Genomic DNA, 83,965 nt, shown 5'->3' with positions numbered 1-83,965 from the left:
AGCTACGGGTATCATCTTATGATGATGCGGTAGAGGAGCGTTCTGTAAGCCTGTGAAGGTGAGTTGAGAAGCTTGCTGGAGGTATCAGAAGTGCGAATGCTGACATGAGTAACGACAATGCGAGTGAAAAACTCGCACGCCGAAAGACCAAGGTTTCCTGCGCAACGTTAATCGACGCAGGGTTAGTCGGTCCCTAAGGCGAGGCTGAAAAGCGTAGTCGATGGAAAACAGGTTAATATTCCTGTACTTCCAGTTATTGCGATGGAGGGACGGAGAAGGTTAGGCCAGCCTGGCGTTGGTTGTCCAGGTTTAAGGTGGTAGGCTGAAATCTTAGGCAAATCCGGGATTTCAAGGCCGAGAGCTGATGACGAGTTGCCTTTAGGCGATGAAGTGGTTGATACCATGCTTCCAAGAAAAGCTCCTAAGCTTCAGATAACTGGGAACCGTACCCCAAACCGACACAGGTGGTTAGGTAGAGAATACCAAGGCGCTTGAGAGAACTCGGGTGAAGGAACTAGGCAAAATGGCACCGTAACTTCGGGAGAAGGTGCGCCGGCGAAGGTGAAGGGCTTGCCCCGTAAGCTTTTGCTGGTCGAAGATACCAGGCCGCTGCGACTGTTTATTAAAAACACAGCGCTCTGCAAACACGAAAGTGGACGTATAGGGTGTGACGCCTGCCCGGTGCCGGAAGGTTAATTGATGGGGTTAGCGCAAGCGAAGCTCTTGATCGAAGCCCCGGTAAACGGCGGCCGTAACTATAACGGTCCTAAGGTAGCGAAATTCCTTGTCGGGTAAGTTCCGACCTGCACGAATGGCGTAACGATGGCGGCGCTGTCTCCACCCGAGACTCAGTGAAATTGAAATCGCTGTGAAGATGCAGTGTATCCGCGGCTAGACGGAAAGACCCCGTGAACCTTTACTATAGCTTTGCACTGGACTTTGAATTTGCTTGTGTAGGATAGGTGGGAGGCTTTGAAGTGGGGACGCCAGTTCTCATGGAGCCATCCTTGAAATACCACCCTGGCAACTTTGAGGTTCTAACTCAGGTCCGTTATCCGGATCGAGGACAGTGTATGGTGGGTAGTTTGACTGGGGCGGTCTCCTCCCAAAGAGTAACGGAGGAGTACGAAGGTGCGCTCAGACCGGTCGGAAATCGGTCGTAGAGTATAAAGGCAAAAGCGCGCTTGACTGCGAGACACACACGTCGAGCAGGTACGAAAGTAGGTCTTAGTGATCCGGTGGTTCTGTATGGAAGGGCCATCGCTCAACGGATAAAAGGTACTCCGGGGATAACAGGCTGATACCGCCCAAGAGTTCATATCGACGGCGGTGTTTGGCACCTCGATGTCGGCTCATCACATCCTGGGGCTGAAGCCGGTCCCAAGGGTATGGCTGTTCGCCATTTAAAGTGGTACGCGAGCTGGGTTTAGAACGTCGTGAGACAGTTCGGTCCCTATCTGCCGTGGACGTTTGAGATTTGAGAGGGGCTGCTCCTAGTACGAGAGGACCGGAGTGGACGAACCTCTGGTGTTCCGGTTGTCACGCCAGTGGCATTGCCGGGTAGCTATGTTCGGAAGAGATAACCGCTGAAAGCATCTAAGCGGGAAACTTGCCTCAAGATGAGATCTCACTGGGATCTTGAATCCCCTAAAGGGCCGTCGAAGACTACGACGTTGATAGGTTGGGTGTGTAAGCGCTGTGAGGCGTTGAGCTAACCAATACTAATTGCCCGTGAGGCTTGACCATATAACACCCAAGCAATTTGCTTCTGCAGATTGCGGTGGTGAAGATGACATGAGCCGAAAGTTCGCAACGCATCACAAACATCACATATCCGGATTCGCTGGGCTGTCCAACAGGACATTCTGGCTACAGAATTTCTTGACGACCATAGAGCATTGGAACCACCTGATCCCATCCCGAACTCAGTAGTGAAACGATGCATCGCCGATGGTAGTGTGGGGTTTCCCCATGTGAGAGTAGGTCATCGTCAAGATTCATTTCGCAAAACCCCTATCTGCGTATGCAGGTAGGGGTTTTGTCTTTAAGTAGAAGCTCATGCTTTTCCTGGTAGGCCAAGCGGCCAGCCAGCGGTGGTAAAAGGTGGTTGACAGCGTTTTTGAATGCTGTATTATTCACCTCCCGCTACGAGAGATCGAAGCGAGTTAAGTGTTTGAAGTTGAACGAGTTTTTCGAAATTACTTCAAAATAAACGCTTGACAGGCAATGAGGAAAGCGTAGAATGCGCGCCTCGGTTGAGACGAAACACTCTCAGCCAAACGCTCTTTAACAAATCGAATCAAGCAATTCGTGTGGGTGCTTGTGAGTACGGACTGATAGTCAGAAAGATTATCAGCATCACAAGTGACCATGCGAGAAATCACATAGTCATTTGAGATTGCTGAGCCAAGTTTAGGGTTTCTTAAAAACCCAAGCAGTATTGAACTGAAGAGTTTGATCATGGCTCAGATTGAACGCTGGCGGCAGGCCTAACACATGCAAGTCGAGCGGATGACGGGAGCTTGCTCCTTGATTCAGCGGCGGACGGGTGAGTAATGCCTAGGAATCTGCCTGGTAGTGGGGGACAACGTTTCGAAAGGAACGCTAATACCGCATACGTCCTACGGGAGAAAGCAGGGGACCTTCGGGCCTTGCGCTATCAGATGAGCCTAGGTCGGATTAGCTTGTTGGTGAGGTAATGGCTCACCAAGGCGACGATCCGTAACTGGTCTGAGAGGATGATCAGTCACACTGGAACTGAGACACGGTCCAGACTCCTACGGGAGGCAGCAGTGGGGAATATTGGACAATGGGCGAAAGCCTGATCCAGCCATGCCGCGTGTGTGAAGAAGGTCTTCGGATTGTAAAGCACTTTAAGTTGGGAGGAAGGGTTGTAGATTAATACTCTGCAATTTTGACGTTACCGACAGAATAAGCACCGGCTAACTCTGTGCCAGCAGCCGCGGTAATACAGAGGGTGCAAGCGTTAATCGGAATTACTGGGCGTAAAGCGCGCGTAGGTGGTTTGTTAAGTTGGATGTGAAAGCCCCGGGCTCAACCTGGGAACTGCATCCAAAACTGGCAAGCTAGAGTACGGTAGAGGGTGGTGGAATTTCCTGTGTAGCGGTGAAATGCGTAGATATAGGAAGGAACACCAGTGGCGAAGGCGACCACCTGGACTGATACTGACACTGAGGTGCGAAAGCGTGGGGAGCAAACAGGATTAGATACCCTGGTAGTCCACGCCGTAAACGATGTCAACTAGCCGTTGGAATCCTTGAGATTTTAGTGGCGCAGCTAACGCATTAAGTTGACCGCCTGGGGAGTACGGCCGCAAGGTTAAAACTCAAATGAATTGACGGGGGCCCGCACAAGCGGTGGAGCATGTGGTTTAATTCGAAGCAACGCGAAGAACCTTACCAGGCCTTGACATGCAGAGAACTTTCCAGAGATGGATTGGTGCCTTCGGGAACTCTGACACAGGTGCTGCATGGCTGTCGTCAGCTCGTGTCGTGAGATGTTGGGTTAAGTCCCGTAACGAGCGCAACCCTTGTCCTTAGTTACCAGCACGTTATGGTGGGCACTCTAAGGAGACTGCCGGTGACAAACCGGAGGAAGGTGGGGATGACGTCAAGTCATCATGGCCCTTACGGCCTGGGCTACACACGTGCTACAATGGTCGGTACAGAGGGTTGCCAAGCCGCGAGGTGGAGCTAATCTCACAAAACCGATCGTAGTCCGGATCGCAGTCTGCAACTCGACTGCGTGAAGTCGGAATCGCTAGTAATCGCGAATCAGAATGTCGCGGTGAATACGTTCCCGGGCCTTGTACACACCGCCCGTCACACCATGGGAGTGGGTTGCACCAGAAGTAGCTAGTCTAACCTTCGGGGGGACGGTTACCACGGTGTGATTCATGACTGGGGTGAAGTCGTAACAAGGTAGCCGTAGGGGAACCTGCGGCTGGATCACCTCCTTAATCGACGACATCAGCCTGCTGATGAGCTCCCACACGAATTGCTTGATTCATTGTAAAAGACGATGCTGTAACGCGACCCTGTTATAGGTCTGTAGCTCAGTTGGTTAGAGCGCACCCCTGATAAGGGTGAGGTCGGCAGTTCAAATCTGCCCAGACCTACCATTACTTGGTTCAGCCGTAGAATACGGGGCCATAGCTCAGCTGGGAGAGCGCCTGCCTTGCACGCAGGAGGTCAGCGGTTCGATCCCGCTTGGCTCCACCAATCCTTCAGGTTTGCGGCACTGTTCAGAATACAGAAATGAACATTCCGGTGTGAATGTTGATTTCTGACTTTTGTCAGATCGTTCTTTAAAAATTCGGATATGTGATAGAAATAGACTGAAGACCAGTTTCACTGCTGGAATTCAGGCTAAGGTAAAATTTGTGAGTTCTGCTCGAAAGAGCGACGTGCGAATTTTCGGCGAATGTCGTCTTCACAGTATAACCAGATTGCTTGGGGTTATATGGTCAAGTGAAGAAGCGCATACGGTGGATGCCTTGGCAGTCAGAGGCGATGAAAGACGTGGTAGCCTGCGAAAAGCTTTGGGGAGTCGGCAAACAGACTGTGATCCAGAGATCTCTGAATGGGGGAACCCAGCCAGCATAAGCTGGTTATCTTGTACTGAATACATAGGTGCAAGAGGCGAACCAGGGGAACTGAAACATCTAAGTACCCTGAGGAAAAGAAATCAACCGAGATTCCCTTAGTAGTGGCGAGCGAACGGGGACCAGCCCTTAAGTTGGTTTGAGATTAGTGGAACGCTCTGGAAAGTGCGGCCATAGTGGGTGATAGCCCCGTACACGAAAATCTCTTATCAATGAAATCGAGTAGGACGGAGCACGAGAAACTTTGTCTGAATATGGGGGGACCATCCTCCAAGGCTAAATACTACTGACTGACCGATAGTGAACCAGTACCGTGAGGGAAAGGCGAAAAGAACCCCGGAGAGGGGAGTGAAATAGAACCTGAAACCGTATGCGTACAAGCAGTGGGAGCCTACTTTGTTAGGTGACTGCGTACCTTTTGTATAATGGGTCAGCGACTTATATTCAGTGGCGAGCTTAACCGAATAGGGGAGGCGTAGCGAAAGCGAGTCTTAATAGGGCGTTTAGTCGCTGGGTATAGACCCGAAACCGGGCGATCTATCCATGGGCAGGTTGAAGGTTAGGTAACACTGACTGGAGGACCGAACCGACTACCGTTGAAAAGTTAGCGGATGACCTGTGGATCGGAGTGAAAGGCTAATCAAGCTCGGAGATAGCTGGTTCTCCTCGAAAGCTATTTAGGTAGCGCCTCATGTATCACTGTAGGGGGTAGAGCACTGTTTCGGCTAGGGGGTCATCCCGACTTACCAAACCGATGCAAACTCCGAATACCTACAAGTGCCGAGCATGGGAGACACACGGCGGGTGCTAACGTCCGTCGTGAAAAGGGAAACAACCCAGACCGTCAGCTAAGGTCCCAAAGTCATGGTTAAGTGGGAAACGATGTGGGAAGGCTTAGACAGCTAGGAGGTTGGCTTAGAAGCAGCCACCCTTTAAAGAAAGCGTAATAGCTCACTAGTCGAGTCGGCCTGCGCGGAAGATGTAACGGGGCTCAAACCATGCACCGAAGCTACGGGTATCATCGTATGATGATGCGGTAGAGGAGCGTTCTGTAAGCCTGTGAAGGTGAGTTGAGAAGCTTGCTGGAGGTATCAGAAGTGCGAATGCTGACATGAGTAACGACAATGCGAGTGAAAAACTCGCACGCCGAAAGACCAAGGTTTCCTGCGCAACGTTAATCGACGCAGGGTTAGTCGGTCCCTAAGGCGAGGCTGAAAAGCGTAGTCGATGGAAAACAGGTTAATATTCCTGTACTTCCAGTTATTGCGATGGAGGGACGGAGAAGGTTAGGCCAGCCTGGCGTTGGTTGTCCAGGTTTAAGGTGGTAGGCTGAAATCTTAGGCAAATCCGGGATTTCAAGGCCGAGAGCTGATGACGAGTTGCCTTTAGGCGATGAAGTGGTTGATACCATGCTTCCAAGAAAAGCTCCTAAGCTTCAGATAACTGGGAACCGTACCCCAAACCGACACAGGTGGTTAGGTAGAGAATACCAAGGCGCTTGAGAGAACTCGGGTGAAGGAACTAGGCAAAATGGCACCGTAACTTCGGGAGAAGGTGCGCCGGCGAAGGTGAAGGGCTTGCCCCGTAAGCTTTTGCTGGTCGAAGATACCAGGCCGCTGCGACTGTTTATTAAAAACACAGCGCTCTGCAAACACGAAAGTGGACGTATAGGGTGTGACGCCTGCCCGGTGCCGGAAGGTTAATTGATGGGGTTAGCGCAAGCGAAGCTCTTGATCGAAGCCCCGGTAAACGGCGGCCGTAACTATAACGGTCCTAAGGTAGCGAAATTCCTTGTCGGGTAAGTTCCGACCTGCACGAATGGCGTAACGATGGCGGCGCTGTCTCCACCCGAGACTCAGTGAAATTGAAATCGCTGTGAAGATGCAGTGTATCCGCGGCTAGACGGAAAGACCCCGTGAACCTTTACTATAGCTTTGCACTGGACTTTGAATTTGCTTGTGTAGGATAGGTGGGAGGCTTTGAAGTGGGGACGCCAGTTCTCATGGAGCCATCCTTGAAATACCACCCTGGCAACTTTGAGGTTCTAACTCAGGTCCGTTATCCGGATCGAGGACAGTGTATGGTGGGTAGTTTGACTGGGGCGGTCTCCTCCCAAAGAGTAACGGAGGAGTACGAAGGTGCGCTCAGACCGGTCGGAAATCGGTCGTAGAGTATAAAGGCAAAAGCGCGCTTGACTGCGAGACACACACGTCGAGCAGGTACGAAAGTAGGTCTTAGTGATCCGGTGGTTCTGTATGGAAGGGCCATCGCTCAACGGATAAAAGGTACTCCGGGGATAACAGGCTGATACCGCCCAAGAGTTCATATCGACGGCGGTGTTTGGCACCTCGATGTCGGCTCATCACATCCTGGGGCTGAAGCCGGTCCCAAGGGTATGGCTGTTCGCCATTTAAAGTGGTACGCGAGCTGGGTTTAGAACGTCGTGAGACAGTTCGGTCCCTATCTGCCGTGGACGTTTGAGATTTGAGAGGGGCTGCTCCTAGTACGAGAGGACCGGAGTGGACGAACCTCTGGTGTTCCGGTTGTCACGCCAGTGGCATTGCCGGGTAGCTATGTTCGGAAGAGATAACCGCTGAAAGCATCTAAGCGGGAAACTTGCCTCAAGATGAGATCTCACTGGGATCTTGAATCCCCTAAAGGGCCGTCGAAGACTACGACGTTGATAGGTTGGGTGTGTAAGCGCTGTGAGGCGTTGAGCTAACCAATACTAATTGCCCGTGAGGCTTGACCATATAACACCCAAGCAATTTGCTTCTGCAGATTGCGGTGGTGAAGATGACATGAACCGAAAGTTCGCAACGCATCACAAACATCACATGTCCGGATTCGCTGGGCTGTCCAACAGGACATTCTGGCTACAGAATTTCTTGACGACCATAGAGCATTGGAACCACCTGATCCCATCCCGAACTCAGCAGTGAAACGATGCATCGCCGATGGTAGTGTGGGGTTTCCCCATGTGAGAGTAGGTCATCGTCAAGATTCATTTCGCAAAACCCCTATCTGCGCATGCAGGTAGGGGTTTTGTCTTTAAGTAGGAACTACAGAGATTCGCAGGCACGTCGATGACGGGCCAGCACACAGAATTTCTTGACGACCATAGAGCATTGGAACCACCTGATCCCATCCCGAACTCAGCAGTGAAACGATGCATCGCCGATGGTAGTGTGGGGTTTCCCCATGTGAGAGTAGGTCATCGTCAAGATTCAAACAAAAAAGCCCCTGTCTGCGCTGCAGACAGGGGCTTTTTCTTTTGGGGGGTTTAAACACCCCCAATGACTAGCTTCTGATAAGCGGTTGTCCCGCTGTGCGCTTTAGAACTGGTAGCTCACTGTGGCGCTCACATTACGCTCTTCGCCCATGTAGCAGTAATTCAAACTGGCGCACGAGGTGATGTATCGCTGATTGGTCAGGTTGTTGGCATTCAGACGAACATCCAAGCCCTTCAGACCCAGCTTACCCATGTCGTAGCCCAACGAGGCATCAACCAACGTGTAGGAAGGCACCTTGCGGCTGTTCTCTGCATCTGCCCAGCTATGCCCCACATACCTCACGCCGCCGCCCAACCTAATCCCGTCGAGCGCGCCTTGCCGGAAGTTGTAGTCGGCCCACAGCGAGACCATTTGCTCCGGGGCTTGGGTAGGCGAATTGCCTTTGTTGTCCAGACCGCTGGATACAAGGCTAGGCATCGATTTCGAGTACTCGATGTCGGTGTAGGTATAGCCACCCAGCAGTTTCAAGTTATCAGTGACCTGCACATGCGCTTCCAACTCCAACCCTTGCGAGCGCACTTGACCGACAGGCCTGTAGAAGTCTTCATCCGGTTGCTTGGAGGCCAGGTTCTCCTGCTCGATACGGAACACAGAGGCGGTGTACAGGTTGTCGCTACCAGGTGGCTGATACTTGATACCGGCTTCCCACTGAGTGCCCTCGGTAGGAGCAAGCGGTTTTCCGTCTTGATCGGATACGGTATTCGGGTTGAAGGACTCGGAGTAGCTCACATACGGCGCCAGGCCATTCTCGAAGAGATAGAGCACCCCAGCGCGAGTCGTGAAGTTGGAACGCTTGTCACTGACCCTGGTATTGGTATCACGATTTTCCTCGGATACCTTGACCCAATCCTGGCGCAGGCCCAGTGAGAAGCGCCATTGATCCAGCTCCACCAGATCCTGCAGATAGACACCCGTCTGTTGCAACCGGCGTTGGTATCGGTTTTCACCGAGCACCTGCAGGTTGCCATTACCATACTGCGGGTTAGCCGCATCCAGCGGATCTACAGTGCCATAACGCCACGAGACATCGGCTTTGCGGCGCTGGTAATCCGTGCCCAGCAGCAGGGTGTGCTTGGCAATGCCGGTGAAGAATTCAGCCTGGACCATGTTGTCGATGATGTAGGAGTGCAGCCGCTCATCACCCCCGGTGTAAGCTCGGTTGAGGACGGTACTGTCGGCATCTGCCCAACCTGCCGAGTACACCTGGTCCATCGATACGTCCGAGTCCTGGTAGCGGAAGTTCTGCCGCGCGGTAAATACATCGTTGAAGCGATGCTCGAACTGGTAACTGAACGACTGCTGGGTGCGCTCGTAATTGTCGATGCCCGGCTCCCCTTCGAAGAAGTGATCCGACAGGCGTACCCCATTACGCTTGCTCAGCATCCCGTCTGCAGGATTACCGCCGTGATACCCCCCGTTTGGATCACGCTGCAAGTAGGCCTGCAGGGTCAGCGATGTGTCTTCGCTGAAGTCGATGCTAAGCGACGGAGCGATGGCGTAACGTTCTTCCTTGTTGTGATCGAACTGAGTATCCGAAGCGTCTGCCAAACCGGTCAGGCGATAGGCAATACGCTTGTCTGCATCCAACGGGCCGCTGGTATCGAAGCCCAGCCCGCGCTGACCTTGGGTACCAACCGACGCTTGAACTTGATGGAAAGCGGTGAACACGGGCTTTTTGGTGGTCAGTGCGACCAATCCACCCGGTGAGCTACGGCCATAAAGGACCGAAGAAGGCCCTTTCAAGACATCGATCCGTTCCAGGAAATAGGGGTCGACCTGCATCGTGCTGTAGGTGCCGTTGTCCCCCATGGACTTGAGGCCGTCTACGTAGATGTTATCCACCGACCCGTCATTGAAACCTCGCATGGCCACGTAGTCATACCGGTGCGTCGCGCCATAGGGGCTGGTCATCACCCCTGGGGTATAGCGCATGGCCTGGGCGACGGTTTGAGAACCTTGGTCGTCGATCTGTTGCCGGGTTACCACCGAAACCGATTGGGATGTCTCTACCAGTGCCAAGCTGCTTTTAGTAGCGACCTGGCTGTGGGTGGCGTTATAACCCTCCATGCTCCCCAAGGCATTGCCCAGGGTGAAACCTCGAATGTCCGTATCGGGTAACGCCAGCGCAGCTTCCGCTGGCTGAGCCTGTACGATGAAGGTCCGGTTTCCTTGATCCAACGCCGTCAAGCCGCTTCCTGCCAACAGCACCCCTAACGCCTGCTCAGCCGAGTACTGTCCGTGAAGGCCTCTGGACTGCAAGCCTTGAGTGAGTGCCGGCGTACTGGAAAGCGTGATGCCCGCCTGACGAGCAAATTGATTGAGCACTTCATCCAGGGGCCCAGGCGCAATTGCATAAGTCGAGCTGACCAGTGAGGTATCAGCGGCGAGTGTGATGCCAGGCACCATGGCCAATCCAAGTGCCGTACCCAGCAAGGCAGCGCGGATGGCATTGCTTAGCAAATCTGAGTGCAAGACAGGTCGAAAATCATTCGCGCCAAAGGCGTACAGTTTTACCGGGTTGGTTGACATGAAAGGGTCCGTAAAATGTGCAGGAGATTCTTCTCACTGATCTAGCCGGATACGCGGCCAAAACCCGACACATTAGGAGCAGGCTTTGTTCACCAAAGTCTAGGCACGACCCAGCGCTTCCACGCGCACCCACCATCGCGTTAAATGACGGACTTGAACGGGAAGCGTGGTGGGCAGCAATTGCAGGAGATGTTCTGGATTCTGGAGGCGGAATACCCCGGACAAACGGAGCTCAGCAATGTCATCGCTGCAGGTGAGATAACCGCGGCGGTATCGGCTGATCTGCGTCAGGAAATCCCTGAGCAACATGTTCTTGCCCACGATGAGGCCTTCGGTCCAGGCCATCGCGTCCATCCCTGAAGGCGTCACCTGCTCGGCACCGCTGGCGGTGACGCGCCATTCTCCACCTGGCTCGAGCCATTGGATCAGGCCGGTGCTCTGGCTGCGAGTGAATACTCGCCCCTCACTGACGACCACCCGTAGGCAATCGTCCTCGATACGCCCCACGAAGCGCCCCCCGACGGTTTGCAACGCTGCGGTATTCGTGCGCAGAGTGACTGGAGGTTGTCCAGGAGCTGCCTGTCGACAGTCCAGCATGACCTCACCCCGCTTGAGGTCGATCGACAATTGCTGCCTGTTGAAGGCCACGTCCACGGCACTTCGGGTATTGAGTTGTAGCCGAGAGCCGTCGGGTAAGGTCACGTCTCTGCGCTCACCCGTGGCTGTCGCGTAGTCGGATGACCAGGCCTGTACCACACTCAAGTCCTTGCTCAGCCATGCTGCCGATCCGAACACGGCAACGGTGCCCAGCAGCTTCAACGCCTGTCGCCGCTCAAGGCGCCGATGACTGGCCTCCAGTGTCTGCAGCGCAACCCCCACAGCGGGCACGTGGCGCAGGTCCAGGTCCTGTTCCAAATGCAGCACGCGTTGCCAGGCCAGCTCGTGGGTCGCAGCCTCTGAGCGCCACTGCGCGAGACGCTCGTTCAAAGCCGGATCCTCACCACTGTGGCGAAGTTTCAGCATCCACTGGATGGCTTGTCTGACCGTCTTGGCGTCGGGATGCGGGCTAGGCATAACCGGTGTCATTACGCTTCGTAGCGCAGCAGGTAGCAGTGATAAAGCGCGTCAGCAATGTAGCGCTCCACCGTTCTCACCGATACGCCCATCTGCTGTGCAATTTCCTGATGCCGCAGGCCCTCGCATTGGGCTAGCAGGAAAGCAGTGCGAACCTTTGGCTTGAGGCCATCGAGCATCTTGGCAATGCGTTCAAGCAACTCCAGCAGCAGCTCGCGGGTCTCCACATCGGGCGTGTTAGCCTCCGGCACCAGCGCCAGCGCTTCCAGATAGGCTTTGTGCAGTTCCTCTCGACGCCAGTGGTCGATGATCAACCCGCGCGCCACCGTGCGCAGAAACGCCCTGGGCTGTTGTATCTGCAGATGCTCGCGGCGTTGCAACAGCCGCATGAAGGTATCCTGGGCCACGTCAGCAGCGTCGGCCGCATTGCCAAGCCTGTGGCGCAGCCAGGTATGCAGCCAGCCATGATGAGCACTGTAGAGGTTTTGCACGAGATCGTTGCTAGGCATGAGACACAGCTATCAGGGCTTAAATGATAATTAGTCTCATTGTTTCGCCCGGCGCGAGATTTTGCAACCTACCTGTCGGTCCCCAAGCCATTCAGTGCGAGCGCTGGCTGTCCAAGTACCTTCGAATGGTCACGGCTGCGCTGTTGAGGTGCTGCTCCAATACCGCAATTGCATCGCTGACACGTTTGGCACTGGCGGCATCGACCAAGGCCGTGTGATCGTCTTGGGTGAGCTTGCCCAGGCCCATCGACGAAAGATGAAAGCGTAGAAACCGCTCCTCTTGCATCAATTCGTTATCGATCAGGCGCAGCAGTTTATGGTTCGCTGCCTTGCTATAAAGCACCATGTGAAGCTCACGATTAAGACGAGCGATCTCGGCATGTCGTGTTTCGTTTTCCAATTGCTGGATGCAACTGCGGGCCTTGGCGATGTCTTGCGCCGTCAGAAGCGGAATGGATTGACGCAACGCCTCGCTTTCGAGCAGAACACGCAAGTCGTAGGCATCTGCCGCATCCTCGCCTATCAGCGGCGCAACGACTGCGCCCTTGTGAAGCTCCACGTTCAACAGTGACTGCGCTTCCAGTTGACGCAGCGCCTCACGCACGGGCATACGGCTGACGCCATAAAGTGTCGCCAACTCCTGTTGTCTGATTGCCGTTCCGGGTGGCAAACGACCCTCGAGAATGGCACTGCGCACGCGTTCTTCAATAACGCCGCGGGCCAGATGTGGCAGCAACTGTTCACTGTTCAACACGCTGCTCAGTTTGATTTTGTTGCCCACGCAACGCCTGCCTTAAACGATTACCAAAGTTGGATCCAATGACACGGTTATAGCGGTATGACGTGTCAAATGCTGGCCTCTACTGGGGGCATGCCCCAGGGCGCGGCTATGGTGGATGAAGTTGCTCTGCAAAGGAAGTGACATGACCCGCGCGGCAAGCGTTGATCCGGCGTACTCCGACACAGAGGCCGATGATCGCGATGTGCCATTGTCTTTTGCGGTGTCAGGCCGCACCATCGCTTCTTTCGACTGGCCTGGACAGTGCTTGGCAGTGGCGATCACCCCGATGCTCAAAACCGTGCTGCACCGAGTTGCCCTGGCTGCGCTGCTGGGTGGCCTGCTGCTGGGCGGTTTGCATGCCGACTGGGATTTCGCCCAGATCAGTCGCCAGTCTCAAGCGCTGTACGGGCCATTGGGGGAGGGCAAAGCGCGAATCGATGCGTGGCAGAACCTCATGGCCACCCAGAAGCAGGGGACTGAGCTTGAGCGTCTGCAGGTGGTCAACCGGTTCTTTAACCAACAATTGCGCTACGTCGAGGATATCGATCTGTGGCACGAGGTCGATTACTGGGCAACACCGGTCCAAGCACTGATAAAAGGGGCTGGCGATTGCGAGGATTACGCTATCGCCAAGTACTTCAGCCTCAGGCGCATGGGCATCCCCAGCGAGAAACTGCGGATCACCTACGTCAAGGCCTTGCGACAGAACCGGGCACACATGGTACTGACCTATTATTCAACGCCCCAGGCGCAGCCGTTGGTGCTCGACAGCCTGATGGACGCGATCAAGCCGGCCAGCCAGCGCCCCGACCTGTTGCCCGTCTATGCCTTCAACGGTGAAGGCCTATGGCTGACAGGCGCCGGTGGCAACAAGAAAGTCGGCGACACCAAGCGCTTGTCGCGCTGGCAGGACCTATTGAAAAAAATGCAGGCCGAAGGCTTCCCGGCCGAGCCGGTTTACTGAAGGAGCACAGATGTCACTGTTCAAACAATTGCTGTTGGCTATTTGCCTGTTCCTGGTAGTGGCGTTCACCGGCAGTTTCATGGTCAGCCTGGAGAGTTCGCGAAGCCAGTATGTCAACCAGCTCCGCTCGCATGCACAGGATGCAGCCACTGCGCTGGCCCTGTCGCTTACGCCCAATATCGATGACCCTGCCATGGTCGAGCTGATGGTGAGTTCGATCTTCGACAGTGGCTACTACGCCAGTATCAAAGTGGTGGACCTGGCTTCCAATACGGTGCTCGTCGAGCGCCATGCCGAACCAGACCCTGGGGGCGTACCCCGTTGGTTCGTTCACCTGATCGGTCTGGAAGCTGCCGGTGGCGATGCGTTGGTCAGCCGTGGCTGGCAGCAGGCGGCACGCGTCGAGGTCATCAGTCACCCCATGTTCGCCATTGCCAAGCTCTGGCAAAGCGCGTTGGGCAGCCTGGGCTGGCTACTGCTCTGTGGTGCCGCCAGCGCCATTCTGGGGGCGTTGCTGCTGCGCCGGCAGCTCAAGCCGCTGGACTACATGGTCGAACAGTCCCATGCCATCGCCAGGCGTGAATTCCTGAGCCTGCCTGAACTGCCCCGCACACCCGAGCTCAGGCGCGTCGTCCAGGCCATGAACCAGATGGTCGAAAAGCTCAAGGCACTGTTCACCGAGCAGGCCGAGCGCAGCGAGCGGTTACGCGCCGAGTCCTATCAAGACACCTTGACCGGTCTGTCCAACCGTCGCTATTTCGAAATGCAGCTCAATGCTCGGGTCAGCAACCTTGAGGAAGCACGGGCAGGCTACCTGTTGTTACTTCGGGTTCAAGGCCTGGCGGGCCTCAACGCGCGTCTGGGTGGCCAACGCACGGATCAGTTGCTGCAAGCCGTCGGTGAGCAATTGCGCCGCGCCTGCGCAAGCTTCCCGGAAACCAACGACCTGATTTCCCGCAGCCGGGGTGGTGAATTCGCCGTGCTAGCACCTGGCATGGTGCATGAAGAAGCCATACAGCTGGCCCAGGCGCTTGAGGCTACGCTGCAGAGCCTGCATGAGACGGGGGCCACCGATATTCAACCGGTGGCCTGCATCGGCTTGGCCCCCTTCAGCCCGGGCGACGCGCCTCCAGCGTTGCTCAAACTGGCTGATGAAGCCCTGGCACGCGCGGAGAACCAGCCAACCCCGGGTTGGGTCTGCCTGGAGCAAGGCGTCGCTGCCGTGGCTGCCGACAGCCAGCACGACTGGCATGAGCGCCTCGACCAGGCCTTCAGCAACGGTCACTTCGAGCTGTTTTTCCAGCCGGTGGTCGATTGTGCAACCGCCCAGCAGGTGCTGCACCACAAGGTGATATCCCGCCTGAAGGATCGACAAGGCGAGGCGCTTCCAGCCGGTCGATTCCTCCCTTGGCTCGAGCGCTTTGGCTGGATGCCAAGGCTGGACCTTCTGGTGCTGCAGAAGGTGCTGGCGCACATGCGTGGCCACGACCAGGTGCTGGCGCTGAACCTTTCCGCCGCTACCTTGGCGGACGCCCAGGCGCTGCAACGCATTTTCGAACTGCTCAGCCAGAACGTCGCCCTCGGGCCGCGTCTGGTGTTCGAAATCGGTGAAGAGCAGCTACCTGACCAGCCGGCGTTGGAGAAATTGACTCGAAGGCTGCACAGCCTTGGCTTCGGCCTGGCACTGCAACGCTTTGGCGGACGTTTCAGCATGATCGGTAACCTGTCCCACCTTGGGTTGGCTTACCTGAAGATTGATGGCAGCTACATCCGTAACATCGACCATGAACAGCACAAACGCTTGTTCATCGAGGCGATCCAGCGTGCCGCGCACAGCATCGATCTGCCTCTGGTGGCCGAGCGCGTGGAAACCGAAGGTGAGCGCGCAGTGCTCTGCGAAATGGGTGTAGGAGGCATTCAGGGGCAGTTGGTGGGTGAGCCTGCCCCTTGGGCGCACGATAAGCGCTGACCTGCAGAAATGAGGGCCCGCACGCAAGGCCGTGCGGGCACACCCTCAGCGTTCGCGCAAGGCCTCGGAGCGGGCCTTCATGATGGGCTTGAGCAGGTAGCTCATGATGGTCTTCTTGCCGGTCATGATATCGACCGTTGCCACCATCCCGGGAATGATCAGCAGCGGCTTTTCATCGGTGCCCAGATGACTGCGATCGGTACGCAGCTTAATCAGGTAGTACGTGGTCTTCTTGTCTTCGTCGGTGATGGTATCGGCGCCGATCTGCTCAAGCTTGGCCTTGAGTCCCCCGTAGATGGTGTAGTCGTACGCGGTGAACTTGACCGTGGCTTCCTGGCCTGGGTGCAGGAAGGCAATGTCCTTCGGCAGGATCTTGGCCTCGATGACCAGCGTGTCGTCCAGCGGGACGACCTCGATGATGTCGCTGCCTGGCTGAATCACGCCGCCGATGGTGTTGACCAGCAACTGCTTGACGATACCCCGCACAGGCGAAGTCACCATGGTGCGGTGAACGCGGTCATCCAGCGCCTTGCTGGTAGCGGTCGCCTTGTTCAGTTCGGTCCGGGCTTCGTTCAGCTGGGTGAGTGCCTCGCTTCGGAACTTGCCGCGGGTCTCTTCGATCTTGCTCTGCACTTCTCGAACGGCCGCTTCGGCACGGGGGATGGCCAGCGACGTGGAGTCAAGCTGACCACGGTTCTCAACCTCGGCACGACGCAAGCGCAGCACCTCCACTTGGGAAATAGCACCCGTCGCGACCAAAGGCTCCGACATGCTGATTTCTTTACGCAGCAGCTCAAGGCTGTTGGCGTACTGCCCGCGCTTGGAGCTGTACTCGCGCAGTTCCTGCTGGCGCTGGACCAGTTGCTGTTGCAGTCCGCCAATTTCGTCCTGAAGCTGCTGGCGCCGACTCTGGTACAACGATTCTTCGCTGGCCGCTTGGCTAGGTGCGGCCTTGCGCAATTCTTCGTCGATCTCTAACGGCTTGCCGTCGACCTCTGCACTCAGGCGCTGAACCCGCAGGGCCATGGACAGCCGATCGGCTTCCGTTTCCCCCACGTTGGACGCGAAGCGGGTCTCATCCAGGCGCAGCAGAGGCTGCCCCACCTCGACGATCTCGCCTTCCTTGGCAAAGATTTCCGCCACGATGCCGCCTTCCAGGTTCTGGATTTTCTGCACCTTGGATGACGGGATGGCCTTGCCTTCACCACGCGTCACCTCATCAATAGGCGCAAAGCTGGCCCACACGATCAGGAACACGAAGAACAGGATGACGCCCCAGATCGTCAGGCGCACCACGCGCGGCGCGTCCTCGATAAGGGCCTTGTTGACCTCGGGCAGCGGCTGACCGCCCAACGAATCGCTGCCCTTGAAGTAACGCCGCAGGCCTTCCTTGAGTTGCCCGAAATCCAGCTTATGCGACACTGATCTGCCCCTTCTTCAACGCATCCATGACGGCCGCTTTCGGGCCATCGGCAACGATCTGCCCGCGATCGATCACGATCAGGCGGTCCACGAGTGACAGCAGCGATGCACGGTGAGTCACCAACAGTACCGTCTTGCTTTCCACCACGGCCTGCAAACGCTGCTTCAGGCGTTCTTCGCCGGTGTTGTCCATGGCGCTGGTGGGTTCGTCGAGCAGCAGGATCTGTGGGTTCAACAGCAATGCACGGCCCAGGGCCACGTTCTGCCGCTGCCCGCCGGATAGGTTCTGACCACGTTCGCCGACCTGCAGCTCGTAGCCGTCCGGGTGCAGTCGCGCGAACTCATGCACGCCTGCAAGCTCAGCCGCCTGCAAGATCATTTCGTCATCGATGTAGCGGGCCCCGCTGACCAGATTGTCCCGCAGCGTGCCCGCCAACAGCTGAATGTCCTGGGGCACATAACCAATGTTGTGGCGCAGTTCGCTGACGTCGATCTGGCGGATATCCACGCCGTCGACCAGCAATGAGCCGCCATCGGCCTCGTACAGGCCAACGATCAGCTTGGCCAGTGAACTCTTGCCCGACCCGCTGCGCCCGATGATCCCTACCTTCTCGCCAGGGCGGATGGTCAGGTTGATGTTCTTCAGCGCCATGTTCTGCTGGTTGGGGTAAGTGAAATCCACGCCGCGGAATTCCACGCTACCCTGCAATACCCTACGGCTGAGCGGGCGTTCTTCAAAGTTGCGCTCTTGTGGCAGCTCCATCATGTGGTCGGTGGACACCATGGTTACCTTGGCTTGCTGGTAACGAGCCAACAGGCCGTTGAGCTGCCCCAAGGGCCCAAGGGCGCGGCCGCTGAGCATGTAGCACGCCACCAGGCCGCCCATGCTCAAGTTGCCGTCGATGATCAGGTACACACCCACGCAGATCATCGCCACCCCTGCCAACTGCTGAATGAGCAGGGTGATGTTCATGGCCAGGCTCGACAGTACCTTGACGCGCAATTCCAGCCGGCTGAGGGTACCGAGCGTCTGTTCCCACATGTACTGCCGCTCGCTCTCGGCGTTGTTGACCTTCACTGCGTCCAGCCCTGCCAGGGTCTCGATCAGGCTCGACTGGCGCTCCGAGGCCAGCGCCATGGTCCGCTCCATGGTCGCCATCAGCGGCCGCTGCAGGGCATAGCCGATGCCCAAGGCCAGTGGGAAGGCGATGATCGGGATCCACACCAAGTGTCCGCCAATGATCGCGATGACGATCAGGATCAGCACCGTGAACGGCAAGTCGATCAGGCTAGTCAGCGTCAACGACGCCAGGAAGTCACGAAGGCCTTGGAACTCGTGAATGTTCTGGGCAAAGCTGCCTACCCGGGCCGGTCGATACTTCATCGACATGCCCACGATACGTTCGAATAGTGTCGCCGAAATGATCAGGTCGGTCTTTTTCCCTGCAAGGTCCAGACATAATCCGCGCAGGCCCTTGAGGATCAGGTCGAAGATATAGGCGCCCGCGATACCGACCGCCAGCACCCAGAGGGTCGAGGTCGCCTGGTTGGGAACGACCCGGTCATACACGTTCATGACGAACAGTGGCGCGGCCAGGGCGATCAGGTTGATCACAAGGCTCGCGGCGATGGCATCGATGTACAGCCACTTGCTGCGCAGCAGCGTGTCTCGGAACCAGGATTTGGCTCGGGGGATCAGGTTGCCATGGTTGACGTCGAATTTGTGCTGCGGCTGCGCGAAGAACACTCGCCCGCTGTAGTCATCCTGAAGTGTCTCACGGCTGACCTGAACTTCGCCGCCATCGCTTTCGCTCAGTAACAGCCGTGCAGTGTCTTCGTTTTCCCACCCGAGCAACACGGCACTGCGTCCGCCTTTTAGCAACAGGATCGCGGGCATGGCAATGCTTGGAATCTGCTCCAGCTTGCGCTGCAACAGACGGCCCTGCAGGCCGGCCCTGGCCGCCGCACGGGGCAGCAGCTCGGGGCTCAGGCGCTGTGCGGGTAAAGGCAGACCCGTGGTAAGCATGACCCGGCTGGCAGGTTTCTGGTGCAGTACACACAAGCTCAGCAGACTATCCAGCAAAGGATCGTCGTGCTGACTACGTGGGTCATGGTTGAGCTGGACTCGACTGACTTCTGATTCCACGCGGCGCTCTCTTCATCCTTGTGGTGGGTGGGGATGAGCTGGCCGCCGATCATTCGATGGCAGCAAACCCAGGCATTCAGTGGGGCAATGCATGTCGGCGCTCGGTAGGCATGCAGCGAGCGATGCAGTGTGTCGCCAATGGTCGCCTTGAATTAGGTGGTGAGTAAACAACTGTATCGGTCTCTTTACTACATGACGCTGATCAGCAGACAAACGTTTCATTTCTGAATCACGCTGCAATCCAGGCTTCAGGATGCTGGGATAGGCGCAGAGAAACGACATGTGACAGGCCTGCCGTTACAGCCTAGCTCAATGTCATTTATCAGGCGCTGGTTTGCTGGCGTTGGTGCGACCCGTGTTAGGTAAAATTCATCCAGGTAAATCCACTTCCGTTGTCGACTCTGGCCGATAATCGCAGGCGCGTTATAAGGCCTGTTTAGACGATTAGCGCATTCGGTCGTCGTTCATTCTACGGTGAAGCAGCCTGAAAATTGGCAACATCAAGGGGCGTCTCGGGCATGTAATCGGCAAGGTTTATGCTTACGAGTCTTGGAAATGTGGCGTCAATAAACAAAATTGACCTTCTATTGACGCTGTTGGTCCTATTGAGCCCGACGAACGGTTGAAAGGCATGTGATTTATGGCTGCTGTCATCACCTGGGCCCGCGTGCTCCGTGCCATTGCGCTGTTTTAATGACGCAACGCATTTGCTGTTGATTGGCCCTTGGCTAAGGTAAAAATATCAATGTGACATTACCTTGGTGATTGTTTAGGATGGCCGATATAAGGTCAATAGTTTGGCATAAGTCTAATTACATTTCGTCATAGACGGAATATTGACGCAATCAAGCGTCAAGAGATCATCGACATAATTCCTGTTCAGGTGGCTGCGGATGCCGCTCTGGCACAGAAGTACCCCAGCGGGTCACACGGAGAGTCCAATGAGCAGCGTTGTAGCCATCGTCAAAAGTATTGTCGGCCAGGTTATCGCGGTATCCCCTGAAGGCATCCGGCGTGTGCTCATAGAAGGCGATCGACTTCTAGCGGGTGAGCAGGTCCTTACCGGCCCGGGTGGCGCGGTGACGCTGGAGTTGGCAGATGGCCGATTGCTCGACCTTGGTCGTGATACCCAGTGGAGCGCAGACGCGCCTGACAGCAGTACCGATTTGGGCCAGGCCGCTGCCCAGGCGGCGCCGTCTGTCGAAGAATTGCAACAGGCGATCGCCGCAGGCGCTGACCCTACCACCGATCTTGAAGCCACGGCTGCCGGTCCGACTGCTGCGGGCGGCGGTGCAGCAGGTGGCGGCCACAGTTTCGTCATGCTGGAAGAAACGGCCGGCAGCGTTGATCCCACGATAGGCTTCCCTACCGAAGGCCTTGGTTTTGCAGCGGCGGCCGCCCCCGTGGAAGTGGCTGGAACGCAAACCACCGCTGACAACCGAGTCACCGCGCCGACAACTGGCACTACGGTTGCCACCACCCTTGTGGTCGGGGCCACGCCATCGATCAGCGAAGCGGGTGGCGTCATTGTCTATACCGCTACGGTTGGCCAGGCACCGGGCAGCGACCTTGTCATCACGCTGGCCAACGGCTCTGTGATCGTCATTCCGGCCGGGCAGACCACTGGCAGTGTCAATGTCGTGATCCCGCCGAATGACACGCCCTACATTGATGGTGGGCAGATTTCTACAACGGTCACCGGTACCAGCGGGGGCAGTGGCATTACAGTAACCCCACCGCAAGGGCCGTTGGTTACTGAAATTACAGATACCATCGATGTCACCACTGCAACGTTGACCGCCACTCCTTCGGCCACCGAAGGCGGCGTCATCACTTATACCGTGACGCTGACCAACCCGGCCCAGACTCCGGTGACTGTGACCCTGTCCAACGGCCAGGTCATCACTGTTGAGGCAGGTAAGACCCAGGGCAGCATCGACTTCCAGACCCCGGCCAACGATGTTTACAACAACGGTTCGACCGTAAGTGTGACCATCGATAGCGCGACGGGCGGTAACTTCGAACAACTGACGCCGAACCCGACGCCAGCTGTAACGACGATCAATGATTCGATCGACACCACTACCGCGACCCTGACCGCGAGCCCTTCGGTCACCGAAGGTGGCGTGATCACTTACACCGTGACGCTAACCAACCCGGCTCAGACCCCGGTGACTGTGACCTTGTCCAACGGCCAGGTCATCACTGTTGAGGCTGGCAAGACTCAGGGCAGTATCGACTTCCAAACTCCGGCGAACGACGTCTACAACAACGGCTCGACCGTTAGCGTGACCATCGACAGCGCCACGGGTGGCAACTTCGAACAGCTGACCCCGAATCCTGCGGCTGCGGTTACCACGATTAATGATTCGATCGACACCACCACTGCCACGCTGACGGCTTCGCCGAGCGTGACCGAGGGCGGCGTCATCACTTATACCGTGACGCTGACCAACCCGGCTCAGACTCCGGTGACTGTGACCTTGTCCAACGGCCAGGTCATCACTGTTGAGGCTGGCAAGACTCAGGGCAGCATCGACTTCCAGACCCCGGCCAACGATGTTTACAACAACGGTTCGACCGTAAGTGTGACCATCGATAGCGCGACGGGCGGTAACTTCGAACAACTGACGCCGAATCCTGCGGCTGCGGTTACCACGATTACTGATTCGATCGACACCACCACTGCCACGCTGACGGCTTCGCCGAGCGTGACCGAGGGCGGCGCGATCACTTACACCGTGACGCTGACCAACCCGGCTCAGACTCCGGTTACCGTGACCCTGTCCAACGGCCAGGTCATCACTGTTGAGGCTGGCAAGACCCAAGGCAGCATCGACTTCCAGACCCCAGCCAACGATGTTTACAACAACGGCTCGACCGTTAGTGTGACCATCGACAGCGCCACGGGTGGCAACTTCGAACAACTGACGCCGAACCCGACGCCAGCTGTAACGACGATCAATGATTCGATCGATACGACCACTGCCACGTTGACTGCTTCGCCAAGCGTCACCGAAGGTGGCGTGATCACTTACACCGTGACGCTGACCAATCCGGCCCAGACTCCGGTGACTGTGACCTTGTCCAATGGCCAGGTCATCACTGTTGAGGCAGGCAAGACTCAGGGCAGCATCGACTTCCAGACCCCGGCCAACGATGTCTACAACAATGGTTCGACCGTAAGTGTGACCATCGATAGCGCGACGGGCGGTAACTTCGAACAACTGACGCCGAACCCGACGCCAGCAGTTACCACAATCAACGATTCGATCGATACGACCACCGCAACCTTGACGGCTTCGCCGAGCGTCACCGAAGGCGGCGTCATCACCTACACCGTAACGCTGACCAATCCGGCTCAGACTCCAGTGACTGTGACCCTGTCCAACGGCCAGGTCATCACCGTTGAGGCTGGCAAGACTCAGGGCAGTATCGATTTCCAAACTCCGGCAAACGACGTCTACAACAACGGTTCGACCGTTAGCGTGACCATCGACAGCGCTACGGGTGGCAACTTCGAACAGCTGACGCCGAATCCGACGCCAGCTGTAACGACGATCAACGATTCAATCGACTCCACTAGCGCGACCCTGACCGCGAGTCCTTCGGTCACCGAAGGCGGCGTCATCACCTACACCGTAACGCTGACCAATCCGGCTCAGACTCCAGTGACTGTGACCCTGTCCAACGGCCAGGTCATCACTGTTGAGGCTGGCAAGACCCAAGGCAGCATCGACTTCCAGACCCCAGCCAACGATGTTTACAACAACGGTTCGACCGTTAGTGTGACCATCGACAGCGCTACAGGCGGCAACTTCGAACAACTGACGCCGAACCCGACGCCAGCTGTAACGACGATCAATGATTCGATCGACACCACTACCGCGACCCTGACCGCGAGCCCTTCGGTCACCGAAGGTGGCGTGATCACTTACACCGTGACGCTGACCAACCCGGCTCAGACTCCGGTGACTGTGACCCTGTCCAACGGCCAGGTCATCACTGTTGAGGCTGGCAAGACTCAGGGCAGTATCGATTTCCAGACCCCGGCCAACGACGTCTACAACAACGGTTCGACCGTTAGTGTGACCATCGACAGCGCCACGGGTGGCAACTTCGAACAGCTGACCCCGAATCCTGCGGCTGCGGTTACCACGATTAATGATTCGATCGACACCACCACTGCCACGCTGACGGCTTCGCCGAGCGTGAACGAAGGTGGCGTGATCACTTACACCGTGACGCTGACCAACCCGGCTCAGACTCCGGTGACTGTGACCCTGTCCAACGGCCAGGTCATCACTGTCGAAGCAGGCAAGACCCAAGGCAGCATCGACTTCCAAACCCCGGCGAACGACGTCTACAACAACGGTTCGACCGTTAGCGTGACCATCGACAGCGCTACAGGCGGCAACTTCGAGCAGTTGACGCCGAACCCGACGCCAGCAGTTACCACAATCAACGATTCGATCGATACGACCACCGCAACCTTGACGGCTTCGCCGAGCGTCACCGAAGGCGGCGTCATCACCTACACCGTAACGCTGACCAATCCGGCTCAGACTCCAGTGACTGTGACCCTGTCCAACGGCCAGGTCATCACCGTTGAGGCTGGCAAGACTCAGGGCAGTATCGATTTCCAAACTCCGGCAAACGACGTCTACAACAACGGTTCGACCGTTAGTGTGACTATCGACAGCGCCACGGGTGGCAACTTCGAACAGCTGACGCCGAACCCGACGCCAGCTGTAACGACGATCAATGATTCGATCGACACCACTACCGCGACCCTGACCGCGAGCCCTTCGGTCACCGAAGGTGGCGTGATCACTTACACCGTGACGCTGACCAACCCGGCTCAGACTCCGGTGACTGTGACCCTGTCCAACGGCCAGGTCATCACTGTTGAGGCTGGCAAGACTCAGGGCAGCATCGACTTCCAGACCCCGGCCAACGATGTTTACAACAACGGTTCGACCGTAAGTGTGACCATCGATAGCGCCACGGGCGGTAACTTCGAACAACTGACGCCGAACCCGACGCCAGCTGTAACGACGATCAATGATTCGATCGATACGACCACTGCCACGTTGACTGCTTCGCCAAGCGTCACCGAAGGCGGCGTTATCACCTACACCGTAACGCTGACCAATCCGGCCCAGACTCCGGTGACTGTGACCTTGTCCAATGGCCAGGTCATCACTGTTGAGGCAGGCAAGACTCAGGGCAGTATCGATTTCCAGACCCCGGCCAACGACGTCTACAACAACGGTTCGACCGTTAGTGTGACCATCGACAGCGCCACGGGTGGCAACTTCGAACAGCTGACCCCGAATCCTGCGGCTGCGGTTACCACGATTAATGATTCGATCGACACCACCACTGCCACGCTGACGGCTTCGCCGAGCGTGACCGAGGGCGGCGTCATCACTTATACCGTGACGCTGACCAACCCGGCTCAGACTCCGGTTACCGTGACCCTGTCCAACGGCCAGGTCATCACTGTTGAGGCTGGCAAGACTCAGGGCAGCATCGACTTCCAGACCCCGGCCAACGATGTTTACAACAACGGCTCGACCGTTAGCGTGACCATCGACAGCGCCACGGGCGGTAACTTCGAAAAACTGACCGCAAGCCCCACGCCAGCTTCCACGGTCATCAACGACAGTATCGACACCGTCACTGTCAGCATCGCCAGTAACGGCAATGTGACCGAAGATCAGCAGCCGTCCTTTACGGTCAAAGTCAGTCAAGCCTTGGACCGTCCGCTTACTGTCACCCTGTCCAATGGTGACAAAGTCACCATCGAGGCTGGAAAAACCGAGGTCGAGTACAAGCTCGCCGCACAAGGCGACGATGTCATCAAGGATCCAAGCTCGGTCACGCTAGGTGTGACCGACGCTAGCGTCCCGGGTGCCACGTTCGAAAACCTCGTCATCGGTGGCCCGGCAACAGTCGAAATTTCCGACACCATCAGCGAAGTCATCGCAACCCTTACAGCGGACAAGGCGACTGTTACAGAGGGCGGGCAAGTTACCTACACCGTAACCCTGAGCAACGCTCAAGGCTTGCCTGTCACTCAACATGGGGCACTGACGTTCACGCTGACTGACGGGACCAAAGTCACTATTCCAGCCAACAGCATCTCTGGCAGCACCACCATTGCCGTTGGCGATGATGTGTACATGGGTGGCCAGCCTGCTCTGGCGAACAAGCTGGAGTCGGTTTCAGGTGGGGATAACTTCGAGAAGCTGACGCTGGGCAATGAGGTTGTAACCACTACAGTAACTGACGAGCCGGGCTCGGGTACTCCTGGCACTGGCAACCAAGGTGACCTTGTCCAGGTCACTATCACCGCCGACCAAGCCTCCGTCGCCGAAAACGTCAAACCAACGTTTACCGTCCAGATCAACAAAGCCCTGGCCAACGACTTGGTCGTGACCCTGAGCAACAACGCTCAAGTCACCATCAAGGCTGGTCAGACCTCCGTGTCTTACGAGCACGCGGCACAAGGTGACGACGTTTATAAAGATTCGGGCGAAATCAGCGTGGGCATCAAGTCGGCAGCCGACGCGGGCGGCCGCACCTTCGAAAACCTGCAGCTGGGCAACGATGCCTCGGTCAAGGTCACCGACACCATCGATGAAGTTGTAGCCAAGCTGACCGCGACCACTTCGGTTGCCGAGGGCGGCGAGATCACCTACACCGTGACGCTGACCAATAAAGATGGTCTGCCGATCAACAACCACGCAGAGCTGTACTTCCATCTGAAAGACGGCACCACCGTGGTGGTGCCTGCCAACAGCACCGTAGGTTCTGCCACCGCTACTGCGCCTGACAACGTTTATGTGGGCACGAACCCTGCTGTCGTGAACTCGATCGAATCGGTCAGCGGCGCGGATGCCTGGAAGTTCGAGCAACTGACGCTGGATAAAACCCAAGTCAGCACCACAGTTACCGATGAACCTGGGTCGGGTACCCCAGGCACGGGTAACCAAGGCGACTTGGTGTTGGTCACTATTACCGCTGATCAGAACTCCGTAGCCGAGAACGTCAAACCAACGTTCACCGTGCAGATCAACAAGGCTCTGGCCAACGATCTGGTCGTAACCTTGAGCAACAACGCTCAAGTCACCATCAAAGCTGGCCAGACTGCCGTTTCCTACGAGCACGCAGCACAAGGCGACGACGTTTATAAGGACTCGGGCGAAATCAGCCTGGGCATCAAGTCGGCAGCCGACGCAGGTGGTCGCACCTTCGAAAACCTGCAGCTGGGCAACGATGCATCGGTCAAAGTCACCGATACCGTCGATGAAGTTGTAGCCAAGCTTACCGCGTCGACTTCGGTTGCCGAGGGCGGCGAGATCACCTACACCGTGACGCTGACCAACAAAGATGGTCTGCCGATCAATAACCACGCAGAGCTTTACTTCCACCTGAAAGACGGCACCACCGTGGTGGTGCCTGCCAACAGCACCGTAGGTTCTGCCACCGCTACTGCGCCGGACAACGTTTATGTGGGCACTAACCCTGCCGTCGTGAACTCGATCGAATCGGTCAGCGGCGCGGATGCTTGGAAGTTCGAGCAACTAACGCTGGATAAAACTCAGGTCAGCACCGAAGTTACCGACGAGCCAGGTTCGGGTACGCCAGGTACTGGTAACCAAGGCGACTTGGTGTTGGTCACCATCACTGCCGACCAGACTTCGGTAGCTGAAAACGTTAAACCGACGTTCACCGTGCAGATCAACAAGGCCCTGGCCAACGATCTGGTCGTAACCTTGAGCAACAACGCCCAAGTCACCATCAAAGCTGGCCAGACTGCCGTTTCCTACGAGCACGCAGCACAAGGCGACGACGTTTATAAGGACTCGGGCGAAATCAGCCTGGGCATCAAGTCGGCAGCCGACGCGGGTGGTCGCACCTTCGAAAACCTGCAGCTGGGCAACGATGCATCGGTCAAAGTCACCGATACCGTCGATGAAGTTGTAGCCAAGCTTACCGCGTCGACTTCGGTTGCCGAGGGCGGCGAGATCACCTACACCGTGACGCTGACCAATAAAGATGGTCTGCCGATCAACAACCACGCAGAGCTGTACTTCCACCTGAAAGACGGCACCACCGTGGTGGTGCCTGCCAACAGCACCGTAGGTTCTGCCACCGCTACTGCGCCTGACAACGTTTATGTGGGCACGAACCCTGCCGTCGTGAACTCGATCGAATCGGTCAGCGGCGCGGATGCTTGGAAGTTCGAGCAACTGACGCTGGATAAAACTCAGGTCAGCACCGAAGTTACCGACGAGCCAGGTTCGGGTACGCCAGGTACTGGTAACCAAGGCGACTTGGTGTTGGTCACCATCACTGCCGACCAGACTTCGGTAGCTGAAAACGTTAAACCGACGTTCACCGTGCAGATCAACAAGGCCCTGGCCAACGACTTGGTTGTGACCCTGAGCAACAACGCTCAGGTGACCATCAAAGCCGGCCAGACTGCTGTGTCGTACGAGCACGCTGCTCAGGGCGATGACGTCTACAAAGACTCCGGCGAAATCAGCCTGGGCATCAAGTCGGCAGCAGACGCTGGCGGCCGCACCTTCGAAAACCTGCAGCTGGGTAACGAGGCGTCGGTCAAAGTCACCGATACCATCGACGAAGTTGTAGCCAAGCTGACTGCGACCGACTCGGTCACCGAAGGCGGTCAGATCACTTACACCGTGACCCTGACCAACAAAGACGGCTTGCCAATCGACAAACATGGCGCGCTGACCTTCACCCTGGACGATGGCAAAACTGTCATCACCATCCCGGCCAATGGCACGACCGGCTCGGTCACTGTGACCGCGCCTGACAACGACTATGTAGGTGCCAATGATCCGGTCGTCAAATCGATCGCTTCCGTTACCGGCGCAGATGTTGGCAAGTTCGAACAGCTGACGCTCGACAAGACCCCAGTCAGCACCGAAGTTACCGACGAGCCAGGTTCGGGTACGCCAGGCACTGGCAACCAAGGCGACCAAGTGCTGGTTACCATTACAGCGGATCAAACTTCGGTAGCCGAAAACGTCAAACCAACGTTCACCGTTCAAATCAACAAAGCCCTGGCCAACGATCTGGTCGTGACCCTGAGCAACAACGAGAAGGTCACTATCAAAGCCGGCGAAACCAGCGCCCAGTACACTCACGCAGCTCAAGGCGACGACGTCTACAAAGACTCCGGCGAGATCAGCCTGGGCATCAAGTCGGCGGTCGACGCGGGTGGCCGCACTTTCGAAAATCTGCAGCTGGGTAACGATGCCTCGGTGAAGGTCACCGACACCGTTGACGAAGTTGTGGCCAAACTGACTGCGACCGACTCGGTTACCGAGGGCGGTCAGATCACTTACACCGTGACCCTGACCAACAAAGACGGCCTGCCAATCGACAAACACGGCGCGCTGACCTTCACGTTGGACGATGGCAAGACCACCATCACCATCCCAGCCAACGGCACAACTGGTTCGGTCACTGTGACCGCGCCTGACAACGACTATGTCGGTGCTAACGATCCGGTCGTCAAATCGATCGCCTCCGTTGCCGGCGCTGATGTTGGCAAGTTCGAACAGCTCACTTTGGACAAGACGCCGGTCAGCACTACTGTCACCGACGAGCCAGGCTCGGGTACCCCGGGCACCGGTAACCAGGGCGACCAAGTATTGGTCACCATCACTGCCGACCAGACTTCGGTAGCTGAAAACGTTAAACCGACGTTCACTGTTCAGATCAACAAGGCTCTGGCCAACGACTTGGTCGTGACCCTGAGCAACAACGCTCAAGTCACCATCAAAGCTGGCCAGACTGCCGTAACGTACGAGCACGCCGCACAAGGCGACGACGTCTACAAAGACTCCGGCGAAATCAGCCTGGGCATCAAGTCGGCAGCAGACGCTGGCGGCCGCACCTTCGAAAACCTGCAGCTGGGTAACGAGGCGTCGGTCAAAGTTACCGATACCATCGACGAAGTTGTCGCGAAACTGACTGCTACCGACTCGGTTACCGAAGGTGGTCAGATCACCTATACCGTGACCCTGACCAACAAAGATGGCCTGCCGATCGACAAGCATGGCGCGCTGACCTTCACCCTGGACGATGGCAAAACTGTCATCACCATCCCGGCTAACGGCACTACCGGTTCGGTAACCGTTACGGCGCCTGACAACGACTATGTCGGTGCCAATGATCCGGTCGTCAAATCGATCGCTTCCGTTACCGGCGCAGATGTTGGCAAGTTCGAACAGCTGACGCTCGACAAGACCCCAGTCAGCACCCAAGTTACCGACGAGCCAGGTTCAGGTACGCCAGGCATGGGTAATCAGGGCAACCAAGTGCTGGTTACCATTACAGCGGATCAAACTTCGGTAGCCGAGAACGTCAAACCGTCGTTCACCGTGCAGATCAACAAGGCTCTGGCCAACGACCTGGTCGTGACCCTGAGCAACAACGCTCAAGTCACCATCAAAGCTGGCCAGACTGCCGTAACGTACGAGCACGCCGCACAAGGCGACGACGTCTACAAAGACTCCGGCGAAATCAGCCTGGGCATCAAGTCAGCAGCCGATGCGGGCGGCCGTACCTTCGAAAACCTGCAGCTGGGTAACGAGGCGTCGGTCAAAGTTACTGACACCATCGATGAAGTTGTAGCCAAGCTGACTGCGACCGACTCGGTCACCGAAGGCGGTCAGATCACTTACACCGTGACCCTGACCAACAAAGACGGCTTGCCAATCGACAAACATGGCGCGCTGACCTTCACCCTGGACGATGGCAAAACTGTCATCACCATCCCGGCCAATGGCACGACCGGCTCGGTCACTGTGACCGCGCCTGACAATGACTACGTCGGTGCCAACGATCCGGTCGTTAAATCGATCGCCTCCGTTACCGGCGCAGATGTTGGCAAGTTCGAACAGCTGACGCTCGATAAGACCCCAGTCAGCACCCAAGTTACCGACGAGCCAGGTTCGGGTACGCCAGGCACTGGCAACCAGGGCGACCAAGTGCTGGTTACCATTACAGCGGATCAAACTTCGGTAGCCGAGAACGTTAAACCTACGTTCACTGTGCAGATCAACAAAGCCTTGGCCAACGACCTAGTCGTGACCCTGAGCAACAACGCCCAGGTCACCATCAAAGCTGGCCAGACTGCTGTTTCTTATGAGCACGGCGCCCAAGGCGACGATGTCTACAAAGACTCGGGTGAAATCAGCCTGGGCATCAAGTCGGCAGCCGATGCTGGCGGTCGCACCTTCGAGAATCTGCAGCTGGGCAACGATGCCTCGGTCAAAGTTACCGACACTATCGACGAAGTTGTAGCCAAGCTCACCGCAACCGAGTCGGTCACCGAAGGCGGTCAGATCACTTACACCGTGACCCTGACGAACAAAGATGGCTTGCCAATCGACAAACACGGCGCGCTGACCTTTACCCTGGACGATGGCAAGACCGTCATCACCATCCCAGCTAACGGCACTACCGGTTCGGTTACTGTGACCGCGCCTGACAACGACTACGTCGGTGCCAATGATCCGGTCGTCAAATCGATCGCCTCCGTTGCCGGCGCAGATGTAGGCAAATTCGAGCAACTGACGCTCGACAAAACGCCGGTCAGCACCGAAGTTACCGACGAGCCAGGTTCGGGCACGCCAGGCACTGGTAACCAAGGCAACCAAGTGCTGGTCACCATCACTGCTGACCAGACTTCGGTAGCTGAAAACGTTAAACCGACGTTCACCGTGCAGATCAACAAGGCCTTGGCCAACGACCTGGTCGTGACCCTGAGCAACAACGCTCAAGTCACCATCAAAGCTGGCCAGACTGCTGTTTCTTATGAGCACGCCGCCCAAGGCGACGACGTCTACAAAGACTCCGGTGAAATCAGCCTGGGCATCAAGTCGGCAGCCGACGCGGGTGGTCGTACGTTCGAGAACCTGCAGTTGGGCAACGATGCATCGGTCAAAGTCACCGATACCATCGATGAAGTTGTAGCCAAGCTCACCGCGACCGACTCGGTCACCGAAGGCGGTCAGATCACTTACACCGTGACCCTGACCAACAAAGACGGCCTGCCAATCGACAAGCATGGCGCGCTGACCTTTACCTTGGACGATGGCAAGACTGTCATCACCATCCCGGCTAACGGCACTACCGGTTCGGTAACCGTTACGGCGCCTGACAACGACTATGTCGGCGCTAACGATCCGGTCGTTAAATCGATCGCCAGCGTTACTGGTGCGGACGTCGGCAAGTTCGAACAGCTCACTTTGGATAAAACGCCGGTCAGCACTGCTGTCACCGACGAGCCAGGTTCGGGTACCCCGGGCACTGGTAACCAAGGCGATCAAGTGCTGGTTACCATTACCGCGGATCAAACTTCGGTAGCCGAGAACGTCAAACCAACGTTCACCGTGCAGATCAACAAAGCCTTGGCCAACGACTTGGTCGTGACCCTGAGCAACAACGCTCAGGTGACCATCAAAGCCGGCCAGACTGCTGTGTCGTACGAGCACGCTGCTCAGGGCGATGACGTCTACAAAGACTCCGGTGAAATCAGCCTGGGCATCAAGTCGGCAGCGGACGCGGGTGGTCGTACCTTCGAAAACCTGCAGTTGGGTAACGAGGCGTCGGTGAAAGTCACCGACACCATCGACGAAGTTGTCGCGAAACTGACTGCTACCGACTCGGTTACCGAAGGTGGTCAGATCACCTACACCGTGACCCTGACCAACAAAGATGGCCTGCCAATCGACAAACACGGCGCGCTGACCTTCACCCTGGACGATGGCAAGACTGTCATCACCATCCCAGCCAACGGCACCACCGGTTCGGTCACTGTGACCGCGCCGGACAACGACTATGTCGGCGCTAACGATCCGGTCGTCAAATCGATCGCTTCCGTTGCCGGCGCAGATGTTGGCAAGTTTGAACAGCTCACTTTGGATAGGACGCCGGTCAGTACTGCTGTCACCGACGAGCCAGGCTCGGGTACCCCGGGCACCGGTAACCAGGGCGACCAAGTATTGGTCACCATCACTGCCGACCAGACTTCGGTAGCTGAAAACGTTAAACCGACGTTCACCGTGCAGATCAACAAAGCCCTGGCCAACGACTTGGTTGTGACCCTGAGCAACAACGCTCAGGTGACCATCAAAGCCGGCCAGACTGCTGTGTCGTACGAGCACGCCGCACAAGGCGACGACGTCTACAAAGACTCCGGCGAAATCAGCCTGGGCATCAAGTCGGCAGCGGACGCTGGCGGCCGTACCTTCGAGAACCTGCAACTGGGTAACGAGGCGTCGGTGAAAGTCACCGATACCATCGACGAAGTTGTGGCGAAGCTAACGGCTACCGACTCGGTTACCGAAGGTGGTCAGATCACCTATACCGTGACCCTGACCAACAAAGATGGCCTGCCGATCGACAAGCATGGCGCGCTGACCTTTACCCTAGACGATGGCAAAACTGTCATCACCATCCCGGCTAACGGCACTACCGGTTCGGTAACCGTTACGGCGCCTGACAACGACTATGTCGGTGCCAACGATCCGGTCGTTAAATCGATCGCCTCCGTTACCGGCGCAGATGTTGGCAAGTTCGAACAGCTGACGCTCGACAAGATCCCAGTCAGCACCCAAGTTACCGACGAGCCAGGTTCAGGTACGCCAGGCACGGGTAACCAGGGCAACCAAGTGTTGGTCACCATCACTGCCGACCAGACTTCTGTTGCCGAGAACGTTAAGCCGACGTTCACCGTGCAGATCAACAAGGCTCTGGCCAACGACCTGGTCGTGACCCTGAGCAACAACGCCCAAGTCACCATCAAAGCCGGCCAGACTGCCGCGTCTTACGAGCACGCCGCTCAGGGCGACGACGTTTACAAAGACTCGGGCGAAATCAGCCTGGGCATCAAGTCGGCAGCAGACGCGGGTGGTCGTACCTTCGAAAACCTGCAGCTGGGTAACGAGGCGTCGGTCAAAGTTACCGATACCATCGACGAAGTTGTCGCGAAACTGACTGCTACCGACTCGGTTACCGAAGGTGGTCAGATCACCTATACCGTGACCCTGACCAACAAAGATGGCCTGCCGATCGACAAGCATGGCGCGCTGACCTTTACCCTAGACGATGGCAAAACTGTCATCACCATCCCGGCTAACGGCACTACCGGTTCGGTAACCGTTACGGCGCCTGACAACGACTATGTCGGTGCCAACGATCCGGTCGTTAAATCGATCGCCTCCGTTACCGGCGCAGATGTTGGCAAGTTCGAACAGCTGACGCTCGACAAGATCCCAGTCAGCACCCAAGTTACCGACGAGCCAGGTTCAGGTACGCCAGGCACGGGTAACCAGGGCAACCAAGTGTTGGTCACCATCACTGCCGACCAGACTTCTGTTGCCGAGAACGTTAAGCCGACGTTCACCGTGCAGATCAACAAGGCTCTGGCCAACGACCTGGTCGTGACCCTGAGCAACAACGCCCAAGTCACCATCAAAGCCGGCCAGACTGCCGCGTCTTACGAGCACGCCGCTCAGGGCGACGACGTTTACAAAGACTCGGGCGAAATCAGCCTGGGCATCAAGTCGGCAGCCGATGCGGGTGGTCGTACCTTCGAAAACCTGCAGCTGGGTAACGATGCTTCGGTCAAAGTCACTGACACCATCGATGAAGTTGTAGCCAAGCTCACTGCGACCACTTCGGTTGCCGAAGGCGGTCAGATCACTTACACCGTGACCCTGACGAACAAAGATGGCTTGCCAATCGACAAACACGGCGCGCTGACCTTTACGCTGGACGATGGCAAGACCGTCATCACTATCCCGGCCAATGGCACTACTGGCTCGGTCACTGTGACCGCGCCTGACAATGACTATGTCGGTGCCAATGATCCGGTCGTCAAATCGATTGCAACCGTCACTGGCGCAGATGTTGGCAAGTTCGAGCAACTAACGCTCGATAAGACACCTGTCAGCACCCAAGTGACCGACGAGCCAGGTTCGGGCACGCCAGGCACTGGTAACCAAGGCAACCAAGTGCTGGTCACCATCACTGCTGACCAGACTTCCGTTGCTGAGAACGTTAAGCCGACGTTCACCGTTCAAATCAACAAAGCCCTGGCCAACGATCTGGTCGTGACCCTGAGCAACAACGAGAAGGTCACTATCAAAGCCGGCGAAACCAGCGCCCAGTACACTCACGCAGCGCAAGGCGACGACGTCTACAAAGACTCCGGCGAAATCAGCCTGGGCATCAAGTCGGCAGCGGACGCTGGCGGCCGTACCTTCGAGAACCTGCAACTGGGTAACGAGGCGTCGGTGAAAGTCACCGACACCGTCGACGAAGTTGTGGCGAAGCTAACGGCTACCGACTCGGTCACCGAAGGTGGTCAGATTACCTACACCGTGACCCTGACGAACAAAGATGGCTTGCCAATCGACAAGCATGGCGCGCTGACCTTCACCTTGGACGATGGCAAAACTGTCATCACCATCCCGGCTAACGGCACTACCGGTTCGGTAACCGTTACGGCGCCTGACAACGACTATGTCGGTGCCAATGATCCGGTTGTCAAATCGATTGCAACCGTCACTGGCGCAGACGTTGGCAAGTTCGAACAGCTCACTTTGGATAAAACGCCGGTCAGTACTGCTGTCACCGACGAGCCAGGGTCGGGTACCCCGGGCACCGGTAATCAGGGCGACCAAGTATTGGTCACCATCACTGCCGACCAGACTTCTGTTGCCGAGAACGTTAAACCAACGTTCACCGTCCAGATCAACAAGGCTCTGGCCAACGACCTGGTCGTGACCCTGAGCAACAACGCCCAAGTCACTATCAAAGCCGGCCAGACTGCCGCGTCTTACGAGCACGCCGCTCAGGGCGACGACGTTTACAAAGACTCGGGTGAAATCAGCCTGGGCATCAAGTCGGCAGTGGACGCGGGTGGTCGTACCTTCGAAAACCTGCAGTTGGGTAACGAGGCGTCGGTGAAAGTCACCGACACCATCGACGAAGTTATCGCGAAACTGGCTGCGACCGACTCGGTTACCGAAGGCGGTCAGATCACTTACACCGTGACCCTGACCAACAAAGATGGCCTGCCGATCGATAAGCATGGCGCGCTGACCTTCACCCTTGATGATGGCAAGACCACCATCACTATCCCGGCGAACGGCACCACGGGTTCGGTTACCGTCACAGCGCCTGACAACGTCTATGTTGGCGCGAACGACCCGGTCGTCAAATCGATCGCCTCCGTTGCCGGCGCAGACGTTGGCAAGTTCGAGCAGCTGACGCTCGACAAAACGCCTGTCACCACTCAGGTTACCGATGAGCCTGGCTCGGGAGTTCCTGGTACTGGCAACCAGGGCGACCTGGTCCAAGTGACTATCACCGCCGACCAGACCTCTGTCGCCGAGAACGTCAAGCCGACCTTCACCGTGCACGTGAATACCGCACTGGCCAATGACCTGGTCGTGACCCTTAGCAACAACGAGAAGGTCACTATCAAAGCCGGTGAAACCAGCGCCCAGTACACCCACGCCGCACAAGGCGACGACGTCTACAAAGACTCGGGTGAAATCAGCCTGGGCATCAAGTCGGCAGCCGATGCTGGCGGTCGCACCTTCGAGAATCTGCAGCTGGGCAACGATGCCTCGGTCAAAGTTACCGACACCATCGACGAAGTTGTAGCCAAGCTCACCGCGACCGACTCGGTCACCGAAGGCGGTCAGATCACTTACACCGTGACCCTGACCAACAAGGATGGCCTGCCGATCGACAAACACGGCGCGCTGACCTTTACGCTGGACGATGGCAAAACCACCATCACCATCCCGGCCAACGGCACGACCGGCTCGGTCACCGTCGCCGCGCCTGACAATGACTATGTCGGCGCTAACGATCCGGTCGTCAAATCGATCGCTTCCGTTACCGGCGCAGATGTAGGCAAGTTCGAGCAATTAACGCTCGATAAGACACCTGTCAGCACCCAAGTGACCGACGAGCCAGGTTCGGGCACGCCAGGCACTGGCAACCAAGGCGACCAAGTGTTGGTCACCATCACTGCCGACCAGACTTCTGTGACCGAGAACGTTAAACCAACGTTCACCGTGCAGATCAACAAGGCCCTGGCCAACGACTTGGTCGTGACTCTGAGCAATAACGCTCAGGTCACTATCAAAGCCGGCCAGACTGCCGTTTCTTACGAGCACGCCGCACAAGGCGACGACGTCTACAAAGACTCCGGCGAAATCAGCCTGGGCATCAAGTCGGCAGCCGATGCGGGTGGTCGTACCTTCGAGAACCTGCAGTTGGGCAACGATGCATCGGTCAAAGTCACCGATACCATCGACGAAGTTGTAGCCAAGCTGACTGCTACCGAATCTGTTACAGAAGGTGGTCAGATCACCTACACCGTGACCCTGACCAACAAAGATGGCCTGCCAATCGACAAACACGGCGCGCTGACCTTCACCCTGGACGATGGCAAGACCGTCATCACCATCCCAGCCAACGGCACCACTGGTTCGGTCACTGTGACCGCGCCGGACAACGACTATGTCGGTGCTAACGATCCGGTCGTGAAGTCGATCGCCTCCGTTACCGGTGCCGATGTTGGCAAGTTCGAACAATTAACGCTCGATAAGACACCTGTCAGCACCCAAGTTACCGACGAGCCAGGTTCGGGTACGCCAGGCACTGGCAACCAAGGCGACCAAGTGTTGGTCACCATTACCGCGGATCAAACTTCGGTAGCCGAGAACGTCAAACCTACGTTCACCGTGCAGATCAACAAAGCCTTGGCCAACGACCTGGTCGTGACCCTGAGCAACAACGCCCAAGTCACTATCAAAGCCGGCCAGACTGCCGTTTCCTACGAGCACGCAGCACAAGGCGACGACGTCTACAAAGACTCCGGTGAAATCAGCCTGGGCATCAAGTCGGCAGCCGACGCGGGTGGTCGTACGTTCGAGAACCTGCAGTTGGGCAACGATGCATCGGTCAAAGTCACTGACACCATCGATGAAGTTGTAGCCAAGCTCACTGCGACCACTTCGGTTGCCGAAGGCGGCGAGATCACCTACACCGTAACGCTGACCAACAAAGATGGTCTGCCGATCAACAACCACGCAGAGCTGTACTTCCATCTCAAAGATGGCACTACCGTGGTGGTGCCTGCCAACAGCACCGTAGGTTCGGCCACCGCTACCGCGCCGGACAACGTTTATGTGGGCACGAACCCTGCTGTCGTGAACTCGATCGAGTCGGTCAGCGGCGCGGATGCTTGGAAGTTCGAACAACTGACGCTGGATAAAACCCAAGTCAGCACCGAAGTTACCGACGAGCCAGGTTCTGGAACCCCGGGTACGGGTAACCAAGGCGATTTGGTACTGGTCACCATTACGGCTGACCAAACCTTCGTAGCCGAGAACGTCAAGCCGACCTTCACCGTGCAGATCAATAAGGCCCTGGCCAACGACTTGGTCGTGACCCTCAGCAACAACGAGAAGATCACCATCAAGGCCGGCCAAACCAGCGCCCAGTACACCCACGCAGCGCAGGGCGACGACGTCTACAAGGACTCTGGCGAAATCAGCCTGGGCATCAAGTCGGCAGCCGATGCTGGCGGTCGTACCTTCGAAAACCTGCAGCTGGGCAACGATGCATCGGTCAAAGTCACCGATACCATCGATGAAGTTGTGGCGAAGCTGACTGCGACCGATTCGGTCACCGAAGGCGGTCAGATCACCTACACCGTGACCCTGACCAACAAAGATGGCCTGCCAATCGACAAGCATGGTGCGCTGACCTTCACGCTGGACGATGGCAAGACCGTCATCACTATCCCGGCCAATGGTACGACCGGTTCGGTAACCATTACCGCGCCTGACAATGACTACGTCGGTGCCAACGATCCGGTCGTCAAATCGATTGCAACCGTCACTGGCGCAGATGTAGGCAAGTTCGAGCAGCTGACGCTCGACAAAACGCCCGTCACCACTCAGGTTACCGATGAGCCTGGCTCGGGAGTTCCTGGTACTGGCAACCAAGGCGACCAAGTGCTGGTTACCATTACCGCGGATCAAACTTCGGTAGCCGAAAACGTCAAACCGTCGTTCACCGTGCAGATCAACAAGGCTCTGGCCAACGACTTGGTCGTGACCCTCAGCAACAACGCTCAAGTCACCATCAAAGCTGGCCAGACTGCCGTAACGTACGAGCACGCCGCACAAGGCGACGACGTCTACAAAGACTCCGGCGAAATCAGCCTGGGCATCAAGTCAGCAGCCGATGCGGGCGGCCGTACCTTCGAAAACCTGCAGTTGGGCAACGATGCATCGGTCAAAGTTACTGACACCATCGATGAAGTTGTAGCCAAGCTGACTGCGACCGACTCGGTCACCGAAGGCGGTCAGATCACCTACACCGTGACCCTGACCAACAAAGACGGCTTGCCAATCGACAAACATGGCGCGCTGACCTTCACCCTGGACGATGGCAAGACCGTCATCACCATCCCGGCCAACGGCACCACGGGTTCGGTTACCGTCACAGCGCCTGACAACGTCTATGTTGGCGCGAACGACCCGGTCGTCAAATCGATCGCAACCGTCACTGGCGCAGACGTTGGCAAGTTCGAGCAGCTGACGCTCGACAAAACGCCTGTCACCACTCAGGTTACCGATGAGCCTGGCTCGGGAGTTCCTGGTACTGGCAACCAGGGCGACCTGGTCCAAGTGACTATCACCGCCGACCAGACCTCCGTTGCCGAGAACGTCAAGCCAACGTTTACCGTGCACGTGAATACTGCACTGGCCAATGACTTGGTCGTGACCCTTAGCAACAACGAGAAGGTCACTATCAAAGCCGGTAAAACCAGCGCTCAGTACACCCACGCCGCGCAAGGCGATGACGTCTACAAAGACTCGGGCGAAATCAGCCTGGGCATCAAGTCGGCAGCCGATGCTGGCGGTCGCACCTTCGAGAACCTACAACTGGGTAACGAGGCTTCGGTCAAAGTCACTGACACCATCGACGAAGTTGTGGCGAAGCTGACTGCGACCGATTCCGTGGCCGAAGGTGGTCAGATCACCTACACCGTGACCCTGACCAACAAGGACGGCTTGCCAATTGACAAGCATGGCGCGCTGACCTTCACCCTGGACGATGGCAAAACCACCATCACCATCCCGGCCAACGGCACGACCGGCTCGGTCACCGTCGCCGCACCTGACAACGTCTACATCGGCGCCAACGACCCGGTCGTCAAATCGATCGCGGCGGTCAGCGGCCCGGATGTCTGGAAGTTCGAACAGCTCACCCTGGACAAGACCCCGGTCAGCACCGCAGTCACCGACGAGCCAGGTTCGGGTACGCCAGGCAATGACAACCAGGGTGACCTGGTACTGGTGAACATCGTGGCCAACCAGGTCTCGGTCAACGAAGCCACGCCACCCCTGTTCACGCTGACCCTGAACCGCGTGCTGGACAAGGACCTCACGGTCACCCTGAGCAACAACGCCACTGTTGTGTTCAAGGCCGGCGAGACCAGCAAGTCCTATGTCGCACCTGCCCAGGGCGATGACGTCTTCAAGGACGAAGGCAAGATCCAGATCGGTATCGTCAAGGCCGAAGTGCCGAATGCTACCTTCGAGAATCTGGTGCTGGGCGCGCCTGCATCGGTCGATGTCACCGACACCATCAGCAAAGTCACTGCGGTGCTGGCTGTGGATAACACCTCGGTCGTCGAAGGCGGGAAGATCACCTACACCGTAACCTTGATCAGCGAAGACAGCGACCTGCCGGTCACTGGCCACGGTGGCGTGACCGTCACCTTGACCGGTGGCACCCAGGTATTCATCGCCGCCGGCTCTGCTACTGGCACCGTCACCATCAATGCGCCAGATGACGTGTACGTCGGCGGCCAGCCTGCGGTCACCAAGTCGATTACCGACATCACGGTCGCAGGCGCCAAGCAATTTGAAAACCTGGTGGCGGACAAGTCGCCGGTTACCACGACCGTGCACGACGAACCTACCGGCCAGGGCGACCTGGTGCAGGTCAATATCGTCGCCAATCAGGTGTCGGTGAACGAAGCCACTGCGCCGACCTTCACCCTGAGCCTGAACCGCGCACTGGACAAGGACCTGACCGTTACCCTGAGCAACAACGTCACCGTTGTGTTCAAGGCTGGCGAGATGACCAAGACCTACACGGCTGCTGCGCAAGGCGATGACGTCTTCAAGGACGAGGGCAAGATCGAGGTTGGCATCGTCAAGGCAGAAGTGCCGAACGCCACCTTCGAGAACCTGGTCATTGGCGGCCCGGCTTCGGTCAACGTCACCGACACGATCAGCAAGGTCACTGCCGTGTTGGCTGTGGATAACACCACCGTGACCGAAGGCGGCAAGATCACCTACACCGTGACCTTGGTCAGCGAAGACAACAACCTGCCGGTTACCGGCCATGGTGGCGTGACCGTCACCCTGACCGGCGGCACCCAGGTGTTCATCGCAGCCGGCTCCGCCAGTGGCAGCGTCAGCATCAATGCCCCAGATGACGTGTATGTCGGCGGCCAGCCTGCCATCACCAAGGCCATCACGGATATCAGTGTGGCGGGTGACAAGCAGTTCGAGAACCTGGTGGCCAACCAGTCGCCAGTGACCACCACCGTAACGGACGAACCTGCTGGGCAGGGCGACCTGGTACAGGTCAACATCGTTGCAGACCAAGTGTCGGTCAATGAAGCCACGGCCCCGACCTTCACCCTGAGCCTGAACCGTGCGCTGGACAAGGACCTGACCGTCACCCTGAGCAACAACGCCACCGTTGTGTTCAAGGCTGGCGAGCTGACCAAGACCTACACGGCCGCGGCGCAGGGCGACGACGTGTTCAAGGACGAGGGCAAGCTGGAGATCGGCATCGCCAAGGCTGAAGTGCCGAACGCCAAGTTCGAGAACCTGGTGCTGGGCGCGCCTGCCTCGGTCAACATCACCGACACCATCAGCAAGGTCACCGCCGTGCTGGCTGTGGATAACACCACTGTGGCTGAAGGCGGCAAGATCACCTACACCGTGACCTTGGTCAGCGAAGACAACAACCTGCCAGTGACTGGCCATGGTGGCGTGACCGTCACCCTGACCGGCGGCACGCAAGTGTTCATCGCGGCAGGTTCTGCCAGCGGCACTGTCAGCATCAATGCGCCGGACGACGTGTACGTCGGTGGCCAGCCTGCAATCACCAAGGCCATCACGGACATCACCGTCGCCGGTGACAAGCAGTTCGAAAACCTGGTGGCCAGCAAGGCGGCAGTCACGACCACCGTGACCGACGAGCCGGCTGGGCAGGGCGACCTGGTACAGGTCAACATCGTTGCAGACCAAGTGTCGGTCAATGAAGCCACGGCCCCGACCTTCACCCTGAGCCTGAACCGTGCGCTGGACAAGGACCTGACCGTCACCCTGAGCAACAATGCTACCGTTGTGTTCAAGGCTGGCGAGCTGACCAAGACCTACACGGCTGCTGCGCAGGGCGACGACGTGTTCAAGGACGAGGGCAAGCTGGAGATCGGTATCGCCAAGGCTGAAGTGCCGAACGCCAAGTTCGAGAACCTGGTGCTGGGCGCGCCTGCCTCGGTCAACATCACCGACACCATCAGCAAGGTCACCGCCGTGCTGGCTGTGGATAACACCACTGTGGCTGAAGGTGGCAAGATCACCTACACCGTGACCTTGGTCAGCGAAGACAACAACCTGCCAGTGACTGGCCATGGTGGCGTGACCGTCACCCTGACCGGCGGCACCCAGGTGTTCATCGCTGCCGGTTCTGCCAGCGGCACCGTCACCATCAATGCGCCGGACGACGTGTACGTCGGTGGCCAGCCTGCGATCACCAAGGCCATTACGGACATCACCGTGGCCGGTGACAAGCAGTTCGAAAACCTGGTGGCGAGCAAGACCACCGTCACCACGGCGGTGACCGATGAGCCGGCCGGCCAGGGTGACCTGGTACTGGTCAACATCGTGGCCAACCAAACCTCGGTCAATGAAGCCACGCCGCCTCTGTTCACCCTGACCTTGAACCGCGTGTTGGACAAGGACCTCACCGTCACCCTGAGCAACAACGCCACCGTTGTGTTCAAGGCCGGGGAGACCAGCAAGTCCTATGTCGCGCCAGCTCAGGGCGATGACGTGTTCAAGGACGAGGGCAAGCTGGAGATCGGCATCGCCAAAGCCGAAGTGCCGAACGCCAAGTTCGAGAACCTGGTGCTGGGCGCGCCTGCCTCGGTCAACATCACCGACACCATCAGCAAGGTGACTGCTGTGCTGGCTGTGGATAACACCACCGTCGTCGAGGGTGGCAAGATCACCTACACCGTGACGCTGGTCAGTGAAGACACCAGCCTGCCTGTGACAGGCCACGGCGGTGTGACCGTGACCCTGACCGGTGGCACGCAAGTGTTCATCGCGGCGGGTTCTGCCAGCGGTACGGTCAGCATCAATGCGCCGGACGACGTGTACGTCGGTGGGCAGCCTGCGATCACCAAGGCGATCACCGACATCAGCGTTGCTGGTGACAAGCAGTTCGAAAGCCTGGTGGGCAGCAAGACTGCCGTAACCACTACCGTGACCGACGAGCCGAGTGGCCAGGGTGACGTGACCACCGTAGGCATCAGTGGCACCACTTCGCTGACCGAAGGCGAGACGGCGCATTACACCCTGACGTTGAGCAATCCATCCCAGTCCGAAGTGACCGTCACCCTCAGCTACTCGGGCACGGCCAAGAACGGTGAGGACTTCACGGGTGTCACTACCGTGAAGATTCCGGCCAACAGCTCCGGCGTGACCTTCGATGTGCCGACGATCGACGACAAATTGGTCGAAGGCACCGAGAACTTCACGGTCAAGATCGAAAACGCCACCGGTGGCAACTTCGAGAACTTGCAGGTAAACGGCAGCAAAGGCAGCGTCACCACCGCCATCCTCGACAACGACAACCTGCCGGTTTCCCCAGGCGGTGCCGTGTATGGCGTGGAAGACACCGACTACGTATTCGCCTGGGGGGACTTCAAGGTCACCGACCCGGATGGCAACACCGGTCTGGCCGTGACCATCACCTCGCTGCCGGCTGCAGGCAGCCTCAAGTACTTCAACGGCAGCAGCTGGACCAACGTTACCGTCGGCCAGGTGATCAGCCAGGCCGATATCGCCGCCAGCAAGCTGAAGTTCGTGCCGCTGCTAAACCAGTCTGGCGCTGACGGCTACGGTGGCACCGGCGTGGGCAACCAACAGGCCGACTACGCGCAGTTCAAGTACAAGCCCAACGACGGGACCAACCTGGGCACCGAGACGACCATGAAGGTCGATATCAGCCCGGTGGCCGACATGCCGACCCTGGCCATCGGCAGTGCCGATGTGGTGTCCAAAGGCCTGACCAAGGAAGTGTGGACCACCCTGAAGGACCTGGGCACCAACGGCAATGGCATCACCGGTGATGCACTCAAGACGGTCTTTGCCAACTCCGGCAGCGCCACCTCCAGCGGCACTACCACCAACGTCCAGTCCGACGGCAGCGTGAATGGGGGCAGCGGTTCGAAGACCTCCGGCCTGATCTACCTGGAAGCAGGCAAGACCTACACCTTCAGTGGTACTGCCGACGACAGCTTCCTGGTCAATATCGGTGGCAAGACCGTGGTCACGGCCACGTGGGGTGGCGGCGGCCAGGTGACGGGGTCGTTCACGCCTACGGCGACCGGCTACTACCCGATCGAGGTTTACCACGCCAACCAGTCCGGCCCGGGCAGTTATGACCTGAACATTCAGGTGGGCTCTGGCGGCGTGACGGATCTGAGCAGCGCGAACATTCGCATGTACCAGAACGTGACCGAGATGGCCAACGCTGGCCTGAGCGTGTCCGACGCGCACACGGTCAATGGTCAAACCTACTACGATGGCTACAAGCTCAACGAAGGCCCAGAGAATGGTACGGTGAAACTGGTCGGTATTTCGACCGCCCTGACCGATACCGATGGTTCCGAGACGCTGAACGTCACACTGGGCGGCTTACCAAAAGGAACGGTGTTAACTGACAACGCAGGACATACAGCTACAGTCGCCGATGGGCCGATCAATGTAACAGGGTGGAAACTCAGTGGCTTGACCCTTACCCCACCTGCCTACTTCAAGGGCTCGTTTGACATCACGGTCACTTCAACGGCTACTGAAAGTCTGGGTGACTCCGCTAGTACCGTTGGCCGTATTCCGGTTACGGTTTATGGCGGCGTTTACAAAGCCAGTGTTGGTACATCGGGCAGCGACGTACTGAATGGCAGCGAAGGTCATGACATCATCGTGGCGGATGTATCTGGCCTGAACGTGGTGGCCGGAAAAAACTACAACATTGCATTCATTGTCGACAGCTCCGGCAGTATGACAGACGAATCGATTGCCGCAGCGAAGACACAGCTGGAATCTGTATTCAAGACACTCAAAGCGAGTTTGGGGGCCGACACGTCGGGAACGGTTAACCTCTTCCTGGTAGATTTCGATACTCAGGTCAACCAAAATATAGCCGTCAATCTATCGGACGCGAATGCTCTGAGCCAACTTCAAAGTGTTCTGAGCTCCATGCAGGGCGGCGACTACGGCGGCGGCACCAATTATGAAGATGCGTTTAAAACTACAGCTAACTTCTTCAAGAGCAAGATGGCGCTGGGCAATACGAACGCTGAGAATCTTACGTACTTCATTACCGATGGTAAGCCGACCTATTACCAGCGTGGCGAGCAGACTGATGCCCGACTGTGGACGAACGGCAAAATGCTGGACGAGGTTGTTAATGTTAACAACTACAAGGTTGGTGCCACGTTCAGTGAGTGGGCTGACTCGACTCACAGGGTGGACATAAACAGCGCTGGACAGGTAAAAGTTACAACTTATGGCTACAATTTCTGGGGTTCGTTTGTTGCCATGTCCACGAGCACTATCGGGACAATCCATGCCCAAGGTGATGGCACCTACGAGCTGTCCAGTTTGGGCGGCACTGGCAAGAATTCATCCTCGAATTGGAGCGATTCGGCTACAAATACAACTGATAGTTTCATGTTGCTTGGTGGCAGTTCGACCGTGCCGGGACTGAGTAAGGTTCAGGCTATTGGTTTGAATTCTGACGTCAGCCTCGCTGATCTCAAACCGTACGATACGGCGGGCAAACCGCAGACCAATATAGATCCGTCCAAACTGGCAAGCGCGATTCTTGGACATACTGAGGCGACGTTGCCTGGTGCCGATACGGTCGACGGTGGAAATGGCAACGACATCATCTTTGGTGACTTGATTACCTTGAACGGTGTTGTCAGCGAGGGCTATCAGGCCTTGCAAACGTATGTCGCCCAGAAAACAGGGGTTGATGCCAGTGCTGTCACCACTAGTAATGTTCACCAATACATCGCTGAGCACTACACCGAGTTCGATATTTCAGGGCCTAACGACGGCAACGACATCCTGTCGGGCGGCAACGGCAACGACATCCTGTTCGGTCAGGGCGGCAACGACATCCTCGATGGCGGCAAAGGCAATGACATCCTGTTGGGTGGCTCAGGCAACGACACCCTCATCGGCGGTCCGGGTAACGACATCCTGATCGGCGGCAGCGGTGCCGATACCTTCGTCTGGAAGGCCGGCGATTATGGCAATGACGTCATCAAGGACTTCAACCGCTCCGAAGGTGACCGCATCGACCTCAAGGACCTGTTGCAAGGCGAGAAAGGCAGCACCATCGACAACTACCTCAAGCTGTCGACGGTGGAGGGCACCACGACGTTGCAGGTCAGCAGCGAAGGCAAGCTCAACACCGATGGCGGGCTGGCCAATGCTGACGTCACCATCAAGCTGGAAGGTGTGAACTGGTCCAACCAGACGATCAACTCGTTGATCAGCGGTGCCGACCCGACCATCATCATCCACAACAAAGACAGCTGACGGTCCATGACCGGGGCAACCGTAACAGGTTGTCCCGGTGTGCCTTGACCTGGCGCAACTGCCTGGGCAGGCCTTCCGCCACGCACTCCCACAGCGCATACTTTCGCGCCGCACCCACGCGTGCGGCGCTTTTTGCCTATGCTGCTGTCTACCCTGAAGGAATCCATGTGACGAGGGACATCGCCATGTTCTACGTGCAACGCGACGCCGCTGGCCAGTTGCAGCGAGTGGAAGCTGCTGCGTTCGACGAATTTACCGAAATGCTTCCGGCCGACCATGCCGACATTCAGGAATGGTTTGCCGATGACGTCGTGGAAAACAGCCTCAATCAGCTCAAGCAAAGCGATCTCGACATGATCCGGGTGCTTGAAGACTTGATCGATGTCCTGACCGCCAAAGGCGTGTTCAAGATCACTGACCTGCCACCGGGCGCCCAGACCAAACTCCTGAACCGTTCGACAGCGCGCAAAGCACTGAGCAGCCTCAATAACCTGATAGAGGAAGAAGAAGAGGGTGGCCTGATCTGACGCCGAACTCAGGCACCGACCGAACTATGGTTATGCTTTAAAGGTATTTAAAATATATTTCTTATGACCTTATAGTTCACTCCACTGCGTACCCGTCGACCAATCGATGCGCCGCACGACTCGAACCCACACGGGAGTCCCCGTGCGTTTCCGATCGTCGCGCGTCATGAAGTCGCGCACTGCGTGGGAGTGAAACATGCCAGCCGCCTTGAACGCCCTGTCGCTCATCGATAGCGCGCCGTCACAACATTTTGATGTCCACCCGTTCGCCGGCGCCGTCGGCGCCGAAATCGTCGGCCTCGACCTTTCCAGGCCGCTCAATGCCCAGGACTTCGCGCGGATTCACCGTGCCCACCTCGATCATCATGTGCTGGTTTTTCGCGATCAGCGCATCACGCCTGAGCACCAGATCGCCTTCAGCCGCCGTTTTGGCGAACTGCAGATTCATGTGCTCAAGCAGTTCCTGCTTGAGGGGCATCCTGAAATCCTGATTGTTTCCAACATCATCGAGAACGGCCAAAACATCGGCCTGGGCGATGCTGGCAAATTCTGGCACTCGGACCTTTCCTATAAGGCACTGCCCAGCTTGGGCTCGATGCTACACGCCCAGGAACTCCCTGACGAAGGCGGGGACACGTTGTTCGCCGACATGCACAAGGCCTGGGACGCAGTACCCGCTGCGCTGCGCACGCTGGTAGCCGGGCGCAATGCCGCTCATTCCTACACCGCCCGCTATGCCGAAACCCGATTCGAAGGCAATTGGCGCCCTGCACTGACAGCCGAGCAACTGGCCCAGGTGCAGGAAGTGGTCCACCCCGTCGTGCGCACCCACCCTGAGACCGGGCGTCAGGCTTTGTTCGTCAGTGAAGGTTTCACCACCCGCATCGTCGGCCTGCCGGAAGACGAAAGCCGGGATGTCCTGCAACAGCTGTATGCCTTGAGCGTGCAGGATGACAACGTCTATCGCCATCAATGGCAGCCCCACGACTTGGTGTTCTGGGACAACCGCTCCCTGATCCACCTGGCTGCCGGTTGCCCTGCACACCTGCGGCGCAAGCTCTACCGCACCACCATCCAGGGCGATGCCCCGTTCTGACGAAAAGGATTCCATCATGCGCAAATCCATCAGCCGCCTGGCGGCAAGCATCGGGCTGGGCGCAAGCCTCATCATTGGCAGCCTGACGGCCCCCTCCGCCGCCCAGGCAGAAGGCAAGATCCGCATCGCCGAACAGTTCGGGATCGTCTACCTGCTGCTCAATGTGGTGCGTGATCAGCACCTGATCGAAAAGCATGGCAAAGCGCAGGGCATCGACATCGACGTCGAGTGGGCACAGCTTTCCGGTGGCTCGGCCATCAACGACGCGTTGCTATCCGGCTCCGTGGATATCGCAGGCGCTGGCGTAGGTCCGCTGCTCACCGTCTGGGATCGCACCCAAGGGCGACAGAACGTCAAGGCCGTGGCTTCGTTGGGCAACTTCCCGTATTACCTGGTCAGTAGCAATCCGGCTGTGAAGACCATTGCGGATCTGTCCGAAAAGGACCGAATCGCAGTGCCGGCAATGGGGGTGTCGGTGCAGTCGCGCCTGCTGCAATACGCTGCGGCGCAGCAATGGGGAGATGAGCAGTACAACCGGCTGGACAAGTACACCCTGGCTGTTCCTCATCCCGATGCTACGGCCGCCTTGCTGGCAGGCGGTACCGAACTCAACGGGCATTTCTCCAACCCGCCGTTCCAGGACCAGGCACTGGCCAACAAGAACGTGCACATCGTGCTCGACAGCTACGACCTGCTCGGACCGAATTCGCCCACGCTGCTATTCGCCACCGAAAAATTCCGCAAGGACAACCCCAAGACGTACAAAGCCTTCGTCGATGCCATTGCCGAAGCGGCCACATTCGCCCAGAACGACAAGGCGGCAGCCGCCGATACCTACATCCGGGTGACCAACGCCAAGATCGACCGCGCAAGCCTCATCAAGCTGATCGACAACCCTCGATACGAATTCACCGTCACGCCAAAGAACACTTACAAGCTCGCCGAATTCCTCTACAGGGTCGGCGCGATCAAGCACAAGCCAGCGTCATGGAAGGATTATTTCTTCCAGGATGAACGCCCGTTGCAAGGGAGCTGAGTCATGACTGCGCCATTGCCAGGCCACACGGTCAGCACCTTGATCCACCCCGCAGCACCGCCGTTGCTGAACGTGCAGGGCCTCACCCTCGAGTACCGCACCCGGCAACGGGTGGTGCGCGCGACCCATCAGGTCAGTTTCGAGGTGGATCAGGCAGATCGCTTCGTCCTACTGGGGCCTTCGGGTTGCGGCAAGTCAACCTTGCTCAAGGCCGTGGCTGGCTTCATCGAACCCTGTGAAGGGCAGATCCTGCTTCAGGGGCAGCCCGTCAGCGGCCCGGGGCCGGACCGAATCGTGGTGTTCCAGGAGTTCGACCAGTTGCCACCTTGGAAGACGGTGAAGCACAACGTCATGTTTCCGCTGTTGGTATCGGGCCAATTGAAGCGGGCCGAGGCCGAAGACCGGGCGCTTCACTTCCTGGAAAAAGTCGGCCTTGCAGCTTTCGCCGATGCCTACCCGCATACGCTGTCGGGCGGTATGAAGGCGCGCGTGGCGATCGCCAGGGCCTTGGCCACGCAGCCGAAGATATTGCTGATGGACGAACCCTTTGCCGCACTCGATGCACTTACCCGGCGCAAGATGCAGGAAGAATTGCTGCTGCTCTGGGAGGAAGTGCGCTTCACCCTGCTGTTCGTCACCCACTCTATCGAGGAGGCCTTGGTCGTGGGCAACCGCATCTTGCTGCTCTCACCTCACCCCGGCCGGGTACGCGCCGAGGTGCACAGCCACCAATATGACTTGGGCAGCCTGGGTGGCAGCGATTTCCAGGCCAGTGCCCGGCACATACACCGCTTGTTGTTCGATGAAGCTGCTGGCCCCGCGCAGGTCGACGATATTGGTTTCAATGACATCCGCATTGCCTACTGATCAGGAGTTTGAGCCATGACCACAACCTCTGTGCGCCAGGAATACGAGGTGCAGCTAGAGCCCTTGCTCAGTGTGCCTGTGGAACGCGACCTGTCGTTGACTCAGCGCCTCTGGCAGCACGGCTGGCTGCGCAAGGCCGTCATCCTGGTGGTCATCGCCGTGGTCTGGGAAGCCGTCGCCCGTTACCAGAACAACGACCTGCTGCTACCGACCTTCCTCCAGACCGCTGCCGCGTTTTGGGAAGGCCTGGTCAGTGGAGAGTTGCCGGCCAAGGTCGGCGTGTCGCTGGTGATCCTGCTCAAGGGCTACCTGCTGGGCATCATCCTGGCTTTTGGTCTCACTAGCTTGGCTGTCTCGACCCAGCTTGGGCGCGACTTGCTTGGCACTTTGACCTCCATGTTCAACCCCCTGCCTGCCATCGCCCTGTTGCCATTGGCATTGCTGTGGTTCGGGCTAGGCGAAAACAGCTTGATCTTCGTCCTGGTGCATTCGGTACTCTGGGCCCTGGCGCTCAATACCTATGCAGGATTCCAGGGCGTTTCCGACACCCTGCGCATGGCCGGGCGCAACTACGGCCTCAAAGGGCTACGGCTGGTGATGCACATCCTGGTGCCGGCGGCGTTGCCCTCGATTCTGTCCGGGCTCAAGATCGGCTGGGCGTTCGCCTGGCGCACGTTGATCGCCGCGGAACTGGTCTTTGGCGCCAGCAGCGGCAAAGGTGGCCTGGGTTGGTACATCTTTCAGAACCGCAACGAACTCTATACCGACAAGGTGTTCGCAGGCCTTGCGGTGGTCATCCTGATCGGGCTGCTGGTTGAGGGGATTGTCTTCAGCACGCTGGAGCGCCTGACGGTCAAGCGTTAGGGCATGCAGCGCTGAACAGGCAGGCGCGGACGCCGGCCATTGGCCAAGGCCAGTGAGCGCTCCCCTGATCATGGCGTTTGATACTGGGCTGCGGCGTTGCTGAGAATCTTGCCGATCTCTTCGCGCAACTGCGCAGGCTGCTCGACCACCAGCTCATCCCCACGGCTCAATAGCCACCAGCGCAACGAGCTCCCATCGCTCACCGTGGCCCGCAGCCGATGCCCTTGGTCATGGGCGGTCAACTGCATGTCGCTGCTCAGTGGGGCCTCCCTGAGCTGGCGCGCCAGTGGATCGCTGATGCGTGCCACCAATTCGATGCCTTCGCCCGGTGGCGCTTGCAGCGCCTCTCCTTTGAGGTGTGCCAGCAGATCGGTGGTGCCGCGTAGCTCGTTCACCACGCCGGCCGCCCAGTGCCACCCGTAGGGGATGCTCTTGTCATTGCGCTCCAGCGGAAAGATCAGCGACAGGTCATTGAGGTCGCGCTCCACGGTGCGCTTGCTGACGGTAAAGCCCAGGTCTCGTAGCCGACAAGCCAGTTCGGAACTGGTGAGCCCTGGAGAACGGCCCGGTAGCTGGCGCAGCAGCGCCCACTGACGGCTGAGGGTGGCGCGAGTGGTGGCGAACGGCAAAAGGTAACGTCCTTGTCTAGGCTTGCCGCTCTAGGATGGCGGCACGCGAGGGGCATGGCAATTGGCCACGGACCGCTCAGATCAAGTAAGTGACGGTTGGTTGCCTGCCACCGAATCGTTCGCGACAGGTTTTGACGTCCTGTTGCGCAGAATCACGCCTCATCACAGCCGAAGGTTGAGGTTGTGCATCGTTCAATGAGGATGAACATGTCTGCTGTCGGCAATATCCATTCGCTGCTCGCCCGCCTGCTTCCGGCACAGGTGATCGTTCCTCCCGCCGTTGCCCGACGCCAGCGGCTGTTTGCAGGTGTCGGCATGCCCAGTCAACGGACGATGCTGGTCAGCCGTCTGGACGAAGCCAGTGACCTGCAAGCGGTCTACCAGGATCTGCGCCTGCAAGCCCTGCAAGGGAACGTCGCGGCGCTGAACGACCTTGGTTGGATCTGGCTCAATGGCAAGTACTGGCGTGCTGATACCGTGCTGGCCGGGCACCTGCTGCGCATGGCGGCGTTGCAGGGCAGTGCCGTGGCCTGGTTCAACCTGGGGCAGCAGCACTACTTCGGCAAAGGTGTCGACCGTTCCTACACCCAGGCCGCCGAATGCTACCGCCAGGCGTTCGAGCGGGGCATGTCGCATGCGGCCGCTGCGCTGGGAGACTTGTACGAAGAAGAAGTGTGTGATGCCCGGATTCAATGGCAAGTCGATCCACAGCTTGCCTACCGATGGTTCCTGCAAGGTGCCGAGCAGGGTGAGGCACGCTGTCGCTTTGAGGTTGGCTACCGGCTGATTCACGGTCTGCATGTGCAACCGGAGCTCAAGCCGGCGTTGTACTGGCTCGAACTGGCGGCCGCTGCGGGTGTGGTGCAGGCAGCGGAAGAACTGGCCGTGCACTTCAGTCGACGCGATCAGGAGCGGTATCAGCAATGGCGCGACCGCGCCGTGCAGATGGGCAGTACCTTGGCCCTGACCATGAAGCTGGAAGACCAGGTTCAGCTCTGAAGCGTTGGTGCAGTTAGCTGCGAGCTTTGCACTGTAAACAAGATTTCATGCAGGCGCTTCGTCGCCCCCTGTTGACGGAAGGGGGAGCACCCGGCGTATATTGATAGTTAGCAAACTATGAATATATGTGGTTTTCATGTCCCTTGATCTTCTGCGTCTACAGGTCAGCAGCGGCCTGGTCGTTGCCGCTCGCCACTGGCGCCGCATCTGTCACGTGGCGCTGACCGGCTACGGCATCTCCGAAGCCTGTGCCGCGCCACTGCTGATGATCGTGCGCCTGGGCGATGGCGTGCACCAGGTGGCCGTCGCCCAGGCGGCTGGGCTGGAAAGCCCGTCCCTGGTGCGCTTGCTCGACCAGCTGTGCAAGGCCGGGTTGGTGTTGCGTAGCGAGGATCCACTGGACAGGCGCGCCAAGGCCCTGAGCCTCACAGTTGAAGGGCGCGCGCTGGCCGAGGCCATCGAGGCGGAGCTGGTAAGGGTGCGGGGTGATGTGCTGAGTCGTCTCGATCCAGAGGACCTGCAGGCCACCCTGCGTGTACTGCGCGCATTCGAAGCAGCCGGGCTGGGCAGCACGGGCGGGGTCGCATGAACGGCTTCTTCAGCTCGGTACCGCCGGCTCGCGATTGGTTCTACGGCGTGCGCACCTTCGCCGCCTCGATGATTGCGCTGTATATCGCCCTGCTCATGCAGTTGCCGCGTCCGTACTGGGCCATGGCGACCGTCTACATCGTTTCCAGCCCCTTTCTGGGGCCTACCAGCTCCAAAGCGTTGTACCGCGCCCTGGGTACCTTGCTGGGTGCCGCTGGGGCAGTGCTGTTGGTGCCGCCCCTGGTGCAGTCGCCGCTGCTGCTGAGCATCGCCGTGGCCCTGTGGACGGGGACGTTGCTGTTCCTTTCTCTGAACGTGCGTACGGCCAACAACTACGTGTTCATGCTGGCCGGGTATACCTTGCCGATGATCGCCCTGGCAGTGGTCGACAACCCGTTGGCCGTGTTCGACGTGGCTTCCTCGCGGGCTCAGGAAATTTGCCTGGGGATCGTCTGCGCAGCCGTGGTCGGGGCCATTTTCTGGCCGCGGCGGCTGGCGCCCGTGGTAGTGGGGGCAACCGGTAACTGGTTCAACGAGGCCATTCGCTATAGCGACAGCTATCTGGTCCGGCAGCAGAGCACGGTCGATGTCGGTGGTATGCGCGGGGCGATGGTGGCGACCTTCAACTCACTGGAGTTGATGATCGGCCAGCTCGGCCATGAAGGGACCGGCCCTCATACCTTGAAAAACGCCCGTGAGCTGCGTGGGCGCATGATTCACCTACTGCCGGTCATTGATGCGCTGGACGACGCATTGACGGCCTTGCAAGGGCGCGCTGCGCAGCAATTCGAACAGATCCTACCTGTGCTCGATGCAGCCCGTGAATGGCTCAAGGGCACGGCAGAAAGCCCTTCTGTCCAGCAGTGGGCAGCCTTGCACCAAAGGATCGACGAGCTGCGGCCGGATGCGGCTGCACTGGACCAGCGTGCCGAGCTGTTGCTGTCCAACGCGCTCTACCGGCTCACCGAATGGGTAGATCTGTGGCAGGACTGCTGTACCTTGCAGCATGCCCTGCGCACCGATGACGCCACACCCTGGCGCGCCGTTTACCGCCACTGGCGCCTGGCGCGCTTGCGGCCATTCTTCGACCGGGGCCTGATGCTCTACTCGGTCACCTCCACCGTCCTGGCCATCATCGTTGCCTGCGGCCTGTGGATCGGCCTGGGCTGGAATGACGGCGCCAGTGCGGTGATCCTGGCGGCTGTGTCGTGCAGCTTCTTCGCCGCGATGGACGACCCGGCCCCACAGATCTACCGCTTCTTCTTCTGGACCCTGCTGTCGGTCATTTTCTCGAGCCTGTACCTGTTCCTCGTGCTGCCCAACCTGCATGACTTCCCGATGCTGGTACTGGCCTTCGCCGTGCCTTTCATCTGCATCGGTACGTTGACGGTACAGCCGCGCTTCTACCTGGGGACATTGCTAACTATCGTCAACACCTCGACCTTCATCAGCATCCAGGGTGCTTACGACGCCGATTTCTTCACCTTCCTCAATTCCAACCTCGCCGGCCCGGTTGGCCTGCTCTTCGCGTTCATCTGGACCCTGGTGATGCGCCCCTTTGGTGTGGAGCTGGCTGCCAAACGCATGACCCGTTTCGCCTGGCGCGACATCGTCGAGGTGACCGAGTACGCGACCTTGGCCGAGCATCGCAAGGTGGGTGTAAAAATGCTCGATCGCTTGATGCAGCATTTGCCGCGTCTGTCGCAAACCGGCCAGGACAGCAGCGTGGCGCTACGGGACTTGCGTGTGGGGCTGAACCTGCTCGACTTGCTGGCGTACATGCCGCGCGCCGGTCAGGTTGCCCGTGAGCGACTGACCCTGGTGATCGCTGAAGTGGGTGCCCATTACGCGGCCTGCCTGCGCGCCGGTGAGCGGCTGCACGCGCCACCTGCACTCTTGCGCAACATGGAAAGGGCCCGACTGGCGCTCAGCCTCGATGAACCCTGCGAACGCCTCGACGCCCGCCCGCATTTGTTGCATGCACTGGCTGGTCTGCGCCTGGCACTGCTGCCGGGTGTCGAGGTCATGCTCGAGCCTGCGGAACAACTGCAACTGCCGTCTGGCCTGGATGGAGCGCCCCTGTGATCGGTGAACTGGATATCAGTGGGGTATTCCTGCCCACGCTGCTGGTAATGATGATTGGAACCTACCTGCTGTTTCTGGGTGTCCACGCCGTACTGGTGCGTGTGCACTTCTATCGCCTGGTCTGGCACCGGGCATTGTTCAACGTTGCCCTCTACGCCGTGCTGCTCGGTGCGGTGGACCATTTCTGTCGAAGCCTGATGCTGCCATGAAAAAACCTTTGCTGACCCTGGGCCGTGCGGTCCTTACCCTGTTGGTAGTGACATTTGCCGCCGTACTCGTCTGGCAGATGGTTGTGTACTACCTGTTCGCACCCTGGACGCGCGATGGCCACATTCGCGCCGATGTGATCCAGATCGCCCCGGACGTGTCCGGGTTGATCCAGAAGGTCGAGGTGCGCGACAACCAGACCGTCAAGCGCGGCGATGTGCTGTTCACCATCGACCAGGACCGTTTCAGCCTGGCGCTGCGTCAGGCCAAGGCCACGCTCGGCGAGCGCCAGGAAACCTTGGCCCAGGCCTCGCGGGAGGTGAACCGTAATCGCAAGTTGGGCAACCTGGTCGCGGCCGAACAGCTCGAAGAAAGCCAGTCGCGCCAAGCGCGCGCCCGCTCGGCGGTCAGCGAGGCGCAGGTGGCTGTCGACAGTGCCCAGTTGAACCTTGATCGCTCGGTGGTGCGCAGCCCCGTGGACGGTTACCTCAACGATCGCGCGCCGCGCAACCATGAGTTCGTAACCGCGGGGCGACCGGTGCTGTCGGTGGTCGACAGTGCCTCTTATCACGTCGATGGCTACTTCGAGGAAACCAAGCTGGGGGGCATTCACATCGGGGACGTGGTGGATATTCGTGTGATGGGCGACAACACCCGCCTGCGCGGGCATGTGGAAAGCTTTGCAGCCGGCATCGAGGACCGCGACCGCAGCAGCGGCACCAACCTGCTGCCCAACGTCAACCCTGCCTTCAGCTGGGTGCGGCTGGCCCAGCGGATTCCGGTGCGGATCGCCTTTGACGAAGTCCCGCAGGACTTCCGCATGATTGCCGGGCGAACCGCCACTGTCTCGATCGTCGAGGGCCAGCACCCATGAAACGGCTGATGCTCGCAGGGCTATGCCTGTCGCTTGGCGCGTGCATGACGGTCGGGCCAGACTACGAGCTGCCCAAAGAGGCGGCAATACAGCGCACTGACCTCAACGGCCCCCTGCGCCAGGATGCCGACAGCGTAGTGTCGGCACCGGTGCCGGAGGATTGGTGGCAGCTGTATCACGACCCGCGGTTGAACGCGCTGGTGCGCCAGGCCTTGAGTGCCAATACCGAACTGCGCGTTGCGGCAGCGAACATCGCCAAGGCCCGCGCGCAGGTCGACATCGCTGAGTCTCAAGGGGGCTTCGACGGTGGAGTGAAGCTAGGCGCCCAGCGCCTGCAGGAGTCTGGCGAGGCTTTCTTGCAGCCCGAAAAGGTGCCTGTGGCCAACATCGGCGAGGCGATCATCAGCGCGTCATACCAGTTCGACCTGTGGGGCACCTTCAAGCGCGGCACAGAGGCCGCCAAAGCCAGTGCCGATGCAGTCCAAGCCGCAGCGGACACGGCGCGGATCACGCTGGTGGCAGATGTGGTCAAGGCCTATACCCAGGTATGCTCGGCCAACGAGGAATACCACATTGCCCGTGAGTCGCTCGATTTACAGGCGCAAAGCGTCAAGCTCAGCCAGCGCCTGCGCGATGCGGGGCGTGGCGATGAAACCCAGGTGACGCGGTCGCAAACCCAGTTCAAGTCGTTGGGCGCCGAGCTGCCGCGATTCAAGGCCGAACGTGAGACAGGCCTGTATACCCTGGCCGCATTGCTGGCGGTCCCCGTGCAGAAGTTGCCAGCAGGCGTTGCCGATTGTGCCGAACTGCCGCAGCTGACTCAGCTAGTGCCAGTGGGCGATGGCGCCGCGTTGCTCAAACGTCGCCCCGATGTGCGTCAGGCAGAGCGACAACTGGCTGCTGCTACCGCCAATATCGGTGTGGCGACCGGCGCGCTTTATCCACAGATCAGCATCGGCGCGCAGGTCGGGACCATCGGCATCCTGGACAATTTGGGCGAGCCTTCGACCAACCGTTGGGGCTTCGGCCCGCAGGTCAGCTGGAGTATCCCCACCAATGGCACGCGGGCCCGCATTCGCATGGCCGAAGCGTCCACCCAGGCAGCCTTGGCGAATTTCGATGGCGTAGTGCTCAATGCCATACGCGAAACCCAGACGCGGCTGGCCCAATACAGCGCTTTGCTGGACCGCCGCGATGCACTGGCCGAGGCCGAGAAGTCAGCTCGGGAGGCGGCCGACCAGACGCACCGGTATTATCAGGCTGGGCGGGAGTCGTTCCTGGCGGACTTGCAGGCGACGCGGACCTATACCGACATGCGTGCGCAGTTGGCGGCTGCGAACAGCCAGGTTGCAATGGGGCAGGTTGGCGTGTTCCTGGCGCTTGGAGGCGGTTGGAAGCGACCCGTCGAGCACTGATGGGAAAATAGGGTCTGTGTAAAAAGTCTTGAGAACAGGGTCAGGTGAGGCGAGCGCAGCCCAGGTGGCGGGCTTATGGCTTGTAAATGAGCCTTCCAAGGCCACTGCAAGGCAGGGGCTGCAGCACAGCCCCACGCACTCACAAGGTCAGGCCGGCTGGGGCGCCCTCAGAATATTCTGCAGCAACTGAACACTTTCGACCGCATCGTGACCCAGGCTGGTCAGGTAGCCACCGTCGGGTTGATCGGTCAGGCCTTTTTCGTGCAGCCGCTGCGCGGCGGCGATGAGGGTCGGGGATGCGGTGTTGTGAATCTTGATGCCTTCCTGGCTGCTGTCGAGGTTGAACAGTGCGAGGACTTCCAGTTCAGCGATCAGTTCGGGTGAAAAGGACATGGCGACTCCTGACTTCCAGACGAGGATAGCGGCACCGCGGGGGGTGCCTGAATCTGGAGTGTAGCCGTGTTATTCGTCCTCGCCTTGATCCATCTCAGGAGGCAGTTCAGGCAGCGCGCGCAGGGCGTTTTCATACCACTGGCTATCGAAGGCTCGATCCTGCGCCAGCATGTTGTCGATCTCGAAGGCCAATACGTGGGCCATCAGGTTGAGGATATCCTCGCGCTCATACCCGACCAGTGTCAGCTTGTTGAACGTAGCCTTCGCCGCAGCCGGCTCGCCGCTTTCGATCTGGTTTTCGATGGCCTGCGTCAGCGTGGCTTCGGCAAACGCTTCATCGTCATTGTCGATATCGGTGGGCTCGCTCATGGGATTACTCCTGTGGTGGGCGCTACAGTTTGCCACGTCCGTGGTGGCAATGCCTGGTCATCGACCGGGTGCATGACGCTGGTCAGCCGACGGCGAACGGGCTATAACAGCCCTGCCATCCCCATACGGCCCGGAGGCTGTCGAACCATGCTCAAGCTCCACGGATTCCCTGTCAGCAACTACTACAACATGGTCAAGTTGGCCTTGTTGGAAAAGGGCGTGCCTTTCGAAGAAGTCCTGTTCTTCAGCGGTCAGACGCCTCAGGTGCTGGAAGTCAGCCCACGTGGCAAGGTGCCGGTACTGCAGACCGAGCACGGCTTTCTCAGCGAAACCACGGTGATCCTCGACTACATCGAGCAGACCCAAGGCGGCAAGGCGCTGCTTCCCGCTGACCCGTACGCGCAGGCGAAAGTGCGTGAACTGGTCAAGGAGATCGAGCTGTACATCGAGCTTCCTGCTCGCACCTGCTATGCCGAAGCCTTCTTCGGTATGCCCGTGGAACCATTGGTCAAGGAAAAGGCACGCACCGAGCTTCTGGCAGGTTTCGCCACGCTCAAGCGCAACGGGCGTTTCGCGCCTTACGTGGCAGGCGAGCAATTGACCCTGGCCGACCTGATGTTCTGCTTCTCGGTCGACCTGGCATGCGCCGTAGGCAAGAAAGTGCTCAACATCGACTTCCTTGAAGATTTCCCTCAGGCCAAGGCACTGCTCGAGCAGATGGGGCAGAACCCCCACATGGCAAAAATCGTGGCAGACAAGGAAGCGGCAATGCCGTCATTCCTTGAAATGATGCGCAACAAGCGCTGAAACAGCGGGCGAGTCCGGCCAGATGGGGGCTTGTTTCAAAGCCCCCTTCAACCTCAGTATTTTGCCCATGCGACGAGGGAGGGTTAGCTCTCAACCCGTCACTCAGCGCCGTTAGCGCGCAGCCAGCAACGCCTTGCCGCGAGCCACCGCTGCGCGTACCTGTGCCGGTGCCGTACCACCGATGTGATCACGGGCATTTACCGAGCCTTCCAGCGTAAGAACGGCGAATACGTCCTGTTCGATCTGGTCACTGAACTGACGCAGCTCTTCCAGGCTCATCTCTGCCAGGTCCTTGCCGCTATCGACCCCGTACTTCACCGCGTGGCCCACGATTTCGTGGCAGTCACGGAACGGCAGGCCACGGCGCACCAGGTAGTCGGCCAGGTCCGTTGCGGTCGAGAACCCGCGCAAGGCGGCCTCGCGCATGATGGCATGCTTGGGCTTGATGGCCGGGATCATGTCGGCGAAGGCACGCAGCGAATCGCGCAGCGTGTCTGCGGCATCGAACAGCGGTTCCTTGTCTTCCTGGTTGTCCTTGTTGTAGGCCAGCGGCTGGCCTTTCATCAGGGTCAGCAGTCCGGTCAGCGCACCGAAGACGCGCCCGCTCTTGCCACGCACCAGCTCTGGCACGTCCGGGTTCTTTTTCTGCGGCATGATCGAGCTGCCGGTGCAGAATCGATCGGGCAGGTCGATGAACTGGAACTGGGCACTGGTCCACAGCACCAGTTCTTCGGAGAAGCGCGAGAGGTGCATCATCGCCACACTGGCGGCGGCGCAGAATTCAATGGCGAAGTCACGGTCCGACACGCCGTCCAGGGAGTTGCCTGCCACGGCTTCGAAGCCCAGCAGCTTGCAGGTCAGCTCACGGTCGATCGGGTAGGTGGTGCCGGCCAGCGCAGCGCTGCCCAATGGCATGCGGTTGGTGCGCTTGCGGCAGTCGACCAGGCGTTCATGATCGCGGCTGAGCATTTCGAACCAGGCCAGCAGGTGGTGGCCGAAGGTGACGGGCTGGGCCGTCTGCAGGTGTGTGAAGCCAGGCATGATGGTTTCGGCTTCGCGTTCGGCCTGTTCCAGCAGCCCTTTTTGCAGGCGGGTGATTTCGGCCAGAATCAGGTCGATTTCGTCGCGCAGCCACAGGCGAATGTCGGTTGCGACCTGGTCGTTGCGGCTACGGCCGGTGTGCAATTTCTTGCCGGTGATACCAATGCGGTCGGTCAGACGCGCTTCGATGTTCATGTGCACGTCTTCCAGGTCGACGCGCCAGTCGAAGGCACCAGCCTCGATTTCGCCCTGGATGGTCTTGAGCCCGTCGATGATGGTGTCACGCTCGGCATCGCTGAGCACACCGACTTGCGCCAGCATGGTGGCATGAGCGATGGAGCCCATGATGTCGTGGCGGTACAGGCGCTTGTCGAAATCGACCGAGGCCGTGAAACGGGCGACGAAGGCGTCTACGGGTTCACTGAAGCGGCCGCCCCAGGACTGATTGGTCTTGTCAGTGCTCATGGTTTCACTCATTGCAGGCGTGAACGAAAAATTGCCGCGATGATAACAGGGTTGGGCCCAGTGCCGCAGGGCGCCTGCAGAGTGTGAGGGTGGAAAAGGCGTAGCGCGATGTAGGCCACGGAGATTTCACCGATTGAACGGCAGTGTTCCATGGACCGTCTACAGTTTGACAGAGGCGGGCAGCTAATCTGCCAGCCACAGTGAATCTTTGGCTATCGCACCGGTCTAGAGCGTGACACGCAGCGTCGCTTCACACAGCTGTCTACGCTTTTAACCGTGCGAGACTCACTCAGGAATCCAGCGCAATTATGAATGTCCTGATCGTTGATGACGAACCCCAAGGCCGCGAGCGCCTAAGCCGAATGTTCGGTGAACTCGAGGGTTATACCGTGCTGGAGCCAAGTGCCACCAATGGTGAAGAGGCCCTTGCGCTGATCGAAAGCTTGAAACCCGACATTGTCCTGTTGGATATCGGCATGCCTGGCCTCGATGGTCTGCAGGTCGCCGCCCGACTGTGCGAGCGTGAGGCGCCACCTGCGCTCGTGTTCTGTACCGGTGATGACGAGTACGGGGAAGACGCCTTCAAGGAAACTCCCCTCAGCTACGTGACCAAGCCTGTGCACGGGCAGGCGCTTCGTGAGGCACTGCGCAAGGCCGACCGGCCAAACCGCAGCCAGCTGGCCGCGCTCACTCGTCCAGGCCACGAGGGCGGTGGTCCCCGCAGCCACATCAGTGCCAGAACCCGCAAGGGCATCGAGTTGATCCCTATCGCTCAGATCATCTACTTCATCGCCGATCACAAGTACGTGACCCTGCGCCATGAAACGGGCGAAGTGCTGCTCGACGAGCCGCTCAAGGCACTCGAGGATGAATTTGGCGACCGTTTTGTGCGTATCCACCGCAATGCGCTGGTTGCGCGGGAGCGGATCGAACGCCTGCAACGTACACCTCTGGGGCATTTCCAACTGTACCTTCGAGGGCTCGACGGCGATGCCCTGACCGTGAGCCGGCGTCATGTAGCTGGCGTGCGCAAGATGATGCAGGCCCTTTGAGCGCTTGACGCCGTGGACGTGCCAGTGCTCATGGCAGTCGCACAGGGGCGCACCGCCGGGCCTGTCATCGGCAGCTTCGGCCCAGGCTGTTGATCCGTATCTGCTAGTGCCGCCGGTGATGCTGCTATCATCGGCGGCATTTCTCTGGTTCGGGGCGTTACATGTCCACTCGCGAAATCCGTATTGCCACTCGTAAAAGTGCCCTGGCCCTGTGGCAGGCCGAATACGTCAAGGCGCGCCTGGAACAGGCCCACCCTGGCCTGAAAGTTTCCCTGGTGCCTATGGTCAGCCGGGGCGACAAGCTGCTCGATGCACCTTTGGCCAAGATCGGCGGCAAAGGGCTGTTCGTCAAGGAACTGGAAACCGCTCTGCTCGAGCACGAAGCCGACATCGCCGTGCACTCGATGAAAGACGTCCCCATGGACTTTCCCGAGGGCCTTGGCCTGTATTGCATCTGCGAGCGTGAAGACCCGCGCGATGCGTTCGTTTCCAACCGGTTCGACAGCCTTCAGTCATTGCCTGCCGGCAGCATCGTCGGAACTTCCAGCCTGCGTCGACAGACCCAACTGCTGGCCCGCCGTCCCGACCTGCAGATTCGCTTTCTGCGCGGCAACGTCAATACACGCCTGGCCAAGCTCGACGCGGGTGACTACGACGCCATCATCCTGGCGGCAGCCGGGCTCATCCGGTTGGGCTTCGAAGCGCGAATCACCGATAGCATCAGCGTCGACGACAGCCTTCCTGCCGGGGGGCAAGGCGCTGTTGGCATCGAATGTCGCAGCGCCGACGTAGAGATCCACGCGCTCCTCGCGCCTTTGCATCATCTCGATACGGCCGATCGTGTGGTAGCCGAACGCGCCTTGAACAAACGCCTGAACGGCGGTTGTCAGGTGCCCATCGCCTGTTATGCAGTGCTTGAACAAGACCAGCTGTGGCTTCGGGGCCTGGTAGGGCATCCAGATGGCGGTACGCTGTTGGTCGCCCAGGCTCGGGCGCCTCGCCTGCAAGCTGAAGCACTCGGTGTGCAGGTGGCCGAAGATCTGCTCAATCAGGGTGCTGAGGCCATTCTCAAGGAAGTCTACGGCGAGGCAGGGCATTCGTGAGCCCTTGGCGCCTGCTGTTGACCCGACCCGCTGAGGAGTGTGCAGCGCTTGCCCACACACTGGGCCAAGCTGGCATAGCCAGCAGCTGCATGCCTTTGCTTGCGATCGAACCTGTCATGCTGCAGCCGCCGCAATTGGCGTTGCTCAAGGGACTGTCTACTTACCAAGGGTTCATCGTGGTCAGTAAACCGGCTGCCAGGTTATTGCTGGCGGCAGCGGCGCAGCGGCAACTGCCCGTACCGATGCAGGGTTGGTTCACGGTAGGCGCGGCTACGGCTGCGGTGCTGCAGGATGCACAGCTTGATGTCAGCTTCCCCGCATGCGGGGACGACAGTGAAGCCTTGCTCGAATTGCCTGCGCTCCAACAGGTTCTGGCGAACGCAGGGCCGCGCATCTTGATCGTGCGGGGTGTCGGAGGTCGCGAACTGTTGGCAGAGCGTCTTGCTCAGCGAGGTGCTACCGTCGATTATCTGGAACTGTATCGCCGCGACCTGCCGTCGTACCCTGCGGGCTACCTGTTGCATCGCATCGAAGCGGAACGCCTTAATGGCCTGGTGGTCAGCAGTGGACAGGGTTTCGAACACTTGCAGCAACAGGCTGGTAGCCAATGGCCGCAGCTGGCACGCTTGCCGGTGTTCGTACCAAGCCCGCGGGTCGCTGAACAGGCCCGGGCCGCAGGTGCCCAACACGTTGTGGATTGCCGTGGCGCCAGCGCTGCGGCCTTGCTGGCAGCCGTGCAGCGCAGCGCTGCACCTGCCGACCCAGGCGCCAAGCTCTAGGCGGCGCGCCCCCATGCAAAGGATGGATACGTGAGCGAGACTGTCTTGTCCAACAAGGATCAAACGTCGGCCCAGGCGCCGACGGAGCCTGTCACCCCAGTGCCCGCCAAGCGCTCCGGCAATGGCTTAGCCGCGCTGGCCCTGTTGTTGGGCGCTGCCGGCATCGCTGTAGGCGGCTGGGGCGCCTGGCAAGTGCACCAACTGCAAGGCAGCGAGTTCGACCAGGGCCAGCACCTGGAGGCGCTGAACCAGCGAGCCGAGGCGCTTCAGCAGCGTGAACAGAAAATCAGCGCACAGTTGGCCGGTCTGCCGGCAGCCAGTGAGCTTGAAGACCGTCGTCGTCTGGTCGCGCAGCTCCAAGGCGATCAGCAACGCCTGAGTCAGCGGCTTGAGACCGTACTGGGTGAAAGCCGCAAGGAATGGCGCCTGGCCGAAGCCGAGCACTTGTTGCGCCTGGCGACCTTGAGGCTGTCGGCCTTGCAGGACATCACCAGTGCCAAGGCGCTGGTCGAAGGGGCCGACGAGATTTTGCGCGAGCAAAGCGACCCTGGCGCCTTCGCCGCGCGCGAGCAACTGGCCCGCAGCCTCGCCACGCTCAACAATACCCAGCAGCCTGACCGCACCGGTCTGTTCCTGGAGTTGGCGGCCCAGCGTGAGCTCGTCCAGCAACTGAGCGCCCAGTCCCCGGAATTCGACAATGACGCCAATGCCATGGGTGCGCTGACCAGTGACGGCGATGGCGCCAGTCGCCTGTCCAAATGGTGGTCGGAAATATCCAAGTATTTCCAGATTGAATTCAATGCCGACGAGAACGTGAAACCGTTGCTCGCGGGTCAGCAGCTCAATCAGCTGCGCCTGGCGTTGAGTCTTACGCTGGAACAGGCGCAATGGGCAGCGCTCAACGGCGATGCGAAGGTCTATGCCCAGGCATTGGATGATGCACGCAGCGTGCTGCTGGCCAACTTCAACGCCGACAATCCGCAGAGCAAAGCCATGCTCGACAGCCTGAACGCACTGGCCGAGCAACCCGTTTCGGTCGTAACCCCTGACCTCAGTGAAAGCCTTGCCTCCGTTCAGGCCTATATCCAGCGCCGGCATCTGCCTGCCGAGGACAAGGGAGACAAGCCATGAAGCGTGTCTACCTGTTGGCGGTACTGGCCATTGTGGTGGCAGCGGCCCTCGGCGTGGCCGTGGCCAAGCACAGCGGCTACGTGATGATTTCCTATGGCAGCTTCCGTTATCAGTCCGGGCTTTGGGCCGCGCTGTTGGGCTTGCTGGCCGTCATCCTGGCGCTGTTGGTGCTGCGTTTTCTGGTCGGCCTGCTCCTGGCGTCCGGCGGGGCGGTCAACCCTTGGTCCCGGCGCAACCGCAGCCGGCGCAACCGCGTTGCCATCGAACAGGGCCAACTGGATCTGGCAGAAGGGCGCTGGGCCAGCGCCCAGCGTCATCTGCACAGGGCTGCAGAAGCCGAACGCCAACCGCTGATGTATTACCTTGGCGCCGCCAAGGCCGCCAACGAGCAGGGCCGTGTCGAGGAAAGCGACGGTCTGCTGGAGCGTGCGCTGGAGCGGCAACCTCAGGCAGAGCTTGCCGTGGCCTTGACCCATGCCCAACTGCAAATGGACCGTGGCGACAACGACGGGGCGCTGGAGACGTTGCTGGCCATGCAGGAGCGCCATCCACAGAACACTCAGGTACTGCGTTTGTTGCAACGCTTGCAGCTTGAGCGCGGCGACTGGTCTGCGCTCATTCGCCTGATGCCGGACCTGCGCAAGAACAAGGTATTGCCCGCCACCGAGCTCGCCACGCTCGAACGTCGTGCCTGGGGGCAAAACCTGAGCCTGGCACAGACCCGGGGTGAAGATGCGCAAACGGCCCGCCAAGCCCTGGAGCGTGCCTGGCAGCAATTGACCTCCGCCCAGCGTCAGGAGCCGCAACTGGTCCTGGCCTATGCCGAGCAACTGCGCCAGCTCGGCGCTCAGGGCGAGGCCGAGCAGGTATTGCGCACGGCGCTCAAGCGCAACTACGAAAGCCACCTTGCTCGGCTGTACGGCCTGGTGCGCGGTGAAGACCCTGCCCAGCAGCTGCAGACCGCCGAAGCTTGGCTCAAGGACCATCCTCAGGATGCCAGCCTGCTGCTGACGCTGGGTCGGCTCAGCTTGCAGAATCGGCTGTGGGGCAAGGCCCGTGACTATCTGGAAAGCAGCTTGCGCATGGAGCGCAACCCCGAGGCCTGCGCTGAGCTGGCACGTCTGCTCGCAGGCCTTGGCGAAACGGAGCGCAGCAACCAACTCTTCCAGGAAGGGCTTGGTTTGCTCGATGAGCGACTGCTGGCGCTGCCGTTGCCGGAGACGGTTCGCGCTTGACCTGACCTTGGCCCGCGCAAAGCCGCGGGCTTCAAGGGGAGGTAATCTTTCGGCTCGGGCCAGAGAAATCCTGACGTATTTTCTTAAGGCGCGTCTTACACAGCAGTTGGATATTTCTTAGGTAACGCTGGGAATTGTCTCGACTGTTGTGCCTTGAAACAAAGGATGTGATTCCTCTACCGTTTCAAGCCACGACTACCGATACCGGGACCCTCACTGCCCATGCTGCCGGCCCGCCTGCGTACTTTCTTCTTCCCAACCTGCCTGGTGGCATTCACTGCCCTGGTCACTGCATTCAAGCTGCAAGATGCGCTCGGGCTTTTGCCGTGCCTACTGTGTGTGACACAACGGGCGCTGCTGGCAGGGTATGTACTGGTGTGTCTAAGCGCAGTGCTGCATGGGCCGGCACTCGAAGGCCAACGCCGCTATGCCCAGCTAGCGCTTGGCTTTGCACTGGGTGGCGCTGCAGTAGCCGCAAGGCATGTCTGGCTGCAGGGGGTTGCGGCCGATGACCTGGTCTGCCCCGTCGCCATCGACCACAACGCTGGGCAGTACTGGAACGAGCTTGCCCGGCAACTATTTTCCGGTGCCCCTGATTGCAATGCGCTGACCTGGAGCTTCATGGACTTGACGTTACCCGAATGGAGCCTGATGGCCTTTGTGCTCCTGGCTGCGTTTGCGCTCGGTCATCTACTTGCAGGTCGCCTGCATGCCCTGCTCACCCATGACCTCAAACAACGCTGAGCCGCAGCACGACCAATGGCGGTAAGACGGCGTATTAAACACTTGTACGAAGTTATTACCCTGCGTACCTTGAAGGGCAGCTTGCGTGGGAATAATCTCCGAGCACGCCTACCGAAAATCCAAGGTTTGATGCTGTTCTGCTAATTCAATCTCGTGCCTTAGCAGCGCTACGCGAGGAGCAGCGGCATCTACCCACAGGGGAAGAGATCGCCATGCTCGATAGTTGTCAGAATGCACAGGAACGCTGGGGCGGGGTCAACGCGCTGATCGACCGTTGGCTGAGCGAGCGCGAGCAACTGGTTCATGCCTATCGTTCGTTGCGTGATGCCAAACCGGCCTTTGCAGACAAAGACACCAACGGCGACTTCTGTGCGCTGCTGGTGGACTATGTCTCGGCGTGGCATTTCGAAATCTGTGAACAACTGGTCAGCGAGGCCAAGGCATTTGGAGACACCCGAGCCCTTGATCTTGCAGGCGAGATCAGCCCACGCATTGATGACATTACCCAGATTGCACTGGCGTTCAACGATCACTGCGTCAAGGCTGAATGCAAGGACACCGAACGCTTCGCCGAGAAGCTTGGCAAGCTTGGCAGCTTGTTGCATGAGCGCTTCGAGCTTGAAGATTGCCTGATCGAAGTGCTGCACAACGCGCACAAGGAAGAAGGCCTGGCGCCCGTCTGAGGGTCATTCAGTCCTTGGTTTGCAGCAATTGGATTTCAAAAACCAGCGGCGTGTAGGGTGCAATCAGATCACCCGCGCCGTCGGCGCCGTAGGCCAGTGCAGACGGAATCACCAGTCGCCATTTTGCACCCGCATGCATTTGCGGCAGCGCCATCTGCCAGCCCTCGATAACCGAGTCGAGGCTGAACCACTGCGGCTCACGGCTTTGGTCGAACACTTCTCCACTGGGCAACCGTCCCACGTAATTGACCAGCACCTTGGCGCCCGCCTTGGGCTGCGGTCCATTGCCTGCTTGTAGCTCGCTGTACAGCACACCTTGCATCAACTCATGAACGCCAGCACGGGCCCGCTCATTGGCCATGAAACGTATCTCTGCGGCTTCAGGCGCCTGGGGCGCAGCGTCTTGCTGCGGTTGGTGCTGTTCGAGCAGCGCCTGCATGCGGGCCTGGCTCAACTTCAAGGGCTGTTCCTGGTAAGACTGGCGCAAGCCTTCGACGAGCGCATCGAGCTGTAGCCTTGGCATTTCCTGTCGCAGCCGTTCACCCAGACTGGCACCCAGGCTGTAGGCAAGGTCCTGATCATCGGTGTCGGCCACGGCCAACATCGGCAGTAGGCAAAAACCTAGAACAATGGATCGAAGCATGACCAATTCCTACGGCGGTGGGGGGCGAAGTATGCCAGTGTTCACGACGGTACGGGCTCGCGGCGTGCCGGACCACACGGTGCATTGATCAACGACAGGTCAGCGCTGGCGAAGCGTAGTTAATTGCCGTGCTTGCGGTGCGAGATGTGCTCAGACGTTGATATGCAACAGTGTATGGATATTGCGGTCAAGATGCCCTAGCGGCCTGCGCAGCGGAAGCATAGTATGAGTCGCACTCTCATCAGTCAGGAGGTAAGTCATGTCGGCCAAGAAAAAGCCAGTCAGCACGCCGTTACACCTGCTTCAGCAACTTTCGGGTAGCTTGCTTGAACATTTGGAAGAGGCCTGCTCGCAAGCGCTGGCTGATGCAGAGAAGCTGTTGGCCAAGTTGGAAAAGCAGCGCGGCAAGGCCCAGGAAAAACTGCATAACGGTCGCTTGAAGTTGCAAGACGCAGCAACGGCGGGCAAAGCCAAGTCGCAGAACAAGGCCAAAAAGGCCGTTGCCGAGCTCGAAGAGCTGCTCGACTCGCTCAAGGACCGCCAGACCCAGACCCGCGGCTACATCCAGCAATTAAAGCGCGATGCTCAGGACAGCCTGAAACTGGCCCAAGGCGTTGGCAAGGTGCGTGAAGCCGCCACCAAGGCCCTCGACCAACGTGCAGCCCAGGCTGCCGCCCCAGCTGCTACCAAGCCTGCTACCAAGACCACAGCCGCCAAATCGCCTACCCCAGCCACTGGCAAGGCCAAACCGGCTGCGCGCACCGCAGCTACCAAGCCTGCAGCCAAGGCCGCTGACGCACAATCCGTGGCAGCCAAACCTGCTGCCAGATCGGCCTCGAAGCCTACCGCAACCAAGGCTGCCACAAAGCCGGGCGCAGCCAAGTCCCCTGCGAAAGCGACAGCGGCCAAGGCTTCAGCGGCTGAATCTTCTGCATCCAGCACCCAGGCTGCCAAGGCGACGTCAGCCAAGCCTGCAGCCAAGGCAGCGAGTGCAAAAGCCGCAAGCAAGCCCGCACCTGCGAAACCCTCTACCCGTGGCACCGCCACCCGAACGGCCACTCGCACTGCCAGCAGCCGATCCACAAGTGCCAAGCCGGCGACGGCTGCCGACGACAAAGCCCCAGCGTCCGGCAACTCGGTGAACCCTGCCACACCTGTATCCGACGTAGGAGCTGCTCAGTCGTCGTCCACCGACGCCTGATGCGCCAGCGCCGCCGCGCGCAACTGCTCAAGTGCGCGGTGATCTCGCAGCTGGCTCGGTGCAAGCCAAGCCAGCCAGTCGCCAGTATGTCCCGGTCTGCCGGCGGGCCACTGTGCTGCACAGGCTTGCAAGCGTTCCAACAGCGCTTTTTCAGCTGAAAGCTCCAGTCTTTTGAGTTGCTCTCGCAGCTCAGCCAACGGTGGGTCGCCTTTCGCTGATTCTCGCCATTGTTCGCGCAGGCTTCGCAAGGGTGAGACCACATCCCGTTGCCAGGGCCCTGCACAGCCCTGCAAGGCCTCGACGCGCTGTTGCTGCACCTCGATTGACCTGGCCTGCAGCCAGGTGGCGCACAATAGCAGGCACACGTCGCCCCCTTGCCGTTGCAGGTCGAGGCAAGCCGCTTCCACACCGGGCCTGGCGTACAGGCTCAAGGCGTGATCCCACAAGTCGCATTGCATGGTTCCACTCGCGCTATGGGCCGAGGAAGCTGGTAGACTCCGCGACCATCATGATCAGACTATCCAACCTCACTTTACAGCGTGGTCCGCAGCGCTTGCTAGATGGCGCCGAGATGACCCTGCACACCGGTCACAAGGCCGGCCTCATCGGTGCCAACGGTGCCGGCAAATCCAGCTTGTTCGCTTTGCTGCGCGGTGAGTTGTCGCCCGATGGCGGTGATTGCCACCTGCCGGCAGACTGGCGGATCGCGCACATGCGCCAGGAGGTCGATACCCTCGACCGGGTGGCCGTGGACTATGTGCTCGACGGCGATGTGCGATTGCGCAGGGTGCAGGCTGCGTTGGCAGAGGCCGAGCAGGCCCATGACGGTACGGCACTGGCCCGGCTGCACAGTGAGTTGGACAGTGCGGACGGTTATACCGCCGATGCGCGAGCGCGCAAGCTGCTGGCGGGGCTAGGCTTTACCAACGAGCAGATGGACCGCCGCGTCGGCGACTTCTCCGGTGGATGGCGGATGCGCCTGAACCTGGCCCAGGCATTGATGTGCCCCTCCGATCTGTTATTGCTCGACGAACCGACCAACCACTTGGACCTGGACGCCATCCTCTGGCTGGAAGACTGGCTCAAGGGCTACCCGGGCACGCTGTTGCTGATCTCCCACGACAGGGATTTTCTCGATGCCGTGGTCGATCACGTGCTGCATGTCGAACAGCGCAAGCTGAACCTGTACAAGGGCGGCTACAGTGCATTCGAACGCACCCGTGCCGAACGCCTGGCACAACAGCAGCAAGCATACGAGAAGCAGCAGGCGCAGCGTGCGCACATGGAAAAATACATTGCGCGCTTCAAGGCCCAGGCCACCAAGGCGCGTCAGGCACAGAGCCGCATAAAGGCCCTGGAGCGCATGGAGGAGCTGTCGGCCGCTCACGTGGATTCGCCGTTCGATTTCGTGTTCCGCGAGTCGCAGAAAATCTCCAGCCCCTTGTTGAGCCTGTCCGAAGGGCGGTTGGGTTACGGCGACAAGGCCATTCTCGAGAAGGTCAAGCTGCAGCTGGTGCCGGGTGCACGCATCGGCCTGCTAGGCCCCAACGGCGCCGGCAAGTCCACCTTGATCAAGAACCTTGCCGGTGAGCTTGAGCCATTGTCCGGGCGCCTGGTGCGGGGTGAAAACCTCGCCGTCGGCTATTTTGCCCAGCATCAGCTCGACTCGTTGGACGACAAGGCCAGCCCCTTGCTGCACCTGCAGCGCATTGCCCCAACCGAGCGCGAGCAGACGCTGCGCGACTTCCTCGGTGGTTTCGATTTTCATGGCGATCGCGTAGACGAGCCGGTCGTGAACTTCTCGGGTGGCGAAAAGGCACGGCTTGCGCTGTCGCTTATCGCCTGGGAGCGGCCAAACCTGCTGCTGCTCGACGAACCCACCAACCACCTGGACCTGGAAATGCGCCTGGCCCTGACCATGGCATTGCAGGAGTTTGCAGGTGCAGTGGTGGTGGTGTCCCACGACCGGCATCTGCTCAAAAGCACAACCGATGACTTCTTGCTGGTCGCCGACGGTAAGGTCGAGCCCTTCGACGGGGACCTCGATGACTATAGCCGCTGGCTCGTGGAATATCGCCAGCGCAACGCGCCGGTCAGTAGCGCGGTAACCAACCCCGACAAGACCGACAAGAAGGCCATGCGCCAGGCTGCGGCAGCATTGCGCCAACAACTGGCGCCGCACAAGAAGACCGCTGACAAGCTTGAAGCTGAACTCAACCAGGTGCATGCGCAGTTGGCCGAGATCGAGACTGCGTTGGGTGATGGTGGTCTTTACGAAGCCGCCCGCAAGGACGAGCTGCGTGAATTGCTGGCCCGGCAAACCGCGCTCAAGCAGCGTGAAGGTGACCTCGAAGACGCTTGGATGCAGGCACTGGAAACGCTCGAAACCATGCAGGCCGAACTCGAAGCGCTCAGCTGACGCGCTTTTTGCGAGCGCTGCTACCGACCCTTCGCAAGCAGCGCTGCAAAATCGCTGAAATTGCGCTGGTCATTTTTTCATCGGCACCTTAGCTTAATGCTTTGAAACATGTGCATGAGCGAGGTGTGGGATGTCGATGGAAGTGTGGTTGGGCTTTTTTGCCGCCTGCTGGGTTATCAGCCTGTCTCCGGGTGCGGGCGCTATCGCCTCGATGTCTAGTGGGCTGCAATATGGGTTCTGGCGCGGCTACTGGAATGCGCTGGGCTTGCAGATCGGCCTGGTGATGCAGATCGCCATCATTGCGGCAGGCGTCGGGGCCATCCTGGCTGCTTCGGCCACCGCATTCCATGTGATCAAATGGTTCGGCGTCGCCTACCTGGTGTACCTGGCCTATAAGCAATGGCGCGCCCTGCCCATGGACATGAGCGATGAATCCGGTATACGACCCATCGGCAAACCGCTGAGCCTGGTGTTCCGGGGTTTTCTTGTGAACGTCAGCAACCCCAAGGCCCTGGTGTTCATGCTGGCGGTGCTGCCGCAGTTCATCAATCCTCATGCGCCTTTGTTACCACAGTACATCGCCATCGCCGCTACCATGGTTGCCGTCGATCTGCTGGTGATGGCGGGTTATACGGGGCTTGCAGCACGCGTGCTTAGGGTGCTGCGCACACCCAAGCAGCAAAAGCGCCTCAACCGTACCTTTGCCGGGCTGTTCATCGGTGCGGCCACGTTCCTGGCCACCTTGCGCCGCGCGCCGCTGTAAATCCAGGGCAGAGGTGGCTGCGCCTTCTGGCTCAGAGCTTTCTGCTCAAGGCATTACGGTGATTTATCGAGTCTTCTGCTGTGGCGCGCTGTCTATTCCCAGGCAGGATGATTGCGGTCGTCCTGCCTAGGGCGCTGATGCCCACCCTTGAGCGCAAGCTCTCAAACAGGACTGGCGCTTACACCAAAGCGCATGCCGGCACTGCGGAGGAATCATGGACAAACCGACTCACCACTTTTCCGAATTGTTCAAGCAGCTTGGACTGGACGACGACCCGGTCGAGATCGAGCGCTTCATCACCACCCATTCGCCACTCGATGATGATGTGAAATTGGTCGATGCACCGTTCTGGAGTGAGGGCCAGCGTGCCTTTCTCAAGGAAAGCTACGCCGCCGATGCCGACTGGGTTCCCATGGCCGATCAGTTGAACGAAGCGCTGCATCCGGCCAAGAAATAAGTTACCTGCAGCGTGAAGCGTGAGGGGCCGTGAGCCGTTCCGGTCAACGCGTCGATACTGCCATTCAAGGTATAGACAGTTCCGGAACCGGCTGACGGCCAGTCTTACCTGTAGCGCATGCAGGTGGCCGAGCCCTGAAATGCCTCACTCGCCGCGGATGTACTGCTCGAGCTGCAAGATCAACCCTGCCTGCTCCGCGATGGTCTCCTTGACCAGGTCGCCAATCGACAACAGCCCCAACAGCTCACCGTTGCTCACCACCGGCAGATGGCGCAAATGTCGATTGGTCATCAGGTTCATGCAGTATTCAAGGTTGTGCTTCGGCTCCACGGTAACCACCGGTGCGCTCATGATGTCGCGCACCGGCGTGGCGGCCGACGAGCGTCCCTTGAGCACCAGCTTGCGCGCATAATCGCGCTCACTGACGATACCTACCACCTCGTTGCCTTCAACGACAGGCAACGCGCCGATGTTCATCTCGGCCAACAGTCTGAGGGCGTCGAGCACTGAGTCGTCCGGACCGATGGTGTACACGGTCTGGTGTTCGGACTTGCTCTTGAGGATTTGCTCGACGTTTTTCATGGTGGCCTCTGCAGGTGGAGGAAAACACTGGCGACGGTCCTGCAAGCATCGACCACCCGGCGCCATCCGGCAATGCAGGAAACGGCATCGAGGTGATTGAAAAACGTCATGAGCATGCAGGGGGCGTTTGCCTCAACCCCCTCGGGTGATCAGTCGTCGGTGACAATCCTCCGGGCTCAACTGCTGGCCTGTACGGGATCGAACGGTGATCGTCTCAAGGGGCTGGTCTGTCATGTTGTCCAGCATGATCGAGTGGCATTCACCTGAACCGTACAAAAAACGCTCTCCCCACTGGCGCATGCTGATGACGATGGGGAAGGCGGCCCGGCCCATTTCGGTCAGCACATACTCCTTGTAAGCACTCCCATCGGAAGCAGGCCGGACCTCGAACACGCCCAATTCGACCATTGCCTTGAGCTTTACGGTGAGGATGTTCTTGGCGACACCAAGGCGCTTCTGAAAATCACTGAACCGCCGTACGTCGTCGAACGCTTCGCGGATGATCATCAATACCCATCGGTCCCCAATCGCTTCTAGGGTGCGCGCCACTGGGCATTCACTGCGCGCTAACTGTTCCTGTTTGGCCATGTTTGTCCATGAGCAGATGATGAAAAGCGCTAACCATATGAGAAAACGTTCATGGTCAGTAGTTGCATTTAAAAACCTGATTTGTTAAAAATCGCTACAAGTGGTTTCCTTTTGAAACCTATTCCAAGGATGGAAGTGCATGCCGTACAGGCCAGATAGCCCGGTCAAGCGGGCGGCGACAGCCGAAGCGTCTGCCAACCGTGACGACACGGCGCGCTGCGACACACCGCGTAGTACCACACTCAGCCCTTCCCAAACCTTCCTCTTTGCCATTACCTGCGCAATGGCCGTGGCGAATGTGTACTTCGCCCAGCCGCTGCTCGAGTCCATGGCCAGCAGTTTGGCGGTGCCTGCCAGCACCATCGGGATCGTCGTCACGGCCACCCAGGCAGGTTATGCGGTCGGTTTGCTGTTCATTGTGCCGCTGGGCGACTTGGTCAACCGGAAGAAGCTCATTCTCTGCCAAATGCTCCTCAGCGCCTTGGCCCTCTGCGCCGTAGGGCTGGCGCAGGCCTGGGTCGTGCTGCTCGGTGCCATGGTCCTGGTGGGGTTGATGGCCGTACTGGTGCAGGTGGTGGTGGCCTACGCTGCGGCACTGGCAAGCCCCGAGCAACGTGGCCAGACCGTGGGGACTGTGACCAGCGGCGTGGTCCTGGGGATTCTGCTTGCACGTTTCGTGTCTGGCGCGATGGCCGATCTGGCCGGGTGGCGCAGCGTGTATTTCGTGTCGGCCGCGCTGATGGCGGGGATGGCCTTCGTGTTGTGGCGCACGCTGCCCGCCCCTCCCCGCGCTGCGGTCAGCGGCGGCTACTTTGCCCTGCTGCGTTCGGTGCTGCAGCTGTTTCTGCGCGAACGTACCCTGCGCGTGCGCGGAGTCTTTGCGTTGCTTATCTTCGCTGCCTTCAGCGTGCTCTGGACATCCATGGTCCTGCCGCTCAGTGAACCAGATCTTGCGCTTTCGCATACCCAAATCGGGCTCTTTGGCCTTGCCGGGGTAGCAGGGGCTCTCGCAGCGGCGAGGGCCGGGCGACTGGCAGACCGTGGCCTGGCCAATCGCACCACAGGCATTGCGCTGGTCTTGCTGACCCTTTCCTGGCTTCCGACGGCGTTCGTCCATAGCTCGCTGCTGGCAATGGTCCTGGGCGTGGTGATGCTCGACTTCGCCGTGCAGGCCGTGCACGTCACCAACCAAAGCCTGATCTTCGCTGCACGACCGGATGCGCAAAGCAGGCTCGTTGGCGCCTACATGTGCTTCTACTCGCTGGGCAGCGGGCTCGGCGCCATCGCGGCGACCTACACCTATGCCCAGGCGGGTTGGGTAGCCGTGTGCATGCTGGGCGCATCAATCAGTGCCGTCGCCTTGATCTACTGGCTGTGGTTGAACTTCAACGACCGATAAGTACTTGCGATTCAACAGCTGCGCTCATTGTTTCGACACAGCAACGTGATGCCGTGCGCGCGACACAGCAACTTCATCTTAGGCGAGGCACGTATGGCGCTGCACAAACTGACCGTTTCTTCCCACGGCGTCGACTTTGAACTGCCCTCCAACTCACCCCTTACGGACATCGAATGGGAGGCCGGTGGCAAGAATGTCATTCCGCTCGGCTGCCGCGTCGGGGCGTGCGGGGCGTGCCTGATCAAAGTCAAGGAAGGGCTGGACGCGTTGAATCCACGCAACGATGAGGAAACAGCATTCATAGAACTGTTGGGCTATAGCGGGGCGGACTACCGTCTGGCCTGCCAGTGCCTGATCAGAGGTGAATTGGCCATTGAAGTCATTGGCTAGGCAGTGCGTTGTTCACGTCGACTCATGATGAGTGGCGTCTTGTATCAGAACCCAAGAAGAGGCTCGAATATGCTGAACCGTGTAAAGAATGTGGGCTATGGCGATCGCACTCCGTTCCTCAATGCTGCTGCATCGGTCAACCTGCGTGGGGAAATCGACAGCATCATCGATGAACAGGTCGATCAGTGGTACAAGACGGTGCCGCAAGCCGCGCACCTGGAAGGCAAGGATGTCAACAGCGCCTACTACAAGCGTCACCTGATCGAGACGGCGTGGCGTATCCGCCTGCTGCGCGTTGCCGAGGCCAAGGCCTTGGTCGAGGTGGCGAAAGTCAGCCCGGAAGCTGCGCAGATCTGGGCCCACTACGAACAGGAAGAAATGCTGCATGACGACTTGTTCATCCAGGATCTCCAGCGTGTAGGCGTCAGCCGCGAAGAGTTCCTTGCCACCGAACCCTACCTGTCCACCAAGCTGCTGGCAGGCTTCTTCTCCTACCTGCTCGACCATGAAGGCCCCCTGGGCGTCATCGCCTACTCGTACCTGGTCGAATACGTCAACGTCAAGCTCGAGCCGCGCAAGCTCGAAGCGCTCAAGGGTTCGGTCGGCGAATCCAAGATCGTGGGTCAGATCTCCCACTCCCACACCGACATCAACGATGACCATCCAGGCGAGGTATGGGCGGCATTGCGCTTCTTGATCAAAGGTGAGCAGGACATCGCTGCGCTCAAGCGCTACCTGGCCGAGCATCAGAAAGTGTTGGCCATGTACTTCAACGAGTTGTACCTGGACACGCTGGCCAGCCCGCAAGCCAAGGTAGCCTAAGCCATGGTGCAGGCAATGAAGACGACGCGACCTGGTGTGCTGATCCTGAGCCATTGCGGCTTTTCATTTCTGGAAGACTTGAAGTTAGAGCTGCATCGTCGACAGCTTCGCTGCTTCGTGCTTTCTTCATTGCCGCTTCCTGAACATGTACCGGCTCGTTTGCAGCAAATCGAGTCTTGGGCAGACCGGCTCTATGTCGGCGACGCTCACCAATTACGCAGCGATGAGGTTACCCATACCCTCCAGCGTCTGCATGAAGCAGGCGAACAGGTCACCTGCTGCATCAGCGTGTGGGAGGGGTACCGGCACCTGATGGCGCAGGCCAACCTGTCGCTTGGCACCTACGACATTGGCCCTGAGCAAGCGCTTGCCCTGCGCAACAAGCTCGGGGTGCGTAACCAACTGGCGGCAGCCGGGCTTTCACAGGTCCAGGCGCATGCTCTGTCGGCATCGGTCCTGCAGGCATTGCAGATGGATGGCCGGCCTTACTTCATCAAGCCGATCCATGGCATCGCTTCCTATGCCGCCTTCCCAATGCGTCCGGACACCCGTTGGGCCACGTTGGAAGCCTTGAGAGAGGCTTCGGCGAGCGACACCGTGTATGCCTCGGCCTTCAATGAGGGGCTTGAGTTCATGGCCGAGGATTACATCCCCGGTAAAGAATTCAGCTTCGAGACCTTACTGCTCGATGGCCAGGTCCACGTGGTGGCCATTCATGAAAAATACGAAGTCACCGAGACAGCCGAAACGGTGCTGGAAGACAGCTGCACCACACCGCCAGCCAGCCTCGATAAAGCGCAGATCGCAGCCGGCCTGGCATGGCTGAGTGAAGTGCTTGGCTGCCTGGCGCTGAAATGGGGTTGCTACCACATCGAAGCCAGGTTCACCGGCGAGCACTGGGACCTGATCGAAGTCAATCCACGGGTGGGCGGCAGCCTGATTTCCCATAGCGTTGAGGCGGTCGCTGACGGGCACAGCATGCTCTCGCTGTGGCTGGACCTGCTGTTCGCAAGCCAGGACGATGCGCCTCTGCGCGAGGCCTTCGCACAGCGTCTGGACAGGCTTGGCTGGCACGCCGAGGGCACCACCGAGCAGACGACGGCCACGTTCTTTCGCGTCTATTTCGCCAAACCCGGCACCCTGCGTAGCGTCGAGCTGGCTGAGACCCCACTGGCGCCCAGCGTGACGCACATCCTGCTCAAGGCAGGCGATGTGATTCCTGCCCATGCCCGTGAAGTATTCCTCGGCCAGTTGCTGTGGACATTCCCGCACACCGAACACCCCGCTGAACTCAAGCGCCTGTCTCGTAGCAGCGCAGACGCGCTCGATATCCAGTACGAGACCGAAGACTTCTGACGTCCGCCAGGCACCGGAGACAATTGACATGCCCTTGCAAAGACCCGTTTTGCTGGTTGTGGATTACAACTTGAGCCGTATCGGCGACGTTCAACACATGCGCAACCATGCCCGTGAGCGCTGGAATGCCGAAACCTGGTTGGTGCGCAGCGCTCCCCAGGCGTACGATCTGCGCATCAGCGATCGGCTTATCGACGCAGACCCGTTGGCGCCGGACTTCATCCAGCGCGTGCTTGAGCAATTAGGCGACGAGGCCGCGCGTGTCAGTGCTGGCATCGTGTTTTCCGACAATGCCGTGGCCAGTGGCGCTGCGCTGCTTGAGCGCCTTGGTTTGCCCGTTGACGACGCCCGCCTGGCACTGGGGGCGTTCGACAAGCTGGCCTATCGGATAAGCGAGCAGCGCATCGGGCCGCTGCTTACACAGCTCGGCGTGATGGTGCCGGATTTCGAACGCATCAGGTGCCTTGAAGACGTACAGAACTTCGCCCGGCGTCAGGCTCACGGCTTCGTCATCAAACCCACGACCGAGGGCAATAACCGGGGCGTCGTCCTGGTCGCCCCGGGTACAGACTGCGACCAGGCGTTTGCCGAAGTAGAGCCGTATCTGGCGAGCGGCGTGCTGGCCGAAGCCTTGATACCCTTTGACCGTGAATACTCCTACGACGGGCTGGGCGAGTTGTGGTTCATCACCGAGAAAGTGAGTGCCACCGGGCGCTACCCGGTAGAAGTGGCGCAGATCCTGCCGGCCCGGCTCGATCATCAGGAGCGCATGGCCATCCGTGTGGTGGGCGAGCAGGTCAACCGATTGGTCGGCCAGCGCATCGGGCCGTTCCACAACGAGATCAAGCTCAGCGAGAAAGACTGCAACACGGCCGTGGTCGAACCCAATCGGCGCCCTGCAGGCATGAAAATCTGGACGCTGGCTCAAGCTGTCCACGGGCTTGACTTGTATGCAGCCTGGATCGACTCGGTATTTTCGGCAGCCATACCCAAGGAGCTGCCAGAGCCTAGCTGTAGCGCGGCCACCCTCATGTTCGGCGTGCCTCAGGACATGACCGTCGATGTGGCCCGACTAGGCGACGTTCATGCCCTGGTGGTGGAAACCATTGCCTGCACAGCACAGCGGCTGGGCATTGCACAGGACGCTGTCGTCTTGCTCGAATGCGCTTGGGTGACCAGTGCGCGCCGTCTCGTCCATGCCACGCCCCGGGATAATGGCGATTTCGTGGCGCAGGCCTGCGTGACGCTGCACGATGCCCAGGCCGATATCCGTGATCTGGTCAGCGCGCTGCGCGAACAGTGGCTGGAGGTCATGGCGCGCAGCCTGGCTGCCGAACCCCTGCTCAAAGCCGCTTGCTGAGCGACGCCATCCACGCTTCGAGAACAATAATATGAAGATTCTGATCCTCCACCGTGTGCCTTACCCCCGAATCGAATACCACCGTGGCATCGATCATGCGCTGCACGAAGTCACCTATTTCGGCAAGCAAGCTGCAATCGACACGCTGCCTGCCGATTTGCACTGCAAGCGGGTGGTACGAGCGGGTACCGCCAGCGCTAGTGAGGAAGCATTGGCATGGCTGTCTGGTAGCCCCCAGCGCTTTGATCGCATTATTTCAATGTCCGAATACGAACTGCTCGATGCTGCACGCTTGAGAGAAGCATTGGGCGTTGAAGGGGCTTCATTACAGACCGTGACCCTGGCGCGCAACAAGCTGCTGATGAAGCAAGCGGTGCAGGCCAACGGCTTGCGCATACCGCAGTTCATGTCGCTGGCCTGTTACCTGGACGCGCAAGGCCAGGTGCCTTGGGCAGGCAAAACGGTCTTGAAACCCCACAGCGGCGCTTCGAGCGCGGACGTCAGCGTACATTTACCGTCTCAGGCCCACGCCGAAATCCGGCGCAAAATCCATGAACAGTCGTTGCACATCGATGATTTTCAGGTCGAGGAGTACGTTGCAGGCCCCATCCGCCATTTCGACGGTTTGGTGCTCGACGGTCGAATCGTCACGATGCAGGCCAGTGAATACGTAGGCACCTGCCTGGACTACATGGAGCGGGGTGCGCCGCTGGGTTCCTGGCATGTGGACAGCTGCGCATCCATGCGGGAGTGGGTGGGGCAGGCGCTGAACGCGGTGCGGATCACCCACGGCGCCTTCCACCTGGAAGCCATCATGGACGCCGACGGGCCGGTCTTCCTCGAAGTGGGTAACCGGGTCGGCGGGGCTGACGTGGTGGCGACGTATGAGATGGCCACGGGGATTCATTTGCCTTCGCTGGAACTGCGCATCTATGTCGACGGCGAACTGGACCTTTCGACGCTGAGCGGCCGGCAGGCGGACCTGGGCTACGGATGGTTCGTGTTCCCTGGGCACACTCACCCGCAGCGCACGTTCCTTGGGCTCGAGGGCGCAGGTGAACTGCGCGGCAGCCCTTGTATCGTGCAGTGGAACGAGCTCGAACCGGGTGCACCATTGCCTGGGCACGTGACCTACTCGGCATTCGAAGCGCCGCTGGCGGGCATCGTCAAGACCGCCGAGCCCGAGCGTACCCGCGACTGGATGGTTGATCTGTTCTCGCGGGTATCACTGGCCCGGCACCTGACATCCGTTGCTTAACTTCTTCTTCAAGGCAGCCTGCCAATGAAACCACAGCATGTAGTGCTGGCCGTTCTGATCACGGCCATCTGGGGCATCAATTTCTCTGTCATCAAACTGGGGCTGGCCACTGTCGACCCACTGATCCTCGCCGGGATTCGTTTCAGCCTGTGTGCGCTGCCGGCGATTTTCTTCATCCGCAAACCCGATGTGGCCTGGCGCTACATCATTGGCTACGGCCTGGTGTTCGGCATCGGCTTATGGGGTGTGGTCAACCTCGGGATCAAGGCTGGGCTGTCTGCCGGCATTGCCTCGCTGGTGCTGCAGTTCAGTGCATTCTTCACCATCCTGCTGGGCGGGTTGGTCTTCAAAGAAGCACTGACGCGCTTTCAGGTGCTGGGCATGCTGGTGGCCTTGGCGGGGCTGCTGTGCATCATCACGATCAGCGACGGCTCGGTGACATTGCCTGGTGTGTTGCTGGTACTCCTGGGCGCTGGCGCATGGAGCGTGGCCAACGTCATCAACAAGAAGGCAAAGACCAAGGACGTGTTCGCGTTCCTGGTGTGGTCCAGCGCTTTTGCACCGATCCCGTTGTTCGTGCTCGACTACGCGGTCAATGGCAGTGCCGGCTACACCGCGCTGGTCCATCAGGTGGACAGCACGGCGATTCTGTCGATTCTGTTCCAGGTTTATCCGAACACCTTGTTTGCCTATTGGATCTGGAATTCGCTGCTCAAGACGTACCCGGTATCGACCGTCGCACCGCTTTCGCTGCTGGTGCCGATTTTCGGCATGCTCGGCTCGGTACTGGTGTTCAACGAGAGCGTGCCCACCAGCAAGGTACTGGCCGTTGTCCTGATCGTGCTGGGTCTGGCTGTCGGCCTGTATGGGCAGCGCATCTTCAATGCTTTGTCCGCGCGCACTGCGCGGACCTCACTGTGAATCGATAGGAAGTCGAAATGAGTTTGGGAAGACGTGGATTCATGGGGGGCGCTGTGGGCGCCACCCTGGTTGGCGGCGGCATGATCGCCAGCCTGTCCAGCGCAGGCGCCGTTGCGGCGCCCGAGCCAGAAACCCCGGCATTCGATCCTGCCGACTGGGCATCGGTACGGGCGCAGTTTCAGCTGTCGCCACGGTATGTGCATATCTCCAACTTCTTCCTGGCATCCAACCCCAAGCCGGTGCGCGATGCCATGGCGCGGCACCGGGAGGCCTTCGACCAGAACCCCTATACCTACCTCGAAGACCACATGTTCGCCAAACCCGAAGACATGGTCTGGCGCAAGGTCTGCGAAACCGCGGCCGCCTATACGGGCGGGCGCGCAGAGGACATTGCCCTGACCACCAGCACGACCCAGGGCCTGGCAATGATCTACAACGGCATCAAGCTCAATCCCGATCAGGAAATTCTCACCACCCACCATGAGTGGTACACCCATGACGAAGCGATGCGCCTGGCTGTGGTCAAGTGGGGTGGCAGCATCAGGCGCATCGATCTCTACCAAGGTCCGCAGGACGTCAGCGTCGATGCCATCGTGACGCGTATCGAAGCCGCCATTCGCCCTTCGACCCGCATTCTGGCAATGACTTGGGTCCATTCAGGCACCGGCGTACGGTTGCCGGTCAAGGAGATCGGCGACCTGGTGGCCCGGCTCAACAAAGGCCGTGACGAGGCGCAGAGAATCCTGTACGTGATTGACGGGGTGCATGGTTTCGGCTGCTCCGAGGCGCAGGTCGCCAGCCTGGGATGCGATTTCTTCAGTGCCGGTACGCACAAGTGGATCCTCGGCCCGCACGGTACCGGTCTGGTGTGGGGGCGCCAAGGGCAATGGCGCCACGTCATGCCGACCATTCCCACCATCATGGCGGCCGAGCCTGCCAATGCCTGGCGCCAGGAACGTGCGCCGCAGGGCGATACGCAAGCGGCATGGGTAAGCCCCGGAGGGTTCCTGGCGTTCGAGAATCAGTGGGCGATGATCGAGGCGTTCCGATTCATCGAGCAAATTGGCCGCAAGCGCATTGCCGAGCGCGTTGCCGAACTCAATGGCCAACTCAAGGAAGGGCTGGCCAAACTGCCCAATGTTTCATTGCTCACGCCCCAAGACGCGCAGTTTTCGGCGGGTATCGTGTGCTGCGACGTTAAGGGTCAGGCGCCCAAGGACGTGGTGGCGAAGTTGAAAGCGCATAACATCATTGCCAGCGCAACACCTTACCGCCATACCTCGGTTCGCTTCTCTGCCGGGATCACCAACACGCCCCAGGACATTGAAAAGACCCTGCAGGTGATGCACAGCCTGACATGATTCAGGGCTGTGCAGGGATCACCGGGCGCGCTAGCCCGGCCTGCCAGGCCGGGTAGCGATGCCAAAGGCCGAGGCGGATCTCAGAGCTTCGGCATCTGCCCGATCCGCGCCACCATTTCGCTGACCACCTGCAGGTCCAGCATGAACTGGTCCACGGTCTTGAACTCGTTGTCGTTATGCCCGGTGTACTTCACACCGGGCATGGCCAGACCAAACTGCACGCCGTTGGGCAGGTCATGCACTGAGGTGGCTCCGGCGGACGTACCGAACGCGTGCTTCATGCCCAGGTTTTCGCTGGCCACAGCCAGCAGGGCCTTGACCCACTCGCCTTCTGGGTTGCGGTACATCGGCTCGTCCAGGCTGTAGTCGTAGGCGGGCGTGATATGGCTTTGCTGCGACCACTTACCGAGCTTGTCGGCGATTTCATCCTTGATCGTCGCGACCGCCTTGCCCTTGGGGATGCGCAGGTTGATCGCCAGCTTCAAGCCTTTGTCATCCACACCGATGAAGGTTGGCGAGGCGGTAAGCGGCCCCATGAATGCATCGTCATAGGCGATGCCCAGCTTCTTGCCCAGGTAGTCCAGGCCCCAGTTGTCCGCCGCATAGTGGGCAGCATCGGTGAACTGGTTCCGCTTCAACGGCACCGTCTTGCCCACGCCATTGATGAAGTCCAGCATGCGCGCGACAGGGTTCACGCCCGATTCGGGCTCCGAGGAGTGAGCTGACACACCGGTCACGGTGAGCACCACTTGCTTGCCGTCGGGTTTGGCGGCAATGCTGAAGTCGCCACCGTTTTGCTTCACGTACTCGGCACCGGCCGTGTTCAACCGCTGCGCCAGTGCGCTGGCGTCGTCGGTGAGCAAGGTCGCTACCGAGGTGGACGGGATCTGATTGGTAGCAAGCCCACCGGTAAGGTTGACGATTTCGGCACCCTGGCCGCTGGCCGCACGCTTGGCAAAATTCGCCATCACGGTGCCGTAGCCTTTTTCCGCGATGACCACCGGATAGCCGCCATCCAGGGCGAGGTTGTAGTCAGGCGTAGGGTTGCGCTCGAAGTAGTACGGGATGGCATCGCCGCTGGTTTCTTCGGTGGTGTCGATCAGCAGTTTGAATTGCCGCGCCAGGGGC

49 protein-coding genes, 2 tRNA genes and 6 rRNA genes (2 of these 57 running past the window's edge) are annotated in these 83,965 nt (G+C 59.1%); 42 read left to right on the top strand and 15 right to left on the bottom strand.

Features of this window, described 5'->3' with window-relative positions; translation table 11 throughout:
* The 8 genes from FH041_RS16770 to rrf (FH041_RS16735) form a co-directional block, all read left to right on the top strand.
* Positions 1–1,746: ribosomal RNA gene (locus FH041_RS16770) — 23S ribosomal RNA — on the top strand; it begins 1,146 nt to the left of the window's first position.
* A 134-nt stretch (positions 1,747–1,880) separates the two neighbouring features.
* Positions 1,881–1,996 (top strand): 5S ribosomal RNA (gene rrf, locus FH041_RS16765).
* Between the two features lie 446 nt (positions 1,997–2,442).
* Positions 2,443–3,979 (top strand): 16S ribosomal RNA (locus tag FH041_RS16760).
* A gap of 85 nt (positions 3,980–4,064) precedes the next feature.
* Positions 4,065–4,141, top strand: a tRNA-Ile gene (locus FH041_RS16755).
* 24 nt (positions 4,142–4,165) lie between these two features.
* Positions 4,166–4,241: transfer RNA gene (locus FH041_RS16750), tRNA-Ala, on the top strand.
* Positions 4,242–4,484: 243 nt separating this feature from the next.
* Positions 4,485–7,377: ribosomal RNA gene (locus tag FH041_RS16745) — 23S ribosomal RNA — on the top strand.
* A 134-nt stretch (positions 7,378–7,511) separates the two neighbouring features.
* Positions 7,512–7,627: ribosomal RNA gene (gene rrf / locus FH041_RS16740) — 5S ribosomal RNA — on the top strand.
* A 107-nt stretch (positions 7,628–7,734) separates the two neighbouring features.
* Positions 7,735–7,850, top strand: a 5S ribosomal RNA gene (gene rrf, locus FH041_RS16735).
* Together the 16S, 23S and 5S rRNA genes with 2 tRNA genes alongside form the textbook arrangement of a ribosomal RNA operon.
* 109 nt (positions 7,851–7,959) lie before the next feature.
* Here the strand turns inward: rrf (FH041_RS16735) and FH041_RS16730 are convergent.
* From FH041_RS16730 to FH041_RS16715, 4 genes are all read right to left on the bottom strand, one after another.
* Positions 7,960–10,323, bottom strand: a complete 2,364-nt coding sequence (locus FH041_RS16730) for a TonB-dependent siderophore receptor (RefSeq protein ID WP_225806695.1) — start codon at positions 10,321–10,323, stop codon at positions 7,960–7,962.
* A 222-nt stretch (positions 10,324–10,545) separates the two neighbouring features.
* Positions 10,546–11,520 (bottom strand): FecR domain-containing protein, encoded by a 975-nt coding sequence (locus FH041_RS16725; RefSeq protein ID WP_104925686.1) that lies wholly within the window; start codon positions 11,518–11,520, stop codon positions 10,546–10,548.
* An 11-nt stretch (positions 11,521–11,531) separates the two neighbouring features.
* Positions 11,532–12,029 carry a sigma-70 family RNA polymerase sigma factor gene (locus tag FH041_RS16720; protein WP_027915754.1) on the bottom strand — a complete coding sequence of 166 codons (498 nt, stop codon included), beginning with the start codon at positions 12,027–12,029 and terminating at the stop codon, positions 11,532–11,534.
* A gap of 91 nt (positions 12,030–12,120) precedes the next feature.
* Complete coding sequence (locus tag FH041_RS16715; RefSeq protein ID WP_027915753.1) at positions 12,121–12,810, bottom strand: GntR family transcriptional regulator; 690 nt, start codon at positions 12,808–12,810, stop codon at positions 12,121–12,123.
* Positions 12,811–13,012: 202 nt separating this feature from the next.
* Here FH041_RS16715 and lapG point away from each other — a divergent pair, with 202 nt between their 5' ends.
* Positions 13,013–13,774 (top strand): cysteine protease LapG, encoded by a 762-nt coding sequence (gene lapG, locus FH041_RS16710; protein ID WP_173645901.1) that lies wholly within the window; start codon positions 13,013–13,015, stop codon positions 13,772–13,774.
* 10 nt (positions 13,775–13,784) lie between these two features.
* Complete coding sequence (lapD, locus tag FH041_RS16705; RefSeq protein WP_027915751.1) at positions 13,785–15,743, top strand: cyclic di-GMP receptor LapD; 1,959 nt, start codon at positions 13,785–13,787, stop codon at positions 15,741–15,743.
* A gap of 45 nt (positions 15,744–15,788) precedes the next feature.
* On the opposite strand, the gene FH041_RS16700 is transcribed toward lapD, so the two are convergent.
* Positions 15,789–17,165 (bottom strand): HlyD family type I secretion periplasmic adaptor subunit, encoded by a 1,377-nt coding sequence (locus tag FH041_RS16700; protein ID WP_023535148.1) that lies wholly within the window; start codon positions 17,163–17,165, stop codon positions 15,789–15,791.
* Positions 17,155–19,311: a type I secretion system permease/ATPase gene (locus FH041_RS16695; RefSeq protein ID WP_028687928.1), complete on the bottom strand. Its 2,157-nt coding sequence runs from the start codon at positions 19,309–19,311 to the stop codon at positions 17,155–17,157. The genes FH041_RS16700 and FH041_RS16695 overlap by 11 nt, the downstream gene beginning before the upstream one ends.
* A 941-nt stretch (positions 19,312–20,252) precedes the next feature.
* Here FH041_RS16695 and FH041_RS16690 point away from each other — a divergent pair.
* From FH041_RS16690 to FH041_RS16665, 6 genes are all read left to right on the top strand, one after another.
* Positions 20,253–46,328: an immunoglobulin-like domain-containing protein gene (locus FH041_RS16690; protein ID WP_140174890.1), complete on the top strand. Its 26,076-nt coding sequence runs from the start codon at positions 20,253–20,255 to the stop codon at positions 46,326–46,328.
* Between the two features lie 185 nt (positions 46,329–46,513).
* A complete protein-coding gene (locus tag FH041_RS16685) occupies positions 46,514–46,855 on the top strand; it encodes a hypothetical protein (protein ID WP_049696786.1) in 342 nt (113 codons plus the stop codon).
* A 196-nt stretch (positions 46,856–47,051) separates the two neighbouring features.
* A complete protein-coding gene (locus FH041_RS16680; protein WP_110607277.1) occupies positions 47,052–47,951 on the top strand; it encodes a TauD/TfdA family dioxygenase in 900 nt (299 codons plus the stop codon).
* Positions 47,952–47,967: 16 nt separating this feature from the next.
* On the top strand, positions 47,968–48,987 hold the full coding sequence (locus tag FH041_RS16675) for an ABC transporter substrate-binding protein (RefSeq protein ID WP_140174888.1): 1,020 nt from the start codon (positions 47,968–47,970) through the stop codon (positions 48,985–48,987).
* Positions 48,988–48,990: 3 nt separating this feature from the next.
* Complete coding sequence (locus tag FH041_RS16670) at positions 48,991–49,854, top strand: ABC transporter ATP-binding protein (protein WP_128611034.1); 864 nt, start codon at positions 48,991–48,993, stop codon at positions 49,852–49,854.
* A gap of 15 nt (positions 49,855–49,869) precedes the next feature.
* Positions 49,870–50,718, top strand: a complete 849-nt coding sequence (locus tag FH041_RS16665; protein WP_140174886.1) for an ABC transporter permease — start codon at positions 49,870–49,872, stop codon at positions 50,716–50,718.
* 68 nt (positions 50,719–50,786) lie between these two features.
* Here the strand turns inward: FH041_RS16665 and FH041_RS16660 are convergent, their stop codons facing one another.
* Positions 50,787–51,347: a WYL domain-containing protein gene (locus tag FH041_RS16660; protein WP_027914179.1), complete on the bottom strand. Its 561-nt coding sequence runs from the start codon at positions 51,345–51,347 to the stop codon at positions 50,787–50,789.
* Between the two features lie 207 nt (positions 51,348–51,554).
* Between FH041_RS16660 and FH041_RS16655 the strand changes: the two genes are divergently transcribed.
* The 6 genes from FH041_RS16655 (at position 51,555) to FH041_RS16630 (ending at position 57,515) form a co-directional block, all read left to right on the top strand.
* Positions 51,555–52,346 (top strand): tetratricopeptide repeat protein, encoded by a 792-nt coding sequence (locus FH041_RS16655; protein WP_088523686.1) that lies wholly within the window; start codon positions 51,555–51,557, stop codon positions 52,344–52,346.
* A 136-nt stretch (positions 52,347–52,482) separates the two neighbouring features.
* A complete protein-coding gene (locus tag FH041_RS16650; RefSeq protein ID WP_027914177.1) occupies positions 52,483–52,935 on the top strand; it encodes a MarR family winged helix-turn-helix transcriptional regulator in 453 nt (150 codons plus the stop codon).
* Positions 52,932–55,019 carry an FUSC family protein gene (locus FH041_RS16645; RefSeq protein WP_027914176.1) on the top strand — a complete coding sequence of 696 codons (2,088 nt, stop codon included), beginning with the start codon at positions 52,932–52,934 and terminating at the stop codon, positions 55,017–55,019. The genes FH041_RS16650 and FH041_RS16645 overlap by 4 nt, the downstream gene beginning before the upstream one ends.
* Complete coding sequence (locus FH041_RS16640) at positions 55,016–55,228, top strand: DUF1656 domain-containing protein (protein ID WP_023535833.1); 213 nt, start codon at positions 55,016–55,018, stop codon at positions 55,226–55,228. Before FH041_RS16645 ends, FH041_RS16640 begins: the two co-directional genes overlap by 4 nt.
* Positions 55,225–56,100, top strand: coding sequence for an HlyD family secretion protein (locus FH041_RS16635; protein WP_140174884.1), 876 nt, complete (start codon positions 55,225–55,227; stop codon positions 56,098–56,100). The genes FH041_RS16640 and FH041_RS16635 overlap by 4 nt, the downstream gene beginning before the upstream one ends.
* The gene (locus tag FH041_RS16630; protein ID WP_059183475.1) at positions 56,097–57,515 is read left to right on the top strand and encodes an efflux transporter outer membrane subunit; all 1,419 of its coding nucleotides are present in this window, start codon (positions 56,097–56,099) and stop codon (positions 57,513–57,515) included. The genes FH041_RS16635 and FH041_RS16630 overlap by 4 nt, the downstream gene beginning before the upstream one ends.
* Positions 57,516–57,662: 147 nt before the next feature.
* On the opposite strand, the gene FH041_RS16625 is transcribed toward FH041_RS16630, so the two are convergent.
* Both FH041_RS16625 and FH041_RS16620 read right to left on the bottom strand, forming a co-directional pair.
* Entirely contained in the window at positions 57,663–57,908 is a 246-nt protein-coding gene (locus tag FH041_RS16625; RefSeq protein ID WP_023535777.1) for a TIGR02647 family protein, read from the bottom strand.
* Positions 57,909–57,977: 69 nt separating this feature from the next.
* Positions 57,978–58,277 carry a hypothetical protein gene (locus FH041_RS16620; RefSeq protein WP_023535746.1) on the bottom strand — a complete coding sequence of 100 codons (300 nt, stop codon included), beginning with the start codon at positions 58,275–58,277 and terminating at the stop codon, positions 57,978–57,980.
* Between the two features lie 147 nt (positions 58,278–58,424).
* Here FH041_RS16620 and FH041_RS16615 point away from each other — a divergent pair, with 147 nt between their 5' ends.
* On the top strand, positions 58,425–59,084 hold the full coding sequence (locus tag FH041_RS16615) for a glutathione S-transferase (RefSeq protein WP_027914173.1): 660 nt from the start codon (positions 58,425–58,427) through the stop codon (positions 59,082–59,084).
* A gap of 111 nt (positions 59,085–59,195) precedes the next feature.
* On the opposite strand, the gene argH is transcribed toward FH041_RS16615, so the two are convergent.
* On the bottom strand, positions 59,196–60,590 hold the full coding sequence (argH, locus tag FH041_RS16610) for an argininosuccinate lyase (protein WP_027914172.1): 1,395 nt from the start codon (positions 60,588–60,590) through the stop codon (positions 59,196–59,198).
* Positions 60,591–60,898: 308 nt separating this feature from the next.
* On the opposite strand from argH, the gene FH041_RS16605 reads away from it, so the two are divergent.
* From FH041_RS16605 to FH041_RS16580, 7 genes are all read left to right on the top strand, one after another.
* Complete coding sequence (locus FH041_RS16605) at positions 60,899–61,642, top strand: LytTR family DNA-binding domain-containing protein (protein WP_088523688.1); 744 nt, start codon at positions 60,899–60,901, stop codon at positions 61,640–61,642.
* A 161-nt stretch (positions 61,643–61,803) separates the two neighbouring features.
* Positions 61,804–62,745 (top strand): hydroxymethylbilane synthase, encoded by a 942-nt coding sequence (hemC, locus tag FH041_RS16600; RefSeq protein WP_027914170.1) that lies wholly within the window; start codon positions 61,804–61,806, stop codon positions 62,743–62,745.
* Positions 62,742–63,524 (top strand): uroporphyrinogen-III synthase, encoded by a 783-nt coding sequence (locus tag FH041_RS23040; RefSeq protein ID WP_027914169.1) that lies wholly within the window; start codon positions 62,742–62,744, stop codon positions 63,522–63,524. The genes hemC and FH041_RS23040 overlap by 4 nt, the downstream gene beginning before the upstream one ends.
* 30 nt (positions 63,525–63,554) lie before the next feature.
* Positions 63,555–64,655, top strand: coding sequence for a uroporphyrinogen-III C-methyltransferase (locus FH041_RS23035; protein ID WP_049696782.1), 1,101 nt, complete (start codon positions 63,555–63,557; stop codon positions 64,653–64,655).
* Complete coding sequence (locus FH041_RS16590; protein ID WP_027914167.1) at positions 64,652–65,890, top strand: heme biosynthesis HemY N-terminal domain-containing protein; 1,239 nt, start codon at positions 64,652–64,654, stop codon at positions 65,888–65,890. The genes FH041_RS23035 and FH041_RS16590 overlap by 4 nt, the downstream gene beginning before the upstream one ends.
* Before the next feature lie 222 nt (positions 65,891–66,112).
* On the top strand, positions 66,113–66,634 hold the full coding sequence (locus FH041_RS16585) for a disulfide bond formation protein B (RefSeq protein WP_028688203.1): 522 nt from the start codon (positions 66,113–66,115) through the stop codon (positions 66,632–66,634).
* Positions 66,635–66,846: 212 nt separating this feature from the next.
* Complete coding sequence (locus tag FH041_RS16580) at positions 66,847–67,317, top strand: Rsd/AlgQ family anti-sigma factor (RefSeq protein ID WP_028688202.1); 471 nt, start codon at positions 66,847–66,849, stop codon at positions 67,315–67,317.
* 7 nt (positions 67,318–67,324) lie between these two features.
* Here the strand turns inward: FH041_RS16580 and FH041_RS16575 are convergent, their stop codons facing one another.
* Entirely contained in the window at positions 67,325–67,960 is a 636-nt protein-coding gene (locus tag FH041_RS16575; protein ID WP_104925690.1) for an FKBP-type peptidyl-prolyl cis-trans isomerase, read from the bottom strand.
* A 259-nt stretch (positions 67,961–68,219) separates the two neighbouring features.
* On the opposite strand from FH041_RS16575, the gene FH041_RS16570 reads away from it, so the two are divergent.
* Complete coding sequence (locus FH041_RS16570) at positions 68,220–69,161, top strand: AlgP family protein (protein ID WP_028688201.1); 942 nt, start codon at positions 68,220–68,222, stop codon at positions 69,159–69,161.
* Here FH041_RS16570 and FH041_RS16565 read toward each other — a convergent pair.
* A complete protein-coding gene (locus tag FH041_RS16565; protein WP_027914163.1) occupies positions 69,137–69,619 on the bottom strand; it encodes a TIGR02444 family protein in 483 nt (160 codons plus the stop codon). The genes FH041_RS16570 and FH041_RS16565 overlap by 25 nt on opposite strands.
* Positions 69,620–69,669: 50 nt before the next feature.
* Between FH041_RS16565 and FH041_RS16560 the strand changes: the two genes are divergently transcribed.
* The 3 genes from FH041_RS16560 to FH041_RS16550 all read left to right on the top strand — a co-directional run bounded on the left by FH041_RS16560 (position 69,670) and on the right by FH041_RS16550 (position 72,800).
* Positions 69,670–71,580 (top strand): ATP-binding cassette domain-containing protein, encoded by a 1,911-nt coding sequence (locus FH041_RS16560; protein ID WP_028688200.1) that lies wholly within the window; start codon positions 69,670–69,672, stop codon positions 71,578–71,580.
* A 130-nt stretch (positions 71,581–71,710) separates the two neighbouring features.
* Positions 71,711–72,343: a LysE family transporter gene (locus FH041_RS16555; protein ID WP_027914161.1), complete on the top strand. Its 633-nt coding sequence runs from the start codon at positions 71,711–71,713 to the stop codon at positions 72,341–72,343.
* 214 nt (positions 72,344–72,557) lie between these two features.
* Positions 72,558–72,800, top strand: coding sequence for a DUF2789 domain-containing protein (locus FH041_RS16550; protein ID WP_027914160.1), 243 nt, complete (start codon positions 72,558–72,560; stop codon positions 72,798–72,800).
* A 144-nt stretch (positions 72,801–72,944) separates the two neighbouring features.
* Here the strand turns inward: FH041_RS16550 and FH041_RS16545 are convergent, their stop codons facing one another.
* Both FH041_RS16545 and FH041_RS16540 read right to left on the bottom strand, forming a co-directional pair.
* A complete protein-coding gene (locus FH041_RS16545; RefSeq protein WP_023535729.1) occupies positions 72,945–73,382 on the bottom strand; it encodes a CBS domain-containing protein in 438 nt (145 codons plus the stop codon).
* Positions 73,383–73,514: 132 nt separating this feature from the next.
* Positions 73,515–73,970: a helix-turn-helix domain-containing protein gene (locus FH041_RS16540; protein ID WP_027914158.1), complete on the bottom strand. Its 456-nt coding sequence runs from the start codon at positions 73,968–73,970 to the stop codon at positions 73,515–73,517.
* Between the two features lie 139 nt (positions 73,971–74,109).
* Here FH041_RS16540 and FH041_RS16535 point away from each other — a divergent pair, with 139 nt between their 5' ends.
* The 8 genes from FH041_RS16535 (at position 74,110) to FH041_RS16500 (ending at position 82,837) form a co-directional block, all read left to right on the top strand.
* The gene (locus FH041_RS16535; RefSeq protein WP_110607271.1) at positions 74,110–75,369 is read left to right on the top strand and encodes an MFS transporter; all 1,260 of its coding nucleotides are present in this window, start codon (positions 74,110–74,112) and stop codon (positions 75,367–75,369) included.
* Positions 75,370–75,462: 93 nt separating this feature from the next.
* The gene (locus FH041_RS16530) at positions 75,463–75,759 is read left to right on the top strand and encodes a 2Fe-2S iron-sulfur cluster-binding protein (RefSeq protein WP_023535766.1); all 297 of its coding nucleotides are present in this window, start codon (positions 75,463–75,465) and stop codon (positions 75,757–75,759) included.
* A gap of 69 nt (positions 75,760–75,828) precedes the next feature.
* Positions 75,829–76,581, top strand: coding sequence for a hypothetical protein (locus tag FH041_RS16525; RefSeq protein ID WP_023535779.1), 753 nt, complete (start codon positions 75,829–75,831; stop codon positions 76,579–76,581).
* A gap of 15 nt (positions 76,582–76,596) precedes the next feature.
* Positions 76,597–77,937: an acetyl-CoA carboxylase biotin carboxylase subunit family protein gene (locus FH041_RS16520; RefSeq protein WP_140174882.1), complete on the top strand. Its 1,341-nt coding sequence runs from the start codon at positions 76,597–76,599 to the stop codon at positions 77,935–77,937.
* A gap of 28 nt (positions 77,938–77,965) precedes the next feature.
* Positions 77,966–79,297, top strand: coding sequence for an acetyl-CoA carboxylase biotin carboxylase subunit family protein (locus FH041_RS16515; protein ID WP_140174880.1), 1,332 nt, complete (start codon positions 77,966–77,968; stop codon positions 79,295–79,297).
* Positions 79,298–79,328: 31 nt separating this feature from the next.
* Positions 79,329–80,555 carry an acetyl-CoA carboxylase biotin carboxylase subunit family protein gene (locus FH041_RS16510; RefSeq protein WP_104925693.1) on the top strand — a complete coding sequence of 409 codons (1,227 nt, stop codon included), beginning with the start codon at positions 79,329–79,331 and terminating at the stop codon, positions 80,553–80,555.
* Between the two features lie 24 nt (positions 80,556–80,579).
* Positions 80,580–81,476 (top strand): EamA family transporter, encoded by an 897-nt coding sequence (locus tag FH041_RS16505; RefSeq protein WP_027914153.1) that lies wholly within the window; start codon positions 80,580–80,582, stop codon positions 81,474–81,476.
* Positions 81,477–81,493: 17 nt separating this feature from the next.
* Positions 81,494–82,837, top strand: a complete 1,344-nt coding sequence (locus FH041_RS16500; protein WP_257225203.1) for an aminotransferase class V-fold PLP-dependent enzyme — start codon at positions 81,494–81,496, stop codon at positions 82,835–82,837.
* An 80-nt stretch (positions 82,838–82,917) separates the two neighbouring features.
* On the opposite strand, the gene FH041_RS16495 is transcribed toward FH041_RS16500, so the two are convergent.
* A protein-coding gene (locus FH041_RS16495) for a dipeptidase (RefSeq protein WP_104925694.1) crosses the window boundary here: on the bottom strand, positions 82,918–83,965 show its 3' portion. The gene runs 683 nt beyond the window's last position; only the last 1,048 of its 1,731 coding nucleotides appear in the window; the start codon falls outside the window, past its right edge — the gene reads right to left on this strand; the stop codon is at positions 82,918–82,920.

This window comes from Pseudomonas sp. SWI7, assembly GCF_006351945.1.
GTDB lineage: Bacteria > Pseudomonadota > Gammaproteobacteria > Pseudomonadales > Pseudomonadaceae > Aquipseudomonas > Aquipseudomonas fulva.
This window is presented reverse-complemented; position numbering and strand designations above follow the sequence as displayed.

Excerpts from the sequence above, each read along its gene's own strand:
- FH041_RS16730 (WP_225806695.1), bottom strand. The coding sequence starts at position 10,323 with ATGGTGCCTGGCATCACACTCGCCGCTGATACCTCACTGGTCAGCTCG.
- FH041_RS16725 (WP_104925686.1), bottom strand. The coding sequence starts at position 11,520 with ATGCCTAGCCCGCATCCCGACGCCAAGACGGTCAGACAAGCCATCCAG.
- FH041_RS16720 (WP_027915754.1), bottom strand. The coding sequence starts at position 12,029 with ATGCCTAGCAACGATCTCGTGCAAAACCTCTACAGTGCTCATCATGGC.
- lapD (WP_027915751.1), top strand. The coding sequence starts at position 13,785 with ATGTCACTGTTCAAACAATTGCTGTTGGCTATTTGCCTGTTCCTGGTA.
- FH041_RS16690 (WP_140174890.1), top strand. The coding sequence starts at position 20,253 with ATGAGCAGCGTTGTAGCCATCGTCAAAAGTATTGTCGGCCAGGTTATC.
- FH041_RS16685 (WP_049696786.1), top strand. The coding sequence starts at position 46,514 with ATGTTCTACGTGCAACGCGACGCCGCTGGCCAGTTGCAGCGAGTGGAA.
- FH041_RS16680 (WP_110607277.1), top strand. The coding sequence starts at position 47,052 with ATGCCAGCCGCCTTGAACGCCCTGTCGCTCATCGATAGCGCGCCGTCA.
- FH041_RS16675 (WP_140174888.1), top strand. The coding sequence starts at position 47,968 with ATGCGCAAATCCATCAGCCGCCTGGCGGCAAGCATCGGGCTGGGCGCA.
- FH041_RS16670 (WP_128611034.1), top strand. The coding sequence starts at position 48,991 with ATGACTGCGCCATTGCCAGGCCACACGGTCAGCACCTTGATCCACCCC.
- FH041_RS16665 (WP_140174886.1), top strand. The coding sequence starts at position 49,870 with ATGACCACAACCTCTGTGCGCCAGGAATACGAGGTGCAGCTAGAGCCC.
- FH041_RS16655 (WP_088523686.1), top strand. The coding sequence starts at position 51,555 with ATGTCTGCTGTCGGCAATATCCATTCGCTGCTCGCCCGCCTGCTTCCG.
- FH041_RS16650 (WP_027914177.1), top strand. The coding sequence starts at position 52,483 with ATGTCCCTTGATCTTCTGCGTCTACAGGTCAGCAGCGGCCTGGTCGTT.
- FH041_RS16645 (WP_027914176.1), top strand. The coding sequence starts at position 52,932 with ATGAACGGCTTCTTCAGCTCGGTACCGCCGGCTCGCGATTGGTTCTAC.
- FH041_RS16635 (WP_140174884.1), top strand. The coding sequence starts at position 55,225 with ATGAAAAAACCTTTGCTGACCCTGGGCCGTGCGGTCCTTACCCTGTTG.
- FH041_RS16630 (WP_059183475.1), top strand. The coding sequence starts at position 56,097 with ATGAAACGGCTGATGCTCGCAGGGCTATGCCTGTCGCTTGGCGCGTGC.
- FH041_RS16625 (WP_023535777.1), bottom strand. The coding sequence starts at position 57,908 with ATGTCCTTTTCACCCGAACTGATCGCTGAACTGGAAGTCCTCGCACTG.
- FH041_RS16620 (WP_023535746.1), bottom strand. The coding sequence starts at position 58,277 with ATGAGCGAGCCCACCGATATCGACAATGACGATGAAGCGTTTGCCGAA.
- FH041_RS16615 (WP_027914173.1), top strand. The coding sequence starts at position 58,425 with ATGCTCAAGCTCCACGGATTCCCTGTCAGCAACTACTACAACATGGTC.
- argH (WP_027914172.1), bottom strand. The coding sequence starts at position 60,590 with ATGAGCACTGACAAGACCAATCAGTCCTGGGGCGGCCGCTTCAGTGAA.
- FH041_RS16605 (WP_088523688.1), top strand. The coding sequence starts at position 60,899 with ATGAATGTCCTGATCGTTGATGACGAACCCCAAGGCCGCGAGCGCCTA.
- hemC (WP_027914170.1), top strand. The coding sequence starts at position 61,804 with ATGTCCACTCGCGAAATCCGTATTGCCACTCGTAAAAGTGCCCTGGCC.
- FH041_RS16590 (WP_027914167.1), top strand. The coding sequence starts at position 64,652 with ATGAAGCGTGTCTACCTGTTGGCGGTACTGGCCATTGTGGTGGCAGCG.
- FH041_RS16585 (WP_028688203.1), top strand. The coding sequence starts at position 66,113 with ATGCTGCCGGCCCGCCTGCGTACTTTCTTCTTCCCAACCTGCCTGGTG.
- FH041_RS16580 (WP_028688202.1), top strand. The coding sequence starts at position 66,847 with ATGCTCGATAGTTGTCAGAATGCACAGGAACGCTGGGGCGGGGTCAAC.
- FH041_RS16575 (WP_104925690.1), bottom strand. The coding sequence starts at position 67,960 with ATGCTTCGATCCATTGTTCTAGGTTTTTGCCTACTGCCGATGTTGGCC.
- FH041_RS16570 (WP_028688201.1), top strand. The coding sequence starts at position 68,220 with ATGTCGGCCAAGAAAAAGCCAGTCAGCACGCCGTTACACCTGCTTCAG.
- FH041_RS16565 (WP_027914163.1), bottom strand. The coding sequence starts at position 69,619 with ATGCAATGCGACTTGTGGGATCACGCCTTGAGCCTGTACGCCAGGCCC.
- FH041_RS16560 (WP_028688200.1), top strand. The coding sequence starts at position 69,670 with ATGATCAGACTATCCAACCTCACTTTACAGCGTGGTCCGCAGCGCTTG.
- FH041_RS16555 (WP_027914161.1), top strand. The coding sequence starts at position 71,711 with ATGTCGATGGAAGTGTGGTTGGGCTTTTTTGCCGCCTGCTGGGTTATC.
- FH041_RS16550 (WP_027914160.1), top strand. The coding sequence starts at position 72,558 with ATGGACAAACCGACTCACCACTTTTCCGAATTGTTCAAGCAGCTTGGA.
- FH041_RS16545 (WP_023535729.1), bottom strand. The coding sequence starts at position 73,382 with ATGAAAAACGTCGAGCAAATCCTCAAGAGCAAGTCCGAACACCAGACC.
- FH041_RS16540 (WP_027914158.1), bottom strand. The coding sequence starts at position 73,970 with ATGGCCAAACAGGAACAGTTAGCGCGCAGTGAATGCCCAGTGGCGCGC.
- FH041_RS16535 (WP_110607271.1), top strand. The coding sequence starts at position 74,110 with ATGCCGTACAGGCCAGATAGCCCGGTCAAGCGGGCGGCGACAGCCGAA.
- FH041_RS16530 (WP_023535766.1), top strand. The coding sequence starts at position 75,463 with ATGGCGCTGCACAAACTGACCGTTTCTTCCCACGGCGTCGACTTTGAA.
- FH041_RS16525 (WP_023535779.1), top strand. The coding sequence starts at position 75,829 with ATGCTGAACCGTGTAAAGAATGTGGGCTATGGCGATCGCACTCCGTTC.
- FH041_RS16520 (WP_140174882.1), top strand. The coding sequence starts at position 76,597 with ATGAAGACGACGCGACCTGGTGTGCTGATCCTGAGCCATTGCGGCTTT.
- FH041_RS16515 (WP_140174880.1), top strand. The coding sequence starts at position 77,966 with ATGCCCTTGCAAAGACCCGTTTTGCTGGTTGTGGATTACAACTTGAGC.
- FH041_RS16510 (WP_104925693.1), top strand. The coding sequence starts at position 79,329 with ATGAAGATTCTGATCCTCCACCGTGTGCCTTACCCCCGAATCGAATAC.
- FH041_RS16505 (WP_027914153.1), top strand. The coding sequence starts at position 80,580 with ATGAAACCACAGCATGTAGTGCTGGCCGTTCTGATCACGGCCATCTGG.
- FH041_RS16500 (WP_257225203.1), top strand. The coding sequence starts at position 81,494 with ATGAGTTTGGGAAGACGTGGATTCATGGGGGGCGCTGTGGGCGCCACC.